At 44.8% G+C, this 115,343-nt stretch carries 105 protein-coding genes, 1 tRNA gene and 1 riboswitch (1 of these 107 only partly in view); of the genes, 29 read left to right on the top strand and 77 right to left on the bottom strand.

Annotation, left to right across the window (positions count from 1 at the left end; all coding sequences use genetic code 11):
- The first annotated feature begins 45 nt into the window (after positions 1-45).
- The 3 genes from MHH46_RS10900 to MHH46_RS10890 all read left to right on the top strand — a co-directional run bounded on the left by MHH46_RS10900 (position 46) and on the right by MHH46_RS10890 (position 3,636).
- A protein-coding gene (locus tag MHH46_RS10900; RefSeq protein WP_143762803.1) for an IS3 family transposase occupies positions 46-1,604 on the top strand; the annotation gives its coding sequence in 2 pieces (ribosomal slippage) (positions 46-679 and positions 679-1,604; 1,560 coding nt in all).
- A gap of 159 nt (positions 1,605-1,763) precedes the next feature.
- On the top strand, positions 1,764-2,954 hold the full coding sequence (locus MHH46_RS10895; RefSeq protein ID WP_179086337.1) for a pectin acetylesterase-family hydrolase: 1,191 nt from the start codon (positions 1,764-1,766) through the stop codon (positions 2,952-2,954).
- 46 nt (positions 2,955-3,000) lie between these two features.
- Positions 3,001-3,636, top strand: a complete 636-nt coding sequence (locus MHH46_RS10890; protein ID WP_076195004.1) for a TetR/AcrR family transcriptional regulator — start codon at positions 3,001-3,003, stop codon at positions 3,634-3,636.
- Between the two features lie 2 nt (positions 3,637-3,638).
- On the opposite strand, the gene MHH46_RS10885 is transcribed toward MHH46_RS10890, so the two are convergent.
- The 5 genes from MHH46_RS10885 to sbnA form a co-directional block, all read right to left on the bottom strand.
- Positions 3,639-4,991 (bottom strand): HAMP domain-containing sensor histidine kinase, encoded by a 1,353-nt coding sequence (locus MHH46_RS10885; RefSeq protein WP_076195006.1) that lies wholly within the window; start codon positions 4,989-4,991, stop codon positions 3,639-3,641.
- Entirely contained in the window at positions 4,988-5,665 is a 678-nt protein-coding gene (locus MHH46_RS10880) for a response regulator transcription factor (protein ID WP_076100805.1), read from the bottom strand. The genes MHH46_RS10885 and MHH46_RS10880 overlap by 4 nt, the downstream gene beginning before the upstream one ends.
- Before the next feature lie 59 nt (positions 5,666-5,724).
- Complete coding sequence (locus tag MHH46_RS10875; RefSeq protein WP_256717258.1) at positions 5,725-7,698, bottom strand: serine hydrolase; 1,974 nt, start codon at positions 7,696-7,698, stop codon at positions 5,725-5,727.
- 201 nt (positions 7,699-7,899) lie between these two features.
- Positions 7,900-8,865, bottom strand: coding sequence for a 2,3-diaminopropionate biosynthesis protein SbnB (locus MHH46_RS10870; RefSeq protein ID WP_076186487.1), 966 nt, complete (start codon positions 8,863-8,865; stop codon positions 7,900-7,902).
- Positions 8,866-8,889: 24 nt separating this feature from the next.
- A complete protein-coding gene (sbnA, locus tag MHH46_RS10865) occupies positions 8,890-11,094 on the bottom strand; it encodes a 2,3-diaminopropionate biosynthesis protein SbnA (protein WP_367946841.1) in 2,205 nt (734 codons plus the stop codon).
- A 165-nt stretch (positions 11,095-11,259) separates the two neighbouring features.
- Between sbnA and MHH46_RS10860 the strand changes: the two genes are divergently transcribed.
- Positions 11,260-12,069 carry a YheC/YheD family protein gene (locus tag MHH46_RS10860; protein WP_076195008.1) on the top strand — a complete coding sequence of 270 codons (810 nt, stop codon included), beginning with the start codon at positions 11,260-11,262 and terminating at the stop codon, positions 12,067-12,069.
- Between the two features lie 71 nt (positions 12,070-12,140).
- On the opposite strand, the gene MHH46_RS10855 is transcribed toward MHH46_RS10860, so the two are convergent.
- Together MHH46_RS10855 and MHH46_RS10850 are read right to left on the bottom strand one after the other, a co-directional pair.
- Positions 12,141-13,163, bottom strand: coding sequence for an NADP-dependent oxidoreductase (locus tag MHH46_RS10855; protein ID WP_076195010.1), 1,023 nt, complete (start codon positions 13,161-13,163; stop codon positions 12,141-12,143).
- A gap of 127 nt (positions 13,164-13,290) precedes the next feature.
- Complete coding sequence (locus MHH46_RS10850) at positions 13,291-13,587, bottom strand: helix-turn-helix transcriptional regulator (RefSeq protein WP_038569940.1); 297 nt, start codon at positions 13,585-13,587, stop codon at positions 13,291-13,293.
- Positions 13,588-13,716: 129 nt separating this feature from the next.
- Here MHH46_RS10850 and MHH46_RS10845 point away from each other — a divergent pair, with 129 nt between their 5' ends.
- Positions 13,717-14,496, top strand: a complete 780-nt coding sequence (locus MHH46_RS10845; RefSeq protein ID WP_076195012.1) for an AraC family transcriptional regulator — start codon at positions 13,717-13,719, stop codon at positions 14,494-14,496.
- Between the two features lie 44 nt (positions 14,497-14,540).
- Here MHH46_RS10845 and MHH46_RS10840 read toward each other — a convergent pair whose 3' ends face one another.
- Positions 14,541-17,408 carry a glycosyl hydrolase 115 family protein gene (locus MHH46_RS10840; protein ID WP_076195014.1) on the bottom strand — a complete coding sequence of 956 codons (2,868 nt, stop codon included), beginning with the start codon at positions 17,406-17,408 and terminating at the stop codon, positions 14,541-14,543.
- A gap of 241 nt (positions 17,409-17,649) precedes the next feature.
- Between MHH46_RS10840 and MHH46_RS10835 the strand changes: the two genes are divergently transcribed.
- Positions 17,650-19,392, top strand: a complete 1,743-nt coding sequence (locus MHH46_RS10835) for an SGNH/GDSL hydrolase family protein (protein WP_076195016.1) — start codon at positions 17,650-17,652, stop codon at positions 19,390-19,392.
- Between the two features lie 86 nt (positions 19,393-19,478).
- Here the strand turns inward: MHH46_RS10835 and MHH46_RS10830 are convergent, their stop codons facing one another.
- On the bottom strand, positions 19,479-20,429 hold the full coding sequence (locus MHH46_RS10830; protein ID WP_248549229.1) for a methylenetetrahydrofolate reductase: 951 nt from the start codon (positions 20,427-20,429) through the stop codon (positions 19,479-19,481).
- Between the two features lie 239 nt (positions 20,430-20,668).
- Between MHH46_RS10830 and MHH46_RS10825 the strand changes: the two genes are divergently transcribed.
- On the top strand, positions 20,669-21,067 hold the full coding sequence (locus MHH46_RS10825) for a cytidine deaminase (protein ID WP_076186474.1): 399 nt from the start codon (positions 20,669-20,671) through the stop codon (positions 21,065-21,067).
- Positions 21,068-21,492: 425 nt separating this feature from the next.
- On the opposite strand, the gene MHH46_RS10820 is transcribed toward MHH46_RS10825, so the two are convergent.
- On the bottom strand, positions 21,493-24,132 hold the full coding sequence (locus MHH46_RS10820; protein WP_405132600.1) for an adenosylcobalamin-dependent ribonucleoside-diphosphate reductase: 2,640 nt from the start codon (positions 24,130-24,132) through the stop codon (positions 21,493-21,495).
- A 404-nt stretch (positions 24,133-24,536) separates the two neighbouring features.
- Here MHH46_RS10820 and MHH46_RS10815 point away from each other — a divergent pair, with 404 nt between their 5' ends.
- The 3 genes from MHH46_RS10815 to MHH46_RS10805 all read left to right on the top strand — a co-directional run bounded on the left by MHH46_RS10815 (position 24,537) and on the right by MHH46_RS10805 (position 28,522).
- Positions 24,537-26,282 carry a DEAD/DEAH box helicase gene (locus MHH46_RS10815; protein ID WP_076129985.1) on the top strand — a complete coding sequence of 582 codons (1,746 nt, stop codon included), beginning with the start codon at positions 24,537-24,539 and terminating at the stop codon, positions 26,280-26,282.
- Complete coding sequence (locus MHH46_RS10810) at positions 26,279-27,343, top strand: YqhG family protein (protein ID WP_076129984.1); 1,065 nt, start codon at positions 26,279-26,281, stop codon at positions 27,341-27,343. Before MHH46_RS10815 ends, MHH46_RS10810 begins: the two co-directional genes overlap by 4 nt.
- Positions 27,344-27,499: 156 nt before the next feature.
- Positions 27,500-28,522, top strand: coding sequence for a hypothetical protein (locus MHH46_RS10805; protein WP_076195020.1), 1,023 nt, complete (start codon positions 27,500-27,502; stop codon positions 28,520-28,522).
- A gap of 68 nt (positions 28,523-28,590) precedes the next feature.
- Here MHH46_RS10805 and MHH46_RS10800 read toward each other — a convergent pair whose 3' ends face one another.
- A complete protein-coding gene (locus MHH46_RS10800) occupies positions 28,591-28,779 on the bottom strand; it encodes a YqzE family protein (protein WP_036689445.1) in 189 nt (62 codons plus the stop codon).
- Positions 28,780-28,962: 183 nt separating this feature from the next.
- On the opposite strand from MHH46_RS10800, the gene MHH46_RS10795 reads away from it, so the two are divergent.
- Positions 28,963-29,715 carry an N-acetylmuramoyl-L-alanine amidase gene (locus tag MHH46_RS10795; protein ID WP_248549233.1) on the top strand — a complete coding sequence of 251 codons (753 nt, stop codon included), beginning with the start codon at positions 28,963-28,965 and terminating at the stop codon, positions 29,713-29,715.
- Here the strand turns inward: MHH46_RS10795 and MHH46_RS10790 are convergent.
- The 3 genes from MHH46_RS10790 to MHH46_RS10780 form a co-directional block, all read right to left on the bottom strand.
- Positions 29,702-30,562 carry a divergent polysaccharide deacetylase family protein gene (locus MHH46_RS10790; RefSeq protein WP_076195022.1) on the bottom strand — a complete coding sequence of 287 codons (861 nt, stop codon included), beginning with the start codon at positions 30,560-30,562 and terminating at the stop codon, positions 29,702-29,704. The two genes, MHH46_RS10795 and MHH46_RS10790, sit on opposite strands and share 14 nt — an antisense overlap.
- A gap of 105 nt (positions 30,563-30,667) precedes the next feature.
- A complete protein-coding gene (locus MHH46_RS10785) occupies positions 30,668-31,753 on the bottom strand; it encodes a glycerol dehydrogenase (protein ID WP_076129981.1) in 1,086 nt (361 codons plus the stop codon).
- Between the two features lie 83 nt (positions 31,754-31,836).
- Positions 31,837-32,580 carry an SDR family oxidoreductase gene (locus tag MHH46_RS10780; protein ID WP_076129980.1) on the bottom strand — a complete coding sequence of 248 codons (744 nt, stop codon included), beginning with the start codon at positions 32,578-32,580 and terminating at the stop codon, positions 31,837-31,839.
- An 85-nt stretch (positions 32,581-32,665) separates the two neighbouring features.
- On the opposite strand from MHH46_RS10780, the gene MHH46_RS10775 reads away from it, so the two are divergent.
- Positions 32,666-33,187 (top strand): hypothetical protein, encoded by a 522-nt coding sequence (locus tag MHH46_RS10775; RefSeq protein ID WP_143762451.1) that lies wholly within the window; start codon positions 32,666-32,668, stop codon positions 33,185-33,187.
- A 231-nt stretch (positions 33,188-33,418) separates the two neighbouring features.
- On the opposite strand, the gene MHH46_RS10770 is transcribed toward MHH46_RS10775, so the two are convergent.
- From MHH46_RS10770 to MHH46_RS10720, 11 genes are all read right to left on the bottom strand, one after another.
- Positions 33,419-34,009 (bottom strand): TetR family transcriptional regulator, encoded by a 591-nt coding sequence (locus tag MHH46_RS10770; RefSeq protein ID WP_076195024.1) that lies wholly within the window; start codon positions 34,007-34,009, stop codon positions 33,419-33,421.
- Between the two features lie 454 nt (positions 34,010-34,463).
- The gene (locus MHH46_RS10765) at positions 34,464-35,393 is read right to left on the bottom strand and encodes an alpha/beta hydrolase (protein ID WP_081383122.1); all 930 of its coding nucleotides are present in this window, start codon (positions 35,391-35,393) and stop codon (positions 34,464-34,466) included.
- Between the two features lie 68 nt (positions 35,394-35,461).
- A complete protein-coding gene (locus MHH46_RS10760) occupies positions 35,462-35,869 on the bottom strand; it encodes a MerR family transcriptional regulator (RefSeq protein ID WP_076195026.1) in 408 nt (135 codons plus the stop codon).
- A 186-nt stretch (positions 35,870-36,055) separates the two neighbouring features.
- Positions 36,056-36,481, bottom strand: coding sequence for a DinB family protein (locus tag MHH46_RS10755; protein WP_076195028.1), 426 nt, complete (start codon positions 36,479-36,481; stop codon positions 36,056-36,058).
- 3 nt (positions 36,482-36,484) lie between these two features.
- Complete coding sequence (locus tag MHH46_RS10750; protein WP_076195030.1) at positions 36,485-37,012, bottom strand: HugZ family protein; 528 nt, start codon at positions 37,010-37,012, stop codon at positions 36,485-36,487.
- 44 nt (positions 37,013-37,056) lie between these two features.
- Positions 37,057-37,836 carry an ABC transporter ATP-binding protein gene (locus MHH46_RS10745; RefSeq protein WP_076129974.1) on the bottom strand — a complete coding sequence of 260 codons (780 nt, stop codon included), beginning with the start codon at positions 37,834-37,836 and terminating at the stop codon, positions 37,057-37,059.
- Between the two features lies 1 nt (position 37,837).
- Positions 37,838-38,827 carry an iron ABC transporter permease gene (locus MHH46_RS10740; RefSeq protein ID WP_051491618.1) on the bottom strand — a complete coding sequence of 330 codons (990 nt, stop codon included), beginning with the start codon at positions 38,825-38,827 and terminating at the stop codon, positions 37,838-37,840.
- A gap of 16 nt (positions 38,828-38,843) precedes the next feature.
- Complete coding sequence (locus MHH46_RS10735) at positions 38,844-39,881, bottom strand: ABC transporter substrate-binding protein (RefSeq protein WP_081387992.1); 1,038 nt, start codon at positions 39,879-39,881, stop codon at positions 38,844-38,846.
- Between the two features lie 232 nt (positions 39,882-40,113).
- Positions 40,114-40,665, bottom strand: coding sequence for a GNAT family N-acetyltransferase (locus MHH46_RS10730; RefSeq protein ID WP_076195032.1), 552 nt, complete (start codon positions 40,663-40,665; stop codon positions 40,114-40,116).
- Between the two features lie 25 nt (positions 40,666-40,690).
- On the bottom strand, positions 40,691-41,392 hold the full coding sequence (locus MHH46_RS10725) for a hypothetical protein (protein WP_076195034.1): 702 nt from the start codon (positions 41,390-41,392) through the stop codon (positions 40,691-40,693).
- 196 nt (positions 41,393-41,588) lie between these two features.
- A complete protein-coding gene (locus tag MHH46_RS10720) occupies positions 41,589-41,960 on the bottom strand; it encodes a hypothetical protein (protein WP_076129971.1) in 372 nt (123 codons plus the stop codon).
- 166 nt (positions 41,961-42,126) lie between these two features.
- Between MHH46_RS10720 and MHH46_RS10715 the strand changes: the two genes are divergently transcribed.
- Positions 42,127-43,374, top strand: a complete 1,248-nt coding sequence (locus MHH46_RS10715) for a S8 family peptidase (RefSeq protein WP_076195036.1) — start codon at positions 42,127-42,129, stop codon at positions 43,372-43,374.
- Here the strand turns inward: MHH46_RS10715 and MHH46_RS10710 are convergent.
- Positions 43,366-44,175, bottom strand: a complete 810-nt coding sequence (locus MHH46_RS10710; protein WP_076129969.1) for a trans-aconitate 2-methyltransferase — start codon at positions 44,173-44,175, stop codon at positions 43,366-43,368. The two genes, MHH46_RS10715 and MHH46_RS10710, sit on opposite strands and share 9 nt — an antisense overlap.
- 199 nt (positions 44,176-44,374) lie before the next feature.
- Here MHH46_RS10710 and MHH46_RS10705 point away from each other — a divergent pair, with 199 nt between their 5' ends.
- From MHH46_RS10705 to MHH46_RS10695, 3 genes are read left to right on the top strand one after another with little or no spacing between them, the layout of a single operon-like run.
- Positions 44,375-44,746, top strand: a complete 372-nt coding sequence (locus MHH46_RS10705) for a GntR family transcriptional regulator (protein ID WP_076195038.1) — start codon at positions 44,375-44,377, stop codon at positions 44,744-44,746.
- On the top strand, positions 44,743-45,633 hold the full coding sequence (locus tag MHH46_RS10700) for an ABC transporter ATP-binding protein (RefSeq protein WP_076186440.1): 891 nt from the start codon (positions 44,743-44,745) through the stop codon (positions 45,631-45,633). The genes MHH46_RS10705 and MHH46_RS10700 overlap by 4 nt, the downstream gene beginning before the upstream one ends.
- Positions 45,633-46,316 carry a hypothetical protein gene (locus tag MHH46_RS10695; protein ID WP_076129967.1) on the top strand — a complete coding sequence of 228 codons (684 nt, stop codon included), beginning with the start codon at positions 45,633-45,635 and terminating at the stop codon, positions 46,314-46,316. Before MHH46_RS10700 ends, MHH46_RS10695 begins: the two co-directional genes overlap by 1 nt.
- A 1,067-nt stretch (positions 46,317-47,383) precedes the next feature.
- On the opposite strand, the gene MHH46_RS10690 is transcribed toward MHH46_RS10695, so the two are convergent.
- The 3 genes from MHH46_RS10690 to MHH46_RS10680 all read right to left on the bottom strand — a co-directional run bounded on the left by MHH46_RS10690 (position 47,384) and on the right by MHH46_RS10680 (position 49,390).
- Positions 47,384-48,247, bottom strand: a complete 864-nt coding sequence (locus MHH46_RS10690; RefSeq protein WP_256717269.1) for an IS3 family transposase — start codon at positions 48,245-48,247, stop codon at positions 47,384-47,386.
- 11 nt (positions 48,248-48,258) lie between these two features.
- Complete coding sequence (locus MHH46_RS10685) at positions 48,259-48,576, bottom strand: transposase (RefSeq protein WP_036683594.1); 318 nt, start codon at positions 48,574-48,576, stop codon at positions 48,259-48,261.
- 730 nt (positions 48,577-49,306) lie between these two features.
- A tRNA-Leu gene (locus MHH46_RS10680) sits at positions 49,307-49,390 on the bottom strand.
- 182 nt (positions 49,391-49,572) lie between these two features.
- Between MHH46_RS10680 and MHH46_RS10675 the strand changes: the two genes are divergently transcribed.
- Positions 49,573-50,019: a hypothetical protein gene (locus MHH46_RS10675; RefSeq protein WP_051491615.1), complete on the top strand. Its 447-nt coding sequence runs from the start codon at positions 49,573-49,575 to the stop codon at positions 50,017-50,019.
- A 95-nt stretch (positions 50,020-50,114) separates the two neighbouring features.
- On the opposite strand, the gene MHH46_RS10670 is transcribed toward MHH46_RS10675, so the two are convergent.
- From MHH46_RS10670 to MHH46_RS10660, 3 genes are all read right to left on the bottom strand, one after another.
- Positions 50,115-50,333 carry a hypothetical protein gene (locus tag MHH46_RS10670; RefSeq protein ID WP_076186635.1) on the bottom strand — a complete coding sequence of 73 codons (219 nt, stop codon included), beginning with the start codon at positions 50,331-50,333 and terminating at the stop codon, positions 50,115-50,117.
- A gap of 115 nt (positions 50,334-50,448) precedes the next feature.
- Positions 50,449-50,766, bottom strand: coding sequence for a hypothetical protein (locus tag MHH46_RS10665; RefSeq protein ID WP_036689410.1), 318 nt, complete (start codon positions 50,764-50,766; stop codon positions 50,449-50,451).
- A 101-nt stretch (positions 50,767-50,867) separates the two neighbouring features.
- Entirely contained in the window at positions 50,868-51,440 is a 573-nt protein-coding gene (locus MHH46_RS10660; protein WP_038569895.1) for a xanthine phosphoribosyltransferase, read from the bottom strand.
- Positions 51,441-51,636: 196 nt separating this feature from the next.
- On the opposite strand from MHH46_RS10660, the gene MHH46_RS10655 reads away from it, so the two are divergent.
- Positions 51,637-52,758: a hypothetical protein gene (locus tag MHH46_RS10655; protein ID WP_076191400.1), complete on the top strand. Its 1,122-nt coding sequence runs from the start codon at positions 51,637-51,639 to the stop codon at positions 52,756-52,758.
- A 60-nt stretch (positions 52,759-52,818) separates the two neighbouring features.
- On the opposite strand, the gene MHH46_RS10650 is transcribed toward MHH46_RS10655, so the two are convergent.
- Genes MHH46_RS10650 through MHH46_RS10635 form a run of 4 tightly spaced genes read right to left on the bottom strand, consistent with a single transcriptional unit; the run spans position 52,819 to position 58,467 of the window.
- Positions 52,819-54,180 (bottom strand): ATP-binding protein, encoded by a 1,362-nt coding sequence (locus MHH46_RS10650; protein ID WP_405132599.1) that lies wholly within the window; start codon positions 54,178-54,180, stop codon positions 52,819-52,821.
- A complete protein-coding gene (locus MHH46_RS10645; RefSeq protein WP_405132598.1) occupies positions 54,177-55,982 on the bottom strand; it encodes an AAA family ATPase in 1,806 nt (601 codons plus the stop codon). Before MHH46_RS10645 ends, MHH46_RS10650 begins: the two co-directional genes overlap by 4 nt.
- Entirely contained in the window at positions 55,972-57,324 is a 1,353-nt protein-coding gene (locus MHH46_RS10640) for a DNA repair exonuclease (RefSeq protein WP_076191394.1), read from the bottom strand. The genes MHH46_RS10645 and MHH46_RS10640 overlap by 11 nt, the downstream gene beginning before the upstream one ends.
- 6 nt (positions 57,325-57,330) lie before the next feature.
- Positions 57,331-58,467, bottom strand: coding sequence for a glycosyltransferase family 4 protein (locus MHH46_RS10635; RefSeq protein WP_076191391.1), 1,137 nt, complete (start codon positions 58,465-58,467; stop codon positions 57,331-57,333).
- A gap of 157 nt (positions 58,468-58,624) precedes the next feature.
- Here MHH46_RS10635 and MHH46_RS10630 point away from each other — a divergent pair, with 157 nt between their 5' ends.
- On the top strand, positions 58,625-60,025 hold the full coding sequence (locus tag MHH46_RS10630) for an RsmB/NOP family class I SAM-dependent RNA methyltransferase (protein ID WP_076191388.1): 1,401 nt from the start codon (positions 58,625-58,627) through the stop codon (positions 60,023-60,025).
- A gap of 112 nt (positions 60,026-60,137) precedes the next feature.
- Positions 60,138-60,233, top strand: a complete 96-nt coding sequence (locus MHH46_RS10625) for a sporulation protein YjcZ (protein WP_081383126.1) — start codon at positions 60,138-60,140, stop codon at positions 60,231-60,233.
- 71 nt (positions 60,234-60,304) lie between these two features.
- Here the strand turns inward: MHH46_RS10625 and MHH46_RS10620 are convergent, their stop codons facing one another.
- Genes MHH46_RS10620 through MHH46_RS10605 form a run of 4 tightly spaced genes read right to left on the bottom strand, consistent with a single transcriptional unit; the run spans position 60,305 to position 62,294 of the window.
- Positions 60,305-60,535, bottom strand: coding sequence for a hypothetical protein (locus MHH46_RS10620; protein WP_405132626.1), 231 nt, complete (start codon positions 60,533-60,535; stop codon positions 60,305-60,307).
- A complete protein-coding gene (locus MHH46_RS10615) occupies positions 60,489-60,671 on the bottom strand; it encodes a hypothetical protein (protein ID WP_076191385.1) in 183 nt (60 codons plus the stop codon). The genes MHH46_RS10620 and MHH46_RS10615 overlap by 47 nt, the downstream gene beginning before the upstream one ends.
- Positions 60,672-60,686: 15 nt before the next feature.
- Entirely contained in the window at positions 60,687-61,328 is a 642-nt protein-coding gene (locus tag MHH46_RS10610) for a histidine phosphatase family protein (protein WP_076191382.1), read from the bottom strand.
- 27 nt (positions 61,329-61,355) lie between these two features.
- Positions 61,356-62,294 carry a ketopantoate reductase family protein gene (locus tag MHH46_RS10605; RefSeq protein WP_076191379.1) on the bottom strand — a complete coding sequence of 313 codons (939 nt, stop codon included), beginning with the start codon at positions 62,292-62,294 and terminating at the stop codon, positions 61,356-61,358.
- A 163-nt stretch (positions 62,295-62,457) separates the two neighbouring features.
- Between MHH46_RS10605 and MHH46_RS10600 the strand changes: the two genes are divergently transcribed.
- On the top strand, positions 62,458-63,027 hold the full coding sequence (locus MHH46_RS10600) for a TetR/AcrR family transcriptional regulator (protein ID WP_076191376.1): 570 nt from the start codon (positions 62,458-62,460) through the stop codon (positions 63,025-63,027).
- On the opposite strand, the gene MHH46_RS10595 is transcribed toward MHH46_RS10600, so the two are convergent.
- The 22 genes from MHH46_RS10595 to MHH46_RS10490 all read right to left on the bottom strand — a co-directional run bounded on the left by MHH46_RS10595 (position 63,018) and on the right by MHH46_RS10490 (position 91,626).
- Positions 63,018-64,016, bottom strand: coding sequence for an ATP-binding cassette domain-containing protein (locus MHH46_RS10595; RefSeq protein WP_256717187.1), 999 nt, complete (start codon positions 64,014-64,016; stop codon positions 63,018-63,020). The genes MHH46_RS10600 and MHH46_RS10595 overlap by 10 nt on opposite strands.
- Positions 64,017-64,050: 34 nt before the next feature.
- Positions 64,051-64,833: an ABC transporter permease gene (locus MHH46_RS10590; protein ID WP_036689373.1), complete on the bottom strand. Its 783-nt coding sequence runs from the start codon at positions 64,831-64,833 to the stop codon at positions 64,051-64,053.
- Positions 64,830-65,651 (bottom strand): ABC-2 family transporter protein, encoded by an 822-nt coding sequence (locus tag MHH46_RS10585; RefSeq protein WP_076191374.1) that lies wholly within the window; start codon positions 65,649-65,651, stop codon positions 64,830-64,832. Before MHH46_RS10585 ends, MHH46_RS10590 begins: the two co-directional genes overlap by 4 nt.
- A gap of 49 nt (positions 65,652-65,700) precedes the next feature.
- Complete coding sequence (locus MHH46_RS10580) at positions 65,701-66,873, bottom strand: serine hydrolase (protein ID WP_076191371.1); 1,173 nt, start codon at positions 66,871-66,873, stop codon at positions 65,701-65,703.
- Between the two features lie 143 nt (positions 66,874-67,016).
- Positions 67,017-67,415 carry a hypothetical protein gene (locus tag MHH46_RS10575; protein WP_076191368.1) on the bottom strand — a complete coding sequence of 133 codons (399 nt, stop codon included), beginning with the start codon at positions 67,413-67,415 and terminating at the stop codon, positions 67,017-67,019.
- 161 nt (positions 67,416-67,576) lie between these two features.
- Positions 67,577-69,133: an extracellular solute-binding protein gene (locus MHH46_RS10570; protein ID WP_076191366.1), complete on the bottom strand. Its 1,557-nt coding sequence runs from the start codon at positions 69,131-69,133 to the stop codon at positions 67,577-67,579.
- Positions 69,134-69,190: 57 nt separating this feature from the next.
- Positions 69,191-71,485, bottom strand: coding sequence for a DUF4962 domain-containing protein (locus MHH46_RS10565; protein WP_076191363.1), 2,295 nt, complete (start codon positions 71,483-71,485; stop codon positions 69,191-69,193).
- Between the two features lie 2 nt (positions 71,486-71,487).
- Complete coding sequence (locus tag MHH46_RS10560) at positions 71,488-73,566, bottom strand: heparinase II/III family protein (RefSeq protein WP_076191361.1); 2,079 nt, start codon at positions 73,564-73,566, stop codon at positions 71,488-71,490.
- Positions 73,563-74,324, bottom strand: a complete 762-nt coding sequence (locus MHH46_RS10555) for an SDR family NAD(P)-dependent oxidoreductase (protein ID WP_076130134.1) — start codon at positions 74,322-74,324, stop codon at positions 73,563-73,565. The genes MHH46_RS10560 and MHH46_RS10555 overlap by 4 nt, the downstream gene beginning before the upstream one ends.
- A 47-nt stretch (positions 74,325-74,371) precedes the next feature.
- Positions 74,372-76,168: a sensor histidine kinase gene (locus MHH46_RS10550; protein WP_076130133.1), complete on the bottom strand. Its 1,797-nt coding sequence runs from the start codon at positions 76,166-76,168 to the stop codon at positions 74,372-74,374.
- Positions 76,168-77,199: a response regulator gene (locus MHH46_RS10545; RefSeq protein ID WP_076130132.1), complete on the bottom strand. Its 1,032-nt coding sequence runs from the start codon at positions 77,197-77,199 to the stop codon at positions 76,168-76,170. The genes MHH46_RS10550 and MHH46_RS10545 overlap by 1 nt, the downstream gene beginning before the upstream one ends.
- 64 nt (positions 77,200-77,263) lie before the next feature.
- Positions 77,264-78,148, bottom strand: a complete 885-nt coding sequence (locus MHH46_RS10540) for a carbohydrate ABC transporter permease (RefSeq protein ID WP_139329962.1) — start codon at positions 78,146-78,148, stop codon at positions 77,264-77,266.
- Positions 78,149-78,169: 21 nt separating this feature from the next.
- Complete coding sequence (locus MHH46_RS10535; protein WP_248549251.1) at positions 78,170-79,054, bottom strand: sugar ABC transporter permease; 885 nt, start codon at positions 79,052-79,054, stop codon at positions 78,170-78,172.
- Between the two features lie 61 nt (positions 79,055-79,115).
- Positions 79,116-79,322: a tautomerase family protein gene (locus tag MHH46_RS10530; RefSeq protein WP_076130129.1), complete on the bottom strand. Its 207-nt coding sequence runs from the start codon at positions 79,320-79,322 to the stop codon at positions 79,116-79,118.
- 103 nt (positions 79,323-79,425) lie between these two features.
- On the bottom strand, positions 79,426-83,679 hold the full coding sequence (locus MHH46_RS10525; RefSeq protein WP_076130128.1) for an alpha/beta hydrolase fold domain-containing protein: 4,254 nt from the start codon (positions 83,677-83,679) through the stop codon (positions 79,426-79,428).
- Between the two features lie 74 nt (positions 83,680-83,753).
- On the bottom strand, positions 83,754-85,307 hold the full coding sequence (locus MHH46_RS10520) for an extracellular solute-binding protein (protein ID WP_076130127.1): 1,554 nt from the start codon (positions 85,305-85,307) through the stop codon (positions 83,754-83,756).
- A gap of 16 nt (positions 85,308-85,323) precedes the next feature.
- Positions 85,324-86,388, bottom strand: coding sequence for a GDSL-type esterase/lipase family protein (locus MHH46_RS10515; protein WP_076191358.1), 1,065 nt, complete (start codon positions 86,386-86,388; stop codon positions 85,324-85,326).
- A gap of 222 nt (positions 86,389-86,610) precedes the next feature.
- Entirely contained in the window at positions 86,611-88,020 is a 1,410-nt protein-coding gene (locus MHH46_RS10510; protein WP_076191356.1) for an extracellular solute-binding protein, read from the bottom strand.
- Between the two features lie 167 nt (positions 88,021-88,187).
- The gene (locus tag MHH46_RS10505) at positions 88,188-88,898 is read right to left on the bottom strand and encodes a Crp/Fnr family transcriptional regulator (RefSeq protein ID WP_051491610.1); all 711 of its coding nucleotides are present in this window, start codon (positions 88,896-88,898) and stop codon (positions 88,188-88,190) included.
- A 47-nt stretch (positions 88,899-88,945) separates the two neighbouring features.
- The gene (gene rd / locus MHH46_RS10500) at positions 88,946-89,128 is read right to left on the bottom strand and encodes a rubredoxin (protein ID WP_076130123.1); all 183 of its coding nucleotides are present in this window, start codon (positions 89,126-89,128) and stop codon (positions 88,946-88,948) included.
- Positions 89,129-89,156: 28 nt separating this feature from the next.
- Positions 89,157-90,371: an NAD(P)/FAD-dependent oxidoreductase gene (locus MHH46_RS10495; RefSeq protein WP_036689346.1), complete on the bottom strand. Its 1,215-nt coding sequence runs from the start codon at positions 90,369-90,371 to the stop codon at positions 89,157-89,159.
- A 16-nt stretch (positions 90,372-90,387) separates the two neighbouring features.
- Entirely contained in the window at positions 90,388-91,626 is a 1,239-nt protein-coding gene (locus MHH46_RS10490; RefSeq protein ID WP_036689344.1) for an FprA family A-type flavoprotein, read from the bottom strand.
- 269 nt (positions 91,627-91,895) lie between these two features.
- On the opposite strand from MHH46_RS10490, the gene MHH46_RS10485 reads away from it, so the two are divergent.
- The gene (locus tag MHH46_RS10485; RefSeq protein WP_076191354.1) at positions 91,896-92,912 is read left to right on the top strand and encodes a CapA family protein; all 1,017 of its coding nucleotides are present in this window, start codon (positions 91,896-91,898) and stop codon (positions 92,910-92,912) included.
- A gap of 78 nt (positions 92,913-92,990) precedes the next feature.
- Here MHH46_RS10485 and MHH46_RS10480 read toward each other — a convergent pair whose 3' ends face one another.
- Together MHH46_RS10480 and MHH46_RS10475 are read right to left on the bottom strand one after the other, a co-directional pair.
- Positions 92,991-94,154 carry an NADH-dependent flavin oxidoreductase gene (locus MHH46_RS10480; RefSeq protein WP_405132597.1) on the bottom strand — a complete coding sequence of 388 codons (1,164 nt, stop codon included), beginning with the start codon at positions 94,152-94,154 and terminating at the stop codon, positions 92,991-92,993.
- Between the two features lie 112 nt (positions 94,155-94,266).
- Entirely contained in the window at positions 94,267-95,115 is an 849-nt protein-coding gene (locus MHH46_RS10475; protein ID WP_076130121.1) for a DUF6612 family protein, read from the bottom strand.
- Positions 95,116-95,232: 117 nt separating this feature from the next.
- Positions 95,233-95,324, bottom strand: a riboswitch (cyclic di-GMP riboswitch).
- Between the two features lie 203 nt (positions 95,325-95,527).
- Between MHH46_RS10475 and MHH46_RS10470 the strand changes: the two genes are divergently transcribed.
- Both MHH46_RS10470 and MHH46_RS10465 read left to right on the top strand, forming a co-directional pair.
- Complete coding sequence (locus MHH46_RS10470; protein ID WP_076130120.1) at positions 95,528-96,046, top strand: RNA polymerase sigma factor; 519 nt, start codon at positions 95,528-95,530, stop codon at positions 96,044-96,046.
- Positions 96,030-97,643 carry a DUF4179 domain-containing protein gene (locus MHH46_RS10465; protein WP_076130119.1) on the top strand — a complete coding sequence of 538 codons (1,614 nt, stop codon included), beginning with the start codon at positions 96,030-96,032 and terminating at the stop codon, positions 97,641-97,643. The genes MHH46_RS10470 and MHH46_RS10465 overlap by 17 nt, the downstream gene beginning before the upstream one ends.
- A gap of 152 nt (positions 97,644-97,795) precedes the next feature.
- On the opposite strand, the gene MHH46_RS10460 is transcribed toward MHH46_RS10465, so the two are convergent.
- From MHH46_RS10460 to MHH46_RS10435, 6 genes are all read right to left on the bottom strand, one after another.
- Complete coding sequence (locus tag MHH46_RS10460) at positions 97,796-98,596, bottom strand: Cof-type HAD-IIB family hydrolase (RefSeq protein WP_036689337.1); 801 nt, start codon at positions 98,594-98,596, stop codon at positions 97,796-97,798.
- A gap of 261 nt (positions 98,597-98,857) precedes the next feature.
- The gene (locus MHH46_RS10455) at positions 98,858-99,622 is read right to left on the bottom strand and encodes a pseudouridine synthase (RefSeq protein WP_076130118.1); all 765 of its coding nucleotides are present in this window, start codon (positions 99,620-99,622) and stop codon (positions 98,858-98,860) included.
- A 2-nt stretch (positions 99,623-99,624) separates the two neighbouring features.
- Positions 99,625-101,145, bottom strand: a complete 1,521-nt coding sequence (locus tag MHH46_RS10450) for an RsmB/NOP family class I SAM-dependent RNA methyltransferase (RefSeq protein ID WP_076130117.1) — start codon at positions 101,143-101,145, stop codon at positions 99,625-99,627.
- 101 nt (positions 101,146-101,246) lie between these two features.
- On the bottom strand, positions 101,247-101,699 hold the full coding sequence (locus MHH46_RS10445) for a DUF309 domain-containing protein (RefSeq protein WP_076130116.1): 453 nt from the start codon (positions 101,697-101,699) through the stop codon (positions 101,247-101,249).
- On the bottom strand, positions 101,689-102,501 hold the full coding sequence (locus tag MHH46_RS10440; protein WP_036689325.1) for a GTP pyrophosphokinase family protein: 813 nt from the start codon (positions 102,499-102,501) through the stop codon (positions 101,689-101,691). The genes MHH46_RS10445 and MHH46_RS10440 overlap by 11 nt, the downstream gene beginning before the upstream one ends.
- A 34-nt stretch (positions 102,502-102,535) precedes the next feature.
- Complete coding sequence (locus MHH46_RS10435) at positions 102,536-103,630, bottom strand: quinone-dependent dihydroorotate dehydrogenase (RefSeq protein ID WP_076130115.1); 1,095 nt, start codon at positions 103,628-103,630, stop codon at positions 102,536-102,538.
- Positions 103,631-103,839: 209 nt separating this feature from the next.
- On the opposite strand from MHH46_RS10435, the gene MHH46_RS10430 reads away from it, so the two are divergent.
- Positions 103,840-103,977 carry a hypothetical protein gene (locus MHH46_RS10430; RefSeq protein ID WP_167348489.1) on the top strand — a complete coding sequence of 46 codons (138 nt, stop codon included), beginning with the start codon at positions 103,840-103,842 and terminating at the stop codon, positions 103,975-103,977.
- Here MHH46_RS10430 and MHH46_RS10425 read toward each other — a convergent pair.
- From MHH46_RS10425 to MHH46_RS10415, 3 genes are all read right to left on the bottom strand, one after another.
- On the bottom strand, positions 103,974-105,407 hold the full coding sequence (locus MHH46_RS10425) for a L,D-transpeptidase (RefSeq protein ID WP_076130114.1): 1,434 nt from the start codon (positions 105,405-105,407) through the stop codon (positions 103,974-103,976). The two genes, MHH46_RS10430 and MHH46_RS10425, sit on opposite strands and share 4 nt — an antisense overlap.
- A gap of 134 nt (positions 105,408-105,541) precedes the next feature.
- Positions 105,542-105,784: a ferredoxin gene (locus MHH46_RS10420; RefSeq protein ID WP_036689316.1), complete on the bottom strand. Its 243-nt coding sequence runs from the start codon at positions 105,782-105,784 to the stop codon at positions 105,542-105,544.
- A gap of 161 nt (positions 105,785-105,945) precedes the next feature.
- Positions 105,946-107,277 (bottom strand): DNA polymerase IV, encoded by a 1,332-nt coding sequence (locus tag MHH46_RS10415; protein WP_282579938.1) that lies wholly within the window; start codon positions 107,275-107,277, stop codon positions 105,946-105,948.
- Positions 107,278-107,394: 117 nt separating this feature from the next.
- On the opposite strand from MHH46_RS10415, the gene cimA reads away from it, so the two are divergent.
- Positions 107,395-109,014: a citramalate synthase gene (gene cimA, locus MHH46_RS10410; protein ID WP_076191352.1), complete on the top strand. Its 1,620-nt coding sequence runs from the start codon at positions 107,395-107,397 to the stop codon at positions 109,012-109,014.
- A gap of 577 nt (positions 109,015-109,591) precedes the next feature.
- Here the strand turns inward: cimA and MHH46_RS10405 are convergent.
- A complete protein-coding gene (locus MHH46_RS10405) occupies positions 109,592-110,155 on the bottom strand; it encodes a TlpA disulfide reductase family protein (protein WP_076191350.1) in 564 nt (187 codons plus the stop codon).
- A gap of 160 nt (positions 110,156-110,315) precedes the next feature.
- On the opposite strand from MHH46_RS10405, the gene MHH46_RS10400 reads away from it, so the two are divergent.
- A complete protein-coding gene (locus MHH46_RS10400) occupies positions 110,316-110,795 on the top strand; it encodes a M67 family metallopeptidase (RefSeq protein ID WP_076191348.1) in 480 nt (159 codons plus the stop codon).
- On the opposite strand, the gene MHH46_RS10395 is transcribed toward MHH46_RS10400, so the two are convergent.
- Genes MHH46_RS10395 through MHH46_RS10385 form a run of 3 tightly spaced genes read right to left on the bottom strand, consistent with a single transcriptional unit; the run spans position 110,777 to position 114,030 of the window.
- Positions 110,777-111,526: an exonuclease domain-containing protein gene (locus tag MHH46_RS10395; protein ID WP_076191346.1), complete on the bottom strand. Its 750-nt coding sequence runs from the start codon at positions 111,524-111,526 to the stop codon at positions 110,777-110,779. The genes MHH46_RS10400 and MHH46_RS10395 overlap by 19 nt on opposite strands.
- Complete coding sequence (locus MHH46_RS10390; RefSeq protein WP_076184365.1) at positions 111,523-112,596, bottom strand: DUF294 nucleotidyltransferase-like domain-containing protein; 1,074 nt, start codon at positions 112,594-112,596, stop codon at positions 111,523-111,525. Before MHH46_RS10390 ends, MHH46_RS10395 begins: the two co-directional genes overlap by 4 nt.
- A 39-nt stretch (positions 112,597-112,635) precedes the next feature.
- Complete coding sequence (locus MHH46_RS10385; protein WP_036689307.1) at positions 112,636-114,030, bottom strand: ammonium transporter; 1,395 nt, start codon at positions 114,028-114,030, stop codon at positions 112,636-112,638.
- 548 nt (positions 114,031-114,578) lie between these two features.
- On the opposite strand from MHH46_RS10385, the gene MHH46_RS10380 reads away from it, so the two are divergent.
- The gene (locus MHH46_RS10380; protein WP_036689305.1) at positions 114,579-115,010 is read left to right on the top strand and encodes a MerR family transcriptional regulator; all 432 of its coding nucleotides are present in this window, start codon (positions 114,579-114,581) and stop codon (positions 115,008-115,010) included.
- Positions 115,011-115,045: 35 nt separating this feature from the next.
- Positions 115,046-115,343, top strand: the 5' portion of a protein-coding gene (locus MHH46_RS10375; protein WP_076125126.1) for a zinc metallopeptidase. The gene runs 374 nt beyond the window's last position; the window shows 298 of its 672 coding nt (coding positions 1-298); it begins with the start codon at positions 115,046-115,048; its stop codon lies off the right edge, out of view.

The following is a 115,343-nucleotide window of genomic DNA, read 5'->3' as shown; positions in this document are numbered from 1 at the left end:
ACAGGTGAAATAATAAAAACCTGTCGCTGTATGGGGAGCATTTTTATGGAACAAAAGAAGTTTACAGCACTGGAAAAGTTAACGATTCTCCAAGAAATTGAACGGGGCGACATTGGTTTGAAAACTGCGGCCCGGAAGTATGGAATATCCAAAAACTCATTAGTGAAGTGGCGGCAACGTTATCAATTGTATGGATACGAAGGGCTGGAAGTCCGAAGCTACAATCGTACATATTCTGCAGAACTTAAACTCCATGCCGTTAAGGACTATCTCGAGGGAGGATTGTCGCAAAACCAAATCATCTGCAAGTATAAGATTGCAAGTTCAACCCAACTCGCCAACTGGATTAGGAAGTATAATGGTCATAGCAACAGCTTAACAGCTCATTCAGGAGGAACTAAAGCTATGACCAAAGGACGCGTAACCACTTGGCAGGAACGGATAAATATCGTGCTGTACTGCCTTTCGAACAGAGAAGACTATGCGAAGACGGCAAGCCATTTTCACGTGTCTTACCAACAAGTATATAGCTGGGTAAAGAAGTACGAAGCTGGTGGTGAAGAGGCGTTACGAGACGGTAGAGGACGCACTAAAGCGCCTGAAGAACTTACGGAAGCAGATCGCCACAAACTCGCGATGCAAAAGCTGGAATACGAGAATGCACGCCTGCGTGCGGAGAATGCTTTTCTAAAAAAGTTAGAGGAACTCGAAAGGAGGAGACGTTAAGGACCATTCGCCAGGTGAACATCTACCTGGCCATTCAGGCCGTTCAGCAGGAACAGTCTTGCTCCATTCGGCTTTTGTGTGACATCGCAGGGATTTCACGGTCAAGTTATTACAAATGGTTGAATCGCAAACCCAGTTCTCGAGAGGCAGACAACGAGAAACTGACAGAGGCTATGCTCCTCTTGTATGAGAAGGTGGAACGAACCTTTGGGTATCGCCAATTGACCCTGCATTTGCGCAGACAAATGGATAAATCTATTAACGCAAAGCGAGTGTACCGGCTGATGAGATGCCAAGGCATCCAGTCAGTCATCCGCAGAAAGAAAAAGAAGTATGTAGGCTCCACGCCGCAGCAGGTTGCAGAGAATGTGCTGAACCGTAATTTTGAGGCTGAAGCTCCAAACCAAAAATGGGTAACGGATGTAACGGAATTCAAATACGGAAACGGCAAGAAGGCGTATTTAAGTGCAATAAAAGATCTGTATGACAAGTCGATTGTTGCTTACGTTCTGGGTCATTCCAATAATAATTCGCTAGTTTTTAACACACTGGAATTAGCTTTGAAGGCAGCACCGGAGAGCCGAACCTTACTCCATAGCGACCGTGGTTTTCAGTATACCTCTCTGCATTTTAAAAAGATGCTGGACGATGCAGAACTGAAGCAAAGCATGTCCCGAGTAGGCTGCTGCATTGACAATTCGCCGATGGAATCCTTCTGGGGAACATTGAAATGTGAGAAGTACTACTTACATTCCTACCAGACCTTTGAAGAACTCCAAACAGATATTGATACCTACATTCATTTTTACAATAACGAACGGTTACAGGCAAAACTAAACGGCCTCAGTCCCATTGAATTTAGGACTAAGGCCGCTTAAACTACTTTTATTTTTTGTGCTGTCTACTTGACGGGGTGCAGTTCAAAGGCTGCGAGGACACCTCTTTATATATTTTCTCACGATTGTTTCATGATTTTAGGTATACACCTTGTGTAATGAGTGATCTTGACGTATACTCCGAGTAAGGGAGAGATGGATATGAGAAAAATGAGGAAAATCACAATATTCACAGGTATTGGATTATTCAGCCTTGTTTTGATTGCCATGTTTGCAATCAGCGCTTTTGTAATCAAAAGACCGGCGACTACCACCCCTGTAATTGCGGAAGTGAAGCCTTACAAGTGGAATAAAGTCACGCTAGACGGAAATGTCATATCAAGTGATGGATCAGAGTATTTTTTGTGGAATAAAAAGGGTGAAAATAATAACTGGATCATCTTTTTTTCCGGTGGCGGAGCCAGCTGGGATGCCCAAAGTGCCGCACACCCCATCAAGCTTATGAACTTTATTAAAGGTGGAGATACAGGCAACTATTTCCAGAACATCCCCTTCTATATGTTGACATTGCTGAGAGGCATGATGGATACGGATAACCCTGCCAATCCTTTTCATGGCTGGAATGTGGTCTACCTTCCCTATTCAACCGGTGACTTCCATATCGGCAACCGCAAAGTTGAATATAAAAAAGATGACGGCAGCCCCTTTACTATGCGTTATAACGGCAGCAATAATGTGCGAAGCAGCCTCGATTGGATATATGCCAACGTGGATAAACCCGGCAAACTACTGATTGCTGGCGAAAGTGCCGGTGGCTTCGGGTCCGCTTTTTGGGCTCCCGAGATCGCCTCTCATTACAAGAACTCCGAGATTTTCCAATATTCAGACAGTTCCTTCTTGAAATCAGACAAGTGGCCAAATGTTGTGAAGCAGGAATGGCAGGCAGACTTCGTGAAGAACTTCGGATATGCCCCTGAAGCGGATATCATCGGGGCAGCTTTTAAAGCGAACGGCCATCTACTTCCTGCGAATGCGATAATATTGCAATCCTACTCGGTATTTGACGAGATTCTAATCCACTTTCAGAACAATATCAACGATTACAAGGGGCCAAGAGATCAAAGCATCATTAATGAGTGGTCACAGGAAATGCGGCAATCTGTTTCTTCTTTGGCAGCCACTTTACCTAATTATTATTACTATCTCACCGACTATGGACTGAACGCTAAGACGGGTACAACTCCGCACACTTTTGCCACCAGAGAGACCTTCTTTCAGGCTGAACAGGATGGTGTGAAGCTTCTGAATTGGTTAGGTGATGCGATCAACCGGCAGAACCCCTATTCAGTGGGCAGCAAATTCCTCATGAATTCGAAGCCAGCTCAGAAATAGTGCTAGAAGCAGCGGAAGAGTTGCAACAAGACAGGAGAGAAAATCAATGAATTTGCGGGAAAAGCAAATGCAAATGACAAGGGAGATCATTAAGGATACAGCGCTTAGCTTATTCTGTGCTCAAGGTATTGAGCGCACGGATATGGCACAGATTGCGGAACAAGCCGGCATCTCCCGGCGTACTTTGTATCATCATTATAAAGACAAGGAAGAGTTAGCCGCTCAAATCTATGTCCTTAATCTGGAGCGGATGTTTGGACAGCTGCTGTTTGATTTTGATTTTAAACACCCTGTACAGTCATTGGAGAACATTCTCGATAAATATCTGGCATTAAGAGATCAGCAGGAAGCCCTGATCTACTATGATGCCATTTTTGGAGTTTACTACAGCACGCTTCCCAAAAATCCCGCGGAACTTCCTGACTTTAAGCAGGCTATGGAAGGCTGGTATTCACGGTTAATTCTCCTTGAGTCCATATCAGTCGCTCCGGAGGAAAAAAATAAGTGGCTGGACATTCTGCACAAGTCCACCCACCTGTATTTCATGTATTTACAAAAAGCCGTCATTATTACTCATCAGCGGGGGGGTGTGGTTACGGAGGAAGATCGGGTTATGGACCGGCAATTCAAGGATTTCATTATGTTTGGCGTACGGCAATCCAAGAATCAGACAAACCCTTAATTTCACTTATGAGGCAACCTGACGATAATCGTCGTTCCCGCTCCAACCACACCGTCCACTTCTATGTTTCCCTGATGCAGGGAGACAATTTTTTTAACGATTGCAAGTCCCAAGCCATTGCCATTGTTGTTTCCATTCCGTGACTTGTCTATTTTATAAAATCTTTGGAATACGGCGTTGAACTCTTCCGGGGAAATCCCGATCCCGTTATCACTGATGGTGACCGATACATCTGCTGCACTGTCATCTATACTAATGCGGATGTTCCCGCCTTCAGGTGTGAACTTGATGCTGTTGCTCAGCAAATTCATCCATACTTGCTTCAGCTGATCTTCATCACCCTTAATTTTGACAGCTTCCGGCAGCTCAAGATCGATAACGATGCCTTTGGCTGACCATTGTGGCTCACAGGTCACAACGATGGTTCTAATCTGCTCGTCAAGATTGAAGGAACCTGCATTAAAGGGATGATGTTCAGAATCCAGGGAAGCGAGCTTCAGCAAATTATCACTTAACCTCGACAGACGTTCACTCTCTGCAATGATGATATCAAGATATTCAGAACGTTCCTCTTCCACGATTAGATCATTGTTCTGCAATGCCTTGGCAAAGCCGGAAATAGACGTAAGCGGTGTCTGAATTTCATGAGAAACGTTGGATACGAAATCCTGCCTCATCTGTTCCAGCTGCTTCAGCTCCCCGGCCATCTCCACATAGCTTTGTGTCAGTTCCCCTATTTCGTCTACTCGGTTTACTTTAAGCTCTACCTCGAAATCACCCTTGGCCAGCCTTCTTGTCGCATTCGTCAAAGCTTTGATCGGCTCCACCAAATATCTGGCGGCAATAAGAATGCATAGACTACCCAGTAAAAGCACGAGTAAAAGCACAAAGAGCAGCATCCGATTGACGATATTTTCGTTCTCGGCAGAATACTGCAAGAACATTGCTTGCCACTCCCCGTTAAACATAAAGGGCATCCCGATAAAGGTATCCTTATCTTTTGCGGAGGAACGATAGAGTTTTCCTTGCAGCACTTGTTTCACAGCCTCGGGGGTGATAGTGACGGCCGGACTATCCTTGAGCCCATAAAAGGTATATTCCCCGGAATGATTATACAAGTGGATAGGGTATGCAGATACCTTAACCATACTATTCAAGAACTCGTCTGTATCCTCAGGCTTGGCGTCATCATAACGGTGAATGATCTCCTTCCCCACTGTGATCATTTCATTCTGTCCCTCGTAACTTATTTGTCTCTGAAAGACATACAAACCAATGAAAAAGGAACAGATCAGACTAAAGATAATGATGCCTAGAAACGTGAGAACGACGCGTACATACAATGTCTTGATCATAGCGCAGGGATCAGCCGGTATCCTAGGCCGCGGGCCGTTTCGATTTGAAATTGCTCGTCGTTACCGCAGAATTTCTCCCTCAACCGGCTTATATGCACATCTACAGTCCGGCCGTCTCCTTCATAGTTCAATCCCCAGATTTGAGAAATCAACTGTTCTCTTGTGAAGATTTGCCTAGGGTGACTAGCCAGCAGAAACAGTAGCTCAAATTCCTTCAAAGGAATCGTTACCGGTTCTTCATCACGCGTAACCTGGAAAGTGCGGCGGTTAAGCACCACATTGCCCAACTGCACAGACTGGGAAGAAACGACCAGCGAGCGTTTAAGCAAAGCTTTTACTCGCATCACCAGTTCAAGCGGATCAAACGGTTTGGTCAGATAGTCATCCGTGCCGAGTTGAAAACCTTTCACTTTATGTGCAGATTCTCCTTTAGCCGTCACCATGAGGAGGGGAATGTTGGCATCAGAGCGCCTGATTTCTCTGCACAGATCCCAACCATCCAATCCTGGCATCATAATATCTAGGATGACGAGATCGACTCGCGAGTTCTCTATAATGGACAGCGCTTTGGTGCCATCCCTGGCTTCTTTGAGGTCAAAACCTTCTTTTCGCAAAAACAAAGACATTAGCTTTCGGATGTTATCATCATCATCAGCAATAAGTATAGTAGCCACGATTGTCCTCCTCTCTTAAGCTTACATTATATATGATATATTCTTGACAAGAAACGAAGTTATCCGAGCTGCCAACCCAACAGGTTCCAATAGTAGAAAAACAGAGTCATCACTACAGCCGAAAGTGCCACTAGTGTATAATGCACACGCTTGAAAGCTGTCCAGTATTTATTCTTCCAAACCAGTATAGCCGAGATTAGCAAAGCTAAAGTCAGTCCAACCAAAAGGATTGGCATAACTAAACTGAGAGAAAGCGAAAGACTGATACCGCTGAACTTCTGCATCGTATCCATGGACATAACCACCATAAATATCGTAACGAAAGATAGCAGCGCCCACCCAGCAGTTCCCGCAGATAAGCGGATGGCCCACTTTTCCGGAGGCGTCATCGCCTTGATCTTGCGTCTGGAGAAGATTAGTCCAAGCAATGCAGTGATGAAAATCAGCCCCGAGCCGCCAAGTACGATAAGCCAAAACTTATTCTGATTCAAGAGTGGCGTACGCTCCAGTGGCATTTCCGGTGCCATACCTAAGAGCATATGTGTAACCTTACCGGTATCATTTGTGCGGAAGCCGATTTGTTCGGTGCCTCCCTCGAGCTGGAACAGATTCGGAGCGATTTCTCTATACAACTGTTGTTCACTACCACTTCCCAAAGATAGCTTATTGTCCTTTACCTTAACATTTAGCTGGGCAAAAAAATTGAAAAATTTATCAATATCACTGTGGTTACGGCGTGTGAATTGATAGGTTCCCGCATATTTCTGAACAGATTCTGCAGAAGTTGAGAATTCAGGCTGCTTCGCTTCAGGATCGGGATAATAGCGCTCAACAAAGGCATGGACTAGGCCTGCCGCGGAATCACCGCCCTGACCGCCGTTATAGGAAACAAAGATACCTACATGCTTGGCAGGCACAAGATAAAACTCCGTATTAAACATGGGGTCGGAACCACCATGAGTGATTAGTCTAAGACCATTGATGCGTTTCTCAGAGAACCCCAGATCTACTCCCGGCATACGTTTATCGAATTGGTACGCCGTTGAATGCATTAGTTCTGCAGTCTCCGTTCTAAGAATCTGCTGGTCACCATATTTCCCGTTCTGCAGATGGGCAATCATAAAGTGCGCCATGTCTACTGCTGATACTGTACCCGAGCCGGCAGGACGAAAGCCGCCCTCGAAGGTAAGTGTGCCAGGAATAAAGCTACCGTTCTCACTCGTGTACCCTACAACTTGATTGGGTATGAATGACTCCGGCAAAGGCTCTACCACCGTCGAATATTTCATGTCGAGCGGATCGAAAATATACTTTTGTATATAGTCATTGTAAGGAACAGCGCTGACTTCCTCCACAATCAGACCCGCGAGAGTAGCCCCGAAGTTCGAATAAGAACTCATCTCTCCGGGGGGTCTTACCCGTGCCAGCATATGCTTATTGAGTGTTTCCGAGATTGATCCCGGCAATTTGGCAGGGTCGGTAGTGATTTGATAACCCACTCCACCCTCTTCAAACCCCGCTGTATGTGTCATCAAATGGCGCATCGTGATCGGCTCAGGATAAGTAACAGGGATCTTCACTGATTTCAGGTAGGTGTTAATATCAGTGTCCAGATCTATCTTACCTTGTTCGACCATTTGCATCACCGCTGTCCAGGTGAACAGCTTTGTTGTTGAAGCGATTCGAAACATGCTGGTTGTCGGATTAACCGGTGCCGCTTCTTCCAGATTGGAACTGCCATAACCTTTGGCCAAAATAATCTTGCCGTCTTTTACAATGGAGATAACCGCTCCCGGAATTTGCAGCCGGTTCATATCTTTTTCCATAATTCCATCAACGAAGCTAGTCAGTCCCGCGGTATCATCGAGATTGGCAAATGCTTCAATTTGCGCTGCCGGCAGTCCGGTTTGACCCGTTTGGTTCTCAGCCGAGGCCTGTTTCCCGGGAAATACCAAGCTTGCGCCAAAGCCGGCACTAATCACAGCCAATAGGGTCAGACCAGCGATCAGCCTTTTTTTCATAGGTGTCAACATTATTATCCTCCGAGTCATCATTTATTGGGGTGGATGATCATCCGCCTAACACTTATAGAGATTATCAGAGTATTATGAATGGAACGTTAACAAGACAATAAAAAAACTAGACAGCAATCCACCCTTAAAAGTGACGGATCATAGTCTAGTTACATCAGAAAAATCTATAAAAAATCCCATAGCGAACGTATGCCTACAACCTTACTGTAGCTCAGTCCCGATCCCTTTTTCTCTAGCCTTCTTCACGAAGTATACCGCTGTTGCGATATCAAAAACCGCCATCCCCATCGGACAAAAGAAAATCGGCTCATCGGCTCTGAGTTCATTCAGGCAATGGCGCGAGACGACATCGGTAATCATTCGGGTATCGGCACGAGTTAACCCATGTTTCAGATGGAGCTGCTGTATGTCAGTATTTTCGCGGCACACCTCATCCCAGTCGTCGACGATTATGGACTTCACCGAAGCTAATGCCTCAGGTTTATAATCACGCAGTGAAATATTCAGTAGAAGACTACCTTCCGCCGGAAGCATATCGATATATCTATGATTGGATACGGTACAGGTGATAAAGATATTGGACTTTCGATAAACGTCCGCCCACGTCTCCTCCACTTCTATCCTATCCTTATATATAGATGAGATGTCTGACAAATCTACTTCCCTTATATCAAAGATGCGGACACGTTCAACTCGATCTCCGTACAATGCCATAACCATTTGAAAATGATATTGCCCGATTGGTCCCCAGCCGATAATGCCAAGATAAATCCGTTCAAGTGAACGTGCCTGCAAAAAGTAGCCAATCATCAGTCCACTGATGGAAGCTGTCCTTACGATGCTGGGGAGCGGAGAGCTTAGGACGGATATAGGCTCGCCCGTAATGGGATCATTCAAGACAATGATGCTATGCGCGCGGGGAAGACCAACCTGGATATTATCCGGGAAGCTGGAAATCCATTTGATCCCTGCTGCGTTCACGTTCCCCCCTACGTATGCGGGCATTGCAATAATACGATTTTGAGGATTTTTATACCTTAGATAAGGTTTTACGGGCTGCGCGTAATCTCCAGAATCAAGTATGCGCACCGTAGTTTCTATCGATTCCACGAGAGAAGGCCAATCAAGCCCCACCTCCCGGATGTCCCGATCGTTTAAATACAGCATTCCACAACCTCCTTTTGCCGCTCGTTAAGCAAGGACATCTCCACCGTCAGCCGAGAACTCCTGCCCAAATTCATTCTGAATCCATGGGTCAGAGTATACCGTATCGAGGTAACGCTCCCCTTTGTCATGCAGGATCACCGCACAGACAGATCCTGGAGCCAATTCTTGCTCCATACGCCTAACAGCGGCAAGGTTAGCCCCTGAGGATGCACCGGCCAGAATCGATTCATTCTGAGCGAGTGCTCGGCATCCTTTTACGATATCCAAGTCTGAGACATGCACGATACGGTCGATTAAATCCGTTCTGCAGAAAGGGGGTACGATGCCAGCACCGAGTCCCGGGAACCGCCGTTTCTCTTTGTTGCCACCAAAAATAGTACTTCCCTCCGCATCGACGGCAACAATCTTAGTCTTCAGACCATGATCCCTTACATATTCCGCGAGACCTCGAATCGTGCCGCATGTACTTACGCTGCAAAACAAATAATCTACTTCGCCAAGCTCAGTCACGATTTCTTTCATGGTCGTATGGTAGTGGGACAAATAGTTATTTGCGTTTGCATATTGATTCGGCCAGTAGCTGCCCGGTATTTCCTCCAAGAGTCGCTGCACTCGATTCAGTCTAGCAGGCAGATATTCACCGGTCTCGGGGTCGGGATCGCTAACAAAGTCAATTTTTGCAGTTAATGTTTTCAGAATCTGCAGATTTGTTGTGGTAGTTCTTGGATCAACCACGCTAATAAACCGCAGCCCTAAATATTGGCAAATCATCGCCAAGCTAATCGCCATATTTCCCGAACTTGACTCAATAATAGTAGTTCCCGGCCCGATTTTCCCTTCCTTCCATGCCTCATGGATCATCCGCAGAGCTGGACGGTCTTTCGCACTTCCTCCCGGATTTAGCAGTTCCATTTTTGCGTAGACTTCGAACTCACTGTTCTGGAACAAATTATTCAGCTTGATTAATGGCGTTTTTCCGATAGTCGACAAGATACCGCCTTGGATATTTATGTCCACCTTAGCTTTGTCCTTCTGATAATATAACTTCTTGTTCTTGACCTGCCCGCTGGCCAGCGACTCCCCTTTAGCTACTATAATGATCTCAATATCATCAAGCAGATGGTTGCGAATCATCATCCCGATTTCCGGAATACACTCCCTGATTTCCTCTTTGATTACCGGAATAATAGAGGGCTTCACAGATTTACTCTTGATATAAATAGAGAGCGCATTGTTTTTTACCTTGACCCGAATGATCGCATCTTCAATATGACGGTATACGACCTGCTCGATATCGTACAGGCTGATCTTCTCACCGTGCTTCAGTTCTTGACCCACTCTTTTTACAATGGACTCAAAGCTTTGTTGTTCAACCCCGTCTATCATCACAGGCCTAAAATCCCTTACAACGTCATAAGTAACAAAACGAAGAGCTGGCAGCATCTTGCGGACAGTTGAGGTAAGCACCAGAATACTTTCATTGTTCCGAAGCGGCCTTACTTCTTCGTCTAACTCCTGAACCCCGATTCCTTCCGCAAAAATTCCGTCGGCAAAAATGTACCTGCCATGATCATGGGAGTAATAAGCGATCGTACCGATTTCAATGGAGCCGTAAGTATCGATGATATCTCTAGGATCAATACCAAACAAGCCAGCCATATTCCGCTGCCACTCAGGCGGAGCAATTTCCCCTACCAAAATAATCTTGCGAATTCCGAATTCACGCGGGTTTCCGGCAGCATATACGATATGGTCAAGGATGGACGGCATCGTATAGAGCAAGTCAGGTTTAAAAGCTTTAAGCTGTTCAATATGCTGTTCGATTGGCAGTTCAAAGGGTATTGAACTTTTCTCCAATCCTAACCTTTCAAAAATGGTCAGCGCAGTATTTGCTGCATGTCCAGTGCCCATATCCGCCAACGCTCTGTTATATCCGCTTCCCGCAATAAGCTCGCCGAATAGCTTCGTTTTAATATCCACATAGTGTTTGTCATCTTCCTCAGAGTAGAGGATTGCTTTTCTACGGCCTGAGCTTGTACCAGACGTCCTATAAACAGTCCAAGAAGGATCGATGGGTTGGTTATAATAGAAGGTTTCAAGTGTTTTCGAAGACATAAGAGGTAAGTTCTGCAGGTTATAATTCGTTTTCTCCCCATCGATCAGCCCCTTGTACCAAGGGTATTCGTCCATTACTTCTTGCACCTTATTCTGCAATTTCCCGAGCAGCATCATAGCCGCCTCCCGTTGACCGCATGCTGCAGCCCAAGTTTAATAAATGCCTCCAATATTCATATGTAGAATTCTTTGCATGTGTTCTATTATTCTGTGTTTGCCCAAGCAAAAACTGCGTATTCCCGTAATATAGCCTATAGATATATAGAACGGAGGAACAAAATGAAGGAGCCAAGACGGCGGATATCCAATAAGCTGACGAAAACAAGGGTACTGCTTAGAAAACAAGAGCTAAGGAAGTATATCCCGGTAACGAAAAAAATGAATAAAAACGTACTCTATGAGATGTTGCAAAAACATAAAATGGTGTACATTAAGCCCTGCTGTGGATCTTTGGGACAGGGTGTAATCCGGATTGAAAGATCGCAAGATCATTCCTCCAAAAAACGACCAGCCTACAGCTATCAGTCCGGTACGCATAAACATACATTTTCTGATTACGAGATGGCTTATCGGGCAATCTCTAGCGAGACCCAAGGAAAGTACTATTTGGTGCAAAAAGGGATTTGGCTTTTGGTTTATGAGGGAAGGCCATTTGATATCCGGGTTATGGTGCAAAGAAATCTTAAGGGTGGATGGGAAGCTACAGGCATTGCGGGTCGCGTAGCTCATCCTCGCAAAGTGGTTACGAATGGGAGCCAAGGGGGAACGATTTATCCGGTAGAGGCATTATTAGAATCCTACACAAACGTAGAGAATAGTAGCGCGTTGATCCGGTCCATGCAACAAATCGGAGTGAACTCCGCCAGACAGCTGAGCACAGCCTATCCCGGCCTGCAGGAAATCGGTGTGGATATTGCCTTGGATCGACGCCTTAAACCATGGATCTTGGAAGTAAATACTGCCCCCGATCCGTGCCCGTTTACCAAACTGAATGACACCAGCATGATTGAGCGAATCGTCAAATATGCAAAAGCCTATGGCCGCACATACAATCTTAAATGCATGAAGTCCAAACAGGGTATGGTCTGAACGGATTTGATTGGTGATAATACAAACAGCCCTGATATATAAAAATCTCTACCAGAGCTGTTTGTGTTGTTTTAGAATTCGGAGTCGCTCACCTTAACAAGCATCTTCCCGAGGTTCGCACCATGGAACAATTGCAGGAATGCTTCAACCACATTATCGAATCCTTCAACAACTGTTTCTTCATATTTTAATTTACCTTCTGTTAGCCATTTTCCAAGCTCTTGAAGTCCTTCTGACTGGCGGGCTGCGTAATCACTAAGAACGAATCCTTTGATAAGGGAGCGGGTTTTGATCAATCTGCTCTGAATACGTGGACCCATATCTCCATCTGTACTATTATAGGAAGAAATAGCGCCACATAGGGGAATACGTGCATAATCATTAAGCAAGCTCATCACAGCATCTGAAATTGATCCACCCACGTTGTCAAAATAAACATCAACACCCTTTGGACATGCTTCTTCCAAAGCCTGGCCTAAATTTTCCGTTGTTTTATAATTAATGGTTGCATCAAAGCCAAGTTCTTTTTTCAAATAGTCACATTTATCATCGCTACCTGCGATCCCAACGACACGAGCGCCTTTGATTTTGGCAATCTGTCCAACAAACATCCCCACTGAACCCGCTGCTCCAGACACTACGACAGTCTCTCCTTCTTTCGGCTGCCCGATATCAAGTAAACCGAAATATGCAGTGAGCCCTGTTAAACCTAGAACACTTAAGTAAGCCGATACAGGTGCAATCGAATCATCGATTTTGGTTACTGCTTTAGCATCTACAGTATTATATAACTGCCAGCCCAGCATACCGATGACTTTATCTCCAGCTTTGAATAGCTGCGATTTGGATTCTACGATCTCTCCCACAAGTCCTCCAGCGATGACTTCATTAAGCTGATACGGAGGAATATACGATTTAGAATCATTCATTCTTCCGCGCATATAAGGATCCACTGACAAATACAACGTACGTACAACAACTTGTCCTTCTTTTGCTTCAACTACAGGAATATCTTTGAACTCGAAATTTTGCTGGGTTGGCATGCCTACAGGACGTGAAATTAACAGGACCTGTTTATTTTTCAACTGATTCATAGATCACTACTCCATTAATATTTATTTTTGCTGCTACCTATAACTATTAACCAAACCCTGTACATGATTATCAAATAGTTATAAAACTATCAAACTATCAAGAAAAAATTATAGGTTTCCGGACATATTATAAACTGTCCAAGAAACCCGGTAATAATTCGCTAAACGTATCCTCTCGAAGCTGGCTAATCTTATTCTGCCCCATACGTGTGACACTTACTAAATCAGCTTCATACAAAATCTTCAGATGGTACGACACATTGGATTTGTCCATTCCCATAGATTCACCAATGGACCCACATGTATTGTTCTCCTTATGGAGATGAAGATAACGAATCATTTCAATTCGTTTCACTTCTGCTAATGCTTTAAAAATCTTCACTCGCTTTTCATCATCTTTTAAGGAATATTGTTCGATAGTCATAAAACTATTGTATTCTTCTGATTGCGCAAAGTCAATTTACAATCCCATTTCTTAATCGGATTCATTTTTGTATAATATACCAATCGGCATTAGCGCGGATCTATTTATAAGGACAGAGGGGTGGTAGAAATGGACATTACCAAATACGAAAATCTTGTTCCCCGTGTTTTTTTGTTCGTTGATCGCCGATCCTTCCCGGATTGGGAGATTACGAGGAGTAAAATTGATTTCCATGATCTTACCTTCATCGTAGAAGGAAAGTCTGACTATTTTATTAATGGAGAGAAATTCACGGTTGAAGCCGGGGATATGCTCTATGCCCCTTCTGGCAGCATTCGGGAAGCTCAGACTTTCAAGGAGGCACCCATGCGTTCCTTTGCCTTCAATTTCTTCTGGGAGGGTGAGGACAATCATGTGCAGCTCCCTTTTGAGACTGTAACTAGGAATTGGAGAACTAAAGAGATTCTAGAGGATATTAAAGAATTCTCACATGTCTGGATGGGCAAACAACCTTTCTACAAAATGAAGGCCCGGGCCATCTTTCAACTGATTGTGTACCGCTTATTAAGTATCGCCCACCATCAAGAAACACCTCTGATAGATCTAAGAATCCAAAAAGTGATGACCTATATCATGGATCATTATTCGGAGGAAGTTACGATCAAGGAGCTGGCAGATTGGGTTGCCCTAAATCCCGTATATCTTGGTAAGCTATTTAAGCAGAACACTGGCTCCACCTGTAAAGAATTTATAAACAAGGTGCGGGTGAACAATGCTGAGATGATTCTATCGGCAGGTGGTTTTAATGTGTCCGAAGTGGCAGCGCACTGTGGTTATCAAGATGTTGCCTACTTCAGCAACGTTTTCAAAAATATAAAGGGTTATCCTCCGTCATCTGCCCTGAAATAACGGAGGATCCGAAGCAACCCAGTTGTTCGCCCTATTAATTCAACCTAACTAAGAATGGACGCCGTCCCGCTAGTATAAAAGCTCTCCTCCGGCCCTAAATAGGAATAAGGAAGCTGGGCAGCGGACAATACAAGCTTTTGCAGAACCAGACCCGCATCCAATCCGTAAAAGCGGAGGGTATGAAGACCCCTCGTTAAAGCATGGCTGGTGGTTACAGCATGAATATTGTCCATAACCGCACGGCACCACGGTTCATTATCATGATTGCCGCCTTCAAAGTTCGTTGGTAAAGCATCCTTAATCACGGGTGCCTGATCATCGAAACCTATCGCATATTTTAACCCGCTAGTTTGTGACAGATTGTTTGTCGGCGCAATATACGCGGTTAAGCTATAATCGGTGTCCTGCTGCACTAGAATCCGATATTCCAGACAAGGTGCATCCTCCGGTTGTTCAAAAGATACAGCATCCGGAAACATTTTAACCGAGGATAAAGAACGTCCATAGCTGTCAATGGTCTTCCATACCACCCCTGATTTCGAAACACGAGTTATGGTATGCTCCGCTTCAATGGACACGATATTATGGGTCTCGATGAATGTCATCGGTGGCATATCCGGAATGTCTATCCAATCCACGGCTGCCTTCACCTTAACTATATTCCCGGCACCGGAGATCGTAATTTCGCCCGTCGATGCTTCTTTGACCTTCTCCCAATCTACGGAAACCTGAAGCGTCTCCCCTGCCTCAATCCAGCCGCGTATTTTCTCAAGCTTGATCCAATCTACGGTGCTCCGCACCTGATATTCAAAACCCGCTTCTCCACCGTTACTGATTGTGATGCGATAGTTTTCTTTTTGGAGATTTGTAAATACCCGAAGATTAGCTGTGCCGGAAACATACGCTTGTTCCGTTCCTTCCACATCGACAATCATTAAAGAACCTCTGGCGGGCGTCAAGGTGTTTACATCCGGATATTTCCACCCTTCTGCATTCCAATGTATATACCCTACATGAGGGGAACTCATCATTCCCTGCCATTTTCCATCCGAAATTCCGCTATTATAAACCAGCTCCAGATACTTATCCCGTTCGATGGTTTCGTGGGTCAGAGCAGCGTAAGTATTTGCCAACATACTATTTCGCTTAGCGTATAGATGGTTCAGTCCAGCATAAATTTGCATTTTGACCACATTGGCCGAGGCAACAGCAGGGAAATATACGAGCTGGAAGTAAGCATCCTTTAGTTGTTCCGGGATTAGCTCATCGTATTTGCCGGCAGCCTTCTCGATCATCACCGCTTGCTCCAGAACTCTGTGCGCCTCATTGTAATGGATAGGACTGAAGGTGGACGGATAAATAATTTCAGGCTTGCGCCGACCGTTCATCCGGATATAATCCCCTAACAATTGTGCGATTCCCAGACATGTCTCTTGTTCCAGCACATATCCGAATTGCTGCTCTACCCAACGGTTGGTGTATTCCACAGTCCGATTGATTGCACCTGTCCCCCAAGCCTCAAAATCGTAGGCCAAATCCAGAAAGTAGGAAATGGGCAATTCCATAGGCTTCAAATCCCCGACGTTCACAATCCATACATCACGGATGCCATAATCGTATGCCATACACATTTGCTCCCAGACTTTTTCAAGCGGGGTCGTATTTAACCATTCATAGGAATGCGGACCACCATGATAGTCAAAATGATAATACATCCCCCATCCTGCGCTGCGGTTACGTTCGTTTTTTGTCGGGATTTTGCGGAGATTGCCAAAGTTATCGTCAGCAAGCAGGATCGTAACGTCATTCAGAACATCCCAGTCCTTCAACCCTTCCACCCCGGCAGTGCCATACCAGTACTTCTCAACTTCCTTATAAACGGCCAAAATTTGCGGCGCATGTTCAAGATTGTATTTCTTCAATAGTTCTTTTTGCGTAAGTATAATGTCCTTCAGCAGATCAATATTCTCCTGGTCGGAGCCCTCCAGCGCAGAGTCACTTTCCCCCCGCATGCCTAGGGTAATCAAGTTATCAAAGTCCTGATTGCGCTTGATTCCGTCTTCCCAGAAATCTGTAATCGCCTGTTTATTACGGGCGAAATCCCATAGGTTACTTGTTCCGTGTTGGCTGTATACCTTCTGCCATTCACTGCCTGCCCGGAATAAGGGTTCATGATGGGAGGTCCCCATAATAATTCCGTATTCTTGTGCATGCTTGGCGTTGGCAATCGGGCTGCTTTTACCATTCAGGCTGAATTCGGCGCTCCACATCGCCGGCCATAAATAATTCCCCTTCAAGCGAAGAATGAGTTCAAATACCTTGTCATAGAAATCTTCATTAAAGTCACCAAATCTTTGAGTTACCCAAGAACCTAAAGACGGCCAGTCGTCATTCAAAAAAATACCTCTATATTTAACCGAAGGCTCCTTGGAGATCACATGAAGCTGGTTATCAGGAATGGACAATGCCGGCTTCTTCTCCGGCACAATATCCGCCCAGTACACCCAAGGACTAACTCCAATCTTTTCGGAGATCGAATACAACCCGTAAATCGTCCCCCGTTTATCACTTCCTACAATGACGAGCGCCTTGTCCACTTCCGCTGTGGGTTGTTCAACCACCTGAATTTTATAACATTCTCTTTTACCTTGGATGACCGATACATCAACGGTTCCCTCCGCGATTAAATCATCGATAAAATCATTACTCCCTATCGATCCAGTGATTATGACTGTTCCATCCAATTCGTTCAATTGTGTATATATCTCAGGCTCAACCTCTGTTACCTGTTTAACATCTGCTGCAAAAGACTGTGCCACCCGGCGTAATCCCTCATAATCTTTCCCCTTGGGGTCTACGTAAATCTTGGCAGCACTGCCCTGCTTCACAAGGTGCAATTCCTTCGTAGGCATGATAATTCTCCCCTTAAGCATCCTATTTTCGTATGACTAGGCACATTATATAAGTAAGCGATTTCAACATCCATGTGTAAACTAGCAACTTTTTGTAATTATTAAATGAAACTTTGTTTATCGGTTGAACAATCTGGATATTTGGTGTTACTGTTAACAGGTATTCCTTCTAACAGAAGCATGTTTTTTGCAAACGCATCCATAACAAGAAAAGCTTATACAAAAAGCGAGGATGATCAATATGAAAAACAATAACGGGGTCATTACAGGTGGCAAGATTGAAGGTCCAAAGGCGCCCAAGGACCCGGCTGAACGCAGGAACGGTTTTTTTGTGCTCTACGAAACAGCGATTGAGGCGACAGCCCGGGCCGAAGGTCCATCTTCACAGGAAGTTTATCTGGAAGGTAACTATCTAATCGACAAGGCCAGATATATTGGCGGCGTCACTGATGAGACAATACTGGAGCTGCTAGGAAACTGTGTTGGATTTCGCAAATTAGTCCATAGTATCGGAGTGTCTGTGAGAAGGGATCATGAGCAGAACGAGCCTATCTCTTTTCTATTGCAGAACTGGGGCAAAACCAGCAAATACGAAACAGGCAGCAGCATACGTGTGCCCTGTCCCTCCGACGGTTCAGAAGTCCTCTTAAAGTTAGAGGATTTGGAATGGTCTGAAGAGGATGCAGTGCTCGGCAAATTCGCTTTTGAATTTAAACATGAAGGCGAACTGGCCATCGCGAGTATAATTTTTTATTTGCATGACGGTTATTCTGTACCAGAGCTAATCATTGAACCGCCTGTAGCGTTTGATTCTAACGAATACCGGGAGATCATTACCCAATCCTTGCTTCATCCGGGCAATAATAAAAGATTAAAAACGGCCATCCATAAGGCTATAAAAGGTGAGGATGTCACGATTGCTTATATTGGGGGTTCCATTACTCAGGGAGCAGGCGCTAAACCGATCCATACAGAATGTTATGCCTACCAATCGTATCTGAGATTTAAGGAATTATTCGGTACGAATGGTGGTGAGAACATCCATTTTGTGAAGGCTGGGGTAGGTGGAACACCGTCCGAGCTTGGGGTCATCCGTTATGAAAGGGATATTCTCCGGGAAGGTTCTGTAACACCTGATATCGTGGTGGTAGAATTTGCGGTAAACGACGAAGGGGATGAAACGAAAGGCAACTGTTTTGAAAGCTTATTCCTAAAAATACTTTCCGCCGATAATAGACCGGCAGTAGTTCTCCTGTTCAGCGTGTTTATGAATGACTGGAACCTGCAGGAACGGCTCTCCCCCATTGGGCGGCGTTATAATCTTCCTATGGTTAGTGTAAAAGATGCGGTATCCGGGCAGTTCCGCCTAAGCAAAAATGAGGGGAACATCCTCTCGAAACGGCAATTTTTCTATGATATCTATCATCCTACTAATGATGGTCACCGGGTGATGGCTGATTGTCTGGCTTATTTATTCTCCGAAACCCACAAAACGCTAATGGACGAAGATGATCTCCTATTGGATCAACATCCGGTCATCGGGAATGATTTTGCGGGAACCCTTCTGCTGGACCGCAAAAGCCATATTGACGCAGGCAGGATCGAGGTGGGCGGATTTTCGGGGATCGATACCGATTTGCAGCGGGTAGAAATGGATGCCAATCCTTTCGGAACTCCGGAATTCCCTCATAATTGGATGCATTCAGCGTCTTCTGGGGAACACAGCTTCAAGCTGACGATAACAAGCAAAAATCTTATCCTCGTATACAAAGATTCTGGCAGCAGCGAATTCGGCAAGGCGAACATTTACGTCGATGGTTGTCTTGTTGTCACCGCTGATCCACATGAGAATAACTGGACACATTGCAATCCGGTAATTCTTTATCAAAATGAGGTTAGCGGGGAGCATCAGGTAGAAATCAGAATGGTGCCGGAAGATCAGGACAAGTCTTTTACTATACTGGGCTTCGGCTATAATGTTTAATAATTTGACCTAGTGGCATATAACCTAAAAAGAAACCCATGGTCTTTAAATGACCTGGGTTTCTCAATAATTAGAGGAATCTTTTTCTATTTGGTAGGCAGCTTCTTATCCAAAATAGCCTTCACATCTTTAACAAGCTGTACGGACGCTTCAATTTCCAACTTACTTGTTGAAACACTTTCAATACTGCAACCAATAGGAATTCCCTTCTCCAGCCCGAAATCTAGTAATTCTTCAAAGATTTTTTGCGATAGCTGGATTGATTTATCCAAAATATCATTCGAGTATTTTAACTCGTTTTCTAACCATCCCGGGATACTGATCCCTAACCACTTCATAAATTGTAATGTTTTCGCGGTGCCGCATGGTGCAAGATTAAATAAAATAGGAACCATCTCAAAACCGTTATTTGTATAGTAATAATATAAATCAGACAATAAATTCTTAGATGCCTCTACATTATAAGTTGCCTGTGTAATAAAAAAATTGCACCCACTGTTGGTCTTTTCGACAACCCGTATATGCTCATCATTCTTTTTTATATGTCTTTCCGGAATGACAACTCCGCCAAAAGTTAAATTGTTATTTAGTTGTTTACTTAGCTTATAAGCCTCTGGTAAATTCAATTTCACCTCTTGTTTACTTGACGAAGCGCCCACATACACGGAAAATCTATCTTCATTTTCGTCAGTTTTAACCCAATCCTCGAACTGAGCTCTAGTATCATTACCGACGCACCGGTAAATTATTTTCGGGACCTCCACCTGTTTTAGATATTTATCACCATAGACAGCCGGATCAATCGTTGGTAAATAGGGATAAGGTCTTTCATGATCCACTCTGTCTACTTCTTCCTGAACGTCGTACAGAATTAACGCATCTAAATCAAGGTTTTTAAGTCTCTCAACCTGTTTCTGGGCGATTTCCGAGACCTTTTCTGGTGCGTGGCTTGCCTTCGGTGGTGTCATCCCATATGTTATAATACCCGGTTTTTTGCTCAATATTTTTTGTTTAAATGTATTCTCTGCCGCTCCCAAATTATAAAACCCCTCTACTCGTCGCTTTTAAGATAAGGTTACCATGGCAGGCTTAATATGTGTAACTTCTATTTACTATATCTAGTTATATTTTAAAGCTATGATTCCCTAATGATACTTATCGAGTAGTACATGTTGACAACCATTTGGTGTGACTATAATATTAGAAGTCCTGCCAACCTTAAGATTGGCGATAAGGGGACCGAAAGGTTCATTCTTATTTAAAAAGGGTGAGTATTATGAATAAAGAAGAATTAATGGAAAGCGCACGTAACACAAAGAAAGCTGCTTATGCCCCATATTCTAAATTTCCAGTTGGAGCAGCCTTATTGCTTAAAGATGGAAATGTTATTAATGGAGTAAACGTAGAAAATGTATCTTTTGGCGCTACTAATTGTGCAGAGAGAACAGCAATCTTCACAGCTATTACAAAGGGCTATACTAAAGGTGATTTTCAGGCTATAGCTGTAGCAGGTGACACAATGGATTTTCTGCCGCCATGCAGTATCTGCAGACAAGTATTATCGGAATTCTGTTTGCCCGACATGCCTGTCTATTTAACCAATGAGAAAAAAGAGATCTTAGAGCTGAGTTTAAAGGATTTATTGCCTTATGCATTCAAAAATTTAGATATGTAAAAATAATTCCTCTCGTAGTGGAATAACAAAAACACGCGTACCTGTGTTAGACAAGTACGCGTGTTTTTTGTGTTAAAAAGCTTAGTCAGAACACAGAGTTCACAGACCAGACACACCGCGTAAATACGTTGTTACTTACCAAATCGCAATTCCAACCTTATCTTTTTCTTTAAATACTACCTTTATCATTTCCAAAGCATTTCTTACCCTAAATTCAATAAATTCTTTATCATAGTCTGTATGTAGTTCTATAGTATCTAAAACTCATATAGTTAAAACCTCTCAATGAACATCATCAATAATAAAAAACAAGCGATCCATTGAGATAAAAGGATAAACACTTCCTCTCGATGATCGCTTGCTTTTAGTAGCTATGCATAGTCACATTTCTAGTTTTCCCACAAAACACTTATCGGCTCTACCCTTTACCCGCAACGACTATAACCGCAATTGCCACAAGTCTTACAGCCCTCAATATTAATCAGCGAGGCGCTGCCGCAGGATGGGCAAAGGTCACGGGAAGCCGTAGCATGGTTATGTCCATGATGACCACCATGTCCATCTTCCGTAGCTGACGGAACGCTCGATTTCAACTCCGCATTTAATGCTTCATTGAAATCCTCCAGCTCCAAAGTTGCTGCAATCGGAGCGGGTACATGATCATCATGAGCATTGTTCAGCACATGTGATTCCAGTGCCTTAGCTACAGCGTCAGCAATGGATTCAACACGATTCGCGCCGAAGCCGATAGCTCCTGATCCGCCAATGCCTTTCAGATGTTTGATCAACAGCTCCACTTTCTCACCATGATCTCCGTAACGGAGGAACAAGGAGCAGACACGGCCTAATGCTTCAGCCATAGCAAAGACGTCAGAACCCGCTTTACCTACATTCAGGAAGATTTCAGCCGGTATTCCATCAAGGTCATTGATCGTAATATATGCCATCCCAAATGGTGTGTTGATTTTATAGGTAGCGCCGCGCAGAACCTGCGGACGTTTTTTGTATTGTTTATCCGCCTCTTTTGTAGTCACTTGAGGCGCTGGACTTGCTGCTACAACACTTGTACTCGCTTCTACAGTAGTTGTAGCTTCTTCTGCCGCAACCGGAGCGGCTTCTTTTTTGTCTTCCTTCTTCGTGGTTTCCAGAACTTGAACGTCACGACTTCCATCGCGGTAGATCGTAACACCCTTACATCCTAGATCAAAGGCCATTTCATATAGCTCAGCCGTCTCCTCAACCGTAAAGTCAGACGGGCAGTTCGCTGTTTTGGAAATAGAGCTATCTACCCAGCGTTGGATCGCTGCTTGCGCACGGATATGATCTTTAGCTGACAGATCCATCGAAGTTACAAAGTAGTCAGGCAGCTCTTCACCCGGATGAGCTTCCAGCCACTCTTGAGCGATTGGAACAAACTGTTCATCATAGCCAAGACGACTTTGACGGAAATATTTAAAGGCAAAATAAGGCTCAATTCCCGTAGAAGTACCTACCATTGTACCTGTACTACCTGTAGGTGCTTGTGTAATCACTGTAACGTTACGCATACCATGTTCACGAATCGCTTCGCCAACCTCTGGATACGCTTCGACTATATTTTTCATAAAGCCGCTCATTAGATATTTCTCAGTATCAAAAGCTAGGAAGGAACCCTTCTCTCCAGCAATTTCTGCCGAAGCAAGGTAGGCTTCACGAGCCATAAAGCCGTATAGCTTGTCCAGAAACTCCAACGATTCCGGGCTGCCGTAACGGATGTTCAATTTAATCATCAGCTCCGCCAATCCCATGGTTCCGAGACCCACGCGGCGTTCCTTTTTCTGATTCGCTTCATTTTCCGGGAAATGATAAGGTGTTTTATCAATTACATTGTCCAGAAAACGGACCGAATAACGGGTTGTAGTCGCAAGATCTTCCCAATCTACATCATGATTTTTCTCATCGTAGAACTTGGACAGGTTCACCGCAGACAGATTGCAGACTCCCCAGCCTGGCAGGCCTTGCTCTCCACAAGGATTCGTACAAATAATCGGGTTGAAATACCAGCTGTTAGACATCTGGTTATAGTATTCCATGAACACGACGCCTGGCTCAGCAGATTTCCATGCCGATTCAATGATCGTACGCCACACGTCACGCGCTTTTACGGTGCGATAATGGATAACGTTTTTGCCGGCAGCTTTCCACTTGTCGAGATCGCCATCCCACATTTCGTTATATTCAGGATCGGTTGTATCCGGGAATACGAGATCCCAGTCCAGATCTTCTTTTACAGCCTTCATAAAACCATTGCTCACACATACCGAAAGGTTAGCATTAGTGACTTGGCCCATCGTTTGCTTCACGGTAATGAAGTCCTCAACATCGGGATGCCAGTCATTAATCATCAACATGAGCGCGCCACGACGGCTGCCGCCTTGCTCAATAAGCCCCGTAGTATAACTAAACAAACCGCCCCAAGATACGGAACCACTGGATGAACCATTAACCCCTCTAACAATCGCACGACGAGGACGCAATGAAGACAGGTTAATGCCCACACCGCCACCACGGGCCATAATCTCCGTCATTTCAGACAATGTCTGCATGATGCCGCCACGGCTGTCTTTTGGAGAAGGGATTACATAACAGTTGAACAATGTTAATTCTTCACTAGCACCTGCACCAGCCGCAATACGTCCACCCGGCACAAGCTTCCAATCATCTAGGATTGAACGGAATTTGCCCGCCCATTCTGCTTGAAGCTCAGGTGTCTTCTCTACAGAAGCCATCGCTGTGGATAGACGGTCCCACATTTCCTCAGGAGTTTTTTCTATATTAAGGGTCAACTTTTCAACATCCGATTTCACAAACTCACCGCTGCGTGTCTTTACAGTTACGATTCGACCACTGCGCTCCACAATTTCTCCGACTTCCTTAGTTGGAAACTTCGGATCATCTTTGGTCAGCACCAATACAACATCGCCTACTTTAGCATTGTTGCTGTCTGCATCCTTCCAAGCATAACGATCCAAAAATATTTTTTCACTTAGCCCTTCAAGGCGTTGCTTACGTTCCACTTTACTCAATAAAAAAACCTCCCGCATGTGTAGTAGATATTAGTTTCCGGTCCAAGGTATGGGCCCACAACAAAAACCCCCTTACCATCCTCCACTGCTTAACAGGTGTATGTAGGAAGCTCATCTTGTCAATAACAAATACCAGCTAAGCACTCTATAAAAAATACATTTTCAAGCTTTTGTCACAATATATTGTGTGCGTCAGCTTTTAAACTATACCACATATTGTATCGAAGGTCTTATTCGAAAATAGAGTCAAGTTGCCGAATTATCGCAAACGTTGCTGCTTTTTCTCGCTCTTGCTCTCTTTTTTAAAGGCTATCGTGAAAAATAAGAGGTTATGAATTCTCTCGTTTACGAGCATACTACTCTTACGAATGGTGATATAAATCCGAGCTTGAGGAGGCTGCATTATGACGCAATTATTCCGTAATTCTCTACCCCAGCAAGGGGGAACACCCGCGCCAATACTGCCTGTTCCTCTTTCTTTTGACCGGAATTGGTTGCAAGATCTGGAGCTCAAATTGGAAAAGGGCGGCCCATGGGGAGACTACCGTTTATCTAAGCTTGCCGTACAAGGAGAGGAAACAGGTCTAGTAACGAGCTTCGATGAGCTGCAATGTATGAAGCATTTATCCGGCTTGTCCCCACTTCCCCATCAGCTGGATACAGCGCATAAGGTTCTGTTCGAAATGTCAGGCCGCGCGATTCTTGCAGATGAGGTTGGACTGGGCAAGACCATTGAAGCAGGACTGGTGCTCAAAGAATATCTGGTACGCGGTCTTGTCTCCAAAGTGCTTATTCTCGTACCTGCTTCTCTAGTATTGCAATGGGTTCGTGAGCTAAATGCGAAATTTGGCATCACTGCTGTCGCTCAGAAAAAAGCCTATTCTTGGGGCAACGCCATAGTCGTCGCATCGATGGATACCGCCAAACGAGATCCTCATAAGGAAATCTTGCTGGAAAATGAATACGATATGTTGATCATTGATGAAGCTCACAAGCTGAAGAATAAAAAATCGACCAATTATCTATTTGTACAGCAATTACGCAAAAAATATTGCCTGCTGCTCACCGCGACTCCCGTTCAGAATGATCTGGGCGAACTCTTTAATCTGATCACTATACTGAAGCCGGGGCAACTTGGAAATCAGGGCGATTTTGCCTCGAATTTCGTGGTTGATAAACGCCAGCCCAAGAATGAAGGTCAACTGCGGGACGAGCTTTCGAAGGTCATGATCCGCAATCGCCGTGGTGAAGGTCCAGTTAATTTCACGAAACGAAAAGTCCGTAATATCCCCTTAGTTCTCTCCCAAGAAGAGAAAGATTTGTATAACAGTGTTACTTCCTTTGTCAAAGACCAGTATCAGGAATCCGGCGGCAATCTTAGCAGCATGCTTTCTCTGGTAACCCTTCAACGTGAGGTGTGCAGCAGCCGGGATGCCGTCTTTATCACTTTAGTTAATTTGATCAAAAAGCTGCCTGCGGATTCCCCAAAAAGAGACCGGATGATGGAGCTGCTACAGACCCTCCGTACCGTTAAAACAAACACTAAAGCTGAAACAACCTTAGCCCTCATTCAAGAAATGAATGAAAAGGTCATCGTTTTCACGGAATATCGAGCAACTCAAGAGTATTTACTACAGTATTTCCGTGAACATGGGCTGATGTGTGTCTCTTATTCCGGCGGAATGAACCGTGGAAAAAAAGATTGGATGATGGATCTTTTCCGCGGCCGCGCTCAAGTTATGATTGCAACGGAAGCCGGTGGTGAAGGAATTAACCTGCAATTTTGCCACCATATGATCAACTTTGATCTGCCCTGGAATCCCATGCGCGTGGAGCAACGTATCGGACGTGTCCATCGGTTAGGGCAAGAAAATGACGTAGTGATCTACAACTTGTCTACGCAAGGCACGATTGAAGAACATATCCTGCATCTGCTGCATGAAAAAATCAATATGTTTGAAATGGTGATTGGCGGGCTGGATGTAATCCTGGAACGTTTTGAAAAGAAGGAATCGCTGGAGAAAAGTTTATACAAAATCATGCTCGAATCCCGCTCCGACGAAGAATTGCGGCATGAGCTGGACCATATTGGTGAATCCCTCAGTGAATTGACACAGGGTATTAAAAAAGAAAGTGGGACTGCGACATGACCCTCACCGCACAGGAAGTACGCAAGCATGTGATGGACTATCTTGAAGCCACTGAATGCTCCATCATTGAGGCTTCGCCCCTTCACGTAACTGTGAAATTATCACCTAGAGCTGACAAAATGCTTACCGACCGGCCGTATTATTGGGGATTCGTGGAGCGCACAGGTGTAGATCCTGAGACCCTTTCTTTCACCTTTGTTTTTGATCCGGAAAAATACGACAGTCAAGCTGCAGTAGAGGTTCCCCCCATTGCAAATCGTAGTGCTGGCATTTTGAATCAAGTTGTCACCGGAAGCCTAACTACAGGCGGAACAAACGATGCAGAGGCCAGCACTGACTTACTCGAATCCGCCTCCCCGGGCTCAGAAGCAGTGAATGCTCCATCTACTGACCCGGAGGAAAGTATCCTAGCCCGCTACTTCGGCATTGTGCCGGCACTCCCACGAATTGGGCCAGGAATGATCCGCAGAGAGGATATTATTTACGGAAGCAAGCGATTGCAACAGATTTGGAACGCCGCTCGGGACGAAGGGAAATGCCTTTACTTATTTGAGGACCCGGGCAGCAGGCAGCGAAACACGCTGTTCTCTGCCGCTTACGAGCCATGGCTTAGTGTCTGCTATAAAGTGGAGATGAGCTGCGATTTGAAACGTGAAGAACTCCATTATCTTGGCATCTCCCTAACAAAGGGAACCATCATTGATGACTTTAATGCAAAAGTTTCCACAAAAGAGATGATGCCACGCTTACCGGAAAATGTGCATATCCAGCCTTATGAAATGACAGTAGCAGCCGCTACCGACTTATTGGAAACTCATCTTACCGCTCAGTTAGCCGAACTGGACTACACTTGGGCAGAACAGGCACGTGAGCGGCTAAGGGTTGAACTGGACATCATTGATGTCTATTATGGAGAGTTGCTGAAGGAGCCTGACGAAGAAAAACGCCTAGCGACTCAAGAGCAGTATAATCGGCGTCGACAAGAGACCATTTGGCAATATGAGCCGCAAATCGCAGTTTCTGCGGTGACCTATGGACTGTTTCATCTGCGGAGCCTATAGAATGCGACCCTACTCGCTAAAAGCAGGCAAAAAAACAAGGGAAATGCCGCCTTCCGGCGCGACAGCAAGCAACAGCCTTTTTATAGCTTGTCCTCTACAATAAAAAGGAAGCTTTTACTTTCTGATATTTCATAACAAAGAAAGGTGAACGACGCCATGAAAATAAGTGTACGGCGGAGGCTGCTTCTTGCAGGTCAAAGCTGCTTCCTCCTGCTTCTATGCATCGGACTCATCGCAACGAGCTCCGGTTCCTCTTCTGCGCTTGCCGCTTCCAGAGTAAGTGTAGTTGATTCAGTCACACAGGATTTGATACCTGTACTGCAGATGGATATCTTACCTTCACCCGGTACGGTCCAAGAATTTGCCAAGAGTACACTGAACAAGCTCGCAGCAGAAGCTCCATTTACAGCCTGGAAGGACGCAGGAATAGAATATTATCCTCTGGGTCCAGGTACTCATAGCTGGCTTGTCAACGTTATGAAAGGTGAACAGCGGATCGGCTACATGATCATTTCCGCTACGGATCAAGGTGGTTATATGCTTAGCGAATATGGAGCTGGCACTTACGGACTCCCCTATAGTTTATTAGAACTGCGCCAATTTTTGGTGCAGGAAGGACTTATACCTTCATCTTATACCGGAAAAATAAAACTCACAGCCTTATATGCACCACTTCTACCCGTATGGAAAATCGTCATTGACGATAAGACAATATTTATCAATGCTTCCGTGCCGCAAGTTTTACCGTGGACGCTAAGTAAAGCGGAAGAAGTGCTTAAAGGACAGCAGACAGAAACGGATGTAATCACTAACCTAACTACTGATTTGTCTCCGCTTTCTGCCTATCAAAGCGGGGGAACAGATGATCCTTATAAAGATATCATGTGGTTGACCTCCCCAAAACTGCTTGCTGTAGGCGGTGACAATATCGCCGCACTGATTCGTCCCAAGGAAAGTATTGCTTATCAAGCCGCTGGCCGAAATGATATCGTAGGGGCACCTTTCATGATTACAGGTTATCAAAACTGGTTGCCTGCTTCGAATAAAACAAAAGCAATAAACAACATGCCTACCGTTTACGCAGCATCAGGGCCAGAAGGAAGACGGTATTTGCCACTCACTGCCTTGCAGGCTATAGGAACACTGCACAAGCTGCCCGACAGAAATATCTATAACTAAACATAACAAATAACCTTCCGCTGCCACGCTCGATTAGGCACTGGAAGGTTATTTGTTATTTGTGAAATTCAATCCTTGTCACTGTGGCTCCATTTGCTTCGCCAGATCGACCAACCAAGCGGAAGCATACCGAACCATTTTTGTGACCACGGCTGCTTTGTAGCCGCTCTACGAGCATGAATGGCACGCGGATCCTCGATATAAACAACTACCTTCTCAGTGATATACTTCACAAGCTCATCGCCGCCGGAAGCCATTTGTAACACCTCCTACATTGTAAGTGAATTAAGATAGCCAGCGTCGTTCCATGCTCTTAGTGTGCACCACCGAGCATATATCTAAACTCTTGTCTCGAATTGTTCGAATAGGTTTACCTATTAAAGCACAATCTAACAAAGAATCTAGGGCACGAGGTTATTCACATGCAAGGAGGAGTTCATTTGAACAATGGGAGAAATAAAGCTTATTCCAAGACAGCAGCTGCAATATGTAGCTTGCGTATTACTTTAACCACAGTTGGACTTCTAATGCTGTTTATGGGGAGTGCATATGCTTCTGCAACTCCATCCAAACCCGTAGTGAATGATGAACGTCAGCATCTCTTAAGCCACGGTCACCGGATGATCTTAATTGACGCAGGACATGGGGGGATCGACGGAGGAACTTCCTACGGGAACATTCTTGAAAAGGATATTACATTAGATATCTCACGCCGATTATTTCTGCTGCTGCGCAGCGATGGATTTGACGTTGCCTTAAATCGTAATGGAGATTACGCCCCAAGCGATGAGAACCGCTGGCTGCGCAGTAAATCCCGGCATCTGCGCGACCTTGCCCAGCGTAAAGAGCTGGCTGAGACATTACCAGCTACTGTAGTCGTCAGCATCCATGTTAACTGGGCACCTTCACCATCCAAGCATGGTCCGCTTGTATTATATCGCCAAGAAGGGCGCAGCTTTATCCTCGCCCAGACCATTCAGCAACAATTAAACAGTCTCTATAATATCCAGGCAGAGACAAGACCGGGTAAACCTTTTTATTTACTCAACAAAATAACCGCCACAACCGTAATTGTTGAGGCGGGTTTTGTAAGCAGTCCGACAGATCGCGAAAAGCTGTGCACCCCTAAAGGGCAACAAGAAATTGCTGAAGCAATTGCTGGCGGCATAGTAGCTTATCTTATGGAAGTGTAGGATTCGAGTTCCATTTCATTTCGTTTTTAACGAGATCAGAAATGCCTATAAATTCAACATCATCTTTTATTTGCTCCACACCGCTGCGGATGCCTGCGGCGGTTTCTTTTCCATATACACCAACATGACCAATGGTTACGCAGAATCGTTGATCCTTCGCCAGATTATTTACTAGACCCATTTGTTTCAGGACATGATTAGCTGTGTGTGTATCATCCAAAAAGATATGGTTCTCTACGCGCGGCAGCCCCATTCGATAAGCCATATTGCCAGCAACAGAACGGTAGTTGGTCTTACTGTCCACAAAAAACAATCCCCGCTCTTTGCAGACGGCTAAAATCACACCCATAATCCGTTCGTCCCCGGTAATCTTAGAGCCCATATGGTTGTTTATACCGATAGCATAAGGCACATTATCGAGCGCGGCTTCCACCTTTTGACGCACTTCTTCATCAGACATCTTAGCCAGTATAGCTCCCGGTCCAAGCCATTTAGGATTACCCTGGCGGGGCTCCATTGGCAAATGAACCAGAACATCATCTCCGCGTTCATGCGCGCGTGTGGCGTCCTTCACAGATGTAGGCAAAAAGGGCATAACCGCCACAGTAAGCTTTATTGGCAGCGAAAACATTTCATCCGTCCCTTTCATGCCATTGCCGAAATCGTCAATAATAATTACGACCTTATTACGTTGAGATGTCTTCTCTTCACTTGGTGTGTTTGTAGGGTTGTCTCTGGACTCGGCAGCTGAAACAGACGTTGTCACGGGAACGATTAAAGTAACCATTAAAGCAGCAACAGCAATCCAAATTAGTAAAAAACGTTTGAACTTTCGACTATCCTTCATCAAGAGGAACGCCTCCTTCGTCTTAAACAATTGTTCTCATTGTTTGGTTCACGAAGGTTAAATATGTACGGGGAGGGTTCGCAATAATTTACAATCGGGCTTTTTCTATTGTCCCCGCGCGTCTGCGGCAAGAATTGCTTCCAGCACATCCACAGCTTGAACTTCAAAGGGCATATTCCAGATGGGGCTATCCTCAGAACAGCTAGCTTCCGCCACCATCATCAATGGATCAATATCCTTACTGGTAATTCCAAGATCGTTGAGAGTAACGGGAAGACCGATTTTTTTGCAGAAACCAATCACCTGATCAATCTCTTCATATGGTGCTTTCTCCAGTAAAAGCTGAACGATCGTAGCAAAAGCAACCTTTTCACCATGAAGAGTATTCCTGCATACCTCATGCAGCGTCAATCCATTATGAATCGCATGCGCCGCAGCAAGTCCTCCACTTTCAAACCCAATGCCACTCAAGTAAATATTGGCTTCAATGATATGTTCCACCGCAGGAGAGGTGATGCCTTGCTTAACATCTTTTAATGCCGTTTCACCCTCTGCAAGAAGGGTATCCAGACAGGCACGAGCTAATGAAAGGGCTGCAATTGTGCTAGTCCCACCTGCGTGTGTAATTGCCCCAGATTCTCGACAAGCTCTTGCTTCGTAAAAAGTGGACAAAGCGTCTCCCATTCCGGCAACAAGTAATCTTGCAGGAGCTTTAGCAATGATATCGACATCTACGATAACCAGATCAGGATTTCTTTTTAATGGAAGATAACAGTCAAAGTCTCCCTCATCCGTATACAACACTGATAAAGCACTGCAAGGTGCATCCGTTGAAGCCACTGTGGGTACAATAACTACCGGGAGGTTACTCATGTGGCTTACTGCTTTTGCCGTATCTAAGGTCTTGCCGCCGCCAATCCCTATAATGACTTCGGTATCCTTCAAGCCAAGTGCTGCAACTATCTCATTGACCTGATTACGGCTACACTCGCCCTTGAATTCACACATCACTAGTGGCATTTCGTTCATTTCAAAACTGTATGTGATCTCTTTTTTGTACACAGAGAAAATATAAGGATCAATAATGGCATAAGCTCTTGTCGCTCCTAGCTGCAAACAATAATCTCCCAGCTTACGAATTTCACCATGTCCTTGTATATATTTAGTCGGTGAGCAGATGATCTGCATCATGTTTTCACTCCTCCTTTTATTTACATTCATATTAGAAGGATTGACCACATTCAGCTATTAAAAAGATCCCTTTAACCACCAGCTTAAATAAATCCACCATTCACACGGATCGTCTGACCTGTAACCCACTGTGATTCTTTGCTGGCTAAGAACAACACAATGTTTGAGATATCCTCAGGCTCGCCTAAACGTCCAAAGGAATTCATATTCCCCACGGTCGCAATCTCTTCCGCTGATTTCCCTACGGTAAATAACTCCGTATTCACAGGTCCAGGTGAAACAGCATTGATAGTGATTCCTTTTCGTCCAAATTCTTTGGCCAGCTGACGAGTGATTTGTTCCACTGCTCCCTTAGTTCCTGCATAGACGCTGTAGGTCGGGAACATTTGACCCGTAACGGAAGTTGAAAAATTGATAATCCGTCCGTTATCATTCATATATTTAGCTGCTTGCTGGCAAGCAAAAAAGGTGCCTTTTACATTTATCGCAAACTGCTTGTCGAAATCTTCTTCCGTCATATTTAGTATCGGCTTCGTAATCATAATCCCGGCGTTGTTGACGAGAATGTCGAGTTGTCCATAGGCTTCTAGTGTGGTTTGGAATAATTGTTCAAGTTCTGCCACCTGGCTGATGTCTGCCCGAATAGCGACGGCCTCTCCACCCTTTTGTTTAATACCGGTTACGACTTCCTCTGCTTTGCCGGGGTTACTCGAATAGTTAACGACCACCTTCGCACCCTGTTGTGCCAAGTTCTCCGCAATCTCCCGGCCCATGCCTCTCGATGCACCTGTTACTAATGCTACTTTTCCAGCTAAATTCTGATTCATAATTACTCCTCCTATCACTTTGTCCTTCTTGTTGGTCTGATTATAAATCGATCGATTACAAATTACAAGTGACATTTTTTAATATTTGTCATTTGAATTCGTTTTTGCACACGGGATTTATACCGTTTATCTGCCGCTAGTCGCTCGATTCAGACTGATCTACGGGATTTATACCGTTCATCTGCCCCTAGTTGCTCAATTCAGACTAATCAACGGGATTTATACCGTTCATTTACTGCTAGTCGCTCAATTCAAACTAATCTACGGGATTTATACCGTTCATCTGCCCCTAGTTGCTCAATTCAGACTAATCTGCGGGATTTATACCGTTCATTCGCCGCTAGTCGCTCAATTCAATCAAATCTACGGGATTTATACCGTTCATTCGCCGCTAGTCGCTCAATTCAATCATATCTACGGCATTTATACCATTCATCTGCTGCAACTCGCACAATTCAGCCTAATCTACGGGATTTATACCGATCATCTGCCGCTAGTCGCTCCACTCAGACTAATCTACGGGATTTATACCGCTCATTCGCCACTAGTTGCTCGATTCAGCCTAATCTACGGGATTTATACCGCTCATTCGCCGCTAGTCGCTTAATTCTGACCAATCAACGGGATTTATACCGTTCATTCGCCGCTAGTCGCTCCATTCAGACTAATCTACGGGATTTATACCGTTCATCTGCCGCTAGTCGCTCCATTCAGACTAATCTACGGGATTTATACCGTTCATTCGCCGTTAGTCGCTCAATTCAATCAAATCCACGGGATTTATACCTCTTTAAGACACAAAAAAACCTCCTGAATATCAGAAGGTTTTAAGTAGATGTTACAAAGAAATCCCGGAAATAATCAAATCCCAAACGGAGGCGAAATCCTGATCAATCGTAGCCGACTGCCACTCTATAGCATGTGCTGGATGATGATACCGCGAAGTAGCATTAAAAATTGCTCTAGCCGTTACCACTGGTTCCACCACTCTATACTCTTTGGATTGTATGCCTTGTTCAATAATGCCTGCGATTTGCCCAATTAATTGATCTACGTGTAGGGTAATCATATCCACCGCTTCTAAAGTTACAGCTGCGTACATAGCAAACATTTCGGCATCATCCACAGCATAGGTGCGTTTACTACGAATCAGCGTGTCCATCCATAATCGGAGCTGCTCTTTGGCATTCCCATCAAAATGCTCTGAAATATTCTTTAAAGGCTCTGAAATATTATACTGCAACCATCTTTCGGTTACGGCTTCTCGCAAAGCAGATTTACTGGAAAAATGTCTATACAACGTACCATGACTTACTTTAAGCACCTTCGCTACATCTACAACAGAAGTCTTGTCCGGGCCAAAACGCCGGAGCACTTGTTCAGCCGCGTCCAAAATGTTTTCTTTTGATAATGGAAGATCATTCGACATATGTATTCCCCTCGCTCTATCTCTGGTGGTAATTATCATAGCATATTATGTTCAAAAACGAACTGACAATATTACCACTTTGTCATTCGTTAAATCATTATCAGTATATACTCGCACCCAATTATTAAACTTAAGTCCCAGTTTAGTATCTTATTCTCTGTAGCCCCCGTACTACATGAATTCGGACTGAGGAGCCCTTATTTTCAGAAATCACCGTAATTCGCCATGCTATCGGACTCCAATGCAGCTATTCACCCAATTCCCCACCTTTTCGGCATTCTAATGTGCTAATAAGAGCTATGCAGTCCGAAAAGTTAGTCAAACGCGCCAAATTGAGCAAATAGCTGCAATACGGTCCGTTACGATGAAGAAGCCCAGTATCTAGCAATCCACCTTCTGCTAACCTACGATTTCACCAAAAAACCTCCTTGATCTCTCAAGAAGGCGGGGAATATCAGCTGCTTTTTTGCTCAATCCGATCTAACCTCGTCCTAACAAACTTACCGACATTCGCAATCGCTTGCTGCGCCTCTGGCAGCATATAAGCTAAAAAGTGAAAGACACTCCACATGTTCTCCCATATTTCCAGTTCTACATGAACATCCGCAGCTTGTGCTCGTTCAGCCAACCTCGTTGCATCACTTAACAATACCTCGTGGTCGCCTACTTGAACAAGTAAATCAGGTAATCCCTGCAAATCCAACCTTAAGGGAGATAATATAGGAGCTAGTTCTGTCCGAGCACCTAAATAAACATCAATTATTCGTTTATTTCCGTCTATGCTGCCTGTTGGATCAAACTCCGCTCGGCTCAGATACGATTCACCATCCAAATGGACGAGATCTGTATGCGGCGAGATTAAAAAAGCACCCGCCGGCAATTCCCCACCCGCATCCCGTATAGTAATCAACGTCATCAGCGCAAGGCTGGCTCCAACAGAATCCCCTCCAAGCACGACATTCCCGGCAGAATATCCATTCGCGAGCAGCCACAGATAAGCGTCTATACAATCTTCATTAGCAGCCGGATAAGTAAACTCTGGTGCCAAGCGATATTCAATGATTAGGATCTTCGTGCCACTAGATTTTGCAATTCGTGTAACCAGATCCCGATAAAATTCACAAGTCCCCGAAATAAAACCCCCACCGTGGAAATAAAGGATCACTTCATCAGCGGGTGGAGCAGAATTCACAGGAATAATCCACTCTCCGCTTAAGGGTCCAATCATGACCCGCTCGACGATAACATCCGTAGGACTGGGCATGTTCGCAGCCGTCGCATCCATCTCCTGCCGTATTTGCCCGATAGACTTGCTATCCCATCGGTTGCTTTGTCGCAAATAATCTTTGATCGCTGCAAGCTGCTCTGTACTTGTCTTTTCCATCTCGTAAATCCCTCCTACAATTTTTTTCAACTCAGATTGTAAAGGCTGTAGGAGACTACAAGGTCAAGTTAAGAATCCATTTTTAGGATTTCGAGCGTGGACTGTACGCCTGGATGTTTATCTGTGGTTAACAAATTTTTTCTCAAATCTGCGAGGGCTGTTAGTTTTATTTCCTGTTTTGCAATTTCGCCACGAACTCGATCCATTTTCTTATCCACAACAGTTACAAAATCAGCTATGCTAATGCCGCTGCTTTCAGATTTAGTGAGTGCCTTCTTGATTTCCTTTAAAGTGAAACCACACAGTTTAGCATTATGTATAAAAACAAGTCGGCTAAGCACCTCATCCGAATAAAGACGATAACCAGCTTCCGAACGTAAGGGAGTGCTAATTAATCCGAGCTCTTCATAATATCTTAACGTCTCCATATTCACATTCGCCATTTTGGCAATTTGGCCTCGCAAGTACTCTGTCATAATCAGCGCCCCCTTAGAATCCCCTACATTATACCAAATCCAGAGACTGCAGAGGACATCAAAAGGACATCAAAGGGACATCAAAAGAACGTCAACAACTACCCAAACTCCTTTTTAAAAACTCCTTATTTACGCACAAAAAAAACGACATTTCTGCCGTTTTCTCATCAATCATTTCCCAATTCACTATACTTCACTTCGAACTGCATTTTTCTGTATAAGCGAAATCTGTCCGGCATGAATGCCTGTATGATACATAAGTCTGCCTATCGCTTCAAGCGGTGTAGATGTGCCAAAAGCCGACTCCACACTCACATGCCACGCTTCTTCCGGAAGCTCCTGCATCGCAGCAGTTAGATTCTCATTGGAAACAGTCAGCAGATCAACGAGTTCATTCAATGTAGAATATGCCGCCTTGTCGCCTTGAGGATTAGGTCTTCCAAAAAACCACTCTGCGAACATAAACTCAACTTCTGCATTATGCTGAATTAATCCCCCAATTGTAGAGTTCCCTAGCTTAAGGTTAAGATCTTCTTCCGGCAAAGCCTTCACGATTTTATGAAATCGCGTTTGCACCGCTTGCCAGATTGGCAACACTGAAGTGAAAGTCATAGATTATTTGCTCCCTTGTACAGTGGCTTCTTCGTCTTTTTTCTTGTCGATCACCACATGGTTGAACAGGTTCGCATCTACGTCGATGTCAAAGGCCAAGCCAAAACCAACAACATAACGCCCTTGGAGAGGGGTCAATTCAAACAATGAAAAATCCAATCCACGCAGCAAATTCACCATTGCAACCCCATGATCAGCATTAAACAATTCAAAGATCTCCTCATACCCGTCATTCCCGATATTGCTTGATGTGCAATTCCACCGCACACGTTCCGTTGCAAATTTATTATTCGTCGCAGACTCATCTGCAATTAGAAGCGCATCTACAAAATCGTTATTTTCCATATATCTGTAATGCTCGGCGATCTTACTAATGTAGATATACAGCTTGCCTTCATGCTTAACAAAAGGAGCATAGCTGATAAAAGGTTTTCCTTCGTCATCAATCAAGCTCAAAATCAGATTTTTACGATTCGCAATAAATTGCAAATAGTTTTCTTTATTTTTTTCAACATCTACAGGCTTCTTCATTATAAAATCCCTCCATTAATAGGTTATGTAATCTAGCCACGAATCTAGCGAACGGTACTTAGCAAATGAATACGAGGTTTCGTCTCTGTAGGAACATATTGAACTTCGGCATCCATTCGGTATATATCCCGGATCATATCGGTGGTCATAACTTCATTTGGTGTCCCATACATCGCTTTTTCACCCGCCTGCACCACAACAATACTATCACTATAGGTAGAGGCTTGATTGAGGTCATGCAACACCATCACGACGGTCATCCCCATGTCTTGATTTAGCTCACGTACTAACTCAAGAACTTCATGCTGATGCGAAATATCCAAGTAAGTGGTCGGTTCGTCAAGCAACATAACCAAAGGACGCTGCGCCAAGGCCATAGCAATCCAAGCACGCTGTGATTCACCACCGGATAACGAGGAAACGGCTCGATCCTTATAATCCTTTAAATGTGTCTTCTCCAGTGCCCAGTCGACAATGTCCATATCCTCATGATTTAATTTTTCGAACCATTTTTTATGTGGATACCTTCCATAGGAGACGAGATCGATCACAGTCATATCATTAGGTGCTTGGTTCTTCTGGCTCAGCATACACATTTTTCGAGCGACTTGTTTGGCAGTCATAGACTTTAGATCCGTACCCTCGAGTGTGACCGCACCCGTATGATATGGAATTAGCCGTGATACCGCCTTAAGCAATGTAGATTTACCTGAGCCGTTTGGTCCTATAATCGAGACGATTTCACCCTTTTTTACGGAAAAAGAGAAGTTGTTAATAATGTTTTTCTGCTCATACCGAATCGAAATAGAATCGACAGTAAACATGTTAGAACGCCTTCTTTCTCATCAGGTATAGAAAATAAGGTCCACCGATCACCGCCATAAGGATACCCGCAGGAATATCTAAAGGTGCAAATAGGGTACGTCCACCTGTATCTGCTATCAACAATACCAATGCACCAAGTCCCATACTCATCGGCAAAAGAAATTTATAGTCTGAACCCACCAACAATCGAGCCATATGTGGCACAACAAGCCCTACAAAGCCAATCATCCCAATAGCCGCTACAGAGATAGCCGCTAGAAATACTGCCAGCAAGGAAAGTAGAATACGAATTCGGTCCACATTTTCACCTAAATTCGAAGCTACCTGATCCCCTAAACGTATTATATTCGCCTTGCGGATCGCGAAAAAGGATAAGATCCAGCCTGCTATGGCATACGGGAAAACCATCATCAAGGCATTGTTCCCTTTAGCAGCCAGACTGCCGTTTAACCATTGGACCGCTGCCGGAAGTCTGTCGCTGTACATGATGGTCAGGAGTCCTATTAATCCCCCGCAAAGAGCATTCACAGCAACTCCTGATAAAATAATAGTGATGGGCGAAATACCGGTTCTTCTCCACGCTAATGCATATACAATCCCTGCAGCAATTAGTCCACCCACAAAAGCCGCAATTGGAATGAACTCCGTATATTGTGGAGCTGCAAGCATAATGACAAGCACACATGCAGCCGCTCCACTCGTTACACCGGTCAATCCTGGATCAGCAAGTGGGTTGCCCATCACGGCTTGCAGAAGAGCACCCGAAACCGCGATATTTGCCCCAATGATCATCGCCAGTAATACACGCGGCAAACGAATATCCCATATGATGGTCGCATTCACCGCTTTTGCCGCTGAACCAAAGATCGTGCTTAGGATGTCTGGTATAGGAATGTATACTGAGCCTAGTCCAATCGCAATTATAGCGGCAACGAGCGCAAGTGCTAACGTTACAATAACAATAATTCTGCTACGAGATGTATTTATCACTTGCTGTCTCCTTTAATTATTCATAGAAGTATTTTGCAATTTCGGTTAAGGCTGTCTCCGCGTTAATAATCGAAGTGACACCGAATACGCTGTAATCTAGAATGTTGATTTTGTTATTTGCATAAGCCGAAAGCTTTGTCCAAGTTTCATTTTTCTCTATTTCTTTTTTGAACTTATCCTCAGTCGCTCCGTGATCGCCTGAAGCGAGTACGAGAATGATGTCTGGATCAGCGGCTACAATGTTCTCCATATTGATAGGTGAGTAAGTGTCAGTAACTTGCAATACAGAAGTTGCGATGTTATCAGCACCAAGCTTTTTAACCAAGCTACCTAAATAAGATTTCTCACTCATAACCATAAAGGAATCTGCGGTTCCGATTACTAGCAGCACGCTTGGCAGTTCTTTGCCTTCGGCTAATTGACTCAGCTCATTTTCTTTGTTCAAAATCTTAGTTAAAGCAGCATTCATTTCATCTTTTTTATTAAAATAAGTGCCTAATACTTTGAGACTAAGCTTTAGATCCTCAAATGATTCTGTTCTCAAATATGCTTTTTGTAGGTCGATTCCTTCTAGCGATTTGTCCAACGTGCTGCGAAGAGATTCCGCTCCCAGCAGCAAGTCTGGTTCGAGTTTGGTTACTACCTCCAGATCCGGCGCCATAGGTGATCCAATACGATCAATTGTTTCGAAATCAGCAGGGATTGGATTCGTTGAAGTTGGTACACCTACCGGTGTTATGCCGAGCAAATAAAGCATTTCTGTTAACGGCACAGAAGTTGTTACAATACGCTCCGGGACTGTGGCTGGGAATTGGCTTAACGCTTCGTTGAACAACGCTTCATCCACACCATCATTCTCCAGACTGTACACCTTGCCGGCAGCTTCCGCTGTATTTGCTACTTCTGTTGTTTTTGCTGCATTTGCTTCTTTCGATTCATTAGCAGTTGTATTCGTTACCGCTTCATTTTTTGGATTGTCCGCTGTATTTGTAGACGAACATGCAGTCATTGCCGTAAGCGCTGCAATAACCAGTAGTACTAATATTTTTTTCAAAATCTATCCCTCCAAATATGTATATTTATACGTCCCATATAGTGATAATGATTTTCATTTTCACTCATCGATTCCTATGATAATCGTTATCAATGAGAAGTGTCAAGAATTTTATTTTAATTTTAAATAAGAAGGAATTTCATTATTGTCCGTTGAAGCAGACTAGCATTTCTAATAAAAAAGCCACGCCCTATGGGCGTGACTTCAAATAGTGGTGCATGAAATCCAAGCGTTAGTTAGTAACTCCCGAATTTAATATCCCATAATGAATAAGGTCTACAAACTCATTCTCTTTATAAATATGCTGTAACAAAACGCCTTCTTTCAGCATGCCAGATTTTTGCATAACCCGTCCCGAACCAGGATTTGAAGCAAAGAATCTGGCGTACACTTTGTGATAATGTTTTTCTGTAAAAGCAAAATTAATGACCGCTTTTGTTGCTTCTGTAGCATATCCATTACCCCAGTGTTCCTCGCCTATCCAATATCCAAGCTCGCCGTTTCTGTGTGTCCGGTTATTTCTCAAACCTATAGCACCATACAGTTCGTTTGTATTTTTATCAGTAATAGCGAATTCATATGAATTATCATTATTGAACTCAACTTCATGTGTTTCAATCCATGATAATGCACAATCAATAGGGTATGGATAAGGTAGAGTTAATGTACTTTTGTAAACATTATAATTATTGCAGAGCTCACTGACACGCTGTGCATCAGACAATGCAAAAGGTCTTAAAATCAATCTTTCAGTAGTAATTGTTCTCTTCTCTGAATTGTACAATGGTGTCCCCCCGTTAAACTAAATATTATAAAACAAATACAAGCCAGATAAACAGAAAACTTGGCCACCACTGCTTGCCCGCTTTCACAAACAGCCAGCCAAATACCAAAGAAAAAGCAGTAATATACAAGCCGCTTTGCAGACCATGCGTCAAATGACCTAATCCCCAAGTCAGCATTAAACCTATTCCCCCATAAGGAAGAGAAGGATTCTTAAACCATACTTCTCCTGCACGCTGCATTAGTGCAACCAATAGTACAACTAGTACAGCTTCCACAATGTAATATATGTTTTGAACCAAGGCAACCCATATGCCCATAAAACCATGTTCTAACTTGAAGTTTTCATATTCCCTATAAATCTGTGGAATGCTCTCCCCATTAATCCAAAATTCCAACACAGCGAACAAAAAGCTTGATATAAAAGCTACAATTAACAAAGGAATGACCTTAGAGCTCCAACACAAAGATATAACCTGTCCAATCAACTTCCTCTTCCTGAACCAAAGTAGAAACATCATAGCTCCTACTGCCCACAATAGGGCAACTATGCTCCAATGAACAACTAGTACGTACCAAGGGCTGACAAAAAAGTCGTCTATATTAAACAAATCCCCCCATAACCATTGATCTAATCCCATGATGAACATATCCATTCCTAACATTAAAAATATAAGCAGTCCTAATAAAAAATATTGAATACCTGATATATTCCCTTTTTCTTTCACGAAACCTCTCACCCGCCTTATATATTGTCCATTTTTGTACTATATTCCCAAAATTATGATGCTGAAAGTATGGCATCCCCCCATTCTGTTTGTCTGTAACAAATCACTCACTTGAATCAAAGTTAGAAAAATAAAAAAACAGCATGCATCGATATAAAATCGACGCATGCTGTTTACTTGACCTGGCTTGTCCAAACTAGAATCTAGCCACAAAAAATTCGCGGTCTGCGGGAACGTTAAAACTTCTTATAGTAGCTCCACTCTCATCTCTCAAAGTGAGAAGATAAGGTACCGATGTTAAGGTACTAATTGTTGGGAATCTAACTACACCAAATTCGTCAAAATCAGCAGTAACCGTTGTAGTTCCAGCTCTCAATGAAGCTGTCCACCCCGTAGTATCTTTAGGTGTACCCGTTGCATTTGTACCAATAGCAACAACAATAAATCTATCCAGAGTCTGTCTAATTCTACGTTTCTTTCTTGTAGGAGCTGCTTTCGCTTTTTTAGCCGCGAGAACTTTGCTAGCCATAACTGCTTTCTTGTTAACTGGTTTTTTAATAATTGCCATTTACTTCACCACTTTCTTTTTAGGATACGTTAGTAAATGCAAGAATCGTAAGGTTTGACCTCTCTTTCACCTACAAATCTGAAAATATGTTAAACCCTAGTTTCATAGTTTCGTGTCCACTAGCTCTGCAGTGCATATAATACCTTCAAGAGGTGATTCATTACTAATGAACGGTCAAAAATGGCTAGAGCAATATCATTCGAAAATGCACCATTCCTTGAGAAAAAGAGTTCAACGTTCCTATCTTCCAGGGCATAAAGCGAATACCATTCCAGTTATTATTAAATTCAAACAAAAAATAACTTCAGCCCAGCTACAGTCTTTACAAAAGCATTTAAAATCCCACGACCTTCCGATCAGACATCATCTTCACCTGCTCAATTCGATATCATCCAAAGTTTCAAAGAACTGCCTGAACCGGATGTGCCGCTGGGATGGAATCGAAAAAATTTATTTGGATCAAGTCAAAAAAACATCCCTTAATATAGCGACACCATCCATTGGTTCTACAACCGCCCAAAAGAAAAAGGGGCTTACCGGAAAAGGCATCAACATTGCTATTCTTGATACAGGGGTGTATCGGCACCCTGACCTGTTTCGCCCTGTTAACCGTATAGTTGCTTTTAAAGATTTTATCAATCATAGAAAACAGCCCTATGACGATAACGGCCATGGAACTCATATCGCAGGGGATGCAGCAGGCAACGGATGGATGAGTAAAGGAAAATACAAAAGCCCTGCTCCAGAGGCAGGGATAGTAGGTGTCAAAGTACTAGATAAAAATGGCGATGGATATGACTCCACAATCATTAAAGGAATTGAATGGTGTATTGCGAATCGGAGAAGACTTAATCTTCGTATTCTTTCGATGTCATTCGGGGGTAAGGTGAATCTTCCTTGTTCAGATGATCCACTCTGCCAAGCTGTAGAAAAAGCAATTAAAGCCGGACTTAACGTTGTAATAGCTGCTGGAAACAGCGGCCCGGGACGCAGTACGATCGAATCTCCAGGGATTAGTCCTTCAGCAATTACTGTCGGTGCAGTGGATGACCGTCGCACGCTCACACAAGCGGACGACCGAATCACTTGGTTCTCCAGTCGCGGACCCGCACCGGGAGGAAGGAAGAAACCAGATCTCGTTGCTCCAGGCGAGACGATCATCTCCCTTCGTGCTCCACGATCCAAGCTGGATCGCGAGCTTCCTTATTTGCGGATAGCTAAAGATTACTTTGTGCTGTCCGGTACCAGTGTCTCAACACCTATCGTCTCGGGTGTGATCGCGCAATTACTCCAGAAGAACCCTTCTCTTACGCCTAAGCAAGTAAAATCCATACTAAAAAAGAACACGTATCGCCTTAAACTAAGTCCTAACACAGCAGGATGCGGTGAGATCAATGCGCGGTTTTTATCGTAAATCCGCTTCTTTTTTAAAGGCAGTAATGACGGAAACCGACAGGTCCTCTGTAAATACACCTGTAGGTTCTATTTCTAATAAAGCTGATTTCATATCATCTTCAAAACGTTCTAAGTTATCTCTAAATAATCGCTTAGAAGCATAAGACGTAGAATACAAATTTCCTAGTATCGAATCAACAGTCCAAGTGATGGAATAACTCGGTAATACCTGTCTTTTAACGTCTTTAAAACTGGATCGCTTTACAACATCCTCATGTCTTTCTTGGGGATGTTTATATGTACTTTTTCCGGCTATTCTTTCGTCACCCAACCAGCGTTTCACTACTTCCTCTACCTTTTGTTGCCAAGGTAACGGTTCTTGTTGTTCATTAAAAGTATCAATTACAGCAATACCACCGTTATCATCTAAACTATGATAGAGAACTTCAAGTATGGATTCTCGGTCCATCCAGTGAAACGCCTTAGCCATCATGATGAGACGAAAGGAACCCCAGTCATTGAATAGTTCTTCCGCTCTCCCCTGTTGCCAGCTAACATTCTCAACCCTGTTGTACTGTGATAACAGCTTTGCTTCATCTAGCATCTCTAGTTCAGTATCTACGCCAATGATTTCTTCGAACCAATCCGTAAACCTTAGCGCTAACTGCCCAGTACCACAACCTAAGTCCAGCAACCGGCCCTCTCCGTGAAGTGAGAATTTGTCCACTAGATATCGAATCAGTGAGGACGGATATAGCGGGCGATATCTGGTGTAATAGCTTGCAGTATCTTTGAACAGATCCGGACCATAATCATTCATAGCTGAACTCCCCCTTCTTTTTTACCAAGGACAAAATCATAGCAGATATGTTGTGCAAATAAAAGGCTATCCAGAGCATTCTGGGCAGCCTTTATTTATGTGGATACAGCCCAAAATAATTAAAAATATTGACAATTAACTTCGTTGCATATATGGTTAATTACATAACTAACTAACCAATGAAGTTGGCGGTGAATACATGGGAAACTTAATGGATGATACACGACCGATATTTATGCAGATCGCCGAACGAATAGAAAATGACATCATCGAAGAAACACTGCTGGAGGAGTCACAAGTTCCTTCGACAAATCAGTTTGCTGTTTTCTACCAGATCAATCCGGCTACGGCTGCGAAAGGTGTGAATTTGCTTGTGGATCAAGGGATATTGTACAAAAAACGAGGAATCGGTATGTTTGTAGCTTCTGGAGCGCGTGCAGTATTGATGGAGAAGAGAAAAGAACAATTTTATGAACAGTATGTAGTAACCATGATCAGTGAAGCTGAAAAATTAGGAATTACGTTGGATCAATTAACAATTATGATTCAGAGGGGAGACAACAAGTCATGAATGAAGTTGTTGAAATCAAAGGATTGACTAAGTCATACGGAAATGTCACTGCCATCCATGAACTCAGTTTTTCATTGGAGAAAAACAAGATATACGGGCTTCTCGGCAGAAACGGTGCAGGAAAAACCACAATAATGCATATGATCACAGCTCAGCTTTTCCCCACAAGTGGTGTCCTGAACGTATTTGGTGAACATCCATACGAGAATAACCGGGTTCTCAGGCAGATTTGCTTCATTAAGGAAAGCCAAAGGTATCCGGACACGTACCGAATCATCGATGTACTGGAGGTATCCGAATTATTTTTTCCAAACTTTGATCGGGAATATGCTCACTCTTTAATCAAGGATTTCAATCTGCCATTAAAAAGAAGAATAAAAAAGCTATCCCGAGGTATGCTCTCGGCTGTAGGAATTGTAGTAGGTCTAGCCAGCCGTGCTCCGCTTACCATTTTTGACGAACCCTATTTAGGACTTGATGCTGTAGCTAGAAGCCTGTTTTACGATCGCCTAATTGAAGATTATGCTGAAAATCCACGCACAGTTGTTTTGTCCACCCATTTGATCGATGAGGTAAGTCAGCTTTTAGAGCATGTTATCGTCATCGACAACGGCAAGCTAATTATTAACGAAGATGCTGAAGCCCTTCGCGGGCAAGCTGTTACGGTAATCGGCGCGACAGCGAAGATCGAAGATTTTATCGCCGGCAAACAAGTCATTTCCCGCGAGTCTTTTGGCGGATTGCTTACAGCCACCATTATCGGTTTCAACGCGAAAGATCACGCACATGCTGAAAAGTTAGGCTTAGAAATCTCACCTGTATCTTTACAGCAATTAATCGTTCATCTCACAAATAAAAAATCTCTAGGAAAGGAAGTGACCGTGTAATGAATCCTACGGCAGGCATGATAAAAATGCATTTCAGAGATAAGTGGTTATGGTTGTATATGCCTTGGGTAATCTTGTTATCCAGCTTCTTGGTGAATGTCATCGTCGCTTCTTTCATCCAAGAACCAATCTATACCGGCGGTCTCGTCTCCATCTTCATTTATATGTTAATCACCGGTATACTCATTTTGGTGCAGACCTTCCCTTTTGCTCTGGGCTTAAGTCAACGCAGGACGGATTATTTCATAGGCACTTCCTTAATGGCTATTATAACTAGCGCCACCTACTCAATTCTCCTCTACCTGCTCGCAATCATTGAAAGCAGGCTCACGGGTGGCTGGGGTTTGGAACTACATTATTTTCATTTGCCCTTTTTAAATGATGGTAATGCCATAGAACAGCTGTGGATGTATTTTGTGCTCTTTCTTAATATGTTTTTTCTGGGGCTAATGATATCCAGTATCTTCCGGAGATTTGGCCGAAGCGGTTTGTTCATTTTCTCAGGGGCTATGTTTATCCTGTGCAGTCTCGGTGTATTATTAATGACCTATAATCAGTGGTGGGTAGACCTCTTCAACTGGTTTGCTGGATATACCGCATTTGAACTTGCTTTGTGGTCCATGCCTTTGACAGTTGTGTACGCTCTTTTATCGTTTTTGATGCTGCGTAGAGCAACAGTGTAATTCATTATCCTATAAAAAACAGGTGTGTCCCAAAAGCCATGCCGGGTGCACCTGTTTTCTTTCGTGTCTTAGACTTTGATCTAGACAACAAACTTTATTGGATTCGAGCATAGTTGCGCGTGCGATGGTGCTATCGGACCCAGCGGGGTGAGTAGCTTAAAAGCAAACGCAGTTCGCTATTGCAGGTAACGACGGGTCGAAACACAGATTAGTATTTCGCTAATCAGCGCGTGCGAAGGCTCTATCGGACCCAGCTAATCTTATTCGTGGCTTTAGAGCACATTTGGATTCCTAACGGACCCAGCTGACCTTATTCGTGGCTTTAGAGCACATTTGGATTCCTATCGGACCCCACAGTCGCTATTGGCATAAAAAACGCCAATTGTGATCCTTTTTCCATGCAATAGCTGCACTGGGGTCCGATACTACGCTCAAAAGGTGATAAATGAGCAAATAGCTTCATCCGGGTCCGTTAGCCTCTGGTGATGATGACGACTCCGCGGGGCGAGTAACGTTGAAGCAAAACACTAATTAGTATTTCCCCAATCTGCGCGTGGAAAGACACTATCGGACTCCGCTGACCTTATTCGTAACTTAGAGCACATGTGGTTTTCTATTGGACCCAGCTGATCTTATTCGTGTTTTTAGAACACATTTGGATTCTATCGGACCCAGCTGACCTTATTTGCAGCTTAGAGCACATTTAGATTCCTATCGGACCCTACAGTCGCTATTGGTATAAAAAACGCCAATTGTGATCCTTTTTCCATGCAATAGCTGCACTGGGGTCCGATACTATGCTCAAAAGGTGATAAATGAGCAAATAGCTTCATCCGGGTCCGTTAGCCTCAGGTGATGATGACTCGGTGGTACGAGTAGCATAGAAGCAAAATACAAATTAGTTTTTATCCATCTGCGCGTGGAGAGACGCTATCGGACTCCGCTGACCTTATACGTAGCTTAGAGCACATTTGGTTTTCTATCGGACCCCGCTGACCTTATTCGCAGCTTTAAAGCACATTTGGATTCTATCGGACCCAATGGACCTCTGTCAAGAAAGTGGACAGTCACGCAACAGACGTTCTAGTCAATTGCTCAGCAAAACGAACTGGAGAAAGATAACCCAGCGCGCCATGCATTCGCTTGCGGTTATAGTAAAACTCAATATATTGAAAAAGTGTCTGGTAGGCTTGCTCCTTAGTTTTGAATCGCGGATTACAATAAATGAGCTCCTTTTTCAAAATGCTGTGCCACGACTCGATGCAGGCGTTATCATAACAGTTACCTCTGCGGCTCATGCTGGACTCCATGCCATACGCTTTCAACTGCTTCGTGTATTCATGAGAAGTATATTGAGAACCTCTATCGGAGTGATGTAATAGACCCTTTTCCGGTTGTTTAGCTTCGTAAGCATCTTGTAAAGCGCCCGAAATCAAGCTGGTTTCCATATGGTTCTCCAAGCGCCACCCCACGATTTCGCGCGTGCAAAGGTCCATCACACTAGCCAGGTACAAGCGCCCTCCCCGGCAAGGAATGTACGTAATGTCGGTAACCCATACTGAATTGGGTTTGCGTATTTTAAATTGCTGGTTAAGCGTATTCGGGGCAATCGGATGGTCATGATTGGAGTCAGTGGTCTGTACGCGATACGTTTTGGAGACAATGGAGCGAAGCTTCATATGTCGCATGTACACACTCACCGTGCGTTCGGTAACGGTATAACCTTCTTGATGTAACAGGCGGGTGATCTTCGGACTCCCATACCGCTTTTGATGGTCTGCAAAATGATACTGAATTCGCTTCATTATCGCAGCCTTACGAAGCATATGCGTACTGGTTTTTTCTGTCCGCCACTTGTAGTACCCGCTCCGTGACACATGTAGGGTCATGCACATCTTCTCCAAGAGAAACTCGGAGCGATGTTTTTCAATAAACTGGAATCTCAGTTCCTTGGTTTGCTGAAGATGTGCACTGCTTTTTTTACGATCGCTAATTCCTCTTCCACATCGGCAATCTTGTTATCTTTTTCTTGAAGTTGACGGCTCATTTCTTTCAACTGTGCCTCGAGTTCCCGTACTCGATCCACGCTAGCTGCCGGTTCATTCTTTAGTTCTCGATACTGGCTCATCCATTGATGCAGGGTACTTTTTGGGATGTTGAGCTCTTCCGCCAAGTCGCCCACTGTCTTTGTTTGCTCTTGAATGAACTGCACTGTCTGTTTTTTAAATTCTTCGTTATACCGTTGTCGATGTTCTCCCATGTGAACACACCTCCGTGGACTCATTATCGCCAGTCTGTTAACTACTGTCCACTTTTTATTCTAGCTTCACAACTGACCTTATTTGCAGCTTTAGAGCACATTTAGATTCCTTTCGGACCACACAGTCGCTATTGGCATAAAAAATGCCTTATTCGTTCCTTTTTCCATGTAATAGCTGCGCTGGGGTCCGATACTACGCTCAAAAGGCGATAAATGAGCAAATAGCTTCATCTGGGTCCGTTAGCCTCAGGTGATGATGACGACTCCGCAGGGCGAGTAGCTTAGAAGCAAAAATACAAATTAGTTTTTATCCAATCTGCGCGTGGAGAGACGCTATCGGACTCCGCGGACCTTATTCACAGCTTAGAGCACATTTGGTTTTCTATCGGACCCAGCTAATCTTATTCGTGGCTTTAGAGCAAACTTGGATTTCTATCGGACTAACTGACCTTGTTCGCAGCTTTAGAGTACATTTGGATTCCTATCAGACCCCACAGTCGCTATTGGCATAAAAAACGCCAATTGTGATCCTTTTTCCATGCAATAGCTGCACTGGGGTCCGATACTACGCTCAAAAGGCGATAAATGAGCAAATAGCTTCATCTGGGTCCGTTAGCCTCAGGTGATGGTTCTTAAGGATACCTTCCTCTTTCGCACTACCGTCTGCTGAAAAACATAAAAAAAGGATTATAAACCTGCTACTAGAGCAGTTCTATAATCCTTTTAGCTATGCGGTCAAGAGGACTCGAACCTCCACGATATTGCTACCACTGGCACCTGAAGCCAGCGCGTCTGCCAATTCCGCCATGACCGCGTATTATAATGACTCGCTTATTGCGGTCACAAGATAGATCATACCACGCTGAGAATCCAACGTCAATATATTTTCGCCGTTTTCTTATCATTCATTAATTTATGGATAATTATTGCTTTTGTTGCCGAATATAAGGTATAATGAGAACAAAAGTTCGCATAATATAAATGAGGTGATTTATAATGGCGACTACAAAGCTAAACACATCCATTATTGATGAAGAAGTAACTAAAGAAGAACTGTCCCTGGTCAGAAGCTATTTGCTGCTAACGTTTATTCATAAAGTGTTCGAACGTGACTGCCGTGTAATCAGTAGAAGCGGCCTGTTTAAGACCCCTCAGCTATATATGGAGCTCGTATCTGGTGCCACAAAGAAGACGTCACTAATGCTTCAAGAGGTTACGCGCGAGCTGAGCTCCCATGATTTGAAGATTACTACCGTTCGCCAAGATCAGCGAGGAGTCGAAGCCTTATATTCCTGCAGAGGATTTCAAGGAGAGATGAATATATTATGGCCAGGCTTCCGTAGAGAAATGATGCTGCGCATGCGCGCGTATCTTGGACTGTCCACAGAACTCTCCATACTCTCCAGAGAAGAGAATGCGTCTGAACTAGCTCTAACTATATAATCCCAAATGATATTACAGAAACAGCTCCCGCCCAGTAGGGCGAGAGCTGTTTTGTATTATGAAGATTATTACTGCGGAAATTATTACTGTGAAGATTATATATTATCCGGATCTTGTCTTGGTTCACTAAATGGCTGGAATATATAATTGCGATCCAGCTTCACTACTCGTCTATTCTGACGACGTATCATCACCTGAGAATCATCCCAAGCAAGAACTATCCCTTTTACATCGTTACTTTCCAAGCCATCACGCACTACACGAATTTTCTCACCGGAAATCCGGTAGGCATCCAATTGCTCATCGCTAATCATCATTAATCCCTCCTGTCATAGCTTGTCCTATTTAGTCTCAGAAAAAAGACCCAAATGATAAATCATCTGGGTCTCATGTAGGCAATTAACGACTTGCATGTCTACTAAAGCATTCTTATATCAGCGCTTCATTCTTCTCAAACCAGAAGTCAAGAACTTTAGCGGACATCACACGTTGCTCCAGATACTCCACTTGGTTAGTTGTGAATTTCTCCCTCCACGGGAAGGATAACTCTTCGCACAAACCTTTGATTGTCAGAAGCTCTGACCAGGCTACATAGCGTTTGTACCAAAAAAACTGAGGATGTTCAATCATATAGGGATACAGATCGTCGAATTCCGTGTGTTTGCAATCCAGCGCACGCTCGAAATGATCCTTGGCCTCGGTTAATTTATCAATAAAAAATTGTTCAGTCACCGGTTCTTTCCCCATTGTGACGCCTCCTCCCTATGTCTAATTTTTATTATAAAGGAAAATCCATAGGGTGAAAAGCAGTTGTTTAAAAAATAGGCCTGTTCTTATTGCCAATTAGGTTATTCCCCAAATTCGATGGTGCCTCCATTTAGAGAGGTGATTCTTACGAGTGACTCCAGACGAATGCCTTGCTCTCTGATCGTCCGAGCCCCTGCCTGAAAGCTTTTTTCTACTACAACACCAAGACCAACTAGCTCAGCGCCAGAACGTTGAATGATCTTAATCAAGCCACGCGCTGCATCACCATTGGCAATAATATCATCAATAAAGAGGATTTTATCCTCTGGAGAGATGAACTGGCGAGACAGCATAATATCTGTAACGATACCTTTTGTAAAAGACGGAACTCTTTCGCAAAGCGCATCCGGATCAGCTAACAGTGTTTTTTTGCGGCGTGCAAAAACTAGCGGCACCTTTAATTCATACGCGGTGGCAAATGCCACGGCAATGCCCGAGGATTCTACGGTCACAATACGTGTAATTCCTGAGTCCGCAAACCTCCCGGCAAACTCCCGTCCCATTTCCATCGTAAGCTGTGGATCAACCTGATGATTTAGCAGTGCATCCAGCTTCAGCACCTCATCCGAAACGACGACACCTTCTTCCAAAATCCGCTGTTTCAACACTTCCATGACTTTGAACCTCCAATACCCTTTATAATCGCAGACATTCCGTACAAATTAATCACTGATCATAAAGCAATTACGACGGAAGTCATGTCCTACTGATCCTCATCATAACCTGTACTATACAGAGTACACAAGGTTATCCTGCATAGCACTCATTATGATTTTTCTTTAGCTTCGTAAAACTATTAGGAGGGGAGCCATGAAATCACATGTCCGAACATTACAGATCGCTTTCACTTATATTGGCACCATTGTAGGAGCCGGATTCGCTACCGGGCAGGAAATATTAAAATTCTTCACACGTTACGGGCACTGGGCAGTCCTGACCATCCTGCTCTCAACTATATTGTTCATATGGCTGGGTACAAAAATGATGGTCATTGCTCGGCGAATAGAAGCGGAATCCTATGAGGACTTTAACCGTCACCTCTTCGGGGAGCAGGTCGGAAGCACCATCAGTTTGTTCACGATGGTCGTCCTGATCGGAGTAAACAGTATTATGCTTGCAGGGGCCGGCGCTATTTTTCAGGAGCATCTCGGACTTCATTATCAGACTGGACTAATTATCACATTGCTTGGTTCATACTTTCTGCTAAAACGAGGAATTTCCGGTATTCTGCAAATGAACAGTATTGTAGTTCCTTTAATGCTTACTCTGTCACTTATCATTATTTTTAATACTTTTCAAATTCCGGGAGCTGGACGGTTCCTGTTCCTTGATAACGATCGCTCTCTCTTTGGGGCATGGATGTCACCGCTGCTCTACACCGCCTTTAATTTAGGGATGGCACAAGCTGTTTTAGTCCCTATGGCTCGTCACACAGAGGAAGAAAAATCCCTTGTATGGGGCGGTATTATTGGGGGTACCGGGATTGGTTTTATGTTGATTGCCGCACATTTCGCAATGAGCTCACAGATGCCAGGGATTCTCAAGTTTGAAATTCCGATGGGCAGCATCGCCGTCCGGTTGGGTACTGTAGTGCAAACTATATATCTGCTGCTGATCTTTTTGGAGATCTTCAGCACTTTTGTCGCCGATATTTATGGAGTAGCTGTACAGCTTAAGCAACGGCTTCCCCTATCAACCGCATTGATTACACCACTTCTGATGTTGGTCTGCTATTTACTGAGCCAGTTCGGCTTTAGTTCACTGCTCTCCGTGTTCTACCCAATCTTCGGAGGTTTATCACTGGTCTGGGCTGTCAAACTGCTACGAACACCATGGTCCTCTCCACCAGGTAGTAATACTTCATCGAACTCAAAGGAGAAGGGGAACAGTATCGTATCCGTAAAACCAATCACCCGAACTACACGGAAATAACCGCTGCTGTAGGAATCATACGTGCTGCCGCTTCCGCCACATGCTTGTGACAGGTCATCATCACAATCTGGCGGGAGATCGACAGTTCTCCAAGAAGTCCAAGTGCAGCATGAAGACGAGACTCATCAAAGTTAACGAAGAGATCATCGAATAACAGCGGCAGCGATACTTGCCGTGACATGGTCTCTGCCAATGCCAGCCGGATGGCAAGATACAGCTGTTCTGCCGTCCCTCGGCTGAGCAGTCCACTGTCCAGCAGTCCCCGTCCTTGTGTTCAGCTTTCAGCTCTTTATGCCCTAGTGTCATAACAACCCTTTTGTATTCCCCTTCCGTCAGCTTGGAGAAATAATCTGAGGCAAGCAGTAATACCTGTGGCTGCTTCTCCTGCTCATACACACGGCGAGTTCGCCCGATTAGTTCGGCAGTTATCGCTGCCACTGCATATTTATCAGCCACGATCCGCAAGGCTGCTCTCTGCTCTTCCAGTTGCTGAATAACGGAATCCTCCACGCAGCGCTCCTTCAAATACTCCCTTTCCTGAAGCAGCTTGCCTCGTTGCTCCAGCAGGGTGTTCCAACCCTCTTCCTGCCGTTCCATCAATTCTTCAGCCAATGACCGCTTCAGCTGCAATGCTTCCACATCATGATGATTTAATAATTCCAGCAGAGCAGCAACCCGCTCCTCCTCCCAACCACCGAACATAGCAAGCTCCCACTGGCGAATCAATTTATTCAGATCACTGCGCCGCTGCACAGCTGCTGACCTGCGTAAGAAATCCTCTCCACCAGTCGCCCCGCCTTCCTGTATCAGAAGCTCACGCTGTTCTCTCAGCTCACCTAATATCCTGTGGCTCTCCTTGAGTTCTTCATCCACATCCTGCAATCTTGACTGCATAGTTTCCCGGCGAATCAAGTCCTTTTTCAGATCATCCCATGCTCTTTTTCGCAGTTCCAGCCAGCTTAGTAAGGTTAATGCAGATACTCGTTTCCCCTCTTGCGGATCTATTTCAAAGCCAGCTGCCGCTACACCAGACTCGTCGCCAAGATCAGCACCCGACTCATAAATAAGAGCGAGCAGCTCCTCCTCAAACACGTTACATTCTGCTTCCAGCTCCTTCAATCGTAAGGAGAGTTTATTCTCTTGGCGCAGCAGCTCATTCCCTTGTTCAACCATAGCAAAAATATCCGGCAGCCCTTCAGGAGATAATCCTTCAGGCAACCTGCGTTGGCGAAGCCATTCTTCATATTGCTCAGCAGTTTCCGTGAATGCCGCCTCCGCCCGGTGCATTTCTTCAGCGAGCAGCTTCTCTTGGCCTGCCAGCGTCTCCAGCTCCGTGTGGCAGGCATCACGCTCGGCGGCATAGCGTTCGATGCGCTGCCGCCAAGCTGACCAAGCCTCCATGAGCCTGCGAAGCTCCCTCATGGAGGCCTCCAGCCCGCCTGCGTCAGGGCTGGACCCCGGGGCGGCCGTCCGCCGCCCCGGCACAACGCTCTCCGGCTCCGCCCCGGAGAGCAGCTGCCCCGCAGCCGCAGCATCTCGGCTGCGGCTGCGCTGACGTCCCCGCCATGCTCTGGCGGGGACGCTTCCGGCCGGCGCGCTCCGCGCAAGCCGGCCCAAAGGGCCAGATCGGCCGCGCCCAGCAGGCCGATCGCAAGCACGGCGCTGGCCGGCGGAGCACCGGTCAGCCACAGCGCTGCGGGCAGCAGCACGGTTAGTGCTGCCCCGGCCCACAGCAGGCGCCGGTAGAGCGCGGCCATGCGCTTCGCGCCAAGGCCGTCACTTCCGGCGCCGCGCGCTGGCCCTTCGCTGAGCTGCGCTTCGCGCCAGCGTTCGGCCGCCTGCTGCAGCTCGTCCCACAGCTGCAGCACTTCACGGGCGCTGCGCGGAGCCAGCTGCGCAAAAGCTTCCGCGCCGGTAGCGTGCTCACGCGCCAGCGCCCGTTCTGCTGCTTGGAGCGACGCTGAGGCAGCGGCCAAACGGGAGCGCAACGACTGCCGCGTTGCACCCTCCGCCTCCATGCGGCGGTCATAACTAGCGAACGCCGCCGCAAACTTCCGTGCAGCTTCACGATCCGCCGCTGTCCCAGAGAACGAAGTCAGCTCTGCAGGGCCCCAGCTCACATCAATGCCGCGCAGAATTCGCCGCAAATGCTCATTCAGCGCCGTTAATTCTCCCTCAAGCCGCTGTCTTTCCGTTCTACGGTTCTCGTAACTGCTCCGATGCCGGTCCAGCCGCTCTAAAACAGGCCCCTGCGCTGCTAATACTTCATCTGGAGGGTTCTTTGCCAGTTCAATAGTAAGCTCGCTTAGAAGACGTTCATAACGTACTACTGATCCCTGTGCATTCCGAATTTCTCCTTCAACCGCCTGAAAGCGAGTTGCCCCTTCTTCAGGAAAGGCTGAAATCAATGGCAATCCTTGCAGCTCTAGCTGAGCCTCGCTCCACTTTAACCACAGCTCACGGACTTCCTGTGCTTTTCGAAACATCACTAGCTGCTCTCCAGTCAGCTTGCGCTGTTGCTCCAATTTATCTAGCTCCGACTCCGTTACCCTCAATGCCACTATATTATCATTATATCGGGGAAGATAAGAACGGCTCTCAACCATTTGTCGCTCAAGCTTTTCAATGGCTTGCACAACTTTTGCTGCTTCTTGCAGCTTGCCACGAGGTTTGTACAGCTTCTCAGCTTCCTGCACCAAACGGCGTTCCGCGCGCATGATTGCACCGCCACCGCCCATACCTGCATGAAAAAGAAAGCTGCTCATCTCCTCAGATTGAAGGGCAGCAAGCTCCTGCAGCTCGTCCAGTGAAACTGCGAACAATTGCTGGAACATACTCCTAGAGATCCCCCCAAGTAAATGTCGTTCCATTTCAGCTTGTCCCAGCTCTTGAGTCATTTCATTTGGATGATTTACTGTAATGTTAAGCTTTTCATTTCTTCCTGATCCCTCAGCACCTGAAGCAAAACGGCGAATGGTCCACAAACCATCATTACTGTCACGTATCTTCAAGGTTCCCCCATGCAATCCGCCTTGCAAAGGTTCATACCTTTCCAAGGGATTTCCACGGCTTGGAATTCCAAACAGCATAGAGCGTATGAATTGCAGTGTCGTACTTTTTCCTGCTTCATTACGCCCATAAAGTACGGTCACTCCCTGCGTTAAATGAATCTCTCGATTGTGAAGACGCCCAAAGCCATTGATATGCAAATGTTCAATTCTCATCGTTTTGCCCTCCGGCTTGTTGATACGAAAGACTTTCCGCCGCTTCAACAGTATCATCCATCCCGCCAAGCATCGTGATTCCCTGCTCTGCTGCACCACGTAGCCAGCTCAATTTCTCTTCTTGACTAGTCATAGACAATAGCTTTCGCAGCTCCTGATTCTCCAATAGCGGTTTAAGCGCACTATTTAATAGTTCTTCGAGCGCTTCCGGGGAATGTTCCGTATGCTCTGCAATGCGCAGCATTTCTCCAAGAAAACTATCCTCTTCCAATAAGCGTTGGCGATCAATAGCTAAACCGGACTCTATAGCGAACCCTTCCGTCCAGACAAGCCCTTTGTAATCTTTACGCTCAGCCCTAATCGCCTCACGGCGCTGGAGTTCAGACAGCAAATCCTCTGCTGCCCCTTTTTCAGCCAATACTTTATGTACGTCCCCTCGCCCAATCAGACGAAATCTGACCACCGACATGAGCTCCGGGAGCTCCGCGCGGATGTCTTCAATAACCTGCTCCACTTTCTGTATCCATTCTGCTTCATTGCTTAATCCTTCTATAGATAAGTCTCTAACCTGCCAGCGAACGAAATCCAGTTCATGAAATTGCAGAGTGGATCTTCCAGCCTCATCTACATCCACAATATAACAACCTTTAGCTCCGGTTTCCTTAATGCTGCGCCCTTGTATATTGCCTGGATATACAATCACAGGCTTCTCATGCAGTACACTACGTTTATGAATATGTCCAAGCGCCCAATAATCAAACCCCCGTTCGATAAGGTCCCTGCGACTGCAAGGAGAATAGGTCTCATGCAGCAAATCACCGTCTACATTGCCATGCAGCATCGCAATATGAAACAGGCTGCTGCCAGGTTTACGAGAAAAGGTTACTGCTGTGTTGTTCGTCACTTTCGCCGTTGGGTAAGAGATTCCACTAACGATGGCAACTTCTTGGCCATCTATACGGCGGCAAGCTGTAGCGTGATCTGGCTTCTCTCCGCCAAATACGGTAACATGCTTTGGCATTTCCGTTGTCAGACGCAGTCCGTCAAGCGGATCGTGGTTGCCATGAATCAGGAACACGTGAATCCCGTGCTCACCGAGTTCTTTGAGCGCTTCCTGAAATCGCAGCTGTCCCTGTAATGATGCATCTGAAACATCATACACATCTCCACTAATGACAATAAAATCAACATTCTCTTGGATCGCAACGCGGACAAGCCGCCCGAGGGCGGCAAAGGTAGACTCACGTAAATAAGCACGAATGGCTGGCGAAATATGCGCCAGCCCGGCAAAACGGCTATCCAGATGTAAATCAGCAGTATGCAGAAAGCGAAATGGAATCATAGGTGCTCACCCTTTCGTTCCTGAAGGATACTGTAAATAGGTTTTTTTAAGTTCATTAGCAACTCGTGTCAACGAATATAGGCTTTTGGCTTTATCCCATGCGGAGCGCGAAAGCTCATAACGATAAGCCGGATCAGATATCACCTTCTCTAATGCATCAGCAAGAGCAATCTCATCGTCAGGACTGACCAATAAACCATTCACACCATCTTCAATCTGCTCCGGTATTCCGCCCACATTTGTCCCCACTAGAGCCAGGCAGCTAAGTGCCGCTTCCGCAAACACTGAACCGAACGCCTCCGCCCGAGAGGGCAATACGAAAATATCAAAGAATGGCATGAATTCTTCAGGGTGCAGCGTATATCCGTAAAAGATCGTTTCATTATAGATCCCTAAATGCTGGGCCATCTTTTCCAGATCCGCACGTGAAGGACCGTCGCCAATAATATGCAGTACATACTCATGGCCGCGATTTTTAAGCTCCGCGCAAGCGTTGAGTAATATATCTATTCCTTTAGCCGGAACCAGACGTGTCACGGTCACTAGCTGCGGAATAGCGTTATCATGCGGAACAGGCTTAAATCTTTTTTCATCAAAACCATTCGGTATAACACCTATATTAGAAGGATCAATAATATAAGGGGCCACATACTCTGCAAAAGATCGCGACACCGTCATTAATCGATCACTAACATGCTCAAGTTCACGATAAAGTGAGACTAGAAAACGATGCTCCAAGCCATCCTCGGAAATCGCTCCATTTAGAATCAATTCCCGCTCGTAACTGGAATGCAGGGTATGAATTAACGGAGTATCGGGGAACACTTTTTTCATCGCTAAGCCAGCAATCGGATGATGAGAATGAATAAGATCATAAGGCTTACTCATCCGCAGTTTTGTCCACCATAAATAATCACGATAGGTCTGAATATATTTTTGAACGATCGGACTTTCTCCATACTGCGTCCAATCAAACGTCTCGAATATTACTTCCTCATGCCCCTTATTGCGAATCCGCTTAGGCAGCCAAAACAAATCCATCTCCCAACGGCTTGAACGGAATCTTTCCTGAAGATAAGGGATCATAGATGATACACCACCGGGTTGCTCCGGCGGGAAGAAGAGCGCTTGCAGCAAATTCATATGGTACATCCCCTTTACAATTGCCCTGTGTACTGTAAGACTTGGCAATTATGATATAGTTGAATATATGTAGAATTTCAGGTACGATTACGTTCCCCATACCTTGATTTTATCGGTATAAACATGAAACAGCAACTAAGAAAAAGGAGAATGATCTATGAAGGAAGAACAGCTGCCTGCCTCTTACACCGCATCTATTAAAGAAATGCTGGGGCAAGAGGCAGATGCTTTTCTAGAAAGTTATTCAGCGCCACGAACTCAAGGACTGCGCTTTAATCCGCTAAAAAGCACCTCAGCCATAGGCCAAGTTGCGGTGGACCTTACAGTCTCACAATTTATTTTGAAGCCTATCCCATGGTGCCAGGGCGGGTTTTATTATGATGAGCCCGCTCGACCAGGCAGACATCCTTACCATGCAGCTGGACTATATTATATTCAGGAGCCTTCCGCAATGTCCGCAGCTGAACTGCTGGCACCTGAACCCGGTGAAACCGTCCTCGATCTTGCAGCAGCCCCTGGAGGTAAAACTACGCATATCGCTGGTTTAATGCAGGGACAAGGCCTCTTAATCTCTAATGAAATCCATCCGGAACGCGCAAAAATTCTAGCAGAGAACGTTGAACGTCTGGGCATTAAGAATACCCTCGTAACCTGTGCAACACCAGAACAGCTATCTGCGCGTTTCCCGCAAGCTTTTGACCGAATTATGCTGGATGCTCCTTGTTCTGGAGAAGGCATGTTCCGAAAAGATCCAAAAGCCATTCAAGAATGGTCTCCTGCTCATGTAGTTATGTGCGCAGCGAGACAATGGGATATCCTGCAAGACGCCTACATTATGCTTAAACCAGGGGGTACTTTAGCTTACTCTACCTGCACCTTTAACCGTCAAGAGAATGAAGAAACCATTGCTCGATTGACGGCTAGTTACCCCGATATGGAACTACTCACCTGCAAACGCCTTTGGCCGCATTTAGAAAAGGGCGAAGGTCACTTTGTTGCACTCCTGCGTAAGCAAATTGACACTGTATCCGTAAATGACGATGCCAACCGCAACGCCAAAAAACGCCGAAGCAAAAACAACCCAAAAACTAATTCTTCTGTACGTGATGCCTACCAGCTTTTTCAAGACTGGGCTGCGGTAGAACTGCCTGGTCTTTCATGCCAAGGTGTACCCCTGCTCTTCGGCGAATCTCTTTATTTGCTGCCAGAATCCTTTAATGGCAACCTCCATACCGGGCTGCTGGACGGACTGCGTATTCCACGAGCTGGACTACATATTGCCCATTTGAAGAAAAATCGGATTGAACCTGCTCATGCATTAGCTATGGCACTTCAGCCCCTACAAGCATCACGAAGCTTTGATCTCAGCAGTGAGGGCCCGGAAATACATGCTTGGCTCCGCGGTGAAAGCCTGCCTGTCCCCAGCGAATTACATGGATGGACGCTTGTAACTTTAGATGGTTTGCCAATTAGTTGGGGCAAGGCGAGTTTAGGCCAGCTTAAAAATCATCTCCCTAAAGGATTACGTATCCTAAAAGCCCATATTGACGAGCAATAGGCCATAGACCAGTGCAACAGGCCCTCTTCGGCATATGATGTCATTATCTCAGAAAGCTGCGACACCAGTCACAGCAATTGAGAAGAAGACATAAGTTGAGGAGGAATAAATCATGGGTGAATTTCAAGGAGGAGCTTTCACTTCGACCGGAGCGATTTTGGTACTTTTCATCTTGCTGGTCATCATTTCCCGTTCGTTGTTTGTTTAAAACCTTCCCGGCTTAATTAGCTGGTGAAACGAAGCGGCTGTGTCGTCCTTTTTTGGGGCGGTGCGGCCGCTTTATTTCTTTCCGACATAACATCTCCATTTGTTATTCTCGTGAATATTTACCGTCTGAAAGCCCGATTTCCGTAATAACTGCTCCATCTCTTCGTTCTTAGTGAATTGCTTCATATGATAATTGATTTTATAGATCTCAGAAATAATAACAAATGTACCGCCTGCTATCAGCACCCTAAATGCTTCACTTATATCTTGTTCGAGGTCCGGCCAGAAATAATGCGTCTGAATCGCTGTGATCGTCCCAAAAAATCCATCGTTGAACGGTGATGCTGGTATGTGCCTGATTCATGATTTTGATCATGATATTTCCTACGAACCCTCTAGGATTCTTGGCTTGCTCAATCAGCGCATTCAATAAACCCATATTTGTACCTCCCAATCAATTGGCCATACCAGCAGCCTGATCCCTTGATATATGTTCCGTAAGATTTTCTGCTGTAACTGCCCACTTATCTGCTTGATACTCTATTTTATGAATACTAGTATATGAAGTCGGGAAATGAGCATTCTTATTCGTCCACGTTAGCCCTTTTAAAATATGGTATATAACATTAATTACGCCACCATGAGTGACCATAATTACATTTTCATTTGGATCAGTACTCTCCAGTTCATTACATAGTTTTGAGAAACTTGAACTTATTCGCGTAAAAAATTCCTGGGGACTTTCTCCTCCTGGAAATCTCTCATCCATTCTTAAAGCCGAGAAATAAAGACCCGGGTATCGTTCATTTGCGATTTCATGGGGCATTCCAGCGATTACACCATTGTTCGTTTCTCTCCAATACTGGCTGCTTTCAACAGGCAAATTAAGCTCTCTGGCGATCTCATTTGCTGTATCTAACGCACGTTGCAAATCACTACAAAGAATACGGGTTATGTTAAAGCTAGATTGATTTTCCTTAAGATAATATCCAAGACGTTCGGCTTGTCTATATCCCTCTACTACAAGTCCACGTTGACTCCAACCCCCACGAAAGCCTTCTTCATCTATTCCATGCCTTATAAAATATATAGCCATCGATTGTATACCTCCTGAACAAGATTGTTATACATTTGCATTAAATTTCGAAAACGCTTGTTTTTTAAGTTGATCCCAATTGGGCGTTGCAATGTTTGCTTGTTGCTTCAAAATATCAAATGAATCAAACAAAGCTGCTATTTCGCTGAAAGAACCGTCCACTAATTTCATAAACGGTAATTTATGAATTATTGTCAGACCATAATATACAGCCTGCTTGTGCTTCCGAACAAAGTTAACTTGCCCTGCTGGAGTGACAGTATAACCTAATTGCTCCATGATTTGAAACCCCTCGTCCATTACTGAAATGGCTTGTTTTAATAGCTTCTTATCTTTGGATACCTTTTTCAAATCCCCGTCATGCAGATAACTAAGGGAGTTCAAAGCCACTATAGGCACGATATGACTTTTGAGCCAAGCATCCATATCCTCATGATAAGTTAGCTTATACTTAACATTTTTAAACGCATCATCCAGTACAGGCTTTATTGGAATCTCACCGTCTAAACTGCCAAGTACCATTTGCCCTCCTGCGTGTATTTTGATAACGCGACCGCTCGTTTCCCGAATTCCTGCACTAAGCTGAAATCCGAAGAGTATATTTTTCCTCACATTGCTCATTTCCTGTAGATCCTTTTGCATGCCAGGAGCATCGCCATTGTTCCCCACAAGAATTATATTCTGACTCTGATTCTCAGCTAGAATAGGTAGCACAGATGGAAAATCATTATATTTCATAACAACAAAAATAAGATCATAGAGATCATCGGATCGAAGCGTAGAGATGACCTTTACTGTATCCACAGTGTTTTTAATTTGAAAATAATGGCGAAGCACAAGTCCGTCTTTCGTCAATTGCTCTGCTCGCTTTCCTCTGGCAAGCATGGTGACATCATTTTCCCCACGCACTAGAACATGTGCAAGATAGCTGCCTAATACTCCCGCTCCAAAAACTAAAACTCTCATATTTAACTCCTCTATCCCTTTTTAGACATTTGTTGAATTTCGATCAACTGTTCGATAAAATTAGATTATCACATCTCCGGTAGGGTTCAATCGTTAGTTTGATCGGGTTTGTTGATTTTTCAACAGAATACAATACATTGTTTAATAAAAAGGGAGTCTTACCATGGACAGAAGAATTAAAAAAAACCAAACAGCCATCATGAATGCATTAATTCAACTGATGGCTGAAAAAGATTTTGAAAAAATAACGATCAACGAAATCGCAGAGCGCGCTGATGTAAACCGCGGAACGATTTATTCCCATTATGCGGATAAATACGATCTGATGGATAAATGTCTGGAGGCTCAGCTCCGGCAACTAATCGAAAGCTGCTCCGCAGTGGAGGATGAAACCGAACCTAATCCCTCGAAGGCGTCATTGCTCCGCACGCTGGAACAATTGGAGGAGAATGCTCTCTTTTATAAGACTTTATTAAGAAACAAAGCTTTACTCTCCTTTAGAAACCAATTACAAGAAATGATAAATGAGCAGATTAAGGTACAATTTTTAGAAAACAATTTTAACCTGGATGAGCTGAGTAAAAATATATCTGTGCAATTTTTGAGTTCGGCGACTGTCGGAGTGATTGAATGGTGGTTTACTCATAGTAATCCTTGCTCTGCAAAAGAGATCACTGAAAAGTTATGGTCCATGCTCGATCTAAATCTGCAGATGATCCGTTCTCAAGCTTGAATATGCTCTCCCGTATCCATCTCATAAATGGAGCTGATGATTTTTTCAATGGGAATCTCCTTAATAGATATATCAAGGATCTCTACCTTTTCGCTAAGAATATGCAGAAACTCGCCCATTTTACATTGCTCGGTATCGATCAGCAGCTCCACTTCGTAATCCGATATTCTTTCCGATATCAGAGTCCCAGGCAGATCAATATCTCCAATAGTTGTGGCGGCTGAAAGCCTAACTACTTTTTTGGCGCCCAGATGCAGTCGAAGTTCAGAAAACTTGTCGTCATATACTTTTTTCCCTTGATGAATTATAAGTACTCTTTGAACCAAACGCTCTACATCTTCCAAGTCATGTGTTGTCAGAATAAATGTGGTGCCTTCCTGATTCATTTGCTTAATGAATTCTCTGATTCTTTGTTTAGCTATCACATCCAGCCCGATCGTCGGCTCATCCAAAAAAACCACAGGTGGTGAATGAAGCATCGCCATAATAAACTCGCATTTCATTCGTTCTCCCAGGGAAAGGGTGCGTGTGGGTTTAGTGATAATATCGCCAATCTCAAACATGTTTACAAATCGGTCTAGTCTTGTACGAAAGTCGTTCGTAGGAATATCATAGATTTCCTTGTTCATATAAAAGCTATCCAAAGGGGGTATGTCCCATATTAACTGCGATTTCTGTCCGAACAATACCCCGATTTGTTTTACATATTGATTTTTCTGCTTATGAGGGTTGTACCCTAGAACATTTATTTCGCCCGAGGTAGGATAAAGGACGCCTGTCAGCATTTTAATAGTCGTAGATTTCCCCGCACCGTTTGGACCCAGAATGCCAATGACTTCTCCTTTTCCAACACTGAACGAAAGATCTTCTACAGAGGTAATGATCGATTTTTCACGGTGAAACAGACTTTTAAATACGCTTTTTGCATCTTGTCCACGGTGATAGGTTTCATATTGCTTGGTTAAGTTCTTGACGGTAATAATGTCCAAGTGAAATTCTCCTTCTTAGAGCTAAACTAATCTTTTATCCTCCAGCGCTTTTGTAACTGCGAAGCATGTATGTATAGAGCCAAATTCCGAAGGCAGCAAATAACACACAAGGGATAATCGCTATAAAAAAATAGGGTTCCCATCGGCCAATCAGTGTAGATGCTGGAAAGTAAGCAATCATGGAAACCGGAAACAGAAAAGAACTCACGGCTACGACTGCTTTAGGAAAAATCGTCCCTGGATAACGTCCAAAAGACTTAATGCTCTCAAACATCTCCGGCAAGCGGGAATTCGCTACCCATTTGAAGGAAATCGCTGCCACAATAAGCGCCACGCCGAACATAACAAGCAGCCCTGCGCCAAACAACAACAGGAACAATAACCAAGAGCCGATGGTCATCCCATCGATTCCGCTAAGTGCGTATACGAACATGATTACTCCTCCGCCTAAAAGCCCGATACTTTCGAACTCAAAAGATCTGGCCAACAGCAGAAAAAGGCTCGAGGTCGGTTTAATTAATACCACTTCCAAAGTCCCTTCTACAACATGAGACATCGTATTCCACATAATTCCGTTAAAAAAAATCCCGGCACAAGCCGTAGACAGAATAAAAACGGATTGAATCAACAGCGCCTCTTTAAAGGTCCAACCTGCAAATGAAGCATTCGAATTATAAATGAATACCGTTACTAGAGGAAACAGCACATTCCCTATGAGCATGATAAGACTATTAAGAATAAAATTAACACGATAAGTGATAGCAGAAGCAATATTCGCCTTCATGCAGGTTTTATATATTTGATACATACGTTTCATGCGCCCACCCCCGTAAAATGCTTAAGCGACACCGCATACAGCACCCGGCAGACAACTCCGGCAATAATTACCGCTATGAGCTGCAGCAATAACACTTGAGGAATAGGTAAGGTTATATCCGCTAAAGTATAGCTACCTGTATAGACCATTGCAGGAAGAAAGGCCGTGTATTGAAAGGGTAAGAAAAAGGACGCCATTTGTAAGGATTTTGGGAAAAATACTAATGGAATCAGCGATCCTGAAAATATCCCTTCGCAAAGATTAAAAAAATTACGAATACTAGAGGATTGCACCATCCAAAAAGCGACCATTCCAATACTATAATGAATGAAAAAATTCATCATAAACGCCATAGCTATCGAAAGAATCGCGTATAGTAAATTTGCAGGTAAGACATCAATATGAAAAATAAAGAAAAAGATCATAAAGCAGGGTAAAAATTCAAATAAAAGCCCAAGTACCCTATGCCCTGCCTTCTGAGACAAAGCAAAGAACATATGATTTAGCGGTCTTAACGAAAACGTAATGAATTTCCCGGTGCGAATAAGCATTTGTAAATTCCAATCGGCAAAATCCATCGTCAAATAGTTGATCAACATCGTAGCACAAAAATAGGAAAGCATTTGGGAGAGTGACATCCCGTTGATATAAGATTCCCCGCTATAAACAGCGCTCCATATATAATACTGCACTAAAAAGTACACTGGGCCTACAAAAATAGAAACCATCGAATGCGTCCTGTACGCACTCCATTCCTTATAAGTAACAAAAGCAACCGCCCTCATAATGCGAAAGCGGTGCTTTATCATCTCAAACATAAGTCACATCCTGCCTATCTATAGATATCACATAAAAAAAGTCTTTTTCTTATTCGAGTCCGGACCAGATCACATTGTGGGTGCCAAATACCGCTCTACCGTCCCATACCCCTTTGTGAAAAGGAAGATACCAAACGGCAATCAGCTTTTCAACCGGGTCAACGAATAAGGCACAGGCCCCAGCCCCTTCGTGAAAAAAAGTGCCTTCAGAGTAAGAAGTACTCACATTATAGCGAAGGTCTGGTCCCAGTCCGTATGGTCGATCCGCTCCTGCATCTCCCCATGCGTAGTTTGGAATTTTCTCAGAATTAAACCGCTTGGTCATTCTTTGTACAGCCATTCGGCTTAAGATATGACTCCCTTCGTATTGCCCTTGATTAAGCAGCATAATTCCGAACTTTTGCAGATCAGCAACTGTGGAATATAACCCACCACCAGTTTCGGGAACGTTGATTTCTTCCTCAGACCTTTGTCCCGCATCCGTAATTTCCCCGTTTTGCAGCTTCTGAAGATATTCCTTAGCCCTTTCCGAACGAATGGCGATCCTACCAGCTTTTTCTGCTGGTATATCAAAGAAGGTATCTTTCATGCCTAACGGTTTTACAATGTGGTCCATTATGTATTTTTCTGCAAAAACACCTGTTATTTTCTCGATAATTGCGCCCAAAATCGCGTATCCAAACGATGAATACATCCATTGAGTCCCTACCGGAAAATGAATCCCTTTAGATAGACCGGCTTTAATCCAGTTTTCTTTTCCAAGCTCTGATTCAAAAATATACCACCATGCACTTTTATAGTAAGTATCACTTATAGTGCCAGGATCAGGAGCGATGCCAGAGGTATGAGTCAGTAAATGTGCAATGGTAATCGGCTTAAAAGGGTCGGCATCAAACTCTGGAAGAATAGAACTCACAGGCTGCCCCATAAAAATCTTACCATCATCCGCAAGCTGCCAAATCGCTGTCGCCGTAAACAGCTTCGTAATTGAAGCAACACGAAAAATTGTATCCGTTTTCATTTCTTGGGTGCTTTCTTCTTCGTAACTGAAACGTCCTCCGGCAGCACTAGCAAAGATTTTCCCGTAACGACTTAGAGAATAAATATAACCATCGACTACTTTTTTATCACAGAGATCCTCATAAAAATGATTAACTACCTCTAAACGGTCCTCCCTGTAATTCACTTCGTTCAGCTTGCTAAGCTCTGTGGATGATAACATTATTCGCACTCCCCCTTATTATTCAATAAAATACATGATGCATAAATATCTTGCAATAAAACCCAAATAATTGAAAGGGTGATTTTACATATAACTATTTTATACTGCTCCAATAATTCTGTAACAGCAATGCTGTAATCTCGTTAACGGTTTGTCGTTAGAGATTTAACTAGTGCCATTCCACTAACCAGACCCAATACTATTCCATCATGTATGGTTGCGAATTTGTAGATCTCCATATTCGAAATGTTAAAATACATTACTAAAGTTGGATACATAAGCAGAAGAAAACTTGGAAGAAACACAATAAACAACAGAAGCCAATTAACAACAAAAGCTTTAGGTAATCCTTCTAATAATGCCAGATAGATTCCATAGACAAACGGGACAATAGCCGTGATCCATACAGTATTTTCTAATTGATAGTTCTTTTGTGCCTCTTCAGTGTAATGGCTAATTAGCGAGTTTCCATAATGTAATAAGAGCGCCCCCACTATGATCCAGACAAGATAATATAAAAGTTTTGAATTCCGCATCTTCATGAAATCACTCCATTTCTTTTTATATAGTTCATTAGAATGTCTCCATTTAACTTACCATATAATCCATACTTTGGATATTACATTAAAGTAAACTGGCCCTAACTAAAAAGGCTACCTCTCGGCAGCCCTTAATTGAATTCCAACTCCCCTGGAGGATAAGTTTATCTGCGAGGCATGGTGACGCCAGCTTTGTTATTATATTTTTCCGTAGCTTCCTTGATGACCTCGTTGCCGCCCTTAGAAAGCCACTCTTCCACAACCTTCGGCCAGTCGCTGATAGGTTCCTTGCCATATACCATCTTTACCATGTGCGTCAGCAGTACCGGAGGAGCCGTGTCCGAGTTAGGTGCAATGTCTGGATTCTTCACCAAGGCATCTAGCCGCGGGTCGAACTGAATTCCGTCACGGCCTTCGTTAGCCAGAATAGTATCGTATACATTGATCAAGCTTCTACCTTCTTCTGTCATGTTAAGGACACCCTTATTATAAGTAGTATCCTGCACCATCCAGAGGAATGACTGGCGGTAGCGCTCCTCATCTATAGCGGCGGAATCCGCAGGAGAAGTGTATACGATTTTGCCGTTCTCTTCCTTATAGGTTTCGTCCTTAATCCCAAAGGTAAAGAAGGTTTCTGCCTCTTCGCTCAGCATCCAGTCAAAAAATTTCACGATATCCGCAGCATTCTTCGTACCTTCCTTTATAAAGTAGGTGCGCGTGGCGGAGCCGTACAAGTAGGAGCCTCCTTTTCCATCAGGTCCCACTGGCGAAGGAATAATCTCCAGCTTGGCGGATGGCGTCGTAGCCTTCAGTTGCTGCTCCCACTGCAGAAGCTCGTTGGCATTCATCGTCCACATGCCCGCTTTGCCTGAGAGAATCGCATTTTTGTAGTTGGTCGGGTTAATGGTGGCAAATTCCTTGTTGATCAAACCCTCTGTATACATGGTGTTGTAGGTTTGTAACGCCTTCATCATATTTTCGCTATCCATAAACTTCGGCTGAACCTGGCCGTTTACTTCCTCGAACATAGTCAGATACGGAAAAACATCATAAGCGCCAAAGAAAGCATCCGCATATTTGAAGTCTTGACGGCCCATGTACGGGTTCTCTATCCCCAGCTTTTTGAAGGCACGCAACACAGTCAAGTACTCATCGACCGTTTTTGGAACCTGCAAGCCGGTTTGATCCAGCAGGTCCTTGCGAATCCAAGTCGCCCGGCGGGAGGGATTGGATAGAAACTCCGGTATTGCATAAATTTTTCCTTGATAGGTGACGTTCTCCCAAGCTTCCTTTGGGATTACTTTCAAAAGGTTCTGGCCGTTTTGCTGCAGCAGATCATCCAAGGGCATGAACACACCAGCTTCAACAGAACCAGCCATCTCCTTGCCATTTACGCCGCCCGAACCTTGAACGACATCCGGTATATCATTAGTAGCGAACATCTGCACCATTTTCTGCTCGAACTCTTTATGAGGAACCAACACAATATCCAAGTCTGTGTTTGTCATCTCCTCCAGCTTTTTCACCCATTTGTCCTTATTCAAGTCGGGTGATTTCTCAACATAGTTAAAAGCCAGCGTCCGCATCGAGATCGAGAATTCAGTTTTCTGCGGCGTATTTGATGCGCCTCCGGCAGTCTCTTCTTTGTCCTTGTTCGAGCAACCTGCAATAACGGTAGCACCCATTACGATAGCCAGACAGATGCCAATCCATTTTTTCATAATATAGCCCTCTCCTTGTACAATGGGGTGTATACGTAAAATGAAGATATCTTAAGACTAATAAGCTTTTGGGATCTCAACCCGGTGGGTAATCCCCTGATTCGTAAAGTAGACATGAACCCCATGGTCCTGATCGTCCATAAAGTACGATACGTAATCCCGGCTTCCTGCTTTTTGGGGAATCAGAAGAGTGACGATCCGATGGCTTACGGCCTCTTGAGTAGAGGCAGTCAAATGCCAATGCTCGGGCAGCCCTTCCCATTCTTTCGGATCTACATCTGTAAATTGATTGCTTTGACTGAGTGCCATTTCTCCCGAGGAACTATAGACAAATCTGCCCTCCATCTGAGCTTTTTTACCATGTACTTTAAAAGATTGATCCTTCAGCTTCATGGGATACAGCGTATGAAACAGCCAATCCAATTTTCCCGGACGTTCCAGCTCGACACTGTCTGTGATAACAAAGTAAGCGCTATCAAAGAAAAATATTTCCCGCACATACCGCTTGATATAGGGTACATTCTCGCGGTAGGCTTCGGTGGCATCCATTTGCGTGTAGTTGATTCCGGGCGTACTATACGCCTTCAACACCTTACCGTAGGCTGCCATGTTCTTCGACTTGTCCGTGCCAGCATATTGGCCTTTGCCGTCAATAAGAATTGCGTTCTTGGAGCGGGTCTGCCTGCGCCACTGCATATGCATCGTACTGTTGAATGCAACGTAATAGCCGCTTTCAATAGCCAAGGGCTCGCCGAAGGCATGCAGCAGGAAGGCGTTTTGATCCCCATGGCTATGGCTCACAGAGCCGTAACGGCTGCTCTTGGTCAACAGCATGATATGTTCCTGCGGATCCTCCATCCGATGATGCATGGCCACCCATCCCACATCCTGAAACCACTTCAAAGGTTCTGCAGCCACCGGTGGCTCTGAAGAAATCTGCGGATAATCTGTGCGATAAACCATCTCATCGAACCGGAAATCCCACCAGCCGTAGTTATAGAAGATCATCTGGGTGTCAGGGTTCAGTTCCTTAGTTTGCTCAAAATACCATTGGTACTGGCCATTTCCGGTTAAACCGGCGAATTGGCGGATATTGAAGCCCGTCTTGAGATTGACCGGATCTCCCAGTGACGATTGATCGCCGAAGCTGGCCCTCATGGTATCCGGACTGAAGCAATAGAGCGGAAAGTCACCTGTTTTGCGAAAGAAAGGACGGTCATAGAAATTGATTGCCATGTATTTGCGAATTAGATTGAGCGCCTCCGTAACGAATGCCATCTGAGTGGTCCAATACATCGGACCTTCTGCCCACCCGCCATCTTTGCCACCCCATGGGGTATACATGGCGGAGAAGTACTCCAGCGTATAATCAAGCCATTCCTGCGCCTTCTCCTCCTCACCCAACATGGAAATACAACAGGGTACGAGTACAGAGGATAAAGAGCGGATCGCATGGCTGTCATAAGGAACTTGATGGATGCGGGAACGTTCGATGACATGGAATGCGATCTGCCCGGTTCTTCGCAGTAGCGCCTGCCTTACCTTAAGGCGTTCTTCTTCCGTCAGAGAGCCGTGAAGCCAATCATAGCCCCATGCCAACGCTCCGGCTATGCGAAAGGAGCATTCATCGTTGTAATCCCGGCTGGTGGTACCATCTGTGTTCCAGCTTGCAGCATGAAGCAGCCACTCTTTAGCTTTGGCGATAAGCGCCTCGTCCTCCAACACAACTCCAGCTATAGCAAGATGCCGGATAGCATAGAAGACTTCCTGGCAGTCCATATACATCTGCCGCCATAGTGTGGCGACACGCTTATTATCTGGATACGGTGCAGGCTCGGGAATAAGCTCGCGCTTTGTCCAGGGTAGAACGGAATGCTTCAGGAAGTCTTCCCAGCCAGTTGAAATCGGGTCTTGGCGGACAACTTCCCGGTAAAACGGAAGTTGCTCCGCTTGAAGCCAAAGCCGCGGATGGTTGGCGGAAGCAGCTGAATATCGTTCTGTACGGGAAGGCAGTGGCGTTAGCGGCAATTCATCCTCCACCACAAAAGCTCTTACTTTACTCCACTCGGAACGGATATCTTTCTCCCCGATAAGACTGTATCGCCAATAATACGAGCCGGGCGCCAACGGCTTATCCGGGGTAAACAAATTATAGGGAATTCTACTGTAGGTCAACGTATCTTCAGACTCAAATTCAGTTTTTGAGGAGATCTGCAGCTCATACATGCTCTCTTCCAGACAAGCAGGCATCCAAGTAAACCGCGGAGGATTCTCTCCAACATCTATATGTTCATCTGGCCCATACGACAGATCGAGTACACCGCTGGTAGGTTGAAATAAAGGTTCTAACATCTCTACTCCTCCGTATTCCGGGACTTTTCCTGAATCAGTCCCGCTTTAGGGTCAAGGCAATACACCACTGCTTGCCCAGTTGTTGCTATTTGGATTCGGGGCGGTTCGCCCACCTGACTCACTAGCTTCAGTACAGCAGGTTCGTGACCGTCCCGATAAACCGTAATAAAATCAACCGACGGGCCTTTGTGCTGAAGCATAATACCTCGTAGCAATCTACTCGGGTCTTCGGCATTACCCGGTGTGCGGATTTCATACATAGTGGAGCCAGGCGCCAGTAGAGTACTCGAGGATACTTCATACTCCCGGCCGGTGCTCACTCCATCATAACGGATATTCCACTCCGTATTTAACGGGCAGTCCGTCTCATTTTTCATTGCGGACAGTACTTCTACTGAGCCATAACCAGCTTCCAGACCAAGGACTGTCGGAGAGTCCGTCTGGACACGGTGAGGGTCGAACGGTAACAGCAAATGTCCCGTCGGATGGAACCATAAGTCTACTTCCTGACTCCGCTCCGTTACTTGCTCAACATGAAACCAATCCAGCAGCCAACCGTCGGCCAATACAAGATGCCGCTCTAGAACAGCTCCTTCATAGGCGCTGTCTGAACGAATCCATAAGTACGTAGCGTTGCCTTCCTGGCGAAATTGACAGCAGCTTCCGGTATGTGGAGCTTGGGAACGACCTCCGATGGTGACCGTGTTATGGCTCGCAGTTTCGGAATACCATTCCTTGCGCAAAACAGATCCATAAGGAACCATACCCAGCTCGGGAGCAACCTCGCCCCATCGGTGCATAATCGTGATATGAAGCTTGTCGAAATGTCCATGTGATCCGCCATGCTCTCCGAAATCCGCCAGCACGGACAGCGGATTGCCCGGGTGGCGGAGCACGGCGAATCCGGAATCCGGCAGTAGGACAGAGTCTCTCACCCTGTAACTGGTCTGAAGTTCCTTACTCTCACCTGCTCCATACAGCACTGCCTCCAGACCAGTCCTTAATTCCTGCCCGTATAGATATCTATAAGCATTCGCCAGTATTGGCTGGAGACTCGGGTCTTTGTAAACCGCAATACCTATTTCAAATACTTCAGCAATTTCTCGGGCGAAAGGAACGCGCGCATAAGGACCATCATGCACGGCTGGAAGCTCCCCGTTATCGCCGCTAAGCTCTGCCAGCAACTGAAACATGCCACGGATGGATTGTCCCTGTTCTCCTTTGGCAGCATAGAGGTCAATCCCGAAGCGCCCGTACATCTCGTCTGCTATGAGATAAGCCCGCAATACAAAAATATGGTAGTACGTGCTGCCTTCAAATTCAAAACCATCTGGCTTCACGCCAATGGACAGATGATGATAGAATCCGCCTTCTCCCTCCAGCAAAGAAGCAAGCTTTTCTCTGGTACCTTTGGCGGCATATACACAAGCCAGGCTAGCATTCAGCCATGCGGTATAATTGTTCTCTGCATTCTTCTTCTCGTAAATGAGGATGTGGCGGTATTGCTCCATACTCTCCTCCAGCATCGTGAAGAACACTTGCAGCTTTACCTCTTCCTCCCCAGTGAACGTTACTCCATGATCCACAAGCAGCAGATAGGCCCGAATAAGCGTAGTGGACCAGATAGCCTCTGTCAGCGCCTGATGAAAGGCACGGCCACTAAGCATCCAGGGTTGAGCATCGGGATGAACCGGATACAAAGGAAACTGCTCCGCATAACCGACAAGAATCTTCCGGGCTAAGCTGCTGTAGAATTCTTCTCCGTCTGCGGCGAATACCACGGCAGCTTGCAGCGCGTATCGCGCCATTGCCTGATGCCGGTATACCAGCCATGCTCCCCGGTAGGGCTCACCTTCCAGCTTGCAGCCCTTCGGGCAAGAAAAGACAACCGCATCTTGCTCCATAACATCGAAGATTAGCTCAGTATGATGCTGGGGACATACATATTGGTGCCACCAGCCACCAGGTTCTGTCGGGAGCAGAATCTCTTCTCTCCGGAAGGGATCCAGCTCCATTTTCAATTTATCCACCTCAAGACCAACCCAGGAAAAAGTATCTGCTTTCTCCTTAAGGTTCATCATCGCATGAACAAGCCTCCGTTAATTTCAATAATTTCGCCTGTCAGATAATCCGACAGCTCTGAAGCGAGGAAGAGTGCCACATTGCTCACATCCTGTGGAGCACCTTCCCGGCCCAGCGGAATCTTCGCAATCGTTGCCTGTCTTGCCGCATCCGCAGTAAAGGTAGCATGGAAAGCGGTCTGACCGATAAATCCAGGAGAGATAGCGTTTACATTAATCCCGTGAGGACTCAGCTCCTTGGCAAGTCCCTTGGTATAAGACCATACCGCAGCTTTGCCCGCTGCATAAATGGAAGCCCCCGGTCCGCCGCCGTCATGGGCCGCAAGGGAAGATACATTGATGATTTTACCGCTTTTCTTGGCAATCATTCCTGCGGATACGGCTTTGCAGGCAAACACGCATGATTTAAAATTGACGTCCATCACCTTGTTGTAATGCTCTTCGTTCATTTCAGTATTGGGAACCCGATTGATCATGCCGCCTGCATTGTTGACGAGAATATCGATGGTTCCGCCGAAATGCTCCTCAATTTCCTTCACCATATTATCCAATTGGGCAGGACTTGTTGCGTCTGCCTGAAAAGCATAAGCTTCTCCTCCGGCCTGACGGATCGCGTCCACCGTCTCCTCCGCAGAACCGAACAAATAGTTTACCGCCACTTTGGCGCCGGAAGCAGCCAAAGTCTCCAAGATTTGTCGGCCTATCCCTGCATTGGACCCTGTAACAAGCGCAATTTTACCAGTCAAATCAATTTTCATTGCCTATTTCCTCCTAATAGTAATTTTTTCTGAAAACATCTTTTTCCTCACTCCGCAGGCATGGATAAGATCAACCGGGTTCCCTCATTCTCCACGCTTTCGACACTTAATCCGTATTGTTCACCGAACACCATTTGAATTCTCCGGTGCACGTTCATGAGCCCGATTCCACCTCTATGATAGAGGGAGTCTCCTTCCGTATCCGCCAGCTGATTCAGATTCAGCTTCTCACGAAGCTTATCAAGCCGTTCGCGGGACATCCCTGCGCCGTTATCCTCTACAAGAACTAGAAAACGATCTCCCTCTTTTCTGGCGTCGATTCTAATATAGTGCTTGTCTTCAATTCCCTCGGGAAACGCATGCTGAAAAATATTTTCGATCAAGGGCTGAAGTGTAAGCCTGACCATCTTAGCCAGTAGCAGCGTCGGCGGAATCACTACGTCAATTTCGAACTCCCTGCCGATCCGGTGCTTGAGAATCGTCATGTAGCTCAGTACATGATTAAGCTCATTGGCAATCGTAATTTCCTCCAGATTAGTTTGGATGGAGTAGCGAAGCATGAATGCCATGGCCTCCACTATTTCTGTGATTTCATCCGAATCCTGAACGACCGCATAACATTTGATAGTCTCTAATGTGTTATATAGATAGTGCGGATTAATCTGCAGCTGGAGTGCCTGGAATTCAGCTTGATGACGCTCCAGAGCCTCCTTCTGGGTGGTAAGCTCCGCTTCGTATACCCGCTCAATCATTTCGGACAGCCGGGTCACCATGAGATTGTAGCTGCGCATCAATCCCCCCAGTTCATCCTGACGGCCGTTCATCTCAAGCCTGCGCCACTTGCCTTTTTCCGTCTCCCTCATGCCCTCCTTAAGAATCAGGATGGGCTTCGTGATGGATCGTCCGAACCAGGCTGCAAGGAGCAGTGTGCCGACAAGCGTGAGAACTCCCACCACCAGCGTGGTCGTACGAATGGTAGAAATAGGCTTGCGCAGCTCACCAACGGGTATGGATACTACAAGCTGCCATTTGGAATATTCGGATTTTCTCGACACGAACAAATACTCTTTCCCGTCTACTTTTTCCACCACAGAGTCATTTGGGTGTTGAAATACGTTCTGAATGTGCTCAGCAGATAACCCAGGGTGGTTATTATTCCCTTCCGCCCGGTAAAGGAGCTTGCCGAATTCGTCCATGATAAAATAGGACCCGCCCTGTCCCAGATCAAGAGGTTCCCATATACGGGCCAGATCCTCAGCCTTAAATTCAATGGCGACTATACCTTTGGGACGATAGGAAGAGACCCCTCTGATTCGGCGGACCATCGTAATAATGTTCTTATCCCCTTCATTCATCACATTCGTGTTGAGAATGGTGATGCGGCCGCTCTCCGGCGTATGTTCGCTTAAGAAACGGTAGCGTTCCTGAGGATGAAACTGCAGGCTATGTGCCTGATAGGAGTTATCATCGCTAATGGCCTTGCCGTGTTCACCGATGACGTACATCAGATTAATCTGGGGATACAGAATAAACAAAGAACGAAACAAATACTTCTGAATGTCATTCGTATATTGATAGTAGGAGAAGCTATCCTCCGGGTCCATATCCAAGAACTCCTTGACTTGATTGTAGGACAGGATGGAATCGCTAGCCTTTTCATAATTTTGCAAATACAGATCCGTTTGATAAGACGCACTTCTGATGACTTGAGCAATGGACTTCTCAGAAGACTTATCCAGCTCAGCCGAAGCCTGAAAATAAGAGATAAATCCAACCATGGACAAGGATAGAAGAATGACGGTCAGAAAGGAGGCAAACAGCTTGTTCGACAGACTCTTTCTCATCAATCGATCCCCAGCTGGTTGCGGTACTCAGAAGGAGCCAGCCCGGTGAACTTTTTGAACGTCTTCGTAAAATGAGGATGGTCTGCATACCCGACTTCATAGGAAATATCGGTGATCCGATAGCTTGCATCGGCAAGTAATCTTTTGGCCTTCTCCATCCTGCGTTTTATGCGGTAATGTACAAAGGTCTCTCCTGTTGAGTGCTTAAACATCTGGCTGAAATAAGAGGCATTTAGCCCAAGCACTTCCGCCACTTCTTCCAGCGATACTTCCTGGGCGAGATGCTTTTCAATAAATGCTTTAGCTTCCTCTATCGGATCCTTCGCTTTACCCTTGCGCTTTCTACGAAGCTCTTCCAATATAGCTGCTGACGCTTCTGCGAAGCAGTGAAATAACTGCTCAGGTCCAGCTGCTGCGGACAAGTCTAACAGGCTTTTACCGGGTGTAACTGAATTGACAAGCAGCTTCTTCACGAGTAAAGCATAGCCCTCTTCCAGAAGCTCTTTTTGCTGAATTCGGCTCATCTTACGCTGGAGGAAGTCAGTTTCCCATTCCTTCAGTACAAGGTACAGCCTTTCTTTATCCAAGGTCCAGATGGCATCATCCATACGCACGACCCATTCATCGAGCTTAGCGACAGAGACAAAACTCTCTAACTTCTCTCTATGCGCTTCCAGTTTGGCGATCACATTTTGAAGGTTCCCTTTGCTCACGGGTTTCAGGAGATATTCTTTCACTCCATAGGACACGCATTGGCGGGCGTATTCAAAATCCCCATAACCCGAGATGACAACAGTCTGAATATCCGTCTCCATCTCCGACAGCCGCCGGCACAGCTCCAGTCCGTCTACCTTGGGCATACGGATATCTGTAAAAAGAAAATCCGGCTGCTCCTCCATAATGAGCTGGATTGCCTCTTCGCCATTCTGGGCCAGCTTAATGTTATACGGATGCTCGCCGCATTGCTGGATCATGATAGAAAGTCCCTTTCGAATCATGGGCTCGTCGTCTACGATTAATACACATCTCATCCATGGATACCACCTTCCGATTCGTCTCGCTTAACGCGTTCCTATTCTACCACACTATGATAGATCAGGATTTGACGGATCCGACCATCATTCCTTTAACGAAATGGCGTTGAAGAAACGGATAAATCATGATAATCGGAATAGTAGCGACAATGATAACAGCCATTTTGATGCCCTCAGGTGAGGTGTGGGCCAAAGAGCTATAAACTGAGGAAGCCGGATCAATGCTGATATCGTCCGTCTCGAAGAGCTTCTTCAACATCACTTGCAGAGGCCATAATGACGGCTTGTTGATATAATACAGAGCGCTCATGTACGTATTCCAGTGCCCGACGGCGTAAAAAATCCCCAATGAGGCCATTACCGGTTTGGACAACGGCAGTACCATATTGACTATGATCCGCAGCTCGCCACACCCATCGATTCTGGAGGAATCTATCAGCTCCTGAGGCAGCTGCATAAAGAAGCTTCTCATCACGAAAAAGTTAAATGCGCTGATGGCCCCCGGAATCATAAGTGCCCATAAGGAGTTCATAAGCCCCAAATTTTTGATCAGGATAAAGTTTGGAATAAGAGGGGCACTGAATACCATAGTGAACAATACCATCATGACGATGTATTTACGTCCTACGAATTCCGGCCGCGACACCGGATAAGCGAGAGAAGCTGTCGCAATCAGATTAATGGCGGTTCCCAGTACCGTAATATAGACGGAGACACCGAACGCCCGCCAAATGGAATGATCGCTGAAAACGTACTGATAATTGATCGCGGTAAATTCCTTTGGCAGCAAGCCTACCCTGCCATTAATAATTGCTTCAGAGCTGCTAAAGGACTGGGCAATCACATTCAGAAACGGCAGAAACATAGCCAAAGCGAGAGCGGTCAGAAACAAAAGATTGAACACATTAAATAGATTCTGGCCGCGAGTATAGCGTACTCTCATCATCCCTACCTCCATAAAGAGCGATTAATACAGCGATTCACCGGTTGTTTTTTTGCTCAAAATGTTGCCGATGAGCACCAGAATGAGTCCAACTACCGACTTGAATAGCCCCACTGCTGTTGTATAGCTGTATTGCTGAGACAGCAGCCCCGCCTTATAGATATAAGTGTCCAGAATCTCCCCGTTCCCGGTATTAAGCGCGTTCAGGAATACCCATACCCGCTCGAAGCCAAGATCAAGAAATCTCCCGATATGGAGAAGGAACAAAATCATAATCGTCGGTATCAGAGACGGCAGTGTAATGGCTAAGGTTTGTTTCCAGCGCCCGGCTCCGTCTACTTCAGCAGCCTCATAAAGATCTGGGTTTATTCCTGCCAACGCGGCCAGATAAATGATCGTACCGTACCCGGAATCCCTCCAGATACCGGAACTGATCAAAATCGTGCGAATGTATGAATTTTCACCAAGAAAATAAATCGGTTCAAAGCCGAAAGCTTGTAAAGCCTGATTCACAATCCCTGTTCCTGGGGAGAGGATACCCAAGGCGATACCGCTGACAATTACCCAAGATAGGAAATGGGGCATATAAACCACCGTTTGCAAAAACCGTTTGTAAAACACAAGCCGAATTTCATTCAGCAGAAGCGCAAGCAATATTGGAGCCGGAAAGGCGAATATAAGATCATACAAGCCTAGCAGAATTGTATTGCTCAAGATTCTTCCGAAATCCTGGTATTGGAACATCGTCCTAAAGTGCTCGAGTCCCACCCATTCACTGCCTGTAAAGCCTTTAAAAATATTGTAGTTCTGAAACGCAATAACTGAACCAGCCAACGGCAAGTACTTGAAAATAATAAAATACAAGATCCCGGGAATCGCAATCACATAGAGTGCTCTGAATTTCCACATGTTTAAAAGCAAGGACCTTTTCGTGTCGGCTTTGTAGTTAATAAGGTCAACCCCAGTTAACTTAGCTTTCATAACCGTTTCCTATAGGTCCTGTTTTCAGCAGGTTCGCCGGAGCATTCTCATCCAGGGGAATTTCTTGAAATTCGACGGTAATAAATCGTTCCTCCCGTTCAATAATTCGGGATAACTCCCGCGTGAATACGGTGACTATCTCCTCCTTCTGCTCACTCGTTCGGCCTTCGTACATCCTAATCTCAATATGTGGCATCGGCTTTCCTCCATTTCCTTAAATAGTGAATGAATCTAACCTCATTCTACCTACAATAAAGCGCTTGCAATATGGAGTTTCTATGAGTGAGCTTGTGTTTTCTTTAGGGTATAATCGGTAACGGCCAACCCTCTACTACTACATGATCATTTTTGAAATAATTGCAACTTATACTGTTAATAAGATTCCCCTGCAGGATGATCCCTTTTCCAGCAAGAAGTCGAATACCGTTCGTATTGCCAATCAGCGAATTTGCGATCAATTGAACGTCCTGCGGGTCGCCCGCTCCGATATCATTTGCTTTGCTATCGCCGGGATCACGCTCAAGGGATACAGCCCAATAATTCGACGCGGTGTTGTTGCGAATGATATTCTCCTTAATGATAGTACCTGGCCCGTTCAAAATCTGAATGCCCTTGGCGTTCTCTATATGCGTTGTATTCTCAATCACATTTCGCTCAATGACTGTATCCGGGGTGCCCATAGTTACATTGATTCCTTCTCTTGTATTACGAATCGTATTGTCATGGATATAGTTACGCGGTCCTGACTTACTGTGATTGCTGGGTGCTGTACCCCCGGTGTTTCCCAGTCCGATCGCCGCGCCGTAGGGAATATCGCTAATCACATTGCCGTATATCTCGTTCAAATATTCGAGTTCTCCGTGCAGATCGATGGCATCCAGCTTTGTATTCATAAACTGATTGTTTCGCAGGACATTGTTATGGGCAACAAATTGGATCAGCGCCCCATGCCGCAAATAAGGGCCTTCGAAATGGGAGTCCTCCACAACATTCCAAACCGTGTCGTTCTCATACCCGTTGCGATCCTGCTTGGCCATGCCCTGAATCGACACACCATAGCCAGCACCGCCCGGACCTACATCTGTCGCATTTCGGAACGTGCTGCGGCGTACGACGATATCACGGCTGTTGTCGATACGCACACCCATACGTGAATACTTCTCTACAGTAACTCCATCAACCGTGACGTTGTATGACGGAACTTCACCAAAATTTGCGATGGTAATCATGCTGTCGGGACCACCGGCGTCCGGGTTGTTCACTTTGTGATCCGTCGTGTAGACACCGTTCCATGTAGAAGTCAATGTGAGATTAGTTATGGACAGATCATGCTGTCCGGATACTTTCATCAGGGCGCTGTTTTTTACCTTATTGAGAGATGTCTTGAGGATGGTTGTTGATTGATCCTCACCGCGAAGGTTTACTCCTGACTTGAGCTTCAAATTGACAAGAGTATCCAATGTTGAGTTCAAATTATAAACCCCAGACGGCAAATAGACCTCATCGCCGGACTCAGCACTGTTTATGGCAGCTTGAATAGCAATACCGTCATCTGTGTCGTTATCGGCGAGATCAGCATTATAGTCCACCACGTTTAAGATGCGCCCAGTGGTTGTAGGTGAGGAATGAACCGGATGCACCGTACCCTCAGGTTCGGTTAACCCGGGAGCTGTGAATGGGATCGGTTCCCGGGGGGGATTAGGTGTGTAGTTCGGGATGCTGGCTACAGGTGTATCGCCATTTGCGAACGGCGCATAGATGTTTACCTCCGATAAACTTGTAAACGCGCTGCCATCAGAATTTCCAAAACCCACGATCCGCACATATCTGGCTTCTGTGTCAGGAAAATCAAAAGGTTGCATCTCTATGGTCCTGAACATACTTGCACCAGTCCATATCGTAGTCCAAGCCAAACCGTCATTTGAAGTTTCGATACTCAATTGAGCCGTACGCGTGTCACCTTTATAAACGGCAATACCTAAATAACTGATCTGCTTCCGTTCGCCTAAATCGTATTGGACCCACGGGCTGTTACCTGCGGCGGACCAACGGGTGAACAAGTTATTATCGATGGTATTCGTTGCGATATTGCCATCGCTGTCGCTGGCTGTCACGTTTGCAATCGCGTAAGGAATGATGGGTTCTGTAAGCGTTGATCGGGTAAAAGAAAGCGGTACGGATGTATTGCCCGACTGATCCACCGCTTCAACCTTAAAGCTGTACGCCGTGCTAGGGCTAAGCCCAACGGCTGTATACGTTGCACCGGTAACATTGGATAACAGGGTGTTATCCCGGTATACGCGATAGGAGCCGATACCTTGATTATCGCTGGCGGCCGGCCATGAAAGTTGAATGAACTCTGTACCTATATTGACAGCTTTCAGAGAACTTCCATCCGGCCAGGAAGGTTTCTCATGGTCGCTTGAAGGTGCAACCGCTTCTTGAACAACAAGCTGTGGACGGGGGTTGCTGTTGCCATTAGCTTCTTTCGAATAGACATTGAGGGAAATTCCAGTGCTTGCCGCATCACCAAGCAGAAAAGCGATATTACCGCCCGATGCGGACAATCTTTCTCTGACAAACTCGGACACATCGATGCTGTAAACCTGTGGAGCTCTTGATTTGTCTGCCGTTACGGTAAATTTCCCACTTAACGAAGCAATGGTCAGATCCGTGACAGGCGCATTGCTCCAAGTCAGCTCCGATTCAGTCCAATTTGTATCCTTTAGGCCGAATAACGAAAGTTCGAGGTCCGCATTGGATGAACCCTTTTTGGCAGCAACATTAAAAATGTACCTGTTTGCAGGATTGCTATATGAAGAGACATCAAATTTAAAATACACATATTTCTTGTTCTCGGCGCCAGAAGAAATACTGAACAATCCATTGCTGCTGCTCGTCGCGCTATTGAAGTTTACAGTGGGCTTGCTGCTGTCGATGACTGCATCGTCGCTCGGTGCCAGACTGGCTAGATCGCGGTATACAACCTCATCATCAGGTGTTGTTGCCATTCGATTCTTTACATATTGATCCATAAAAGCCCAAGCCTCGGCGCTTGCTTGCTCAGCCGCTTCGCCTATAAAACCGTGACCTTGTTTAGGTACAATTTTGACATCGACCACTTTCACGCCTGCATCCTTCAATTGATTGGAGAACGTAATGCTGTCCGTGTATGGGATCGTTGCATCCACATCCCCATGGCGGATGAAAAAAGGCGGATCGTCCGGTGACGCATAAGTGCCAGGCATGGCCAACCTTGCCTGGTCTGGCACAGAGAACGCGTCGTTCCCGCCTAAAAGCGCTTTCACAGATTTATAGCTATTAGCGAAGTTTGTTGTAAAATCCGCTGGACCGTAGAGATCGACAACGGCTTGCACTTGATCAGAATATTGCTGCCAACCGCCATTCCCAGCCAAATCCGGAACATTTACGGTATGTCCTGTATCCAATGTGATTGTCTCGCCTGACTTAATGTTCCCAGTCGTACCGAGCAGTGAGACCAGATGCCCCCCTGACGACGAACCCCATACACCGATCCGACTCGGGTCCAGATGGTATTCTGCCGCATGCGCGCGCAAGTAACGAATAGCAAGCTTCACATCCTGAATTTGCGCCGGGAATGGCGCTTCCGGGGTTAAGCGGTAATCCAGCGATACTCCGATATATCCTCGCTTGGTTACATAGTTGCAGATACTGGCAAGGGCTTGCTTCCGGTCTCCGTGATTCCAACCTCCGCCATGAATGTATACCATCACTGGCACGGGTGCTTGAGGCAGGATCTTGGGTACGGCAATCGAAGTATAAATCGGCCGCGTTCCAGCATTCCCAATCCGCACATCTTCATACAGCTTAACGCCTTCAGGAACCACAAACGGCTTAGGTTCAGCCGGTGTAGGGATTGGCACCGGTGTCTCTGCGGGTGGTATTCCGGGAATCGTTTGAGCTTTGAGGGCGACACTATCGATGTACATATTCGCGTTCATAAGCTCCCCCACACGAACCCGGATTTTGACGTTCGGGTTGTTGTCAGCTCCGCTGCCCAAGTTTTGGACTTTGAGTTGGTTCGGCTCACTGTTCTTTTGTTCCAGCGTTCCTGGGGGCAGCTTAAATTCCTCCAACGTTGTCCAATTTATCCCTCCGTCACTTGACCATTCTACGATGACGCTTCCTCCGATGTAGGAGGATGCCCGTGTATAATAACTCAATTGAAGATTGCGGTACCCCGTCGAATTCACTGGCAGCGCCAATGCATCCTTGCCATCGATTTTCACCAGATTCGGTACGGACGGGGCCGTGGACGAAACCGAAGTTTTCGCCATACTGTTTCCTTCGCCTTCCTGCAGCCAAGGCCCCGGAATGGCAATACCACCGGTAGATCCAAAATTGTCAGGGTCATCGAAGTTTTCCTCGTAGAGCGTAACATAGTCATCGGTTATTCCGTCTGCATAAACTTCAGTAAGCGCTTGCATTTCCAAAGGCGAATATAACAAAGCCAAAGCCAACAGTACTCTAATGCCCACTCGAAAAGCTTTCCTATATAGTCCGTTTCTCAAATGAATTCCTCCCTGTCATGGTATAGGTAATCACAAGCATTATGGAGTTCAAACCTCTTTTGAGGTGCAGCTTATTAATGTCGGGACAAAATCACACCGTCGTTATTGTTATAACGTTCTGTTGCTTCCTTGACGACATCACTTCCCCCTTTCTGCAGCCATTCCTCCACCACCTTCGGATAGTCGGAGATCGGCTTTTTGCCGTATACCATATTGATCACATGCGTCAATATAACAGGCGGCAATTTATCTCCACCTGGAGTGATGTCCGGGTTTTTCTGATAGCCTTTTACTTGCGGTTCAAATTGAATCCCGTCGCGTCCCTCATTCGCAAGTACTGTGTCGTAGAGCTTCATCAAATCTTTTCCTTCGGGTGTGAGACTAAGCGCACCTTTATTGTAGGTAGTATCCTGTACGAACCACAGCAGGATTTGACGGAACGTTTCTTCATCAACTTCATCAGCTGTTTTCGGTCTGTTATAGTTAATATTTCCGTTCTCTACAGTGTAGTTTTCCCCTTCAATTCCGAAGGTAAAAAACTTCTCCGCTTCGTCACTAACCATCCAGTTGAAAAACTTGACGATCCCGGCAGGGTCTTTCGCATTCTTGTTAATTAAATACGCTCGCGGCACCGTACCGACAAGACGAAGTCCCCCCTTACCGTCTGGCCCTGTGGGCGAGGCGATCAGCTTCATTTTACCAGTAGGCACCTGTTCTCTTAGCTGCTGATCCCATTGGATCAACAGGTTCGCATTCATGTTCCAGATGCCCGCCTTACCTGCAAGAATATCGTTCTTAAATTTCGTGGGATTAATTGTGACGAATTCCTTGTTGATCAGTCCTTCGTCGAACATTGTCTTGTACGTTTGGATCGTCTTTTGCATATTTTCGATATTCATAAATTTCGGGACAATTTGATCCCCTTGTTTCATAAAGAAATTAGCAAAGGTATCGTAAGATCCGAAGAACATATCCGAATATACAAAGTCCTCCCGGCCCATATAAGGATTCTCCACACCCAGCTTCTTAAAAGCACGCATGACATTCAGGAAGTCATCTACTGTTTTAGGCTCTGGCAGCCCTGTTTGTTCCAAAAGATCCGCACGAATCCAAGTTGCCCGGCGTGACGGATTGGACAGCCATTCCGGAATCGCATAGATATTACCTTTGGCATCGGTCTCCTTCTCCCATGCCTCCTTCGGAACTTTCTTGAGAAGATCCTGCCCATACTGCTCAAGCAATTCATTTAGGGGCATGAATACTCCGGCCTCCACGGAACCTGCCAACTGAGGGTTCGTCAACCCAGAGCTTGCTTGCACGACATCCGGAATGTCGTTGATCGCGAACATTTGAATCATTTGCGAATCAAAATTTTTCTGCTGCATCAAACGGATGTTAAGATCTGTATTTGTAAGTTCCTCCAGCTTTTTGACCCATTTGTCATCATTGATATTCGGATGATTGTCTGCATACGAAATGTTTCCGCTCCGGAACGATATGGAGAAAGCAGTGGTTTTTTCCGGACTCTCCCCTGCTTGTTCTTCTCCCCCCTTATTAGAAGAGGAACATCCATTCATAGAGACGGCTAATAATGAAACTCCCACCATGGTAAGCATCCAACGCTTCATTTCCATCAACTCCCTATTATAAAATTGGGGACACTTCAGTAGAATGACTAGAAGTTCGGAGGGGTTCGATCATGGGCCGCAACAGCTTGGCTAAATGCTCGCTCATTAGCGTGTGTCCATAATCGGAAGGATGAATCAGATCGGAGGTCAGCGAGGTAAGATCGCGCATGACTGATGCGCCATCCAGCAGATGTAGTTGTGGATGTTTATTGCTTTCACAGTAACGAAGCAGCACTTCGTTAAAAACCGCCTCTTGGACATGAAGAAGATGGCCTGTATCAAGAAAATACGTTGCACGATTCGGATAAATCGTAGTAACGAACACAGGTTTGTCAGGATGATTTTTGATAACCCGGTCCAGCATGTAAGACACTCTACGCTTGAATTCCTCGGGAGACACTACAGCACGCATATTGACACCAAGTTCCAGAAACAGAAAATCCCAATCCTCACGTTCAGCCAGATGATCGGCAACTACGTCCTCGCAATAACAAGATCCGCTAAGCGCAAGATTTAGCACATCCACACCAAGTCTGCGCGCTGTCTGCTGTAAGTAACCATTGAAATGATGCGTGGATCCCGCGCTCTGGCTGATGGAAGATCCATAGGCGAGCATCGTAAGCTTCGGTACCTCTTCCGGTCTAGGCGCACGTACTTCACAACCAAAAGCATCCACGTCGTAGAAAACAGCTCCGAAACGATCAAAATGCAAACGCCATACGTTAGAGGAAAATCCAGACTGATTCAGCCGCTTACTTGATACCTCTGTAAAACGTTCCGGCTCCTCCAAGTGCAGAGTGGTTACCGTACCCGCCTGCAGAAAATGCTGAGAATGAAAAAAATCCCCTCTGCATACCACAACGCGGCCGTTACTATCATTCGATCCGACAGTGACCCTAACATGCTTGGATTCGGTGACAAACCGCAATTCGCAGCCGTTCGATTGTATAGCTTTGGTTCTTCCTTTCTCTGACAAGCCATTGCGCACATGCTGTGGAAAACGCTGGAGATGCAATCCAGATTGATAGGGTTTATGAACCAGCTCCGAAACATTGTGAAAATAAACGCCTTCCTTTTCCATCTTTGCAGCTACACCACCTTAATAAAATCGAGTTCGCGTTAACTCATATCTGACTTCTATTTCATCATATAATAACAACAAAAGCACAGTCAACAAGTTTTTATGTTTATTATGAGTCATATATGAGTCAAGTCTTGTGCAACAAACAAATACTTCAACATAACAAAAAGCACAGATTCAGAATTGAACCTGTGCCGGGATTTTCACATAAACTTTCAGTCCTCAAGAGTGCTGAGTCTCCTGATTTACCGCATTCAATATTTCCTCAAGCCTGCGGCATAACTCGTCGTTGTCCAGTAGACCTGAAACAAACAACATGATATCACGTTGAATCTCTTTCAACTGGAGGTTGCTCAAACCCAGCTCTGTAACCAGACGATAGGTAGGGAAGATCTCACGATAAAGCTGAAAACGGGCCGGACGATAACCCACTTCCTCACCTTCCCAATCCATCACCAAACGGTTGGCTGCAATATTCAGCGTCTTGCGCCTAATGATCAGTTGTGCCTCATGTGAGGTGAGAAAATCAACGAGCAGCATGGATGCATCCTTGTTCTGTGATTTGCTGTTAACCGCCAGTCCATTTATAATCAGCAGCGTATCAGCATTTTGCAGCCGCGGCAATGGAGCAATATCGAATGCCAAATCGGATTGACGCAATTGATTCAAGAAGTAATAGGTCGTCATAATCATGGACACTTTGCCTTGCAAGAACAAGGCTTCCGCATCCGCATCGCTCTCGGACAATACGGCTGGAAATACATCTTTCATGCCTATCAGCTTACGAATGGTTCCTAAACTGTCGAGTAGCTTTGAGCCACTGAACCGGAATTTGCCTTCGTCATCCTGCTCTGCCGCAAACGTCGTACCGCTCTGAAGCAGGAACAACGGCCACCGGTTACGAGAAGGCAAATAAAAATAAAAACCATACCAGTCATGACCTTCAGCTACCTTTCGACCATTAGCAAACAAATCGTCCCAGGTCCAGCTACTGTCTGGTGGTGATACGCCGGCTTCCTTAAAGTGCTGTTTATTATAACAAAGCACGACTGGAGAATAAATGAAGGGGCGAACGCGATTACGGTCACCATACCGGAACGGGTCGGAAAGAAAACGATACGTGTCCGGCTGTTCCTCCATCGGCTCCAGCAGCTCCGTACAGCCTTGCTCCAAAAAATCCTGATAATTGTTATTATTCATCAGTACGACATCCATGATTTCCGACTGCAAATATTCCTTCAAAGATGTCGAGTAGTTTCCTGAAGACAACTCGAGCGGCTGAACGTCGATATGCGGATAGCGTTTACCGAACTCATTCAGTAGCTCTTGCATCTCTACAAGCTTGGAGATGGTGTTCACATATCCGAACTTGATCGTCGTTCTGCCTTCCTCTACCGGAGGAATTATCCGATTGCCAACGCGCGGAATTTTCTCAATTAAGCCTTCATCCACCAGCACCTTGAGCCCGTTGCGCACAGAAGCGTTGCTAAGTCCGAAGCGCACCTCTAAGTCGCTTTCTGAAGGAAGATAACTGCCGATCGCTATACTTCCCGAATGAATTTCATGTCGCAAGGTTTGAATCATTTCCTCTAGCCTGATACGGAAAAATTTTCTGCTATTCCTTTTCTGCATTGGGTTTCCTCGCCATCTTCCGATTAATCGAGCCCATAGGGACAAGTTTATATAGTATTCATCATACTGAAATCCTTTGGGAACGACAAGTATCGGAGTCTGGCCCCATATAGCGTATGTTCTGCACCCACGTTGTCATAAAGAGCGGTCAATACACCGTAATCCTCTTAATACCCCATATAACTCTCCAAACCGGCTGGATCTATAATGAGCATTTGCTTGTTTCCGATTAGCTCAATAAGACCTGAATCTTCAAACCTTGAGAATTTTCTGCTAATAGTTTCGCGGGTGACCCCAACATAACTGGCCAGCTCTTCACGAGACAACGGAAGGTCAATATGAATATGAGTGCCACGCTGCTTACCATATTTGTCGCTGAGTTCCATGATCATATAAGCAATTCGTATTTCGGGATCTTTGGTCGCCAGGCTTTGCGCCAGATTTTCCGTATGGGCTAGTCTTTTGGTCACACTCTTCAGTAGTCTGAGCGAAATATCCGGATTATCCCTCATTAGCTGCTCCATATCCGTTCGGGTCAGCATGCAAATGTTAGTGTCTTTCAGAGCATAAGCACTGAAGTTACTCAGCTCATCGCTGTTAAAAATGCTCAGTTCTCCGAAAAAGTCTCCATTCGTCAAGATGTGCAAAATTTGTTCCTTGCCCTCAGGAGTTGTTTTGGATAATTTAACATGCCCTCGCTGAATAATGTACAGCGTATCTGACGGCGCCCCTTCCAGAATTAAAGGTTGACCTTTAGTAAACTTACGATGCTTGATCATAGCGCTGATCCGGGAGAGATCGTCATCGCTTAACGCAGCAAAAATAGGCACCTTGCGGGTACAAGGTTCAGCAGCGTATTGGCAAGAATACTCCTTCATAACTGTCCCCCCTGTTGTTCATTTTTTTGTACAACTCCTACTTTCCTTTAGGATACAGAAGTTTTTTTGTCTTCAACCGGCGCAAAATGACTGGTATCTTCACCGCATACCGGACAGACCCAATCTTCAGGCAAATCTTCAAATGCAGTGCCTGCAACAACATCCTCATCGGGATCGCCTAATGCCGGATCATAGATATAACCACAGGGTAGACAAATGTATTTTTTCATCTTTATCATCTCCTAAAAAGTTAATAGTTTAGTTCAACCTGGTTTGTACTTCAGCCATAATCTCCTCGATGCTACTCCCGTTAACATCGATCCCCTCAAGGGAGATGCCATACTCAACAGCGGTTTTATACCCAAGAGAAGCAGCTGCACCTTGCCAGGATATCGCACCGATCATTGTGTTATCTTTCACATAGATACGCGTATACGCCCCATTGTCATCTCCGCTTACCGCCGTATCGCAACACTGTTCATCCACGTTGCCTATCGAAAATAAAGAGATACCAAAGGCGGTAAACAAGGTAACCGGAACAGCTCTACGATACGCCGTCAGATTGGCGACCATATTACTGCCGGCAATCCTGCCCTGCTCAATCGCTCCGCCCCACAGTCCTTCCACATGCCCGTTAATTTCAGCCACATCTCCGGCTGCATACACATGCGGATCATTTGTTTGCATTTGTTCATTTACGATAATGCCCTGCCGGACTTGAATATTCGAGCCACTTACCAGTTTCGTATTCGGTACAATACCAATAGAGTAGACTACATGGTCACAGGAAAAATGAGATTGGTCGTGCAGCGTAATTCCGGTAACATACTCAGTTCCTGTTATAGACGCTACATCAGCTCGAAGAATAACCTTCACACCTGCTTGTTCAAGGTTCTCTTTAAGAAGCTGTGAGGATTTCTCATCAAGCTGTCTGCCCATCAACCGGTGAAAAGCTTCGATCACCGTTACCTGATATCCAGCTTCATGCAGCGCCCAAGCGGTTTCGATTCCCTGCACTCCCCCACCGATTACGGCTACATGGCTGCCATCCTGCAGGTTTTCTTTCAATCTGTCCGCGTCGTTCATATCCCGGAGGGTATGAACATTGTTCAGGGCGAAGCCCTCAAGGGAGAGTGCACGATTCTTCGCTCCCATACACAATAAAAGCTTATGATAAGAAACACTCTGCCCATCTTCTGTCACAACTATTTGCCGGTCCGGGTGGACAGAACGGATTCGGGTCGAGGTTTTTACGGAGATACGGTTATCGCGGTACCATTTTTCCTTTTTAATCAGCACCTTCTCACTGTGCAGGTCGGTAAACAGCCCTTTGGTCAGCTTAATCCGGTTATAGGGCAGTAGACTTTCCTCCCCGAGGATCGAAATTTCCGATTCTGCGTCTTGATCACGGATGGCTTTGGCGGCATGGACGGCGGCTACTCCTCCGCCAACAATAACGTAATGTTTTGTCATCCTATGTTCCTCCTCCCTAAAATGAACTCAGCAGCAAATCCGAAACAAATTCAGCCGCATTTTTAATTTTTTGAACTTTCTCAGGCTCTTTCGGGGAAAATCTGATTCGTACAGGGAACTCTACATGTGTCATCCCCGTGGTTTTAATAACCTCAGATGTGCTTTGCACCGTCATGTTTGTTCCATTCAGATAATCCTGAATGACTTCAATGGCTTCACCACTCCAGCCGTAGGAGCCAAAGGCTGCAGCAAGTTTACCTTCCAGATTCATATTGTGCAATTCTTTCAGAATGTTCTCCAGGTTCCCAATCATGTCCGCGTATTTAGTGGAGCTGCCAATAAAGACCGCGTCCGCTGACGTTATGCTGTTCAGAATATCAGTGGCACTACTTTTATCTGCATCCCAGACCTCTGTCTCTATATTATTTTCCTGCAAGCAATCCTGTATGATTTTGGCCATCTTCTTGGTACTGTTTTTGATGGTGGTATATACGATGGTTGCCTTTTTTCCTTGCGTCGTTTCACGGCTCAATGTGGCGTACATCCCGATATATTTACGTATGTCCTTCCGGATCACAAACCCATGGGAAGGAGCGATCATCCGGATCTCAAGATCCTTAACAGCCTCTAACAGGGTTCTTACATATCTTCTGTGAGGATGAATAATTGCTGCGTAATAGCCCTCGAAATCTTCCGTAATATCAAACCCGGCTTCATCGCTGAATAGATTCTCCACCGCAACATGCGTGCTGAAAATATCACAAGGAAATAAGATTTGATCTTCGATACAATAGGTGATCATCGTTTCTGCGGTATGGAGATACGGTGTTTCTTTAAACAGCAGCGTTTTCCCGCCAATATCCAGCTTATCTCCGTCTTTAACCACCAGGAAGTTCCGGCTATGAAGCTTGTACATTTCCTGCAATTCGGGAACAGCAATCTCGGTGCATACGATCGTGGCATTTGCAGCCTTGGCAGCGAGAGCTGCCAGTCCACCAGAGTGATCAGGCTCTGTATGATTAATTACAATGTAATGGATATCTAGAAGATCAATCATTTCACCCAGACACTCGGCATATTCACGTCCGAATTCCATATCTACGGTATCAATGACAGTTGGCTTACCTGTTTTTAATAAATAAGAATTATAGGTAGTTCCTTTTGCCAGAATCAGGCGGTGAAATGGAACCTGGCGGTTATCGATTTTGCCTATCCAGTAAGTATCCTCGGCGATTTTTTTGAATTGTGTACTCATTTCTTAAACCTCCAATGTTTGATTGATAATGTTTATCAACAACCTTATTTTATTATGGCTGCCAAACAAAAAAGAGGATTTGAATCAAATTATAAAAGTTTGAAAAAAATGAATACCTTAAATTTAGACGATCTAAATAAAGTGATTATGCGTTGAGTCACATTTTAAATAAAAAGCCACACAAATGTTTGCACTTCGCCTTAAAGAAAGAATAACCCATAACAACTTTATGCCATATCCTAATGAAAATAATAAAAAGGTGGATATCCATGACTGAAATACAAATAGCTGCTGTGGGAGATCTAATGGTCAAACGTTATATTATTTCGGATGCTAAACAGCCTGACGGAACCTATTCGTTCAGCCCCCTGTTTGCAAAAGTAGCTCCTTATCTGAAACAGGCTGATTTGACGATTGGCAATCTCGAAACCACCTTTGCTGGAAGCGGCCCCGAATGCCGGAAAAGTCCCCGATCAGGCGGTCCGATATTCAAATGTCCAGACGAACTGGCCCCTGCACTTAAGGAAGCCGGATTCGACGTATTAGTAACGGCCAACAATCATTGCATGGATTATGGTGCCCCGGGTCTGGTTCGGACGTTACGAGTTCTGGACCGTAATGGAATCGACCACACGGGAACAGCTAAATCATTAGAAGAATCCAAGAGAACGCTTATTAAAAACGTCAAAGGAATTACGATTGGCATCCTCTCCTACACAGCAGGAATCAACCGAATTCCTGTACCAGTGAGTAAGCCATGGCTGGTTAACCGGATATCTACGCCCAAGATTATTCGGGAGATTCGAGATTTAAAAAAGAAAGTCGATCTAGTCTTGCTTTATCTGCATTTCGGAAGCGAATATCGTTACACTCCAAACAAGAGGCAAAAAGAGCTGGTCAATCTCTTCTTTAAAAATGGCGCCGACATCATACTGGGGTCTCACCCACATGTTCTTCAACCGTTAGCGCTTCGTGGAAAAAAACAATTCGTTATTTACTCATTGGGGAATTTTGTTTCGACTAAACTAATGAATATTCCTTATACACAAAGCGGTATCATTCTTACGCTTAAAATAAAGAAGGATGAAAAAGGACACACGAGTATAACTAACGTAGGTTACATCCCGACTTGTGTAGATCGAAGAATAAAAAGCGGCAGGAAAATTACAGAGATCATCCCCATCCGCGACGCATTAAAGAGAAGCGACACCGACATAAAAACAGAACGGCGAAATCTCATGAATCGAATGTTGAAACATACGACAACAATCTTAAAGAGGGAATAGAGTCGTTACAGAAAAATAACGTTCCGCGGAATTTACCGCGGAACGTTATAGATTTAGACCTCAAAACTGTGTTTGGGTTTAGCGTAAACGATCAGGCATCATTAATTTAAGGAATTCTAGAATACCATTCTCTACTACGAGTTCTTCTCTATCTTGATCAGCAAGTACTCTTCTGATGATATCTTCTTTACCCTCCAGCACTTTACTTGTCCAATGAGGATCAATGATAAGAGATCGTCCTACTGCTACTAATTCAGCATTTGTCAACGTGTCCTCTGCGTCCTGTTTGGTACGGATATCTCCTACCCCAATTAAAGGTACACGGCCATTGATTTTCTCATGTACATATTGCAGGATTGATTTTTCTTTAAAATCTTCTGATGCAGATACTTTCTTAAAATCCCCTAATGAAATATGCAGATAATCCAGCTTTTTATCAGCTAATTTATCAATAAGATAAAAGGTATCGGTGATTTTAATTCCAGGCTCTTCATATTCTTCTGGAGAAAAACGATACCCGACAATAAAATCCTTAACCTTTGAATTGTCAACGACAGCAATAACTGCATCCACTAATTGGTTAATGAAATTAAATCTTTTCTCTAAGCTTCCGCCCCATTGATCTTCACGACGGTTGGAGTGTGGAGAGAAGAATTGTTGGATTAAATATGTGTTTGCTCCATGAATTTCTACCCCGTCAAATCCAGCTTGAATAGCACGTTGAGTCGCTTTTTTAAAATCCTCAATTACACCGAAAATTTCATCTTCTGTTAATGCTCTTGGAATTTCTGCATTCGGGCGTTCGGCAGCAATGGCGCTGGAGGAAACGGGTTGTACGCCACGCAATATTTTTGAATCTGTCATTCTTCCTGCATGGAATAGCTGTAAAATAGCCTTTGTTCCATTTCGTTTAATAGTAGATGCTAATCGGCTGAGGCTAGGAATAAATTCATCGGAGGAAACACTAAGTTCACCTTCCCATCCTTTTCCACCCTCTTGTACATTTGCTGCCGCAGTGATGACCGCACCTACTTCGCCCGTTCTTAGCGAATAGTATTTCAATTCATCTTGTGTTACTACACCGTCATAAAAGCTCATTCGCGTGGTCATTGGAGCCATAAACACTCGGTTTTTTAATGTCAGCCCTCTGCGAAAAGTTAATGCTGTGTCTAGTGCTATCATCTTTTTCCCAACTTTCATTAAATTATATTTAGATAAATTATTATATACATGCGCATACATATAAATTACAGCAATGATTTATTCTTGTCAACTAATAAAGAACTGCTGTTGGATACAACAAAAAGCGCTGTTCCGCTGAACAGCGCTTTTCGCTCGTTATGAATCGTCCTTATTATTCTAGTTCGGCCGGTTTTACAATGGCTGCACCTTTATTATTTTTGGAATATTTAGCTTCGATTTTCGTGGTGTATGTATCTTTGGCTCCATCACTTACCAGCACATAACTCAGATCGACTGTCAGCTTTTCCGTTTGCCAGGTCTTAGTATTGACGAATAATTTCCACGTTACGCTTTTGGGTTGAACTGTCTCTCCATCCCAGAGGTTCTCCTGGTCATAGAGTTTGATTATCCCCTTAGCTGCTGTCGGATCGGTTACCGTGAATTGTAAGACTGTTTGTGCGCCAGCAGTGCTGACTTTCATGGATTTTTTATAACTTTTGACCGAATCAAGCATGGAAACAGGATCGTATTGGCCTTTAGAGTAAAAGGCATCCCATTCCGTTTTCTCCAGTCCAAGCCAATATTGTGCATCAGGATCGATTGGCTCCCCGTCATCGTCGTAACCTTCATCTTCAGATTCATCGATCAGTTCACTTCCGTCTACAAGATAGTAAAACTCCTTGTCATTGGCATATAGACTGTACGATGTTTCTAAAAGACTACTAGCGACAGTGCCTGCTGCGGCAAAATTCGGCAGACGGTTGATATCCAGCTTCAGAGTGTTGGTGTTGCTGATACGCACCCCGCTTCTTTGAATATCCTGTTTTTTGGTCACATCCAGATGGAAATTCTTTATTGCTTTGGAGGCTGCCGTTACTTTGCTGATCATCTGATCCGCGGTTACTACTGTTGAGGTAGCTGCTGACACTACTCCTGGATTAGACATCCATCCGATCGTTCCGGACAGCAATAAAGCACCTACTGCCAAACTAGTACCTATTGTTTTGAAAAAACTGTTCATGTACTTCCCCTTTCGGCCCCTTGCGATAATGTAACGCCGTATAGGTCGAAATAATAAAAGAGCTCAAAATAGACTACATATTCTTAGAGCTATCCTTTATGCTTCATAAGACATCCCTATGGCGGCCTGGCGATCATTTCCTTCTGTCGAAAGGTTTTAGACCCATGGCTTTGTGTCATCATCTTTCGATGATTTTACCTTTAACGCGGACATTCAATTAGTTTTAATAGATTACGGACGCATGTCCCACCGCTAATTTTATCATGGTTATAATTACCTGTAAACGACTTATCTTCCATTCGAATTCGCTATGATACTCAGAAGAAATACTACAATCAAAATGAAAAATGAACGATTACATACGCTTATAAGTCTTATTAATGAGAACAGCAAAGACAGGGGGTGCAGCAAAATGAGTGACCGGGAAATTTTCGAGCTCTATAAAGAACAAGTATATTATTTTTGTTACTACTTAATGAAAAATCAGGCAGATGCGGAGGATATTTCCCAAGAGGTATTTGTAAAAGTTATCTTAGCGGATAAGTCGAAGGTAAGAAACTTGAAAGCTTGGATTTTACGAATTGCTTCGAATGAGTGCAACAGTGTGATCAAAAGGCGTAAGACGGGGTGGATGAAAGAAGTACGTAATTATTTACTATCCAGGTCTGAGGAATCAAACCCTGTAGAAAAACGTTTGGATCGACAGGAAACTAAAAAAGAATTACAAGGGTTATACAGTCAGCTTCCCGACAAAATCAGAATGGTAGTAGTCCTTCGTTTTATAAACGAATTGACTGTACCCGAGATCTCTAAAGTTATGAGCATACCCGAAGGAACTGTAAAATCCAGACTGAACATGGGACTTAAAATACTAAATAGAATGGGTGGAACCCAACTAAAGGAGCTGAATAGTAATGAGTCTCTATATTGAAAAAGATAAACATATTCCCCGACCGGATTATGATTTGATGTGGACTGCCATAGAACAAGAAGCATATACACGTCAAAGAAATCTGCATGCCTCCCAGAATATTCCTAGGTCTAATAAAAAGGTTATTCCTATCAGTATTGTCTTCTCATGCCTCTTACTTGTAGCCATTCCTGTATTCGCTAGTATGACGATTAATTGGGATAAAATTGGTGGTCGAAGTGTGAGTAATGCATTAAATAACGGCATCGGTCAACAGTATAATCTTCAAACTTCCAGTTCAGGAGTAACAATGAATTTGAACGGTGTTGTAACTGATGGAGAAAAAATGAAAATGCTGTTATCACTTGATACTAAATCTGATCTATCCAAATATACTGGATTTGCTACAGAGGAAAACATCATGACTAGTGAATCCGGTGCCGAGGCAAAGGTATACGGTTATTTAGAATACGATCCTGAAAGCCAGAAACTCATTGGAGTATATGAGACACCTGATACATTAAAGGATGATAAAAAGGACTACAGGTTTGAAGCACGGAATCTCATTTTTTACAGTGATCGGAATATCCCCTTACAATCTAATCATCAAGCAGGGGATACTATCAATACTGGAGTTAAGCAATATCCAAGCCTTCAAATCGAATCCGTTCGATATGTTTCCAATCAAACCATTATCCGTTACAAAGTCGCTGCATCACCATCTGACTTAGGACGGGGTAACCCACATTTGGTAGTTAGTACTGGTGGTCAAGAGAATGAAGCAATTCCAACCATCATGCCTAACGAAGGATCGGATTTATTTATTGAACAGGTCTTCAATATAACTGAATCAGATTGGAAGGAAGCTAGTCTTCATTTTAGTTACATTGAAGAAGCGAAACGATTTTCAGGTACGTGGAAGTTCGATTTTAACGCAGATGGACAAAAAGCAAGTGAGGCGATTTACACTAAGAAACTGTATAACAGTCCTGAATTTCAAGAAAAGACAGGTATAACCTTAGATCAGCTAGTAGTTACCCCTTTGGATATCCAAATTCTAATAGATGAAAATGATTCGCTTAAAAAAGGAATTGTCCACTATAATACCGCTCAGTTGGTTATAGGTGATCAAACAATCACTGGGGGTTGGAATTTGAAAGGAGATCATTCCGAAAGCTACCAGCATTTATTTCAATTCGAATCTCCGGAATGGTATAACGACTGGTCCGATGTTCCAATGAAACTTATATTAAAGGATGCTGTCATTGAGAAACGTGATACTACTAAGAATTGGATCACTATAAACAAACCTAAAGAAGAAAAGCAGTTCACTTCACTTGATGTCGATGGGTTAAAAATTGAATTCACTTACTATACTGAGGGCGAAAATTTGATTGTCGAATCAACATCCAAATCTTCTGGCTTCAAAAGCGTTAACCAAACTACGTTACGGATTAATGGCAAAGAAGTGGTGCCTGAAATTACACCTAAGGGCATGATATCTACAGGAACTAATATTGATAGCTACAAAGATATCCCTTTCGACGAAAAAATCGAACTGAACCCTGGTATCTATAAATATAGCGATCCTAGCCGGAACGAGGAAATTAAACTTTAATGCAGGAAGTTAATCTATGTCCCGCCCTTTCTAGTTAATCCTAAGGGCGGGTTATTTATGGATAAAATCATTTCTGTTTAGGTATCTCTTTTATTTCCTTCACAACAAAAAAAGCATAGAACGGACTCAAGTCCGCTTTATGCTTTCCATTATTAAGATAAACAATATTTAACCAGCGCATCTCGCACACCATGCTCGTTGTTAGACCCCGTGACAGCATTCGCTGCCGCTTTGACCTCAACCGGAGAATTATCCATCGCAACGCCCATACCCGCGTATGTAAGCATAGAAATATCATTAAAATAATTACCGATCGAAAGAACTTCCTCTTGCGGAATTCCCAGCTTCACAGCCAGATTCTTTAAGGCGTTGCCCTTGGAGGCTTCCGGATGCATCAAGTCAACGAAAAATTCACCACTGCGCAAAATATTGTACTCATGGGTCCAAGTACGCCATTCACGTTCAGCTTCGTCAAGGATTTCTGGTTGTGTAAATACAGTAAACTTAACAACCGGTTCACGGAAATCTTCCCATGCTGGCAGTGTAGCCGGCACGATACGGAAGTGTTCATACATATAATTGGCTTCTTTGGTCAGGTTTTCTACATTATCTACATACATATCAAAAGCCGTATTCACATCATAATGAATATCATGCTTTCTACAATAATCAATATAAGGGTCAAGACCACGAGCATCCATACCGTATTGATGCAGCACTTCCCGATCTTTCACACGAACCGTAGCAGCTCCATTATGACCCAGCACATAACCAGACAGCCCCATTTCCTCCATAAAAGGAATCGAGTTCTGCGGACTGCGGCCGGTACATAACACGATTTGTCCTCCAAGACGTGTAACCTCAGCAATGGCTTCTTTATTCTCAGTGCTCAAGTGGTGATCATCATTCAACAGTGTACCATCTACATCTAGTGCAATCAGTTTGTATCTCATACTCCCACCATCCTTGTCTTTCTTTTTCTATATATATTGAACCTGGCTATTTGAGTTAAGTTTCAGTCGCAACTGCGGTGAATATTTGGACTTCCAGCCGCTGTTGTTTCCAGATTTCTTGATTTATACCGTTTACTAGTGGTTGAAATCCGGAAACAAAGGCGGCCGCTATCGCTCTTACAGTTCCAAATTTCCCCTCCGCCACTCCATTCCCTTATCCCAAGTTTCCAAATTCAATTTATATACCATTTTTTCTCTATATTATTGTTCTGATGCTTCTGTACTTAAGAGTGCCAGTTCCTCTAGCGTAATTTCACGACTAGCTCCCAGTGGCAGGCTTTCATCCAGCTTCAATTCTCCCATAGATACTCGTTTCAGAAAAGTGACTTTTTTGCCGACAGCTTGGAACATTCGCTTCACCTGGTGAAACTTTCCTTCTGTGATGATCAGCGAAATATGTGAGATTACTTTACTGCCGCGTTCTCTTCCCAATATAGTTAGCTGTGCAGGTAAAGTAACATATCCATCTTCCAGCTCGACACCTGCCGCAAAAGCCGCTACATCGTCTGCATCTACGTCTCCCTCAACTGTTGCTTCATACGTCTTAGGGACATGCTTGCGTGGCGATAGTAGCTCGTGAGCAAGCTTTCCATCATTGGTGAGCAGAAGCAGCCCTACTGTGTCCTTATCTAACCTTCCTACAGGAAAAGGTTCAAACTGTACATATTCCTGCTTTAAAAGATCCAGAACGGTCCGATCCCGCTTGTCCTCTGTTGCCGACAGAACTCCCGGTGGCTTATTCATCATAAGATAAATAAATTCACGATAGGTAACAAGCTCGCCGCCAACCACAATTTTATCGTGATAAGGGTCTACATGAAATCCACTATCCTTGACGACTGCACCATTCACGGTAATTAAACCTTGCTTGGCTTGTTTACGAATATCGCTGCGTGATCCTACCCCCATATGGGACAATACTTTATCTAAACGCTGCTTTTTTGCAGTTTTCCCTGATAGGCTCATTCTTACATCCACCTCCAGCCTGCGGGATATTCATTCTTGAGCACACCGTCCTGCCACTTCCCCCAGCCTGCACTATAACCATCTATGCAGACCAGTACGTATCCTTTTTGGGTAGTTCCTATTTTAATAGAGAGACGTTCTTGACTAATCAACAATGTCTCTCCTTTAAGATAGGAAATAGCTTCATTACTCGTACTGGAAAGTGAGACACTTCGGCAGCTCTCTTCAGGGTGTAACGCGGTAGCCATTGGATGTCCTGGGATAAATCTGCCGTTACGGACATGTCCTACATACCATCCTGGACGAATCGCCTTTAATCCATTTAATCTTTCCTTAGGTAGTGGGGAGATGTACAGATGATCACCGAAGAAAATCGGATACCCTTTTGGCTCCCAGCCAAGCTGGTCTTTTATAAAATCTCCATATGCAGCCAAGGCTTGCTCTTCTCCTGAACCTTGACGGCCACGTTCAGCGCCAGCAGCAGATTTATTAGAGAACTTACCTTCTTTCCCTCGTCTGGCTTCTGGTTTGTTTGCGGATTTAATATGAGCAGTGCCTTTTTTATTCGTATTCTGTGTAACTGCACTCAACTTAACTTCGGCTTGATCACGTTCCTCTGCAGATACCTTTGGCCCCACATGCTGCAGCACAGCCATGAAATGTCCTTCACCTTTTACTTTATGCGGCCATAGTCTTGCTGTCCCTGATAGTTCTCCAAAACCAGGAGCAAATGAGCCAGTGCCTCCAACTGTAATCACCGAAAACTGTGGATGTTCAGAAATAAACTCCGCTATAATTTCTTCATTTTCTTCTTTAGCAAATGTACAGGTTGAATAGACAAGTGTACCTCCCGGTGCCAACGCTGTTGCAGCAGAACGTAAAATATCCCGCTGCATGGCAGCATATTTGGCAGGTGTACCTGAATCCCACTGCTTCACCATGTCTTCATCTTTACGGAACATCCCTTCACCTGAGCAAGGAGCATCAATCAAGATTTTGTCAAAATAAAGCGGGAATGCCGCTGCAATATGATCTGGACTTTCGTTTAGTACGATACCGTTGCGCACCCCATATAGCTCTAGATTTTTGGCTAAGGCTTTCGTGCGTTCTGGATGAAGATCATTGGTAACCAACAAGCCTTCTCCTGAGAGCTTGGCAGAAATCTGTGTGGATTTGCCCCCAGGTGCAGCGCATAAATCAAGAACACGATCTCCTGGCTGTACATCAAGCAGTTCCACAGGTGCCATAGCGCTTGGCTCTTGAATGTAATACAATCCCGCGTGATAATGTGGATGTTTACCTGGTCTGGCCCCATCCTCTGTATAGAATCCGGTTGGACACCACGGAATGGGTTCCAGCTCTAAAGTGGAAAGAGCTTGCAATTTCTCCACTGAAATTTTCAAGGTATTAACACGAACGCCTCCGTTAGGATTCTCCTTGTACGAATCCGCAAATTGATTATAATCCGTTCCCAGCAAGTCCATCATACGCTCGCTGAAAGAACTGGGCAGTTGTGCCGCCATGATGCCGTCCTCCTGATAGTACTGCTAAAATTTAGGTGTTTAAAGATTCAAGGAACACCCTTATGGGTGTTCCTTTGGCAATACTCATTTATAGAGGATCATTATTTACGATGAGAAGAGGTCGGTCTTTGAGGACCTCGTCGTTGAGGATTATTCGGTGTGATCACCTCAGCCGCAGAGTTCACTTCATCCGCTAGACCTTGATCAATGATTTCTATAGTCAGATCATAATAAGAAAATGGCTGCTGCTCACACGACTCCATGCGGCGAACATAATCCTTCACTTCCACCACTAGCTTAGCCAAATTAATGCCGAGTGTCACTGCTGAATATTCTTCCAGCTTGGCAGCAGCCCCGCTTAGCATAATCGTTGCACCACGCATATTATTATTACGGCAATGGTACAATCCAACAGCTACTTGGAGAAGTGCTTTGTACAATGGGTCGCGTTGCTTGGCAAGCCATAGCTCTTCGAGCACCTCGTGACATTCGAAATAATCCCGGTCACGATTAAAGTACACTAGATACGCCAAGTACAACGGATCATAAGCCATCCGGCAAACTATCCTTTTTAGCTGCGGAGAGAAGTCCCCGTACATGATCCAGAAGCTCCTTCATCGCTTCCATGTCCTGAGCCTGCCATATTTCGTTAAATCGAGCCTGAGTATCTATAGCCTCATTCACCAAATGATAGAAATACAATTGATGAATAGATTTGAGAATTTGAGTCGTCATATTCGAGTTTTCCTCGAAGGTCTTTTGCGCTTCCAGGATTTCATCACGAATACTGGACATTTCGCTGTCCAAGATGGAGGCTGCTTCAGCTGCGGTTTTCAGGCGCACTCGCATTTCATCCGGCAAGCTTTCCCGATATTTATAATTCAGAGAGTGCTCTATGGTTGCCCAGAAATTCATAGCTAGTGTACGAATTTGGATCTCTGCGAGCACTATTTTTTGTCCCAGAGCTGTCTGCACAGGATATTTAATAATCATATGAAAGCTGCGATACCCGCTCTCTTTATAATTGGTGATGTAATCCTTCTCATACAGGACTTCAAGATCCTTACGAGCCCGGATATATTCGGCCACTCTGCGGATATCCTCCACGAACTGGCACATAATCCGGATCCCGGCTATATCTTCAATGCCTGTCTCCAGATCCTCCATCTTCACATTCAGGCGCTTAGCCTTCTCCAAAATGCTTGACAGCCGCTTTACACGACCAGTTACGAATTCAATCGGCGTGTATTCCTCTCTTTTCTTCAACTCCGAACGCATTGTTTTGAATTTAACTTTCAATTCTTCCACAGTCTGTTCATATGGAAGCAAAAAAGTTCCCCAGTCCCTGCCGTCCATCGCCTTCGTCCTCCTGTCCTTTCGACTCCTTCAATCAGTGATGATCAGCACCCACTGCTTCAGAGATATGACTGAATCCGTCCCGCCGTAAGAGCTGCCGTAATCCGGCATGCAGCCTGCGGTTAACCTCCGGTCCTTCGTAGATGAGTGCTGTATAAATTTCGACCAGACTTGCGCCTGCTCTTATCTTGTCATACGCATCCTGACTGGTGAATATGCCCCCTGAACCTATGATCGGCATCTTCCCTTCAGTCTGGCGATAAATCCTACGAATGATTTCCGTTGACCGGTCACGAAGTGGCTTACCGCTTAATCCACCTGTCTCATTAGCCTTTTCATGACTAAGTCCATCCCGGTTCAATGTAGTATTCGTAGCAATAATACCATCCATACCAGCTTCTGTCAGTGATTGAACCATATACTCCAACTCAGAGTCACTTACATCTGGAGCAATCTTAACCAACAAGCTCTTATTCAGGCCTGTGGCTTTACGCTGAATCTCCATTTCTTCCTTTACTTGTGCCAGCAGGAACGCTAATTCGCTGCCATGCTGGAGACTGCGCAGCCCCGGTGTATTTGGTGAGCTGATATTGACCACAAAAAAATCACCGTACGGATAAAGCGTACGGATACACTGACGATAATCTTCATGAGCCGCTTCATTACTAGTTATTTTATTCCGTCCAATATTTACTGCTATTGGAACTCTGCGATTTTTTAATTTTTTTAGACGCTCTGCCATAGCGTCAGCCCCTTCGTTATTGAAGCCCATACGATTGATCAGAGCTTCATCAGAGGGAAGACGGAACAAACGCGGGCTATCATTACCCGGTTGACCCTTAGGGGTAACCGTCCCCACTTCCATAAATCCGAATCCGATCGAAGAGAATCCAGAAACGGCCTCGGCATTCTTATCCAAGCCTGCTGCCAGTCCAACTGGAGTCGGAAAATGTATGCCAAACAGATCAACTGCTAAATCTGCCGTTTCAGGAACGCCATACATTAAACGCAATGCCGCGCTTCCCCCTGGAACTGATGATGATTTATCCAATCCACCTATGACGAGATGGTGAGCCTTCTCAGGGTCCAGCTTAAAGAAAATTGGTTTACCAAAATTACGATACAACACCGTTCTCGCTCCTTAAGGGGTACTTCACTAATCCACGTGTCTACCCGATTCTGTAGGTTTCTTCTTAATTTTAGCCTTTTCTTGAACAAAAGAAAAGCATTTTACCCTGTAAGTGTGCAGAGAGCTTAACCCAAAGTATAGTAATTTTCTTGTAAACGCATTACAATATAGGGGTAATCAGCGATTAAGAGAGAAAGAAGGTATGCTGGATGTCAACTAAACGTAAACCACCAACTTTGCAGCAAAAGAAAGAAGAAGTTAATCGTAAAGCGCTAATGTGGATCGGCGTAAGTTTAACTTTACTAATTCTTCTCATCATCGTTCTGTTTATAGTTGCCGGGAACTAATTCAGCCAGTGGTATACTTTGTGGGGGTTGGTCTGATCATACGGAGCAGCAGGGTTGAAGCGTTTCGCCGGCAGCAGCTGCTTGTCAGGCAGAACCCCTTTACTAATCACCACTTTTGTTCCTTTTGGAATCATAGCGAATAGTTCTTCCACATCTTCTCGACTCATCCGAATACAGCCAAGGGATTCATCCTTGCCGACACTTTCTGGCTCATTGGTGCCATGAATAGCATAATTACTATCTGAAAGTTGTAGTCCGCGGCTTCCGAACTCCCCATTATCATGACCGTTTGGATTGACCACTTTATCTGTAATGATGAAATTGCCTTCCGGAGTCTTGTCTCCCCCAAGCCCTACCTCATAATTTCGTAGAATAACAGAGCCGCTGACTACTGCCAAGCGGTGTTTTTGTTTATCCACAATCACTCTAAGCGGCTGGTCAAAAAAAGGAACGCCCTTTCCACTACTTCCACTCTCGCTTAACGCCGTCGGTATGCCCATTCCCGCCTCAGCAGTTGAGCTTGGAGGCTCACCCGCAACTTCCGGTGTACCCAGTGCCTTAGCAGTTGCTATTTCCTTAAGAGATTTGAACTCACGTTTCATAACTGGTGTCGTCCCGCCAATCCAATTTTCCGGAAAAGGTCTGGTCAATTCCGCCAGAGAAGCCGGAAGCTTGCCTTTATGATTCTGATAAGACCTCATTGCACTCCATAATGTAGCTAGCTCCTCTTGATCCCCCTGCCACTTAGCTGCATCCACCGCAAGTTCCCCTTGCTCTGGCGGTTCGCATGCACATGCCGCTGGATCATAGGATTGGTATACCAACCGTCCGTTCCCATTCTTCTGCAGTGTGGAATTAAGCGGAAGCTTCTCTTTCCACAGCAGCCACTTCCCTTCCCGCTCCATGCCCAAAATAGCAGCTTGAAACGGTTCCTCGCGCATTAGCATAGTTGCCATCAGCTTCCCTGACGAAGCCGAAGCTCCACTCTCTTGCGCTGTATACATCATTTTTCGTGCCTCTAGAACGGGTTCCTTCTTAACATCTTTTTGGTCAAGCGGATCTTTGACTTCAGAAGCAACCGTGTCTTGGACCATTTCCTGATCTTCCGCAATATCTAGACCCGGAGCCACAGCCGATGGCACCATAACCAGTAATAGAAGCATCAGCCCAAGCATAATGTAGCGGAATCTTTGCTGCCTTCGGTCCCGCTGGCGGCTTGCCTGAAGCAGCCCTTCCTCATATTCCCGTAGCGTTTCCGCAGGCACCTTACTATGCTCGAAAGCTTCATATACTTCTCCAGCCTGATTGAAGCAATAGTTAGCTTTCCCCTGTTGACCGTTCTTATAGTATTCCTTACCCAGCAAGTACCATGCCATCTTATTGTCTGGATGCATCTGTACATATGCTTTGAGGTGCTGAGAATTTTTCATCGGAACCTCCGAAATTTTATAATTCCTTCCTACATTAATATCGGTCAGACATCGCAAAAAAGACATCCCTAGCTGAACAAAAGTTCGCGAGAGATGTCTTTATGTTGTGCTAGAAGTTACAAAATCCCGGCTAATTAGCCCTCTTTGTTAAAAGGCTCATCCGCAATTTTAATAGAGTCGGTTGGGCATCCATCACAAGAATCCTGGAGATCATCAAACAAATCATCCGGAATCGCTGTGATGCCGTGGTTTCCGTCATTTTCATAAATAACTTCTGCCAAACCTTCGTCATCGTAATCAAAAATATCAGGAGCCGTTGCGCCACATGCACCGCAAGCGATACAAGTGTCTTTTTCGACCCAAGTGTACTTAGCCATTTTATCTCTGCCTCCCGTTGAACAATACAGCGCTGTTGTACCAGCGTCTTATATTTTCTCATATTAATATAAAAAGAATACAATTTCAATCGATTTTCAATACGTTTGCATTTCTGACGCATTCTACGGCATCTATTTTGACATGTCATAGAATGTTCTTGTTACTCTTTATCAGACTCGACAGATAGAAGATTATCCTTTTGCAACGAAGTGCCACGTTCTTTATGATTGCGGAGCCTTGCAGAGTGAGAATCGCTTAACATCCCGGCGGTCAACACTGCATTTTCACCGAATTTATTACGTAGCATGTCCATAGTCTTGTTAAGAGACTCTTTCTTAGGCTGACGTTCGTAATCGAACAAATCAAGCTGAATGGCAGAATCCTCTTTAGCAATCAAGCCCTGCAGGGTCACACCCAGCAGCCGCACAGGCTTCTCCCCATTCCAATGACGAACATATAGATCGCAGACGGACTTGTAGATATCCTCCCCACTCTCCGAAGGAGCCTCTAGCTGACGCGAACGGGTTATGGTCTTCATATCGGGTGTCCGAATGGTCAGCTGCACCCCTGAGGCAACAAGACCTTGCTTACGCAAGCGCCGGGCTACCTGATCACTTAAATTCAACAAAATCGGTCGTACCTCAGCAAGACCTATGACATCCCGCGGCAATGTTGTGGTGTGTCCAATCGACTTACTCTGCTCCCGCTCAGGATTAACGATCCCATGATCAATACCGTTGCCAGCACGCTTTAGCCATGAGCCCATAACTCCGAAATTCTCAACCAGCATATTTTCATCAGCCGCTGCTAATTGACCAATACTGTAAATGCCCAGTTTGCGGAGCTTTTCTGCTGTTTTTCCACCAATGCCGAACATTTCGTTACAAGGCTTGTCCCATAAAATCTTAGGCACATCCCGCAGCCGCAGCACTGAAATACCGTTTGGCTTTTTTAAATCGGAAGCCATCTTCGCAAGCAGCTTATTGGGAGCGATCCCCACTGAGCATGGCAAGCCCAATTCTTCCATTATACGGCGCTGAATCGTCTCCGCTATTTCCATGGGTGTACCGAATTGTCTGGAGCCAGTTATATCAAGGTAACATTCATCGATGGACACTGCTTCCAGTAACGGAGTATAGCTATATGCAATCTGCATAAAAGCATTAGAATATTTGCGGTATAAATGGAAGTCCGGTTTAATAACGATAAGCGATGGACAAATACGAAGCGCCTTCTGAACCTGCATTCCCGTCGAAATCCCCATTCTGCGGGCGACGTAGGAACAAGTCACTATGATCCCTTTCCGCAATTCAACACTACCCGCAACCGCAGTAGCTTTGCCTCTATATTGGTCAGGGTCCTCTGCCTCATGCACAGAGCAGTAAAAAGCATTCATATCAACATGCAGGATAACCCTGCCACTCGTTGGATAATACTGATCAACATTCTGCACAATATCTACCTTCTTATCCTCAGGTTTTCTATTGTCCAATTTAGAATAACTCTCCGCTGCGGTTAGGTCAACTTAAGAGGCTGTAAAGTTCTTTGTTACATTCCCGCGTAAAAATGCTATAATATATAAATTCATTTCCCTATAAGGAGGACTCTCATGTCTAAGTCCATCTCCATCTTCGATACTACATTACGCGACGGCACCCAAGGTGAAGGCATCAGTCTGTCGGCTGACGACAAGCTGAAGATTGCCAAGAAACTCGATGATCTGGGTGTGCACTATATTGAAGGTGGCATCCCGGGAAGCAACAATAAAGACATTGAATTTTTCAAAAGAGTCAAGGAGCTTCATCTGAACGCCAAAATTACAGCGTTCGGCAGCACTCGGCGGAAGAATTCCTTGGCCGAAAACGATGACAATTTAAAACGTATGATTGACGCAGGGGTTCCTGCTGCTACACTCGTCGGAAAATCTTGGGATTTCCATGTACACACTGCATTACAGACTACGCTTGAGGAGAATCTCGCCATGATCGGCGACTCCATATCCTACTTGAAACGCCAAGGCCTTGAAGTGATTTTTGATGCCGAGCATTTCTTCGACGGATACAAGAATAATCCTGAATATGCAGCAGCTGTTCTGTCCAAAGCCCGGGAAGCCGGAGCAGATTGGCTTGTAATGTGCGATACCAACGGTGGGACCTTACCTTACGAAATTCATGAGATTGTTACCGCTCTAAATCAACAATTGCCCGGAGCCAATCTCGGAATTCACACTCACAATGACTGTGAGCTAGCGGTTGCCAATGCACTTAGCGCCATCGGAGCTGGAGCACGGCAAGTACAAGGTACCATTAATGGTTACGGTGAACGGTGTGGCAACGCCAACCTATGTTCTATTATTCCTACACTACAGATCAAAATGGGTTATCACTGTATTCCAGGCGATTCATTGTCACAGCTTACCAACACTGCCCGCTACATTAGTGAAGTTGCCAATGTTAATCTGCCGGTAAATCAGCCTTATGTCGGAAATGCAGCTTTCGCACACAAAGGTGGAATCCATGTCTCCGCCATCATGCGTGATTCACGGACCTATGAGCATATCGCTCCTGAGCTTGTCGGGAACAAGCAGCGTGTGCTGGTCTCCGAACTTGCCGGACAGAGCAATGTACTTTCCAAAGCGCAGGACATGGGTTTAAATCTGGATCCAAGCAGCGAGCAGGCTCGCCGGGTGATCGAGAAAATCAAAACGATGGAACATCAAGGCTATCAGTTTGAAGGTGCCGATGCCTCACTGGAGCTACTCCTTCGGGAAGCTACCGGCGAGATGAATGAAACCTTTACCTTTGAATCCTTCAAGATGTTAGTTGAGAAAACCGCAGAACATCCAGTAGTATCTGAAGCGTTCGTGAAGCTGAAAGTTGGCAGTGAGAATCTTTATACCGCTGCTGAAGGTAACGGTCCAGTCAACGCACTCGATAACGCGCTTCGTAAAGCATTACAGACCTATTTCCCACAATTAAAGGAAATGCATCTATCCGACTATAAAGTCCGTGTAATAGATGAACAGGATCAGACTGCAGCGAAGGTAAGGGTATTGATTGAATCCAAGAACTTCACAGACACCTGGAGTACGGTTGGTGTCTCCAGTAACGTAATTGAAGCCAGCTGGGAGGCACTTGTTGACAGTATGCGCTACGCGCTTCTCAATGAGCTCTCTTTGGAGAATGAGAAGACGACCAGCAGTGAACCTAGAGGCCTGGTCAATCATTAATTGATCACTTATAGAATTTTGTAAGACAAAAAAGAAGCTTCCCAAAAGTAGAATTCTACTTTTAGGGCAGCTTCTTTTTTATTAAATAGGCTATATAACGGACTATTACTTTAGCCCATAGACTATGGCCGGTGGGCAGTGTGCGGTGCGGGATGCGCGGGGTGTGAGTTCGGGTGCGGGTGCGGTAGAATAATTAGGGAAAAACTCCCTGAAAATAGCCGATATTCGCTATAAATGAACAGAAACAGGGAATTCCTCCCTAAAAATCAGGGTGATTTCATTATTTCCCACCAAAACAGCTAGATTAGAGGGATATTTTCCTAAATTATTCGTTGAATGACCCGAGATCTCGAAATAATAGGGAGAAATTTCCCAATTGTTCTAACGAGGCTTACTTCGGGGTTCCAGCCATTTCTGCTCCACTGTATAGTGAAATTAATGCTTGGGGTCAACTAAAGCAAATCGCGGCTGACCAAAAACGCAGATCAGCGATCCTCCAAAAAGAAGAATCGCTGATCTATAGATTTTTGCTGTTTGGAGAAAAAAGCAGATCTGTCTCCACATGGGACAGCCTGCTTCATGATTCGGTAAGCTTGATTATTTTCTCCTCCAACTCTTCAGGGCTAAGAATACCTAAAATAATCTCAGAGATCACTCCATTCTTATCAATAAGCACATTGGTGGGAAAAACAGCTCCATTATATTTGCTGTACACCTCATCTTTTACATCAAACATAACCGGAAACACAAGACCGTATTTCTTGATAAAACGTTCAGCATTGGGTTTATAATCCTGACTGCTCACATTAATACCGTAAATATCTAGAACATCCTTATACTTAGTGGCCATGGTATTAAGTTCAGGAGCTTCCTGCTGGCAGGGATCACACCATGAAGCCCAGAAATTAAGGATTACCGCTTTATCTCTGGGGCCATCAACTACATAGGTAGTCCCATCTGTTCCCTGAAGTGAAAACGAAGGTGCACGCAGTCCAGCCTTAGGTCCACTCTTCATCGGCAGCTCATTTTGCTGCGCAAGCACAGCTTCTGCTTTTGGCTCACGATTATACCACACCGCAAACACAGCAACACATACAACTATGAGTAATACTGTTATATTTAATTTATTACTTGCTTTCATAGTCATCTGTTCCTTTACGATTGGAATAGTTTTCTACTATTGTACCCTCAATAGGTTAAATTTCAAACCATCCATTTTTTACACAATAATATATACTTTTATAATAAAAAAGAGGGTTTCGTCTGCGACGAAACCCTAATGAAGAGAGAGGGGTGAACAAATGGCAGCATTCCAGGGAAATGTCCAGCCTATTAGACTGAAATATTCCGTACAGCAAGCACTGGGGAAGCACCTGCTGTCCTGTTATCCGCATGAAGCATGCGGAGTCCTGCTGGGTGCTGCCGCAGCGGGTGGCATGCTCATAGATACTTACGTACCCTTGCGCAACGTAGCGCCAGACCCGCTGCACACTTTTACTCCCCACCCTGAAGAGTGGATTAATGTACTGTACAATGAACCAACTATCATCGGTCTATTTCATTCCCACCCACATTCAGCACCTATCCCTTCAGTTGCCGATTATAAAGGACTAACAGCACTAGGAGCTGAGTTTGCGCTTTATCTTATAGGTTCTCCCAACACCAAAGATAGCGGCAATCCCATTCTGAACGGATTTTATATTGAGCGTTTGCCTGATGACCGCGGCGGTAATTTGTTCCGCGGTTTATCTCAAGCCCCGCTTCACGTTCTACTTAAATAAGCATAAAGATCACCCAAGGTATCCACTTGGCCGCGCTCCGAAATTTCCCGCAGGTAGATCACCCACAGCTGTGCTGTCATCTTTGCGTCTTCCAATGCATGATGACGGCCATGAATCGGAATTTCATGCACATATAGCAGCTCATCCAGCGAATAATTACTTCGCTGTGGCTCAAGCCATCGCGCTAACATCATCGTGTCCAGCACACGGTGTGTTAGCTGAACTTTAGAGGTTTTCCATAAAGCAGCATTAAGAAAAGCCTTATCATGTGAGCTTGCATGTGCCACCAGCACATTCTGACCTACAAAGGACATAAAATTATGAAGGCCATCCATTAAGGAGGGAGCGGATTGTGTCATTTCTTCCGTAATCCCAGTCAGCCTTGTAATATCCTCCGGAATAGCCGTCTGACAGTTCACCAGTGTATAAAAGCATTCCTCTTCTTTAATCTGCTCTCCAATGACCTTGACGGCTCCGAAAGACATAATCTCATCCCCATGCTGATGGGAAAAGCCTGTAGTCTCTAGATCAAAGATCACTGTCTCTAATTCAGACAATGGGGTATGCAGCACCTCAGGCCGCCGTTTCTCTCGCATCAAAGATCTAATAAAGGCCATTTGCTGCGCAGTCTGTTGTGCAGTTTCTCCACCTCTCATCGAAGCAATTGCCGAGGGCATTCCACCTTGTCTTAGATTACTCCAGAATCCTCCGCTTTTGTTCGGCTCCCTCATGACCGCCACCTTTCCGCTGAGCGGAGCTGACGCTGCAGCGCCCGATGAAGGCGTCTGACAAGCAGCAGGCTTTCACGCAGCTCAGACAGCAGCTGCTTATTCTTCAATTCACTCTCAGCTACATAATCACTGCTGATTAACAATCCATCCTGAACACTATATGGCGTGTTCACTCGCAACCGCATTGCTAATAAGAAAGCTCTGCGGATATCCTCTAAATGTTGATATTTCCCAAGCCTATCAAGCGCTTCAATCCGCTCTAATGTCGAGCCAGCTCTAATGCCATGTAGTAATGACAACCGTCTAACAATGTTCACTAACGGAATATAGACCCCATACTTAACATCAAATCCGCCTGCATAATCACCAAACCGTTCTGTTAACACCTGTCCCAGTAAATTCAAAGTCGCTTTGTGGCGTACTGTATTGCGAAGAACAGCATTAGACAGCTGCTCATTTTCCGCAAAGCCTTCATAGAAAGCTTCTTGCCACTTCGCTGATAACTTCACGCTTCCTGCGACATGACGCATATCAGAAGAGATAATAAGATACCGGATCGGCTCCCATTCCAACTGAGTTCTCCAGCTATCAAGCTGCTCTATCCATTCAGATAATGTCTTACGCCACATGACTTGGGAGCACATTACCTTCCCCGCACATTTCTCATATCCTACTTCTTCAAGCATATCGGATAACAAAGTTCCGAAAAATTCGAAATAGCGATTTTTTTCCCCATCAGGCTCTCCTTCGACTATCAGGCCATTATCCTGATCGCTCCAAAGCGTTGCCTCCTGCCTCCCACTGCTGCCAAACACAATAAAGGAATAAGCACAGGGAGGCGGGCCATAGCCCGCCTCTTTCATCTGCGCCTCACATATGAGTACTGCGGTTTGGGCAATAAGATCATGCATAGTATTCACACGGAACATCCATTCCTCTATAGGAATAACATTCAACTGTTCGAGAAGTACTTTTTGACAGGCAACACGCCTCTCCCTAAGCTCCTCTGACGAACCGGCCAATACGATGGTCCTAAAGCTTTCTTCATTATACTCATCTGTTAACTCCATCGATGCCACACGGTCCGCCTCCCTGTCCGAGTTGAAATGTTATTGTTTAAGGGTTTTGGATTCCGAATCTGCGATCAATTTCATTTGCTCAGGGTATCCGTAAGTACCATGTTCACTGATATCCAGGCCCATCAATTCTTCTTCTTCTGTAACACGAAGTCCGATAGTTACCTTCATTACATACAAGATGATGAAAGAAAGAACGGCTACGAAAACAAATGTTCCAACCACACCAAGCACTTGAACGCCTAGTTGATGGAAACCGCCACCGTAGAACAACCCAGCTTCACCTACCAAGCCGCCTTTAGTGATAAGCTCAGGTACAGCGAACAGACCCGTTGAAACTGCACCCCACATCCCCGCAATACCATGCACCGAGAAAGCATAGATTGGATCATCAAGCCCTGCACGTTCCAGCCATTGGGAAGTCATGAATGTAAAAGCGCCAGCTACAAAACCAATAATGATTGCTGCCCATGGATCAACGAAAGCACACGCTCCTGTGATTGCAACCAATGCAGCCAGAACACCATTCAGCATTGCTGGAATATCAGATTTACCAAAGTACAACCAAGAAGCAATCAATGCTGCCAAACCACCTGCTGCTGCTGCGATGTTCGTTGTTAGGGCTACGTGACCGAAGAAACCGCCCATTGGGGACAAAGCACTACCTGGATTGAATCCGAACCAACCAAACCAGAGGATAATAACACCGAGTACAGTAAATACTTGGTTATGACCTGGAATGATCACGGGTTTACCTTCTTTATTAAACTTACCAAGCCGAGGCTTAAGCAATATGGTTGCTACGACTGCTGCCGTTGCACCTGTAAGATGGACAACCGTGGAACCTGCATAATCTTGCATACCCAGCTCAGCCAACCAGCCACCGCCCCATACCCAGTGAGCTACAACTGGATAAATTACGACGGAGAACAAAATTCCGAAAATGATATACACACTTAGCTTCGCACGTTCTGCCATACCACCAGATACGATAGCCAAGGAAACTGCTGCAAAGGCCATTTGGAATAAGAATTTAACATTTAAAGTAACATCAGAAAATGCAAGTGATTCAAAAGAAGCTGCGGTTGAATCTCCTCCGTACAAGAAGCCTGTAGTACCGAAGAAGCCATTGCCGTTACCGAAACCAAGTCCAAAGCCGATAGCCCAGAAGCAAAGACTTGCGATAGCCAGGGTAAGTACTGTCTTACCTGCTACGTGCCCTGCATTCTTCATCCGAACCGAACCCGCTTCGAGCATTGCAAACCCTGCTTGCATAAAGAATACTAAAATGAATGCCAGGAAGGTAAACGCTGTGTCCAATCCGACTTGTAAGTCTACGTTCGTCGGACCGTCCGCTGCAAAAGCACTTACCGGATAAATCATCAGTGTAATCATGGCCAGTAACATCATCAACCATTTCTTTTTCATTTTTACCCCACTCCCCAATGTTATATTTTCTAACAAAGCGTGAAACTCTTAATGTCATTATAATCAGAAGTCAGGTAAATTGACAAGACTATTTTAGGAATGTTTTTATTTTATTTTATTTGAGCACACGAAATTTTCACAGTACTAATGGACTAGAGGTCCTAAAGGCCTGATTCTAGCTGCATTTTCATTAAAATAACTACGCGCACAACCTCATTTATATTACCTGATAATTGAACTCATCTTTTACCAAAACCACAAAATACATAACATTTAATGTTATGTATTGGGGTAACTTATAGTTTTCAACCCCAATCATTCTTCAAATTTGATATCCCTTTGAGTTTGAGTGTATTGTATAGAAACTACAGATCACCGTTCATGAATTAACCCTTCTTTACTGCATATACTTTATGAAAGTATGACGTTTGACTGTATGGTTTCCAGTTTGTTATCATTACAGATAGCATAAGAAACCATCAATTTAGGAGATGACCGCCACTTATCGGCAGTCGTATTCAATTAGTGAGGCGAGATTAAATGGGGATATGATTTTGTATCGAATTGGAGAATTAGCTAAGGCTGCTCACATTAGTGAACGAACTATTGATTATTACACGAAACTGGGATTAATCTCCCCGGAATCTAGAAGCACCAAAAATTATCGGCTATACAGCCATGAAACCTTGGCTGCTTTAGAACGTATTACTCAATTAAAGCATGACAAGTATTCATTGGAAGAAATCAAATCTATGCTAGGCAAATGGAACGAGGCAACACCAGAAACTGACGTCTCTGATAAATTAGTTGAGTTAGAGCAGCAAATGCAGCGGCTAGAACGGGAAGTAAAAGCCCTTGAACCTCTTATTAGTGGTTTGAAGCCAGGACAGGCCAGTCGCGTACTTTCAAATCTGCTCCCTCAGGGATTAGCCTGCATGGAAGCGATCCGGCTATTGCTTACGCAAGGACCGCCAATGTAAATACCATATTTACAATACAGTGGAGGAATGCATCTATGTTTATGTACCTATTAGTAATTATTGCTTTTCTTTTCTCATTGTGGGCACAGTTTAGAGTCAAAGGAACCTTCAGCAAGTGGTCAAAGGTAGCTAATTCGAACGGCCTGACTGGATATGAAGCCGCGAGACGTATGCTCGATGCTAATGGCTTACACGATGTTCCGATTGAACCTGTAAGAGGCACACTCTCAGACCATTATGACCCCATCCACAGAGTTGTACGCTTATCAGAGCCTGTGTATTATGAAAGTTCCATCTCTGCAATTTCTGTCGCTTGTCACGAAGTAGGCCACG

It is taken from the genome of Paenibacillus sp. FSL H8-0175, assembly GCF_045040615.1.
GTDB classification, from domain to species: domain Bacteria; phylum Bacillota; class Bacilli; order Paenibacillales; family Paenibacillaceae; genus Paenibacillus_AQ; species Paenibacillus_AQ odorifer.
This window is presented reverse-complemented; position numbering and strand designations above follow the sequence as displayed.

Excerpts from the sequence above, each read along its gene's own strand:
- MHH46_RS10895 (WP_179086337.1), top strand. The coding sequence starts at position 1,764 with ATGAGAAAAATGAGGAAAATCACAATATTCACAGGTATTGGATTATTC.
- MHH46_RS10890 (WP_076195004.1), top strand. The coding sequence starts at position 3,001 with ATGAATTTGCGGGAAAAGCAAATGCAAATGACAAGGGAGATCATTAAG.
- MHH46_RS10885 (WP_076195006.1), bottom strand. The coding sequence starts at position 4,991 with ATGATCAAGACATTGTATGTACGCGTCGTTCTCACGTTTCTAGGCATC.
- MHH46_RS10875 (WP_256717258.1), bottom strand. The coding sequence starts at position 7,698 with ATGTTGACACCTATGAAAAAAAGGCTGATCGCTGGTCTGACCCTATTG.
- MHH46_RS10870 (WP_076186487.1), bottom strand. The coding sequence starts at position 8,865 with ATGCTGTATTTAAACGATCGGGACATCCGGGAGGTGGGGCTTGATTGG.
- sbnA (WP_367946841.1), bottom strand. The coding sequence starts at position 11,094 with ATGCTGCTCGGGAAATTGCAGAATAAGGTGCAAGAAGTAATGGACGAA.
- MHH46_RS10860 (WP_076195008.1), top strand. The coding sequence starts at position 11,260 with ATGAAGGAGCCAAGACGGCGGATATCCAATAAGCTGACGAAAACAAGG.
- MHH46_RS10855 (WP_076195010.1), bottom strand. The coding sequence starts at position 13,163 with ATGAATCAGTTGAAAAATAAACAGGTCCTGTTAATTTCACGTCCTGTA.
- MHH46_RS10850 (WP_038569940.1), bottom strand. The coding sequence starts at position 13,587 with ATGACTATCGAACAATATTCCTTAAAAGATGATGAAAAGCGAGTGAAG.
- MHH46_RS10845 (WP_076195012.1), top strand. The coding sequence starts at position 13,717 with ATGGACATTACCAAATACGAAAATCTTGTTCCCCGTGTTTTTTTGTTC.
- MHH46_RS10840 (WP_076195014.1), bottom strand. The coding sequence starts at position 17,408 with ATGCCTACGAAGGAATTGCACCTTGTGAAGCAGGGCAGTGCTGCCAAG.
- MHH46_RS10835 (WP_076195016.1), top strand. The coding sequence starts at position 17,650 with ATGAAAAACAATAACGGGGTCATTACAGGTGGCAAGATTGAAGGTCCA.
- MHH46_RS10825 (WP_076186474.1), top strand. The coding sequence starts at position 20,669 with ATGAATAAAGAAGAATTAATGGAAAGCGCACGTAACACAAAGAAAGCT.
- MHH46_RS10815 (WP_076129985.1), top strand. The coding sequence starts at position 24,537 with ATGACGCAATTATTCCGTAATTCTCTACCCCAGCAAGGGGGAACACCC.
- MHH46_RS10810 (WP_076129984.1), top strand. The coding sequence starts at position 26,279 with ATGACCCTCACCGCACAGGAAGTACGCAAGCATGTGATGGACTATCTT.
- MHH46_RS10805 (WP_076195020.1), top strand. The coding sequence starts at position 27,500 with ATGAAAATAAGTGTACGGCGGAGGCTGCTTCTTGCAGGTCAAAGCTGC.
- MHH46_RS10800 (WP_036689445.1), bottom strand. The coding sequence starts at position 28,779 with ATGGCTTCCGGCGGCGATGAGCTTGTGAAGTATATCACTGAGAAGGTA.
- MHH46_RS10790 (WP_076195022.1), bottom strand. The coding sequence starts at position 30,562 with ATGAAGGATAGTCGAAAGTTCAAACGTTTTTTACTAATTTGGATTGCT.
- MHH46_RS10785 (WP_076129981.1), bottom strand. The coding sequence starts at position 31,753 with ATGATGCAGATCATCTGCTCACCGACTAAATATATACAAGGACATGGT.
- MHH46_RS10780 (WP_076129980.1), bottom strand. The coding sequence starts at position 32,580 with ATGAATCAGAATTTAGCTGGAAAAGTAGCATTAGTAACAGGTGCATCG.
- MHH46_RS10770 (WP_076195024.1), bottom strand. The coding sequence starts at position 34,009 with ATGTCGAATGATCTTCCATTATCAAAAGAAAACATTTTGGACGCGGCT.
- MHH46_RS10765 (WP_081383122.1), bottom strand. The coding sequence starts at position 35,393 with ATGGAAAAGACAAGTACAGAGCAGCTTGCAGCGATCAAAGATTATTTG.
- MHH46_RS10760 (WP_076195026.1), bottom strand. The coding sequence starts at position 35,869 with ATGACAGAGTACTTGCGAGGCCAAATTGCCAAAATGGCGAATGTGAAT.
- MHH46_RS10755 (WP_076195028.1), bottom strand. The coding sequence starts at position 36,481 with ATGACTTTCACTTCAGTGTTGCCAATCTGGCAAGCGGTGCAAACGCGA.
- MHH46_RS10750 (WP_076195030.1), bottom strand. The coding sequence starts at position 37,012 with ATGAAGAAGCCTGTAGATGTTGAAAAAAATAAAGAAAACTATTTGCAA.
- MHH46_RS10745 (WP_076129974.1), bottom strand. The coding sequence starts at position 37,836 with ATGTTTACTGTCGATTCTATTTCGATTCGGTATGAGCAGAAAAACATT.
- MHH46_RS10720 (WP_076129971.1), bottom strand. The coding sequence starts at position 41,960 with ATGGCAATTATTAAAAAACCAGTTAACAAGAAAGCAGTTATGGCTAGC.
- MHH46_RS10715 (WP_076195036.1), top strand. The coding sequence starts at position 42,127 with ATGAACGGTCAAAAATGGCTAGAGCAATATCATTCGAAAATGCACCAT.
- MHH46_RS10710 (WP_076129969.1), bottom strand. The coding sequence starts at position 44,175 with ATGAATGATTATGGTCCGGATCTGTTCAAAGATACTGCAAGCTATTAC.
- MHH46_RS10705 (WP_076195038.1), top strand. The coding sequence starts at position 44,375 with ATGGGAAACTTAATGGATGATACACGACCGATATTTATGCAGATCGCC.
- MHH46_RS10700 (WP_076186440.1), top strand. The coding sequence starts at position 44,743 with ATGAATGAAGTTGTTGAAATCAAAGGATTGACTAAGTCATACGGAAAT.
- MHH46_RS10695 (WP_076129967.1), top strand. The coding sequence starts at position 45,633 with ATGAATCCTACGGCAGGCATGATAAAAATGCATTTCAGAGATAAGTGG.
- MHH46_RS10685 (WP_036683594.1), bottom strand. The coding sequence starts at position 48,576 with ATGGGAGAACATCGACAACGGTATAACGAAGAATTTAAAAAACAGACA.
- MHH46_RS10675 (WP_051491615.1), top strand. The coding sequence starts at position 49,573 with ATGGCGACTACAAAGCTAAACACATCCATTATTGATGAAGAAGTAACT.
- MHH46_RS10670 (WP_076186635.1), bottom strand. The coding sequence starts at position 50,333 with ATGATTAGCGATGAGCAATTGGATGCCTACCGGATTTCCGGTGAGAAA.
- MHH46_RS10665 (WP_036689410.1), bottom strand. The coding sequence starts at position 50,766 with ATGGGGAAAGAACCGGTGACTGAACAATTTTTTATTGATAAATTAACC.
- MHH46_RS10660 (WP_038569895.1), bottom strand. The coding sequence starts at position 51,440 with ATGGAAGTGTTGAAACAGCGGATTTTGGAAGAAGGTGTCGTCGTTTCG.
- MHH46_RS10655 (WP_076191400.1), top strand. The coding sequence starts at position 51,637 with ATGAAATCACATGTCCGAACATTACAGATCGCTTTCACTTATATTGGC.
- MHH46_RS10650 (WP_405132599.1), bottom strand. The coding sequence starts at position 54,180 with ATGAGGGAGCTTCGCAGGCTCATGGAGGCTTGGTCAGCTTGGCGGCAG.
- MHH46_RS10645 (WP_405132598.1), bottom strand. The coding sequence starts at position 55,982 with ATGAGAATTGAACATTTGCATATCAATGGCTTTGGGCGTCTTCACAAT.
- MHH46_RS10640 (WP_076191394.1), bottom strand. The coding sequence starts at position 57,324 with ATGATTCCATTTCGCTTTCTGCATACTGCTGATTTACATCTGGATAGC.
- MHH46_RS10635 (WP_076191391.1), bottom strand. The coding sequence starts at position 58,467 with ATGAATTTGCTGCAAGCGCTCTTCTTCCCGCCGGAGCAACCCGGTGGT.
- MHH46_RS10630 (WP_076191388.1), top strand. The coding sequence starts at position 58,625 with ATGAAGGAAGAACAGCTGCCTGCCTCTTACACCGCATCTATTAAAGAA.
- MHH46_RS10625 (WP_081383126.1), top strand. The coding sequence starts at position 60,138 with ATGGGTGAATTTCAAGGAGGAGCTTTCACTTCGACCGGAGCGATTTTG.
- MHH46_RS10615 (WP_076191385.1), bottom strand. The coding sequence starts at position 60,671 with ATGGGTTTATTGAATGCGCTGATTGAGCAAGCCAAGAATCCTAGAGGG.
- MHH46_RS10610 (WP_076191382.1), bottom strand. The coding sequence starts at position 61,328 with ATGGCTATATATTTTATAAGGCATGGAATAGATGAAGAAGGCTTTCGT.
- MHH46_RS10605 (WP_076191379.1), bottom strand. The coding sequence starts at position 62,294 with ATGAGAGTTTTAGTTTTTGGAGCGGGAGTATTAGGCAGCTATCTTGCA.
- MHH46_RS10600 (WP_076191376.1), top strand. The coding sequence starts at position 62,458 with ATGGACAGAAGAATTAAAAAAAACCAAACAGCCATCATGAATGCATTA.
- MHH46_RS10590 (WP_036689373.1), bottom strand. The coding sequence starts at position 64,833 with ATGAAACGTATGTATCAAATATATAAAACCTGCATGAAGGCGAATATT.
- MHH46_RS10585 (WP_076191374.1), bottom strand. The coding sequence starts at position 65,651 with ATGTTTGAGATGATAAAGCACCGCTTTCGCATTATGAGGGCGGTTGCT.
- MHH46_RS10580 (WP_076191371.1), bottom strand. The coding sequence starts at position 66,873 with ATGTTATCATCCACAGAGCTTAGCAAGCTGAACGAAGTGAATTACAGG.
- MHH46_RS10575 (WP_076191368.1), bottom strand. The coding sequence starts at position 67,415 with ATGAAGATGCGGAATTCAAAACTTTTATATTATCTTGTCTGGATCATA.
- MHH46_RS10570 (WP_076191366.1), bottom strand. The coding sequence starts at position 69,133 with ATGAAAAAATGGATTGGCATCTGTCTGGCTATCGTAATGGGTGCTACC.
- MHH46_RS10565 (WP_076191363.1), bottom strand. The coding sequence starts at position 71,485 with ATGTTAGAACCTTTATTTCAACCTACCAGCGGTGTACTCGATCTGTCG.
- MHH46_RS10560 (WP_076191361.1), bottom strand. The coding sequence starts at position 73,566 with ATGATGAACCTTAAGGAGAAAGCAGATACTTTTTCCTGGGTTGGTCTT.
- MHH46_RS10555 (WP_076130134.1), bottom strand. The coding sequence starts at position 74,324 with ATGAAAATTGATTTGACTGGTAAAATTGCGCTTGTTACAGGGTCCAAT.
- MHH46_RS10550 (WP_076130133.1), bottom strand. The coding sequence starts at position 76,168 with ATGAGAAAGAGTCTGTCGAACAAGCTGTTTGCCTCCTTTCTGACCGTC.
- MHH46_RS10545 (WP_076130132.1), bottom strand. The coding sequence starts at position 77,199 with ATGAGATGTGTATTAATCGTAGACGACGAGCCCATGATTCGAAAGGGA.
- MHH46_RS10540 (WP_139329962.1), bottom strand. The coding sequence starts at position 78,148 with ATGATGAGAGTACGCTATACTCGCGGCCAGAATCTATTTAATGTGTTC.
- MHH46_RS10535 (WP_248549251.1), bottom strand. The coding sequence starts at position 79,054 with ATGTGGAAATTCAGAGCACTCTATGTGATTGCGATTCCCGGGATCTTG.
- MHH46_RS10530 (WP_076130129.1), bottom strand. The coding sequence starts at position 79,322 with ATGCCACATATTGAGATTAGGATGTACGAAGGCCGAACGAGTGAGCAG.
- MHH46_RS10520 (WP_076130127.1), bottom strand. The coding sequence starts at position 85,307 with ATGAAGCGTTGGATGCTTACCATGGTGGGAGTTTCATTATTAGCCGTC.
- MHH46_RS10515 (WP_076191358.1), bottom strand. The coding sequence starts at position 86,388 with ATGGAAAAGGAAGGCGTTTATTTTCACAATGTTTCGGAGCTGGTTCAT.
- MHH46_RS10510 (WP_076191356.1), bottom strand. The coding sequence starts at position 88,020 with ATGCAGAAAAGGAATAGCAGAAAATTTTTCCGTATCAGGCTAGAGGAA.
- MHH46_RS10505 (WP_051491610.1), bottom strand. The coding sequence starts at position 88,898 with ATGAAGGAGTATTCTTGCCAATACGCTGCTGAACCTTGTACCCGCAAG.
- rd (WP_076130123.1), bottom strand. The coding sequence starts at position 89,128 with ATGAAAAAATACATTTGTCTACCCTGTGGTTATATCTATGATCCGGCA.
- MHH46_RS10495 (WP_036689346.1), bottom strand. The coding sequence starts at position 90,371 with ATGACAAAACATTACGTTATTGTTGGCGGAGGAGTAGCCGCCGTCCAT.
- MHH46_RS10490 (WP_036689344.1), bottom strand. The coding sequence starts at position 91,626 with ATGAGTACACAATTCAAAAAAATCGCCGAGGATACTTACTGGATAGGC.
- MHH46_RS10485 (WP_076191354.1), top strand. The coding sequence starts at position 91,896 with ATGACTGAAATACAAATAGCTGCTGTGGGAGATCTAATGGTCAAACGT.
- MHH46_RS10480 (WP_405132597.1), bottom strand. The coding sequence starts at position 94,154 with ATGTATGCGCATGTATATAATAATTTATCTAAATATAATTTAATGAAA.
- MHH46_RS10475 (WP_076130121.1), bottom strand. The coding sequence starts at position 95,115 with ATGAACAGTTTTTTCAAAACAATAGGTACTAGTTTGGCAGTAGGTGCT.
- MHH46_RS10470 (WP_076130120.1), top strand. The coding sequence starts at position 95,528 with ATGAGTGACCGGGAAATTTTCGAGCTCTATAAAGAACAAGTATATTAT.
- MHH46_RS10465 (WP_076130119.1), top strand. The coding sequence starts at position 96,030 with ATGAGTCTCTATATTGAAAAAGATAAACATATTCCCCGACCGGATTAT.
- MHH46_RS10460 (WP_036689337.1), bottom strand. The coding sequence starts at position 98,596 with ATGAGATACAAACTGATTGCACTAGATGTAGATGGTACACTGTTGAAT.
- MHH46_RS10455 (WP_076130118.1), bottom strand. The coding sequence starts at position 99,622 with ATGAGCCTATCAGGGAAAACTGCAAAAAAGCAGCGTTTAGATAAAGTA.
- MHH46_RS10450 (WP_076130117.1), bottom strand. The coding sequence starts at position 101,145 with ATGGCGGCACAACTGCCCAGTTCTTTCAGCGAGCGTATGATGGACTTG.
- MHH46_RS10445 (WP_076130116.1), bottom strand. The coding sequence starts at position 101,699 with ATGGCTTATGATCCGTTGTACTTGGCGTATCTAGTGTACTTTAATCGT.
- MHH46_RS10440 (WP_036689325.1), bottom strand. The coding sequence starts at position 102,501 with ATGGACGGCAGGGACTGGGGAACTTTTTTGCTTCCATATGAACAGACT.
- MHH46_RS10430 (WP_167348489.1), top strand. The coding sequence starts at position 103,840 with ATGTCAACTAAACGTAAACCACCAACTTTGCAGCAAAAGAAAGAAGAA.
- MHH46_RS10425 (WP_076130114.1), bottom strand. The coding sequence starts at position 105,407 with ATGAAAAATTCTCAGCACCTCAAAGCATATGTACAGATGCATCCAGAC.
- MHH46_RS10420 (WP_036689316.1), bottom strand. The coding sequence starts at position 105,784 with ATGGCTAAGTACACTTGGGTCGAAAAAGACACTTGTATCGCTTGCGGT.
- cimA (WP_076191352.1), top strand. The coding sequence starts at position 107,395 with ATGTCTAAGTCCATCTCCATCTTCGATACTACATTACGCGACGGCACC.
- MHH46_RS10405 (WP_076191350.1), bottom strand. The coding sequence starts at position 110,155 with ATGAAAGCAAGTAATAAATTAAATATAACAGTATTACTCATAGTTGTA.
- MHH46_RS10400 (WP_076191348.1), top strand. The coding sequence starts at position 110,316 with ATGGCAGCATTCCAGGGAAATGTCCAGCCTATTAGACTGAAATATTCC.
- MHH46_RS10395 (WP_076191346.1), bottom strand. The coding sequence starts at position 111,526 with ATGAGGGAGCCGAACAAAAGCGGAGGATTCTGGAGTAATCTAAGACAA.
- MHH46_RS10390 (WP_076184365.1), bottom strand. The coding sequence starts at position 112,596 with ATGGAGTTAACAGATGAGTATAATGAAGAAAGCTTTAGGACCATCGTA.
- MHH46_RS10385 (WP_036689307.1), bottom strand. The coding sequence starts at position 114,030 with ATGAAAAAGAAATGGTTGATGATGTTACTGGCCATGATTACACTGATG.
- MHH46_RS10380 (WP_036689305.1), top strand. The coding sequence starts at position 114,579 with ATGATTTTGTATCGAATTGGAGAATTAGCTAAGGCTGCTCACATTAGT.